This window comes from Micromonospora sp. NPDC047644, assembly GCF_040704315.1.
Taxonomy (GTDB): Bacteria; Actinomycetota; Actinomycetes; order Mycobacteriales; family Micromonosporaceae; genus Micromonospora.
Window position 1 is genome coordinate 113,188 of sequence record NZ_JBEYSY010000004.1, and the last position, 112,722, is coordinate 225,909.

Below are 112,722 nucleotides of genomic sequence, written 5' to 3' on the forward strand. Positions count from 1 at the left end.
ACCGCTGGCGGCGCCTGCACCGGTGGCGGGTGGTGCTGAGTCGCACCGGACCGCCGGCGGTCGCACCCCCGCCCAGTGAGGACGGGGTGCTCCTGGTCGGAGCGCTTCGGCAGTTGCCCGCCACGCACCGGCAGGCGCTGGCCCTGCACTACCTCTTCGACATGTCCGTCGAGGAGATCGCTCGGGAGACCGACGTGCCGGTCGGCACCGTGAAGTCCTGGCTGTCCCGGGGCCGGTCCCGGCTGGCCGCGCTGCTGCCCGACCTCAGCGTCGTGGAGTTGGAGGCGAACGATGTCAGTTGAACTCTCCGACCTGTACCGGTCGCTCGGCACCGTCGCGGACGGGCACGAGCTGACCCGTCCCGAGTCGCTTCGGCGGTTCGCCGACCGGCGGGCCCGAGCCCGGATGGCCGGTTCGACGCTCGCGGTGGCGCTGCTCGTGGGCGGGGTTGCCGTCGGTGGCCGACTGGCGTACCCGGCGGACGGCTCCGCACCGCCGCCCGCCGGCACCGTTGGCCCGCCGCCGACCGGGGCGACGGCTACCTCCCGGCCGTCACCCACGCCGACTCCCTCGACACCGCCGCCGCCGTCGCGGGCCACCCCGAGCGGTACGCCGTCGCAGCCGACCACCACCGGACCGGCGGCACCTCGGCCGCCCACCTCGATCCCGGACCGCGCCTTCTTCGTGCTGGCCGCTCCGAATCGGACCGGACTGGAATCCTCGCTGGAGGGTCCGGCACTGCCGACGCTGTGCGGTGCGCGCCTGCCCAGCGACTCGGCGATGATCCAACGCCGTGGTCGCTACCTGGCCTTCAAGTTGCCGGAGACGCCGACGGGGCACGTGCCGGACGGCAGTTACCGGCACACCATCACCATCTACCGGGCGGGTCGTGCCGACGACGCGTTGCGGGAGCTGCGGCAGGCGGTGCGCGGCTGCCCCGACCAGAAGCTGCCCGACGACAGCAGGACGTGGCGACAGCGGCTGCTGACCTCGGGGGCGTACGGGGACGGGTCGGTGCTGTTCGAGCTGCGGGCTCCGATGCCGGACGGCATGGGTGAGCCGGGTGCGGAGGAGGTTCGGCTGGTCCGGGCGGTCCGGGTCGGCGACGTGGTGACGGTGCTCTGGGAGCAGGGTTGGGAGCACACGGCGGCCGTTCGGTCCCAGGTCGATGCTGACAGTCGACGGGCGGTCGTGGCGATCGAGAACTGGCTCGACTGAGAACGCCCAGGTCAGAGCTGGCCGGGTCGGCGGTATCGGAGTCGCTTTGCGGTGTCCCGGGTCGGTGCGCTACGGTTAGCGAACCGACGCGGGGTGGAGCAGCTCGGTAGCTCGCTGGGCTCATAACCCAGAGGTCGCAGGTTCAAATCCTGTCCCCGCTACGAGAGAAACACCAGTTCGAAGCCCGTCTCCGGTTCACCGGAGGCGGGTTTTCGACATTGCGGGGTGCCGTGCCACAGCGGATGGCGACCCCACTGATCATCACCCGGAACGGGTGAGTTAGTCTTATCCAGTCGACGCGGGGTGGAGCAGCTCGGTAGCTCGCTGGGCTCATAACCCAGAGGTCGCAGGTTCAAATCCTGTCCCCGCTACCACTGAAAGTGATACACGTCCGGCCCCCACAGTGTGGGGGCCGGACGTTTTTGGTGCCGAGGTCAGAGGCGAGGGTCCCGCAGGGGCCGGCACCTTGTCGGTGCCGACCCCCGGCGGGCGCTACCGCAGGCCGAAGGCCCGGGTGACGCTCTGGGTGACGCCACCACCGTTGCGCTGCTTGGCGGTGACCCGGATCGACACGAAGTCGGCCCGGTGCGGCGCGTTCAACGACGCCTGCCAGGTGCCCTTCTTCGCCCGCAGGTCCTGTCGCTGCCAGGTCACTCCGTCGTCGTAGGAGATCTCCAGCTCGACTGCCGACACGGCGTCCCGAGCCGCGGTGCTGCCCACCACCACAGGCGTGATCGAGAAGTCGGTCCGGCGCTTCGTCCGACCCGCGAAGTCCACGTCCGTTCCATAGTCCAGTTGGACCAACGGAACGGCCTTCACCTCGGTGCCGCCGCCGGAGACGAAGCTCCACTCGGTGTGCGTGGCGGTCGAGTACGGGCTGAACTCGGGCTTGCCCTTGGTCTCGACGACCAGTCGGTACGGCAGCTCCTCCGGTGACAGCTCACCCGCGCCGACCTCCGGCCAGCCGTCGAACCGGGTCAGCAGCCTGTCGCCCTGATAGAACGTGACGATCTGCGACATGCTGGCCCCGCCGCTGTGGGCGGCGCCCGCGTCGCCGAACCCCTGGATGTAGGCGCTCATACCGGTCTCACCACGGAACGGGATCTCGGTGCTGAGTAGCCGCGGCCGGGTGATGGGCCCGAACCAGCGGTCCTTCTGGACGCTGCCCGCCCGGTACGCGATGGCCTCGGTGTTGGACCGCGCCCAGTCGGCGACGTCGGCGTACTGCATCCACCTGATGCCGGGACCCGTGGAGACCCAGTCGGTGCGCGGCCCTGGCGCGACCGGCTCGAACGGGAACGACCGTGCCGCCGCGTACTCGTACGGCGGGAAGTCCATCCGGGTCTCGCTGGCCTGCTTTCCCGGTGGCGGGGAGAAGGTGAGATCGATCCGGGCGAGCTTGCGCGGGTCGGTCCTGGCGGACGGGTCCTTCGGCACCCCGCCGGTGTGGTAGTCCACCAGGTCGTACAGGTACGTCGCCCGGGGGTGGGCGACCACGACCAGCCGGACCGGGTTGCGGCCGGCGGTGATCTTCTGGATCAACGCCTCGCCCTCGTCCATGGTCACCGAGGCCACCGGGATCGGCCCGGTCGTCACGGCGTCGGAGTTGCCGTACCACTCGCTCCGGCGACCCGCGCGGTCGTTGACCACGACGAGCATCGCCGCGCCGGCGGCGTGCGCCGCTGCCGCCCGGTCCGTGGGGGTCACCGAGTCGTTGCCGCGGACCACCACGGCCTTACCGCGGGCGGAGACGCCGGCGTAGTCGGCGGTGCCGCCGACGCCCGCGAAGACGGCGTCCAGGCGCGAGGTGCCGTCGGGCAGCGGCGGGGAACCGGGCTGCGCGAGCGGGCCGCTGAGGTGCCGGCCCTGGTAGCTGATCGCCAGTGGCGTCTGCGCGGCGCGGATCCGGGTGGTGAAGACGAAGCTGCCCCTGCGCACCTTGTCCCCGGTCGGCAGGGCCCACAGGCTGTCGTAGGCGGCACCCGGCCAGAACGTCTCGCGCAGGGCGCTCCAGTCGGCGGGTGTCGGCTCGCTTGAGGTGAAGGAGCGATAGACGTCGATTCTGCTGTTGACGACGGCGGTCGGCTGAGGTGTCGCCACCTTCACCTGGCGGGCCCGCGCGGCGTCGAGTTCCACGACCCGGTTGGCCGTCAGGTCGACCTCGGGAGCGGTCAGCATCGCGAGGCCGAGAGAGCGGGGCCCGTGCAGACCCTCCACGTCCGCCGCCGTGACGACGGTGTACGAGCCGGGTGTCAGACGGGCGGTGAGCCTTCCGTCCGGCACCCACATGAAGGCCGAGCCGGTCTCGGCGTTGACGACCTCGACCTCGCCGCTCATGGGCCGGCCGGCGCGGTCCTTCAGGTGGATGGTGAGGTCGTACTTCTTGGACTCGACGGCGACCCCGACGGCCGTGTGCACCTCGCCGGCGGCGAAGCGGGCGGTGACCTGGGCGGAGTACCTGCCGGGGGAGAGGCCGGCGGGGGCCACCACGACGTCGACCGTCGCGCTGGCCCGAGCGGGCACCGTGACGCGGTCGGCGGTCGTCGTGAACGTCCGCGTGGGGGCGGCGCCGTGGTCGACGGAGAGCTCCAGCGCGATCGGGCCGTCCGTGGTGTTGGTGTAGGTGATCGTCCGCGTGATCGGCTCTGGTGCGCCGCCCCAACCGACGAGTCCGGCGTCCACCGACCCGGACGCGACGACCTGGTCCTGGTGGTAGGCGGCGGCGACGTTCAACCGACCGCTACCGGCCTGGTAGGCGTCGTAGTCGGGCGTACGGACGCTGGTGCTCATCAGCGCGTCCTTGAGCTGCCGCGCACTCCAGGTCGGGTGCTTCTGTACCAGCAGGGCGGCCGCCCCGGCGACGTGCGGCGCTGCCATCGAGGTGCCACTGTCGGTGTAGTAGTAGCCCTCACCCCAGGAGATGTGCTGCGAGCGCGCCGCCAGCACGTCCACCCCGGGAGCGGTCATGTCAGGCTTGAGGGCCTCGTCGTTCATCCGGGGCCCGACGCTGGAGAAGCCCGCCAGGTGGTCGGAGGTGTCCACCGCGCCGATGGTCAGCGCGGCGTCCGCGGTACCCGGCGCACCGAGGGTGTACGGGTCTGGTCCGCTGTTGCCGGCGGCCACGACGAAGAGCGCGCCCGTCTCGGCGGTCAGTTGGTTGACGGCCTGGCTCAGCGGGTCGTCCTGGGTGTGCCAGGCGCTCACGCCGAGGCTCATGTTGATCACTTTGGCGTGCTCGGCCCGTGCCGCCCACTCCATGCCCGCGATGATCCCCGAGATCGACCCGCTGCCGTACTCGTCGAGGACCTTGCCGATCACCAGGTCGGCGTCGGGGGCCACGCCCCGTTCCCTGCCGCCGGAGGCGGCGCCCGTTCCGGCGACGGTGGACGCGGTGTGGGTGCCGTGCCCGTTCCGGTCGATCACGTCCTGGCCCGCGATGAAGCTTCGGGAGGCCACCACCTGGTCGGCGAGATCCGGGTGGGTGGTGTCCACCCCGCTGTCCAGGACGGCGACCCGGACACCGCTGCCGGTGCCACCCGCGGCCCACGCCGCGGGAGCGCCGACCTGGGCGGTGGTGTCGGCCAGGGTGGCCTTCGCCTTGCCGTCGAGCCACACCTTGTCGACGCCGGCCGCGAAGGAGGGCGCGCCGGTGGCAGCGCTGCGACCGGTCGGCGACTGTCCACTGGTGAGGGCCGACCAGAAGTCCGCCGCCTGCGACCGGCGGGTGCGGATCGCCTCACCTCGGACGGAGGGCAGCTCCAGCGTGGTCCGCGGGCCCGGCAGCGTGGTGCCGGTCCTGAGCTTCGCCGCGCCCGTCGTGCGGGTGACGATCAGGGGAAGGTCGCTGGTCCGCGCGTCGTCGTAGCCCTGGGCGATGAGCTGGGTGACGTCGAACAGTTGCTTGTCGAGTCGACCGGTGGCGAGGTACGGCAACGCCTCGTCCGGGTACACGTAGGTGTCCCGGCCCTCGGTGGAGACGCGTACGGAGCCGGTGGCGCCCGGGGCGCGCTTGACGTCCACCGATGCGGTTGCGCCGTGGACGCCCGGCGTCACCGTCACCTGGTCGCCGGTGATCAGCGTGACCGTGACGGGGGTGCGGTCCGCGTCGCCGCTCTGAGCCGGTCTCGTCGCCGTCGTCGGCGGCGGCGGGGGTGGTGGGGCGCCGTGCGCCGCCGTGGGGGTGAGGAGAGCGGCGACGACTGTGACGCCGACCGCTGCCGCCGCAGATCTTCGGGTGCGAGAGATCCGCGCACTGCCTAAAGAGGTGAGCATGAGGCGAATCCGATCACCTCGAGAGATTCATGTAAAGATCATCATCTTTGCCGGGACGTTGCGAGCGCGTTGCGCGCCGGCCGGGAGCTTCCGAACCATCCGGTCCCGTGATTCGGCGTGGACCGACGTGCCGAGGTTGCGCCCTTCGGCGAGGATGGGCACATGTCTTCATTCGGTAAGTGGTGGGGCCGCCTGAGCGCGGTCTTCGGTGCGGTCGTACTGGCGGTCTTCGTGCCGGTCGCAGCCTGGGCGTCCACGGGCACCGGCGAGATCGTGGTGGAGGCCGCCAGGCGGCGAGGCCGCAGCGGCTTCGGGGTGCTCCCGCTGCTCTGCTGCCTGGTCGTGGTCGCGATCGTCGTGTTCCTGGTGTTGCGTCTGATGCGCAACCGCCGGGGTGGCCCGCCGCGCTGACGAGGCCCGGAGACGCCGGAGGGTCACCAGCGGCCGGTTCCGGACTGGCCGCCGGTGCTCACCGCCGCCAGGGCCGCGATGGCCTGGGACAGGAAACGCGCGGTGGCCTCGCGGGTGCCGTCACGCTTGACGCGGATCCGCTCGGCGGCGGCGACCAGCAGGGTGCGCACCTTGGCGTGCCCCTGGGGCGGCGGCGCCGGCGCCGGCCCGAGCAGGTCCGCGATGCTGGCACCGAACTCGGCGGCACGTCGCTGGGCCGGGTCGGTGATGCTGCCCTCGGCGTAGCGGCGGACCTGGGCACTGGCGTTCAGCCCACGTTCGTGGCCGAGAACGGCACCGACCTCGCCATTGGTGGTCAGAAAGTTGATCACGTCGGCGACCGTGTCCGGGTGGCGGGTGCCCCGGAACCCCGCCCAGTACATCGACGCCCGCGCCCACTGAGCCCCCGGTGGGCCGGGGAAACCGACGATGCCCAACTCGGACTCGGTGAGTCGTTGCAGCTCCGGTAGCTGGTGCGACCAGGCGAAGGACGCCGCCGTCACCCCACTGACCACCAGTTGCCGGGCCGGCTCGCCGCTGTCGGCCTGCTCGACCAGGGCCGCGCTCGGCGTGGCCCGGTCCCGCCGGGCCCGCTGCCACAACTCGAACCACGCGATCAGCTCGTCCGCGCCGAAGCCGAGTTGGTTGCCCCGGTAGAACTCGCCGCCCTGCGACCGCAACCAGAGCCAGAGCGCCCGGTAGTCGCCCGAGCCGTCCATGGTGCCGGCCACCCGGCGGTCGCTGGCCTCGGTGACCTGCGTGGCCCAGGAGATGTAGTCGGGCCAGGTCATGCCGGCGCGGGGCTCCGGCATCTCCAACTCCCGCAGCAGGTCCCGGTTGAACACCACCGCAGCGTGGGTCTGCCCGGCGGCCACCGCCATCGTCCGCCCCTCCACCGTGCCGTAGCGGATCAGACCCTCCGGCAGGCCCCGAAGATCCAGGCGGTGGTCGGTGAGGTCGAGAATGACCTGACGGTGGGTGTACTCGGTCAGCATGGCGTCGTCGATCTGGATCAGGTCCGGCACGTTCCCGCCGCCCGCCTGGGTGGCCAGCCGGTCGTAGTAACCGTCCGCGCCCTGCCAGGTGACCCGGAAGGTGACCCGGGGGTTGCGGTCCGAGTAGAGCCGCAGTGCCTTCTCGGTGAGCTCGGCCCGCTTGGTGCCACCCCACCAGAAGACCGACAGCTCGACGGGCCCGTCCTGGGTCGAGGTGGCCGCGTCGTCGCTGCACCCCGCCAGCCCGCCGGAGGCGAGCAGAGGTACGCCGAGCAGCGCGCCGAGCAGTCGGCGTCGGCCCGGATCGGCGCCGAGGCGGTCGAGCGAGGGGCGAACAACGGGCACGGGGCTCTCCTGGACCTACGGGGGTGGCGGTCGGACCATTCACGCAGGCAGCACACGAAGGTGTCAACGTCCGTCCGGTCACCCTCGGCCGGGTGGTCGAATCAGGCCCCCGCGATCTCGCATGGTGTACTAGGGCGCGTGGAACTTCTGCACTCGGGCAAGGTCCGGGACGTCTACGCCGACGGCGACGACCTGATCCTGGTGGCCTCGGATCGCATCTCGATCTACGACGTGGCGCTGCCGACGCCGATCCCGGACAAGGGCCGTCTGCTCACCGCGCTCTCGCTCTGGTGGTTCGAGCAGCTCGCCGACCTGGTGCCGAACCACGTCATCTCGGCCACCGGCGTGCCCGCCGAGTTCGCCGGGCGGGCCATCCGCTGCCAGCGGCTGGACATGCTCCCGGTCGAATGCGTCGCCCGTGGTTACCTGACCGGCGGCGGCCTGCGGGAGTACGAGAAGACCGGCGCGGTCTCCGGCGTGGAGCTGCCGCGAGGGCTCGGCGAGGCGTCGATCCTGCCCGAACCGATCTTCACGCCGTCGAGCAAGGCCCCGGCCGGCGAGCACGACGAGCCCATCACGTACGACGATGTGGTGGACAAGGTGGGTCAGGCCACCGCCGAGCGGCTCCGGCAGATCACCATCGACATCTACCGGCGCGGTGCCGAGCTGGCCGCCGACCGGGGCATCCTGGTCGCCGACACCAAGATCGAGCTGGGTTGGGCGCCGGACGGCACCCTGGTCCTCGCCGACGAACTGCTCACTTCCGACTCGTCGCGGTTCTGGCCGGCCGAGTCGTACCAGCCGGGTCGGGTGCAGTTCTCCTACGACAAGCAGTACGTGCGGGACTGGGCCACCGGCAGCGGCTGGAACAAGCAGGCCCCCGCCCCGGACATGCCGGCCGAGGTGGTCGAGGCGACCCGGGCCCGCTACATCGACGTCTACGAGAAGCTCACCGGCAACCGCTGGGACTGACCGGGACACCGCGCTTTTCCCGCTCCTGCTGGACCTGACCGTCGTCACCGTCGAGGATGGATCCATCACTCTTGGTGGAGTCTGGGGCGGTCGGATGAACGGCGACATGTGGATCAGGGCGCTCAAGGCCGCCCGGGCCGGTGCGGGCGTCTCGCAGGAGGCCCTCGCGGAGCTGATCAGGTGGAGTCCGTCCACCATCGCGGCGATCGAGACCGGGCGACGCAGGCCCACCCCGCAGTTCGCCGAGGCGGCGGACACCGCGCTGGACACCGGCGGGCTGCTGGCCGAGTTGCTGGCGGTGGCGGCCCGGCAGGAGTCGCCGGCCTGGTTCGCGCCGTGGCGGGCGATCGAGGCCGAGGCGGTCGCCCTCCGCACCGTTCAACCGTCGCTCGTGCCCGGTCTGCTCCAGACCGAGCCGTACGCGCACGCGGTGCTCAGCGCCCAGGGCACCCACACCCCGGAGCAGGTCGACCAGCTGGTCACTGGCCGGCTCGCCCGCCAGGAGCTGCTGGCCGGCCCGGCCCCGAAGCGGTTCACCGCGGTCATCGACGAGACCGCGCTGCGTCGTGTGGTCGGCGATCGCGACGTCCAGCTCGCCCAGTTGGACCGGCTGGTCGACTTGGCCACGCTGCCCCACGTCCGGCTCTACGTGATCCCCGCCGGCGCGGGCGCGCACCCCGGGCTCGCCGGCGGCTTCGTGCTGGCCAACCTGCCCGACGGCGACGAGGTGGCCTACATCGACGGGGTCGTCGGCCAGATCGTCGACCGGCCCGACACCGTGGATACCATCAGGACGATGTGGGACACCCTGCTGGGCGAGGCCCTGCCGGCGAGCGTGTCCGTCGAGCTGATCGGAAAGCTGGTGAACGAGCTGTGAACTCCGCCCCCACCCCTCGGTGGCGCGTGTCGACCCGAAGTGGCAACGGCGGCGACACCTGCGTCGAGGTGGCCGACAACCTGCCGGACCAGGTGCTGGTCCGGGACTCCACCGACCGCGCCGGCACCGTCCTCACCTTCGCGCCGTCGGCCTGGCGCGCGTTCGTGGCACAGGTCCGCACCGGCCGCTGAGGTCACTCCACCCAGTCGAGGGTGCGCTGCACCGCCTTACGCCACTGGCGCAGCTCCTGCTCGCGTAGCTCCGGGGCCATGGCCGGCTCCCACTGCGCGTCCGAGCGCCACTGCGCCCGCAGGGTGGCCAGGTCCGGCCAGAAGCCGACCGCCAGACCGGCCGCGTACGCGGCACCCAGGCAGGTGGTCTCGGTGATCCGGGAACGGACCACCGGCACGTCGAGCACATCGGCGAGGAACTGCATGAGCAGACCGTTCGCGGTCATCCCACCGTCCACCCGGAGACGACGCAGCGCCACGTCCGAGTCGGCGTTCATCGCGTCGACCACCTCGCGGGTCTGCCATGCCGACGCTTCCAGCGCCGCACGCGCCAGGTGCCCCTTGGTGATGTAACCGGTCAGTCCGGCGATCACCCCCCGGGCGTCCGGACGCCAGTGCGGGGCGAACAGTCCCGAGAATGCCGGCACCACGTAACACCCGCCGTTGTCGTCCACGGTGCGGGCCAACTCCTCCACCTCGGCGGCCGTGGAGATCAGCCCGAGGTTGTCCCGCAGCCACTGCACCAGCGAACCGGTGACCGCGATGGCACCTTCGAGGGCGTACGCCGGTGGTTGGTCCTTGATCCGGTAGGCGACGGTGGTGAGCAGACCGTGCGTCGACGGGACCGGGCTGGCACCGGTGTTGAGCAGCAGGAAGCTGCCGGTGCCGTAGGTGCACTTCGCCTCACCCGGCTGGAAGCAGGTCTGCCCGAACAGGGCGGCCTGCTGGTCGCCCAGCGCGCTGGCCACCGGCACCCCGGCGAGCACCCCGCCCGCCGTGCCGTACACCTCGGCGGAGCAGCGGATCTCCGGCAGCATCGCCGCCGGAACACCCATCGCGTCCAGCAGCTCCGGGGCCCAGTCGAGGGTCGTGAGGTCCATCAGCATGGTCCGGCTGGCGTTCGTCACGTCGGTGACGTGCTCGCCGGTCAGCTTCCAGATCAACCAGCTGTCCATGGTGCCGAAGAGCACCTCGCCGCGGTCGGCGCGTTCACGCAGGCCGTCGACCTCGTCGAGCAGCCAGCGCAGCTTCGGCCCGGCGAAGTAGGTGGCCAGCGGCAGGCCCGTGCGGGCCCGGAACCGCTCCTCGCCGTACGCCGACGCAAGCTCGCGCAGCAGCGGCCCGGTCCGGGTGTCCTGCCAGACGATGGCGTTGGCCACCGGGCGACCGGTGGCCCGGTCCCACACGACGGTGGTCTCCCGCTGGTTGGTGATGCCGACAGCGGCCAGCCCGGACGCGTCGGTGCCGGCGGTCCGCAGCGCCTCGGCGACCACCTGCTCGACGTTGTCCCAGATCTCCTCGGCGTCGTGCTCCACCCACCCCGGTCGGGGGAAGATCTGCCGGTGCTCGCGCTGGGCCACGGCGATGACGTCCCCGGCCCGGTCGAAGACGATGCACCGCGAGGAGGTGGTGCCCTGGTCGATGGCGGCGACGTACTGGGGGGTCACCGCAGCACCGTACCCGGACGGCGGCGGGGTGCGACAGGCGTCACGGCGGGTTCCGGCCTGCTGCCATCGTCGGCCGTGGGCTTCCCCTACGATGTGCGAACGTGCGCGACATCGCCGTTTTCAGTGGAACCGCCCATCCCGACCTGGCTGCCGAGATCTGCGCCCACCTGGGGGTGCCGTTGCACCCGGTACGGGTCTCCCGGTTCGCGAATGACTGTCTGGAAGTCCAGTTGCAGGCCAACTGCCGGGAGCGGGACGTCTTCCTGATCCAGCCGCTGGTGCCGCCGGTGCAGGAGCACCTGGTCGAGCTGCTACTGATGATCGACGCCGCCCGGGGTGCCTCCGCCGGTCGGATCACCGTGGTGCTGCCGCACTACGCGTACGCCCGGTCGGACAAGAAGGACGCCCCACGGATCTCGATCGGCGCGCGGCTCGTCGCCGACCTGCTCACCTCGGCCGGGGCGGACCGGGTGCTCGCGATGACCCTGCACTCGCCGCAGGTGCACGGCTTCTTCAGCGTCCCGGTGGATCACCTGCACGCGCTTCGGGAACTCGCCACCCACTTCCGGCGCTACGACCTGAGCAACACCGTGGTGGTCTCGCCCGACCTGGGCAACGCCAAGGAGGCCGCGGCCTTCGCCCGGCTGCTCGGCACTCCGGTCGCGGCCGGGGCGAAGCAGCGGTTCAGCGACGACCTGGTCAAGATCAGCGCGGTGATCGGCGACGTGACCGACCGGGATGTCATCGTGCTGGACGACGAGATCGCCAAGGGCAGCACGGTGGTCGAGCTGATGGAGCATCTGCGCGGCCTGAAGGTCCGGTCGATCCGGCTCGCCTGCACGCACGGCCTCTTTTCGGACGACGCGTTGCAGCGGCTCAGCGACCAGGACGGCGTCCTGGAGATCGTCTGTACCAACACGGTGCCCATCCCGGCCGCCAAGCGGGTTCCCAAGCTGCAGGTCCTGTCGGTGGCCCCCGCCCTGGCCGAGGCGACGCGCCGGATCCACAACGGCGAATCCGTCTCCGCACTCTTCGCCTGACCCCGCCCCGCACCCCGGCGCGTGCTGCGCCCCGTGCCGCACCTGTCTGCGTCGATCTTGCAGTTTCGGTTGTCGAAAAACGTGGAATGCCGCTTATGTTGGGACAGTAAGTGCAAGATCGCGGGCAGGTGCGGTGGATCATGGAGTTGTGGTGCCGGGCTTGGCATAATTCGGGGATTTTGTCCCCCACCACAACTCCATGATCGACGGGCTGGGCTGGGGCTGGGCTGGGCTGGGCTGGGCTGGGCCGAGGCGGACCGGGCCGAGGCGGGCTGGGCTGGGCTGGGCTGGGCCGGGCCGAGGCGGGCTGGGCCGGGCTGGGCCGAGCTGAGGCGGGCCGAATCGGGGCGGGATGGGATCAGGCCGACCCGAGGCGGGCCGGGTCGAGGCGGGTCGGGCCTGGCCGGGTCTGAGACGGGCGGGCGAGGCCGGCCGGGGTGGGGTGGTTAGTGCGGGGTGGGGCTTTGGTTGGTCAGGCCGGTGGTTATGCGGACGGTGGTGCCGGCGGTGCCGGTGACCACTTCCATCGCGTCGGTCAGCTCGCGGGCCAGCCAGAGGCCCCAGCCGCCGGCCGTGTCCGGGGCGGGCCGGCTGCGGTCGCCCAGCCGCTGCGGGCTGATCCCGTGCCCGTGATCGGCGACTTCGCAGACCAGCACGCCCGACTCGTGCCAGAGTCGCAGCCAGCCGCGCCCACCGCCGTGCCGCACCGCGTTGGTGATCAATTCGTTGATCGCGAGCACGAAGTCGTCCAGCCGTTGGCCGCTCAGGCCGGAGGCGCGCGCGCAGGAGGTGACCGAGTGTCGAATCTCGGTCACCTGGGCCTGGTCAAAGGCTTCGGCGATCAGGAGGGCAGGTTCGATGGGCACAACCGTACGCGGTGCGTGCGGATCTGCGTTTGTCATGGGCCCGTCCCGGCGGCGCATCTCGGATAATTCGCGGCTTTTCCACCGTACGTCAGGGTTTCCTGAACCGCACTCGCTGCTGGCCGTGCGCCGGACCGGTTGTGGCATCCTGACCGCCATGCCGTCGCCGCCGGGTGGGTTCGAGGTGCCGCTGTGGCGTGCGCTCGCCGTGTTCAGGCTGGCCTCCCTGGCGTACGTCTGCGCGCTTGCGGTGCGCGACGCCGACCGGTACGCCCACCCGTACGCCGTCGGTGCTCTGATTCTTCTGATGGTCGCCTGGACCGGCGCGACAGCGGTCGGGTACGCCCGGCCGGCGTGGCGGCGCTGGCCGCTGCTGCTGGCCGACCTCGGGGTGGTGATGGCCATCGTGCTGGCCACCCCGTGGGTGGTCGGCCGGACGGCGCTCGCCCACGGCGTACCCACCCTGGGGGTGGCCTGGATGGCCGGCCCGGTGCTGGCCTGGGCCGTCTCCGGTGGCCGGCGGCGGGGCACTGTCGCCGCGCTGCTGGTCGCCGGCGCGGACCTGGCCACCCGGGAGCGGATCGGTCAGTCCTCGTTCACCGGGGTGATCCTGATGCTGCTGGCCGGGGTGGTGGTCGGGCACGTGGCCCGGCTCGCGGTGCGGGCCGAGGAGCGGTTGCAGCGGGCGGTGGAGTTGGAGGCCGCCACCCGGGAGCGGGAGCGGCTGGCCCGCGACATTCACGACTCGGTGCTCCAGGTGCTGGCGCTGGTGCAGCGGCGCGGCGCCGACCTGCCCGGCGAGGCCGGTGAGCTGGCCCGGCTGGCCGGCGAGCAGGAGGTTGCCCTGCGGGCGCTGATCGCCGGCGCCGGTCCGGCCACCGAGAGCCTCCCGGACGGCGGCGGGAGCCTGCTGGACGGCGGCGAGGCGGTGGACCTGCGGACCCTGCTCGGCCGGTACGCCTCGGCGGCGGTGGCGCTCTCCGCTCCGGCCACCCCGGTGCCGCTGCCCCGACGGGTGGCCGCGGAGTTGGCCGCGGCGACCGGGGCGGCGTTGGACAACGTGGGGCGGCACGCCGGCGGGCGGGCCTGGGTGCTGATCGAGGACGAGGGGGCGACGGTGACCGTGTCGATCCGCGACGAGGGGCCGGGTATTCCGGACGGCCGGCTGGACGAGGCGGCCGCCCAGGGTCGGCTCGGCGTGACCCAGTCGATCCGGGGACGGGTGACCGACGTGGGCGGCACCGTGCGGATCGTGTCCGCCCCGGAGGCGGGCACCGAGATCGAGCTGAGCGTGCCGAGGTGACAGCGGCGAACCCGGTCCGGGTGATGGTGGTGGACGACCATCCGATGTGGCGGGAGGGCGTGGCCCGCGACCTGACCGAGGCCGGTTTCCTGGTGGTGGCGACCAGCGGCGAGGGGCGACAGGCCATCCGGGTGGCCGCCGCCGCCCGGCCCGACGTCGTCGTCCTCGACCTGCAACTGCCCGACATCTCCGGCGTCGAGGTGATCCTGGGGTTGCGCGCGGCGCTGCCCGCGGTACGGGTGCTGATGCTCAGCGCCAGCGGCGAGCAGCAGAGCGTGCTGGACGCGGTCAAGGCCGGGGCCACCGGTTACCTGGTGAAGTCGACTGCGCCCGCCGAGTTCCTGGAGGCGGTGCACCGCACCGCCGTCGGCGACGCGGTCTTCACTCCCGGACTGGCCGGGCTGGTGCTCGGCGAGTACCGCCGGCTGGCCGCCGGACCGGGGCGGGGGACCGGCCCGGCCGGCGCTGCCGAACCCGCGACGCCCCAGCTCACCGAGCGGGAGACGGAGGTGCTGCGGCTGGTGGCGAAGGGGATGTCGTACAAGCAGATCGCCCAGCGCCTCGGCCTGTCGCACCGCACGGTGCAGAACCACGTGCAGAACACCCTGGGGAAGCTGCAACTGCACAACCGGGTCGAGCTGACCCGGTACGCCATCGAACGCGGTCTGGACGACTGAGCGGACGTCAGACCGAGCGCGGCGGCTCCGTCTCGTGGATGGCCAGCTCCTCGGCGGTGGCTCCGCCGCCGGCCGATCCGGCGTCGTACGCCACCGAGTCGGTCTCCTGGTCGGTGTGCGCCCCCTCGTCGGGTTCCACCAGCCGACCCACTGTGGCGTCGGCAACGGTGCCGAGCTGACCGTGGTCGTAGAGGGAGACCGGTGAGTTCGGGTCCGAGGTGGGCCCGGGATCCATCACGTCGGCGTCGAGCTGAGCCTCCGCCGCGGCTTCCAGGTTGTCCGCCTCGAAGGCGATCTTCGGGTCGATGGTGCCGGCCAGCGGATCGTCTGCCGGGCGCTCGTAGACCTCGCGGTCGAGCTTGTAGTCCAACGACTCACCGTCGAGCTGCTCCTCGGCGGTCGTGCCGAACCGGTCCACCGCCACCGGCGTCCGGTCGCCGGGCAGTTGGGCCGGGTCCGGGCCGTCCGCCTCGCGCCCGGTGAGGACGTCGTCGTTGGCGGTCGAGTCGTCATCGGCGGTGTCGGGCAGCCCTTGCGCCTCGGTGTCGGACACGGGGGTCGGGAACTCGTTGTCGCGCATGTCTGATCACTACCCGCTGCCCTGCCGCCGTAACCGGGCGGCAGTCGACGGTACGGCGCCGAATCGGGCGCCGACGGCGAAAGCCCCGTCAGGCGGCCTCGTCGTCGGGGTGCAGCACACACCAGACGACCTTGCCGTCCGGTACGGCAGTGCTGCCCCAGCGGCGGGTCACCGTGTCGATCAGCAGCAGTCCCCGGCCGCCGGCCCGGTCCGGTGGTGACAACCCGGCGAACGTCGGCTGACGCGGGGAGTAATCGCGCACCGCCAGGTGCAGGGTGGTCTCCCGGGGGGCCAGTCGCACCGTCATCGGGGTCCGGGCGTGCGCCACCACGTTGTTGACCATCTCGGTGATCGCGATGCACGCCGGGTCGGCGAGCGTCGGCATACCCCAGCGCTCGCAACCGGCGGTGACCAGCTCGCGAGCCTGCCGGGCGGCGCCCACCGCCGGAGCCAGCTCGGCGGTGAGGACCGCCGCCAGCGGCGTCGCCGCCACAGCGGCCAGCGCCCCGTCGAGCGTCGGCCAGGCCGGCACCCCGGCGAGCGCGGCGTCCGGCTGGGCGGGCCGGTCGACCGCCGGGTCACACAGCAGCAGGTCAGCGGCGGGCCAGTCGGCGACCTCCCGGCGTACGTCGGCGAAGACGCCGCGCCCGGCCGGGTCGACGACCCGCAGACCGGTCACGTCGGCCACCACCGGGCCGGGCCGGTCCGCCAGGCGGGCGAGCAGCGCGTCGCGTACCGCCTCGGTGCCGGCGGAATCGAGCACACCGGTCAGCCGGACCACCGCTGACGACTCGACGATTTCCACCAGAAAGCGCGACATGATCGCCTGATTGTGCGCGTTGGTGACGGCCAGCGCATTCGGGCGCTCGACATCGGCCATCAGCGGCCCGACCGGGAGCGGCGGTTGATGGCCGCCAGGGTGCCGACAGCCGTGCCGGCGGCGGCCAGGCCGAACGCGGCGGTCATCCGCGCCAACTGTCGCCGCCGACCGTGCCAGCCACCGTCCTCGCGCGCCTGAGCATCGGGTTGGAACACGTTGCCGCTGCTGTCCGGTCGGGCCCCCGGGCCGAACTGGGTGCGGTGGGCGTACCAGCCGAGGGTGCGCTCGACCAGCGCGGGCGCCAGCCGCCACTGCAGGCCGATCAGCCGGGCCGCGCCGCCGGCGTACGCCTCGCGGCGAGGCCGGCGCAGCAGCCGGACGATGGTCTCGGCCACCACCTCCGGCGGGTAGATCGGAGGAGGTGGCACCAGCTCCCGGCCGCTGTGGTTGCCGGTGTGCCGGAAGAACGGGGTGTCGATCGTGGCCGGCAGCACGGTGCAGACGGAGATGTGACCGCGGCCGGTGACCCGCAGCTCCTGTCGGACGGTGTCGGCCAGCCCCCGGATGCCGTGCTTGGTGGCGTTGTACGCCGACTGGTACGGCATTGCCACCTCGGCCAGCACGGAGGCGTTGTTGACCAGCACGCCGCCACCCGCCGCACCCAGGTAGGGCAGGGCCGCCTTGATGCCGTGCACCGTTCCGAGCAGGTTGACCTCCAGCACCCGGCGGAACTCGGCGACCGGGATCTCGTCGAACAGCCCCACCGCGCTGACCGCGGCGTTGTTCACCCAGGCGTCGATCCGGCCGAACTCGGCCGCCGCCTGGTCGGCCAGCCGCCGCACCGACTCCAACTCGGTGACGTCGGTCGGTACGACCAGCGCCCGACCGCCCAACGCCTGGCAGCGCTGCGCGACCTGCAGCAGGGCCGGCTCGCTGCGGGCGGCCAGCACGACGGCGGCACCACGGCGGGCCAGCGCGTACGCGGTCGCCGTGCCGATCCCGCTGGACGCACCGGTGATCACCACTGTCGAATCGTCGAGACTGCGGGTCAGCGGCATTTCTGAGCGGTACCCCCGGCCGGGCCTGGTCACACCGGCGACGGCTTGTCGATCATCGTCGAAGCGTGCTGTCGCGTGTCGCGTGTGCTTGTCGTGGCGCAAGTGTCGGTGGCACTCGCGGGGACTCTTCCTGATCTGCCAGGTTTCGGCTCAGCGTCGCGGGGTTAATGGGACGCTCTGACCGGGAGGACCACCGCCGAGGAAAGATCGCAGGGAGGTGACCCATGCGCGTCGGCCTCGTCTGCGCGCACGCCAGTTCCTACCGCCACGCCGACGGCCCGCCGGTAGGCACCCGACAGCACACCGCGAGGGTCGCCGCCGAGCTGGCCGAGCGAGGCCATGACGTTCGGCTCTACGTGCGCCGGGACGACCCGGCGCTGCCGGCGACGATGACCGTCGACGGTTACCAGGTGCACCAGGTGCCCGCCGGCCCGCCCACCCCACTGCCCACCGTCGAGCTGATCCCGTACGTGACGGAGGTCGGCCGGTGGCTGGCCGACGAGTGGTCGGGTTCCTGGCGGCCCGAGGTGGTGCACGGGCACTACTGGGTCGGTGGCCTGGCCGCCGCGCACGCCGTCCGGGAGACCGACATCCCGGTGGTGCAGACGTTCCACTCGCTCGGCATCGAGCAGCTGCGTCATCTGGGTGGTCACTACGACGGGCCGGGCCAGCGGATCACGCTGGAGCGCGCGCTGACCCGGGCCGTCGACATCGCCGTGGCTCAGTCCAACGACGAGGTCGACGAGCTGACCCGGATGGGTCTGCAACGCAGCTCGGTCGCGTTGGTGCCGGCCGGCGTCGACATCGACCTGTTCCATCCCGACGGCGAGGCGGCACCGCGCGAACAGCGGTCCCGGATCCTCTCGGTGGGCTCGCTGGCCGCCGGGCACGGCCAGGAGGACCTGATCCGGGCGATGCGGCTGATCGGTGACGCCGAGCTGGTGATCGCCGGCGGGCCGCCGGCCGACCAGTTGGTCAACCACGCCGAGGCGCGACGGCTGCGCGAGTTGGCCGAACAGCTCGGCGTCGTCGACCAGGTACGGCTCATCGGGGCGGTGCCGCACGACCAGATGGCCACCTGGTACCGGTCGGCGGACGTGGTCGCCTGCACGCCGCACTACTCCTCGGCCGGACGGGTCTCGCTGGAGGCGATGGCCTGCGGTGTGCCGGTGATCGGCTACGCGATGGGCGGCCTGGCGGACGCCGTCGTCGACGAGGTCACCGGCCGCCTGGTGCCCCCCGGTGACGTGCGGGCGCTCGGAGTGTCGCTGCGCCGGCTGCTGGCCGACAACGCCGGTCGGTTCGCGTACGGGCACGCCGCGGTGGACCGGGTGCGCAGCAGCTACACCTGGGAACGGACCGCCGGCGCGCTGGAGCGCCTCTACGAACGGGTGGTGAGCCGCCGCAAGCCCGTCGAGGCGTGAGTCGGCGGTGCCGCGGCACCTCGACCGTGGTGCGGTGCCGGACGGTCAGCCCGGCTGGCCGGCACCGACCATGGCGGGGTCCCGACGGCGGGTCACCGACCGGTGCTGCTGCGGTTCGGCGTACCGGGTCAGGCCGATCACCGCGGCCAGGGTCACCAGGAAGCCGACCGCGGCCAGCCACTCCCGGCCCGGCCAGATCTTGTCGTTGAGCAGCAGCAGGCCGACGATCGCGGCCGGCACCGCGCCGGCGGCGTCCATCGCGGCGACCGCGGCGGTCGTCGAACCGCGCTGCATGGCCAGACCGAGCAGCAGTTGACCCACGATCGAGTGGGCGATCAGCAGGTAGAACAGCGGGTCGGCGAGGAACGCCTCGGCGGACGGCGCGGATGCCAGTGGCCGGGCGGCGACAGCGGCCGAGCTGAACGCCAGCCCGGCCAGTGAGCCGAGGGCCACCGAACCCGGCGCGCCGTGCAGCCGGACGGCGAAGAAGCCGAGCACCGCGATCACGCCCAGCGCCACCAGCAGGGCGATCGAGCCGGCGGTGCCGAGCTGCTTCGACGGCGCCGGTCGGGCGGACAGCACCAGCGCGGTGATCCCCGCGAAGAGCAGCGCCAGCAGCACCACCTCCGCTGCCGGCAGCCGCCACTTCAACACCAGCACCCCGAGGATGGCGGTCACCCCGAGCCCGGCGGCCACGCTGGCCTGCACGAGGAACAGCGGCAGGTCCCGCCGGGCCAGGAAGGCGAGCACGAAACCGGCGATCTGACAGCCGAGACCGACCAGGTACGTCCGGTGCCCGGCGAGGCGCAGCAGCAGGCCCGGATCGAAGGTGTGGTGGACGGTGGTGCGGGCCGCCGCCACCGACTGGAGCAGGTTGGCGAAGCCGTAGGCGACGATCATCGCCGCGAGGAAACACCAACCGGAGGAGACCACCTGGCGAGGATAGAGGTTGCCGGGGGTCAGCGCTCGGTTGGTCGGTTGAGCCGCCCGAGGATGTCGGCGTGCAGCACACCGTTGGTGGCGACCACGCTGCTGTCGGTGCCCGCAGCGCCGGCGGGAGCCGGTTGTCCGCCCAGATCCGTGACGGTGCCACCTGCCTCCGTGACGATCGGCACCAACGCCGCCACGTCCCACAACGACAACTCCGGCTCGACCATCACGTCCAGTGCCCCCTCGGCCAACAGCATGTAGCCGTAGAAGTCGCCGTACGCCCGGCTGCGCCAGCTGTCCCGCATCAGGTCGAGCACCGCGTCGAGCCGCCCGGTCTCCTCCCACCCGTTCAGTGACGAGTAGCAGAAGCTGGCATCCGCCACCCCGCGCACCGCGGACACGCCGATCCGCTCACCGGCCGTGGGACCCGGCCCGGCGTACGCGCCCGCGCCCGCGCTGGCCCACCAGCGTCGTCCGAGCGCCGGTGCGGACACCACGCCGACCGCCGGCCGGTCGCCGTCGTAGAGCGCGATCAGGGTGGCCCAGATCGGCACGCCACGGACGAAGTTCTTGGTGCCGTCGATCGGGTCGATGATCCACCGGCGGCCGTTCGGGTCGGCGGACGGCTGCGCGCCGAACTCCTCACCGAGCAGCCCGTCGGCCGGTCGTCGCTCGGCCAACAGGGCGCGGATCTCCCGCTCCACCGCGGTGTCCGCGTCCGATACCGGGGTCAGGTCGGGCTTCGCCTCGACGCGCAGGTCGAGCGCGCGGAACCGGGCCGTGGCGATGGCGTCGGCCCGGTCGGCGAGCAGGTGGGCGAGGGCGAGGTCGTCGGCGTACCCGGTCATGCCGGCAACCTAGCCCACGCCCGTCGGGTCACTCGTCCGGGCCGCGCCGGTCACCCTCGCCGGGGCCGCGCTGGTCGCTGTCGCCGCGCGAGTCACCCTCGCCGGCCCGGGAGGCCAGCAACCGACGGTACGAGGCCAACCGGCGCGGGTCGGCCTTGCCGGCGGCCACCCAGGCGTCCAGCCCGCACTCGGCCTCGTCGGCCGTGTGGGGGCAGTTCGGTGGGCAGTCGACGGTGCCCTCGACCAGGTCCGGAAAGCCGTGCAGCAGGCTGTCGGCCGACACGTGCGCCAACCCGAAGCTGCGGATCCCGGGGGTGTCGATGATCCAACCCGGGTCGGTGTCGACCCCGGGCACCGGTGGCAGCCGCAGCGCCACCGCGCTGGTCGAGGTGTGCCGGCCCCGGCCGATCGCGCTGACCACGCCGACCGCGCGCAGCGCGTCCGGAACGAGGCGGTTGACCAGCGTCGACTTGCCCACGCCGGAGTGCCCGACCAGCACCGACACCTTGCCGCTGAGCAGCGCGCGGAGCGCGTCGAGGTCGGAGTCGGGGCGGTTGAGCACGTACGGCAGCTCCAGCTCGGTGTAGTAGCCGAGCACCTCCTCCGGCCCGGCCAGGTCGGCCTTGGTGAGGCAGAGCAACGGCTCGACGTCCGCGTCGTACGCGGCAACCAGGCAGCGGTCGATGAACCCGGTGCGCGGCGGTGGGTCGGCCAAGGCGCTCACGATCACCAACTGGTCCGCGTTGGCCACCACGACCCGTTCCAGCCGACCCTCGGCGGTGGTCTCGTCGTCGTCGGCGGTGCGGCGCAGCACCGAGCGGCGTTCGGCGATCCGGACGATGCGGGCGAGCGCGCCCTCCGCCCCGGAGGTGTCGCCGACCAGACTGACCCGGTCACCGACGACCACCGACTTGCGGCCCAACTCGCGGGCCCGCATGGCGGTGACAGTGGGCAGCTCGGCGCCGACCACGCCGCGTTCGGCCCCGGAGAGCACGCAGGTGTAGCGCCCCCGGTCGACGGCGATGACGAACCCGTCGACCGCGTCGGCGTGCTGCGGGCGGGTGCGCGTACGTGGGCGCGACGACTTTCCGGGCCGCACCCGCACGTCGTCCTCGTCGTACTCCCGCCGTTTGGTCGCCAGGACCTGTCCTCTTCTCGCGTCAGCTCTTACCGAGCGTCCGGACGCTCACTTGCCGGTCACCATCGCTGACCATAGTGCCGGGAACTCGGGCATGGTCTTGGAGGTACACCCCACGTCGTCCACCTCGATGCCCGGGACGGCGAGCCCGGCCACCGCGGCGGCGTGCGCCATGCGGTGGTCGTGGTAGGTGCGGAAGACGCCGCCGCGCAGCGGTCGGGGCCGGATCTCCAACCCGTCCGGCGTTTCGGTGATGTCCGCTCCGAGCCCGCCGAACTCGCGCGCGAGCGCGGCGAGCCGGTCGGTCTCGTGGCCGCGGATGTGCCCGACGCCGGTGAAGACCGACGGCGAGTCGGCCAGCATGGCCAGCGCGGTCAGCACGAGGGTCAGCTCGCCCACGTCGGAGAGGTCGGCGGTCAGGCCGTGCACGACGCCGGTGCCACGGACGGTCAGCCCGTTGGTGGAGAGGGCGACCTCGCCGCCCATCCGCTGCAGCAGCGAGCGGAGTTTCTCGATCGGCTGCCCGCTGCTGTGCGGCCAGCCCTGGAGGGTGACCTCGCCGCCGGTGACCAGTGCGGCGGCGAAGAACGGCACGGCGCCGGAGAGGTCCGGTTCGATGTCCCAGCCGCGCCCGGTGAGTGGGCCGGGCTCGACGGCCCAGACGTCGGGGGTGCTGTCGTCGACCGCCGCACCGGCGGCCCGCAGCATCTGCACCGTCATCCGGAGATGCGGCGCGGAGGGCACCGGCGGCCCGACGTGGCGGACCACGACGCCCCGGTCGAAGCGCGGGGCGGCCAGCAACAGCCCGGAGACGAGTTGGCTGGATGCGGACGCGTCGATCACGACCTCGCCGCCGGTGACCCGGCCGGTGCCGAGCACGGTCAGCGGCAGGCTGCCGGTGCCGGTGACGTCGATCCGGACGCCCAGCGAGCGCAACGCGTCGACCAGCGGGCCGAGGGGGCGGGTGCGCACGTACGGGTCACCGTCGAGGGTGACCTGCCCGTCGGCCAGGCCCGCCACCGGTGGCACGAACCGCATCACGGTGCCGGCCAGCCCGACGTCGACGTGGGCGGGACCGGCCAGCGGGTGCGGGCGGACCAGCCAGCGCTCGTCGTCGCTGATCGAGACGTGCGCGCCCATCGCCCGCAGGCCCGCGGCCATCAACTCGGTGTCGCGGGCGCGCAGTGGCCGGGCCAGCGTCGACGGGCCGGCGGCCAGCGCGCTGAGCACCAGGGCCCGGGCGGTCATCGATTTGGAACCGGGCAGGCGCAGCGTCGCCGCCACCGGGTCGGATGCGGTCGGTGCGGTCCACGGCTGCGGCGGCCGGGTCGCGGTCAGGTTGCCCACCGTTACATTCTGCCGTGTCGACGGGCGGGCGGCGGCACCCGGCTTTCGTACTCCCGGTTGGCGGGACAGCCGACAGGGCCTCCGACGCGTTAGCGTGTGCCCCATGTGCGGCAGGTACGCGACGACCCGGAGCTCCGGTGAGCTGAGCGCGCTGTTCGAGTCGTCCGACGACTCCGACGGCCTGGTTCGGCCGGACCACAACGTCGCGCCGACCGACCCGGTGCCGCTGGTCCGGGTCAGCCCGCAGGGGCATCGCAGCCTCTGCGTCGGCCGCTGGGGTCTGCTGCCGCACTGGTCCCGGTCCGCGTCGGGAGCCGCCCGGATGATCAACGCGCGGGCGGAGACGGTGGCCACCAGCCGGGCGTACGCCGGTTCCTTCTCCCGCCGCCGTTGCCTGGTCCCGGCCGACGGCTGGTACGAGTGGGTCCGGCTGCCCGACGGCGGGCGACAGGCGTACTTCATGACGCCCCGGGACGGCTCGGTGCTCGCGCTGGCCGGCATCTGGTCGGTCTGGGAGTCCGCCGCCGAGACCCGGCTCACCTTCAGCGTGCTGACCACCACCGCACTCGGCGACCTGGCCGAGGTGCACGACCGGATGCCGGTGCTGCTGCCACCGCAGCGGTGGTCGTCGTGGCTCGCGCCGACCGACGAGCCGGGACGGCTGCTCACCGCGGCGTCGGCGGAGCAGTTGGCGGGCCTGGAGATCCGGCCGGTGGGTACGGCGGTGGGGGACGTTCGTAACGACGGGCCACAGCTGACCGCGCGGGTGCCGGTGGCGCCGATGGTGTCACCGCAGGAGCTGACGCTGTTCTGACGGCGCGGCGCATAGTCGGTCACCGATTTGCCAGGGTTACGCGCGATTCGTCTCCTGACTGTTCAGTCATGTTCCCGGCAGACCCTTGTCCCGAGGTTGCGAAGTGCGATAGAACACAGCGCCGGTAGTGGCTGTCGGTCCGCACGGGGCGGACGACGTCCACAGCTTTTGCCGGTCCCACGGGGGAGGTGGGTGGATGACACGGGCACGTATGCCGCGCCCGCACGAGGTGGCAGCGGCGCGGCGAGATCCGCGGCTGCTGCGGGCCGTGCGAGAACGGCGACAGGACGACGCGTGGCGCACCAGAGGAACGTGCCAGAGCGTCGATCCGGAGACATTCTTTCCGGCACCGAACGAGCCGGCGGACGCCGCCGTCGCGTTGTGTCGCAGTTGTGACGTGCAGGGGTCCTGCCTCGCGTGGGCCCTCGACGTCGGTGACTGCCACGGCGTGTGGGGCGGCACCACGCCACGGGAACGGCGGGCGATGCTGGTCGCCTGGCGCGGCGAGGTCGAACCCGATCCGGACGCCATCGACGACGCCGGTCCACCGGTGCGAGACCGACTGCTCGCCCTGGTCCCGCTGAGCTGATCGGCGGCCCGGTTCGCACCCGACACCCGTCCGGCGGCGCAGAATAGGCCGGTGCCAGCCAGCAACGAGATCGACACCCCGCGCGGCCCGGCGTGGATCGACACCGACCTGCCGGGCCGCCCGGCCAGCGCCCTGCTCGTCCTCGGGCACGGCGCGGGCGGCAGCGTCGACGCACCCGACCTGCTCGCGGTCCGGGACGCGTCGGTGGCGGCCGGCCTGGCCGTGGTCCGGGTGACGCAGCCCTACCGGGTCGCCGGTCGGCGTGCGCCGGCACCGGCGGGTCACCTCGACGAGGCCTGGACGGCGGTGCTCGCCGAGCTGCGCGCCCGGCACGCCGACGTGCCGACGGTGGTGGTCGGTGGGCGTTCCAGCGGCGCACGGGTGGCCTGTCGGACGGCCCGTGCGGTGGGTGCGGTGGGCGTTGTCGCACTGGCCTTTCCACTGCACCCGCCCGGCCGACCGGAACGCTCCCGCGCCGCCGAACTGGGCACCGGCCTGCCGACGTTGGTCGTCAACGGCGACCGCGATCCGTTCGGGACGCCGGAGCCGGGGCCGGCCGTGCAGGTGGTGAGTCGTCCCGGTGAGACGCACGACCTGCGTCGCGATCCGGCCGGCACCGCCGCCGCCGTGCGCGACTGGCTGTCCGCCCAGGGCTGGGCGGACAGCTGACCCGTCGCGCCCGGCTCGCCGGGTGGACCGTTTCCGGCGCGGGCACGGTTCGTTGCATCCGTTGGTGCCGCCGGCCCGAGCAGGGCCGGTGACACCAGTCCTCCCAGGCCCTTCCTGGTCCCAGCGCCGGCCGCCGTCGGGGCCGGGACCAGGAACGGGGAGGAGGCGGCCGGAATGCCCCAGTGGTCATCTCGCGTTACAACCCCCGGACGACTTTTCTGCGAGGGGGGTGACCGGTGCCAACCGAGACACGAAGCCTGGAACGGGACGAGCGGGACGCCCGGCAGCTGAAGCGGCTGCTGGACGGCCCGGAGTGGCCCGCGACGGCGGGACCGGGCGGGGTGGGTGCGGTGAGCACGGGCACACCGGCCGGAAGTGAATCTGCGGGCAGGTCCGTGCGCGTATCCTCGGCGGGAAAGCATCCGACGCGAGGGGATGTGCGGTTGACCACCGAGAAGACGGACGAGCGCAGGGCCCGATTCGAGCGGGACGCGATGCCATTCGTCGATCAGCTCTACGCTGCTGGGCTGCGGATGACACGCAACCCGGCGGATGCCGAGGACCTGGTCCAGGAGACGTACCTGAAGGCGTACGCGGCCTTCCACCAGTTCGAGCAGGGCACGAACCTCAAGGCCTGGCTCTACCGGATCCTGACCAACACCTACATCAACTCCTACCGCAAGCGGCAGCGCCAGCCGATCCAGGCGCCCACCGAGGAGATCACCGACTGGCAGTTGGCCGAGGCTGAGTCGCACACCTCCAGCGGGTTGCGCTCGGCCGAGACCGAGGCACTGGACCGGCTGCCGGACAGTGACGTGAAGGAGGCCCTCCAGCAGTTGCCGGAGGAGTTCCGCCTGGCCGTCTACCTCACCGACGTCGAGGGCTTCTCCTACAAGGAGGTCGCGGACATCATGGGCACGCCGATCGGCACCGTGATGTCGCGTCTGCACCGGGGCCGTCGTAATCTGCGCAAGCTGCTTGAGCGTTACGCGGGCGAGCGGGGCTTCAGCGCCGCCCGCTCGGCGAAGGGCTCGACCGCCGCTGCCGGCCGGGAGGTGTGACGTGAGCTGTGGGGAGCCGCACGAGACGGACTGCCGCGAAGTGCTCGCGGAGGTGTATCTCTACCTGGATCTGGAGTGCGCCGACGAGCGTCGCTCGCTGATCCGGCACCACCTGGACGAGTGCGGGCCCTGCCTGCGCGAGTACGGGCTGGAGCAGGAGGTGCGGGCGCTGGTGGCGCGTTGCTGTGGCAACGAGACCGCGCCGGATCAGCTGCGTGAGCGGCTGCGGGTCAAGCTCACCGAGCTGGTGGTCTTCGAGACCAGCGACTCCCGTGAGCTGGCCGACTGATCGTTTGCGCCGGCCGACCGTGCGTCGGCACCAAATGGCAAGACCGGTGGCCCGGGTCGATGTCGACCCGGGCCACCGGTGTACCCGGCCTCGGCCGGCTGAGCGGCGACGGGCAGTTGGCCCGCCGACCTGTTCAGGAGTTGGGACGCTTGCCGTGGTTCGCGGCGCTCTTCTTACGAGCCTTCTTCTTCCGGGACTTCTTCGCCATGCTGACCTCCTCGTGATGGGTCGGATCCGTCCTGCGCACGACCTCGGCGCGGATGCGGCCACCGGCGGTCCGGCGTCGGGTCCGACCCGCTGATGGTAGTGCGGTCGACACCCGCCGCCTTCCCCAGGGCGGGCCTGTCATCCCGGCTGCGTCGCTGCCCGCCCACCGCCGGTCGGCGCATGATTGGATACATCGGCAGGCACGTCGCGAAGAGGGAGGGCCTGGACATGGCCGAGGAGATCCGCGCCGAGATGGTGGCCAACGTCTGGAAGGTCGTCGCCACGGCGGGTGACACGGTGACCGAGGGCGACACCCTGGTGATCCTCGAGTCGATGAAGATGGAGATCCCGGTCGTCGCCGAATCCGACGGAGTGCTCCAGCAGCTCGCCGTCAACGAGGGCGACGTCGTGCAGGACGGTGACCTGATCGCCGTGATCGCTTGACCGGGCTGCGGGTCCGTTCGGCCGAGTCGGTCGACTTCCCCGCGGTGGCCCGGCTGACAGTGGCCGCGTACGAGGCGGACGGCCAGCTCAAGGGCGAACACGGGTACGGCGAGGTGCTGGCCGACGTGTCGACCCGGGCGGCCAGCGGCGAGGTGCTGGTCGCTGTCGACGAGGTGACCGGGGCGGTGCTCGGCTCGGTCACGTTCGTGCTGCCGGGCAGCCCGTTCGCCGAGCTGGCCGGGCCGGGCGAGGCCGAGTTCCGGATGCTCGCCGTCGACCCGGGCGCTCAGGGGCGGGGTGTGGGTGCCGCACTGGTCGAGGCGTGTGTCGACCGGGCGACCGGGTTGGCTTGCACGGCGGTGGCGATCTGCGTACGGGCGGGGATGGCCGATTCGGCGCACCGGCTCTACGCGCGGCGCGGTTTCGTCCGTTCGCCGGAGAAGGACTGGTCACCATTGCCGGGTGTGGACCTGCTCGGCCTCCGGCTGGAGCTGACGCGCGGCTGAGCCGGCGATCGGCGGACTCGGCTCGGCCGGCCGGCGGGTCACCGACAGGCCGGACCGGCCGCGTCGATCACGAGATGGTCAGGCGTCCGTGCCGATGGCGGCCAGCAACTCGTCGGCCACCTCCAGGGCGATCTTGCGGCGTTCGTCGTCGCTGATGTGCGGTGCGCGCAACGCGAACCAGCTGCCGTGCACCGCGAACAGGGACAGGGTGGCGCGCAGTTGGGCTCGGGGGGAGTCGTCGCCCCGGCAAAGCGCGTCGGCGAGGGTCATCATCCGGCCGCGCATCTGCTGGCCGGCGGTGAGGCTCTTCAGCACCGTCTGGTTCTGCTCGAAGAAGCGCATCACCGACGGCATCTCGCCGCCGAACATCGTCTCGGCGTAGCGGGCGACGAGCTCGCGCCGGGTTTCCAGGGTCGCGGGCTGCGACTCGGCCCAGGCGGTCAGCGCGTCGATCTGCTCCAGTCGGTCCTCGACGAAGCTGGCGACGATGTCGTCCTTGCTCTTGAAGTGGTAGTAGAGCGCGGCCTTGGTGACGTTGAGGCGCTCGGCGATCTCCCGGAGCGAGGTCTTCTCGTACCCCTGCTCGGTGAAGAGCTCGAGCGCGACGGCCTTGATCCGTTCCCGCGTCCCGCCTGTGCTCTCGCTCACGCACGCCCCCCAAATGGCTTGACCGTTGCTGATACCCAACTTACCGTGCGGCTAGTAAGGTGACTAGCCGGGCGGCAAGTAAGTACGGCAATCCTCGGGGGGAGCTTACCTATGACTCAGGCAACCCAGGCCGGCACGCGACCCAACAACATCCGGGTCGTGCTGTTCGGGCTGATGATCGCGATGATGCTCGCGATGCTCGACAACATGATCGTCAGCACCGCGTTACCGCGGATCGTCGGCGAGTTCGGCGGGCTCAACCACTTCACCTGGGTGGTTACCGCGTACGTCCTGGGCACCACCGTCTCCACCCCGATCTGGGGCAAGCTCGGTGACCTCTACGGCCGCAAGTCGGTCTTCCTGACCTCGGTCGTCGTCTTCCTGGTCGGCTCCGCCCTCTGTGGCATGGCCGGATCCGGGATGTTGGGCGGTCCAGAGGACGGCATGGTCCAGCTCATCGCCTTCCGAGCCGTGCAGGGTCTCGGCGCCGGCGGCCTCATGGTCGGCGTGATGGCGATCATCGGTGACCTGGTGCCGCCCCGCGAGCGCGGGCGCTACCAGGGCATGATCGCCGGCATCATGGCCATCGCCATGGTCGCCGGCCCGTTGGCCGGCGGATTCATCACCGACCACCTCTCCTGGCGCTGGGCGTTCTACGTGAACCTGCCGCTGGGCGGCATCGCGTTGCTCGTGCTGATCAGCACCATGCACCTGCCGAAGTACCGCACCGAGCACCGGATCGACTGGCTCGGCGCCGGGCTGCTCTCGGTCGGCATCACCGCGATCGTGCTCATCACCACCTGGGGTGGCAACGAGTACGACTGGGTGTCACTGCCGATCATCGGTCTGGCCCTGCTGGCCCTCGTCGCGCTGGCGGTGTTCGCCGTGGTGGAACGCCGGGTCCAGGAGCCGATCCTGCCGCTGGCGCTCTTCGCCAACCGCAACTTCGCGCTGATCTCGGTGATCGGCTTCCTGCTCGGCTTCGCGATGTTCGGCGCGATGAACTTCCTGCCGCTCTACCAGCAGACCGTGCAGGGGGCCTCGGCCACCAACAGTGGTCTGCTGCTGCTGCCCCTGATGTTCGGCATGCTGGTCGTCTCGCTGGTCATCGGCCGGGCGATCACCCGCAACGGCAAGTACCGGGCGTACCCGATCATCGGTGGCGTGGTGATGACCGCGGGCATGGCGCTGCTGTCCATGCTCGACACCGACACCAGCAAGCTGATGTCGTCGCTCTACATGGTCGTGCTGGGCGTCGGCATGGGCTTCCTCATGCAGACGTCGATGCTGATCGCGCAGAACAGCGTGGAGCAGAAGGACCTCGGCGCGGCCAGCGGCGCGGCCACCTTCTTCCGGTCGATCGGCGGTTCGTTCGGCATCTCGCTGTTCGGCGCGATCTTCGCCAACCGGCTGGCCAGCTCCGAGGGCGGTCGGGCCTTCGGCGGTGAGTCCGGCGGCGCGGGGATGGACCTGGAGAAGCTCAAGGAACTGCCCGCCCAGGCGCGCGAAGCGGTGCTCGGTGGTCTCTCCGATGCCATCTCGCACGTCTTCCTCTGGGCGGTGCTGTTCACCATCGTGATCCCGGTGCTCGCCTGGTTCATCAAGGAGATCCCGCTGCGCACCGCGAACGAGGCGCCGCCGCAGGCCACCCCGGAGGAGGACGCCGAGGTCGCCCTCGGCAAGGCCGCCCCCGTCGCGTAACCCCCCAGACCCCGCGATCTTGCACTTTGTGCGGGTACATAAGCACTGTTTCCGACAACACGGCGACAGTAAGTGCAAGATCGCGGGGTTGCGGGGGGAAGTCAGCGGCGGAACAGGCGTTGCCAGAGGCGGCGCAGGGGGTTGCGGGGGCGGGGTAGTCGGGGGGCGTTGGCTCTCAGCAGCTCGGTGGCCAGTGCTGCCGTTGCCGGATCCAACTGCGGGGCGGCGAGTGCCAGGTGCGCCAGCGAGGCGGCGATCGGTACCGGTCGGCTGCGCGCCACGGCAGCCGCGTCGGCCAGCCGCTCGGCCACCACCCGGGCCACGTCCGGCCGCACCGAAGGATCCACCCAGGCGGCGGTCACCAGGGCGAACAGCGCCGCCTCGGTGACCCAGTCCTCGACGCCCCAGATCAGATCGAGCAGCACCCGGCGTCGGGTCGAGCCCTCCCACGGCTCGTCGGTGCGGTGGTGCAGCAGCCCCAGACAGGCCCACACCTGGACTCCACGCACCCAGACCGACGGGTCGTGGGCCGCCAGCAGCCGACCCACCGCGTTCGCCGGTGCCGCCGGCGGGTGCACCAACAGGCCGAGCAGGTCGTCGACGTCGAGGCCGGCCAGACCCACCGCCGCGTCGTACGCCGCCGGCGGGTGTGCCCACGCCGGGTGGGCGATCTGCCCGATCCGTTCGACAGCCGTCGCCGAGGGCGCCGCCAACGCAGGAGTGGGCACCGTGTCCGCGTAGTGCCACAACCGCTGAGCGGACTCCCGCCGGGGCTCGCGCGGGTCGGGTTCCGGCGCGCCGACGACCTCGATGCGCAGCCCGGGGGCCGTGGAGATCGCCGTCCCGACCGCGCTCGGCGGGGCGGCGGCGGAGAGGCGTACGGAGCCGCCGAGACCGTTGTCGTCGTCGGCCACCGCCTGGCGCATCGCGTCGACCAGGGGCCCGCCGGCCGGGGTGAGTTGGCCGAGCCAGGGCCGGCCACGGCAGCACTGGGCCAGGTCGCCGTGCTCGTGGCTGTCGTCCGGGTGGTCCCGGACGAAGTCGGCGAGCGCGACCAGGTGGGCGAGGTCACCGTCGCGCAGGTGCCGCAGGCGGTGAGCGGTGTGCACCGCACAGTCGAACGACGGATCGCGCGCCAGCGCCCGCTCGGTCCACTCCAACGCCTCGTCCAGCCGGCCGATCTCGGCCAGGGTGCCGGCGATGTCCGCGTAGATCGCCAGGTCGTCGGGGTCCAGCTCGACGGCGCGACCGAGCGCCGCGAGGCCGTCGCGGGTCCGGCCAGAGCTGCGGTACGCGTAGCCGAGCCACACCTCGCCCATCTTCGAGGGCTGTGCGCGTACTCCCCGGGTGGCCCAGCGGACCGCCAGCTCGACCTCGCCGAGGCGCCGGGCCAGCGCGGACGCCGCGCCCAGCAGCAGGCCGTGTTCGGGGTGCACCGTCGCCGCGTTGCGGGCGAGCGTGAGGTACGGGGTCAGCGGGGCCCGGCCGATCCGCGGCACCGGGTCGGGCAGTGCGGCGCAGACCTGCATGAGGACGCGGGCGATGTGCTCCGGTTCCAGTCGTTCGGCCAGCTCGGGCGCGGTGACCCAGGGCACGCCGGCCCACTCGGTGCCGGGCGCGTACGACGTCGCCGCGGCCAGCAGCTCCAGCCCTTCGGCGGGACGCCCGGCGGTGGCGAGGAGGTGGGCGCGGGCGACCACCGCACCGACGAAGGTGTGGTGGTTGATCGGAAAGAGGTCGAGGCCGCCGCCGCTCGACACGGCCAGCCGGGCGAGGGTTTCGTGCACCTCCGGCAGGGTGGGGGCCCGTGCCAACGCGCCGGCGACGTGGCCGGCGGCGTGGTGCAGGTCGCCCTCGTCGAGTGCCAGCCGGGCCAGCGCCAGCTCCTCCGTCGCGGAGAGCGCGGGATCGTCCGTTCCCTCGGGCACGTCGTCCTCTCGTGGCAGTTAGACCGGGCGCAACGGGTAAAGCGTAGTTGATATTGAGATCAACTGGTGATCAGCTGCGCAGTCCTGCTCGTTCGATTGCCGAGATACGCTTAAAAGTGCAAGACTGAGCAAGAACCGCGCGGCAACCGCGCAGGGGGAGGGGTTTCCGTGACACGTGCAGGGGCTGGAATGGCCGCCGACATCGACGAGCAGCCGGCCGGCTACGCGCGCCTGCTCTCCGCCGCCAACGCCGCCGAGATCGCCCGGGTGGCGGCGGTCATCGCCGAACGCCGGCCACGGCATGTGGTCTTCACCGCGCGGGGCACCTCCGACCACGCGGCGCTCTACGGGGCCTACCTGACCGAGATCCGGCTCGGCCTGCCCGCCGGGCTGGCCTCGCCCAGCGTCGTCACCCTCTTCGGGGCCCGCCCCGACCTCTCCGACGCGCTGGTCGTCGGGGTCAGCCAGAGCGGCGGCTCGCCCGACCTGGCCGAGGTGCTGCGTGCCGCCAGAGCGTCCGGTGCGCTGACCCTCGCGGTGACGAACGCCCCCGACTCGCCGCTGGTCGACGTGGCCGAGCTGAGCGTCGACATCGCCGCCGGGCACGAGCGGGCGGTCGCCGCCACCAAGACGTACACCGCGGAGCTGCTCGCCCTGCTGATGCTGGTGGAGGGGATCCGGGCCGGCGACGGCGTGCTCCCCAACGCCGAACGGGAGGCGCTCGACGCACTGCCCGAGCTGGCCGCCCGCACCCTCGCCGACGGCACCCCGGCCCAGCTCGCCCCGCGCTACCGGTTCGCCCGTCAGCTGGTCACCACCGGCCGGGGGTACGCGTACCCCACCGCCCGGGAGGCCGCGCTGAAGCTGATGGAGACCTCGTACCTGCCGGCGCTCGCCTTCTCCGGCGCCGACCTGCTGCACGGCCCGCTCGCCATGACCGACCCGGAGGTCCCGGTGCTCGCCGTGGTCGGCTCCGGTCCCGGCGGCCGGTCGATGGGCGAGGTGCTGCCCCGCCTCGGCGAACGCCGCGCCGACGTCGTGGTGGTCGGCTCCGCCGACGTGCCGGGCGCCACCCGGCTGGCCGTCCCCGAGGTCGACGAGCGCTACGCCCCGCTGCTGGACATCCTGCCGATGCAGCGGTTGGCGCTGGCCCTGGCGCTCACCCGGGGCGAGGACCCGGACGCGCCGCGCGGGTTGAAGAAGGTCACCGCGACGATGTGAGGCGCGGCGTGGCACCCTGGTCACCGTGTCCACGCTGCGCGACCTCGCCGAGGAGCACACCCATCTCCGTCCGGCCGACATCGACCACCTGCACCGGATCGCCGGCGACTGGCAGCTGCTCTCCGATCTGTCCTTCGCTGACCTGCTGCTCTGGGTGCCGGTCGACGCCGACGGCACGTTCCTCTGCGTCGCCCAGGTGCGCCCGACCACCGCGCCGACCGCCTACCAGGACGACCAGGTGGGCCGGATCGTCGGCGGGCCGGAGGTGGCCCACCTGGGGGTGGCGTACTCCCAGGGTCGGATCTGGCGTGAGGGCGACCCGGTCTGGTACGGCGACGTGCCGGCCCGGCACGAGGCGATCCCGGTCCGGCTGCGTACCGCCGAGGGGGAGGCCGGCGAGGTGATCGCCGTGGTGGGGCGGGACACCAACCTCTCCACCGCGCGTACGCCCAGCCAGCTGGAGCTCAACTACCTCACCACCGCCGACGACCTGGCGCAGATGATCGCGGACGGCACCTTCCCGCCGCCGCGGCATCCGGGCGAGACCACCTCGGCGCCCCGGGTCGGCGACGGCCTGGTCCGGCTCGACGCCGGCGGCAAGGTCACCTACGCCAGCCCGAACGCGCAGTCCGCGTACCGCCGGCTGGGCTACGCCTCGCACCTGGTGGGGGAGGACCTGGCCGCGTTGCACCGCCGCCTGGCCGGTGACCCGCTGGACGGCACCGAGGCGTCGAACGGCATCCTGGCCGCGCTGCGTGGTGAGGCGCCGCCCCGTCGGGAGATCGACGCACGAGGTGCCACGATGCTCACCCGGGCGCTGCCGCTGATGCCGGCCGGGGTGCCGATCGGAGCGTTGGTGCTGGTCCGCGACATCACCGAGGTCCGCCGCCGGGACCGCGCACTCATCACCAAGGACGCCACCATCCGGGAGATCCACCACCGGGTGAAGAACAACCTCCAGACGGTGGCCGCGTTGCTGCGGTTGCAGGCCCGCCGGGTGGCCATGCCGGAGGCGCGGGTCGCGCTGGAGGAGTCGGTCCGTCGGGTCGCCTCGATCGCCCTGGTGCACGAGACGCTCTCGATGTCCAGCGACGAGGCGGTGGAGTTCGACGGCATCGTCGACCGGGTGGCCAGCGCGGCGACCGAGGTCGCGGCGACCGAGGTGAGCGTCGGCATGCGCCGGCGGGGCAGCTTCGGGGTGCTGCCGGCGGAGATCGCCACCTCGCTGGTGATGGTCCTCAACGAGTTGCTGCTCAACGCCGTCGAGCACGGTTTCCCGCCGGCCGACGAGGGGGAGGAGAGCCCGGTGGCCTCCGCCTCCGGCATGGTGCCGGTCGCCGCTCCCGAGGTGGACCCGTCGCTGCGGCCCGAGGTGGTGGTCTCCGCGCACCGGTTCCGCAAGATGCTGCACGTCTCGGTGACCGACAACGGGCGCGGCCTGCCCCCGGACTTCGACGCCGAACGTGGGAGCCGGCTCGGCCTCCAGATCGTCCGAGCCCTGATCACCGGGGAACTGCGCGGGACCATCGAACTGCGCGCCGGCGCCAACGGCGGCACCGAGGCCGTGCTGGTCGTCCCGCTGGCCCGCACCACCAACGACGGCCGCTCGCAGGCCTGACCCTCCGTGCCACCTCCGGCGGGGCGGGTTCCGTGGCGGGACCGGATGTCAGGACGGGCGTGATGTCTCCCAGTCATCCTGATGACTGGGAGACATCAGACGCATCGAGGTGGGCGGGCCCGGTCGGCGACCCGGGGTCAGCGGTCGGAGCGGCTGGTCAGCAGGGCGACGGTGAGGCCGGGGCGCTGCCAGACCTGGGCGACGGTGAAGTCCCTGCGGAGCGCATCGCCCTTGGCGTCGGGCACGGCGGTCAGCGGCTCGGCGTGCCGGCCGGAGACGACGAGCCACACCCGTGCCGTACCGGCCAGGCACGGTGCCGGCTGGGGGCACTCGGCGGCCCACAGATCGCCGCGGCGGACCTCGTCCTCGGTGACCAGCACGTCGCGTGGTGGGTCGCTGAGGTGGTACTCGATGCCGAGATCGAGGAAGAGCCAGCTGTGCCGGGGCGAGTAGACCACCGCGTCACCGGGGCGTTGACCGTCGGCGATCACCCGGGCCACCCCCGCGTAGTCCACCGGCGCGCTGCGCGGCCACTCGTGGGTCCGTCGTAGCGCGGCCTGATCGGGCAGGCCGAGCAGCCCGGCCAGGACCACCACGACGAGCGCCGCCGGAGCGGTCACGGCGGCCAGCGCCGCGCCCGCCAGCAGGCAGGCGAAGGGCACCACGAAGACCAGATACCGAGGTACCCACAGCGGTACGACGGTGCCGGCGGCGAAGAGCAGCAGTACGGGCAGCAGCACCGCGCCGACCGGCAGCAGGGCGCGCCGCCCGAGCCGTGCCGCGCCCAGCGCGGCGACCCCGAGCAGCAGGCCACCGACGACGCTGCTCTGGGCCACGCCGCCGGGCAGCGCGGTCAGGTCGTCCAGCCGGACCAGATGGACCCAGTTCAACTGCCGGGACTGCTGGGTCCGGGCCTTGACCAGCAGCGGGCCGGCGAGCAGGGCGACCGGCAGCACGGCGACCAGCCACCGCCACACCCGCCGGTCCCGCCCGCCGTCGGGCTGGGCCGAAGTGGCGATGCCGGCCGGGGTGGCGATGCCGGCCGAGGTGGCGATGCCGGCCGGGGTGGCGATGCCGGCCGAGGTGGCGATGCCGGCCGGGGTGGCGATGCCGGCCGGGGTGGCGATGCCGGCCGGGGTCGGGCCGCGCCACCAGGCGACGAGGACGACCAGCGCATGGGCGGCCAGCAGGGTGAGCGCGATCAGGTGGATGAGCCCGAGAGCGGCGACGGCGGCCGCGTAACCGGCCCAACGGGCCCAGCCCGGCCGGCGCAGCGCGACCACCAGCAGCAGCGTGGCGAGCACGGCGAGCATGGTGGCCAGCGCGTACGGGCGGGCCTCCTGCCCGTAGCGGGACGTGCCGGGGAGCACCGCGAACAGCAGCCCGGCGAAGAGGCCGCCGCGCCGGTCGACGAGGCGCGCGCCGAGCACGGCGAGCAGCCCGGCGGCCACCGTCATCGCCAACACCGCCGGTACGCGCAGGGCGATGGTGGAGTCGCCGAAGACTCCCGTCCACAGGTGCATCAGCAGGTAGTACGGCCCGGTGGCGGCGTCGATGGTGCCGGCCAGTCGGGCCAGGTCGCCGGGCGACCGGGTGGCCGCGCTCCACGTCGCCAGCTCGTCGCGCCAGAGTTGGGCGGAGCCCAGCCCGGTCACCGTCACCGCCAGGGTCACCAGCGCCGGGGCGAGCCAGACCGGCAGGCGGCGCAGGTGCTCCCACGCCGCCCCGGCCGACCTCTCGGACAATTGCCCCACGGTGCGAGCCTGCCACGACCACCCCCTCCGTGGGCGTCAGCCGGCGGCAGGCGGCGGACGCCAGGCGGGCATCACGTCGTTCGGCCGGGCGGTCTTCGTGGCATCACGCTCCACGAGTTCGTCGAGCACGGCGTCGACCTGGGCCATCAGCTCGTCGTCGAGGCGTACCGTGGCGGCCCGGGCCGTCTCGGCGAGCTGCTCGGGCCGGGACGCGCCGACGATCGCGCCCGCCACTGTCGGCCGGCGCAGCACCCACGCCACCGCCAACTGGGCCATCGTGCAGCCGGCGGCCTCGGCGATCGGCCGGAGCCGGCGTACCCGGGAGAGCAGCAGATCCGAGGAGTAGCGGGCGATGAACGAGCCACCGAAGCCGTCGGTGGCCCGGGAGCCGGCGGGCGGACGCCGGCCGGGCTCGTACCGACCGGTCAGCACGCCCATCGCGAGTGGCGCCCAGGCGAGCTGACCCAGACCCAGGTCGGCGCAGGCGGGCGACACCTCGGCCTCCACCACCCGCCACAGCATCGAGTACTGCGGCTGGTTCGCGATGAACGGGATGCGCAGCTCGGCGGCGAGCCGCACTCCCGCGCGCAGTTGCGGGGCGGTCCACTCGGAGGCGCCGACGTAGAGCACCTTGCCCTGCCGGACCAGGTCGGCGAAGGCCAGCATCGTCTCCTCCAGCGGCACGCTGTCGTCGTACCGGTGTGCCTGGTAGAGGTCGACGTAGTCGGTGCCCAGCCGCCTCAGCGAGGCGTGACAGCCCTCGATGACGTGCTTACGGGACAGCCCGGCGTCGTTGGCCCCCGGCCCGACCGGCAGGCACACCTTCGTGCACAGCTCGATCGAGCTGCGCCGGACGCCGCTCAGCGCCTTGCCCAACACCTCCTCGGCCCGCCCCTGGGCGTACCGGTCGGCGGTGTCGAACGTGGTGATGCCCGCGTCGAGGGCGGCGGCCACGCACGCGGCCGCGGCACCGTCGTCGAGCTGGTTGCCGTGGGTGACCCAGTTGCCGTACGCGACCGCGCTGACGCGCAGGCCCGACCGGCCCAGTTGCCTGAACTCCATAGGAGGATCCTCGGGCCGCCGCAGGCTGTCGCCGAACCGTTCGAACGTGGTCGAATCCGGGGGTGATCGAGGTTCGGTTCTCACCCGACGACCTGAGCCGGGTCCGGTTCGTGCACTCGCCCCTGGCCGAGCTGGTGGCCAGCTCCTGGGCGCTACGCAAGCCGGCGAAGTACTGGATGCACCGGCCGTGGCGGGAGCGCGCTGAACGGCTGCTGCCGGATGCCGGCCTGGAGCCGCTACTGGCGGTGCTCCGGTCGGTCAACGGGTACGTGCCGGACTTTCTCACCCCGATCGGGGTGGCACCGAACCTGGCCGCCGAGTTGCGGGCGGTCGCCGCCACCCACCCTGCCCGGGTACGTCGGCAACTGGAACGGGCCGGCGCCCCCCGGCTGGCCGCGGACGAGTTGGTCGCGCAGCTCCACCGGTACTTCACCCTGCTGATCGCACCGGACTGGCCCCGGCTGCGGGCTCTCGCGCTGGCCGACATCCGGCGGCGGACGCTGCTCGCCGCCGAGCAGGGCGGGCGCACCCTGCTGCACGACGTGCACCAGTTGATCCGTTGGGACGGCGCGGCGCTGCGGGTCGCCGTCGGCACGACCCTGCCGGCCGACCTGCACGGACGCCCGTGGACGCTGCTGCCCACGGCGTTCGCCGGGCCGACGGTGCACGCGATCATGGAGGGCGACGCCGGGCCCGCCCTCTGCTATCCGCCCACCGGGTTGGGCGGGCTGTGGGATTGGCCGGCGCCCAGCGCGGCGCTGGGCGCCCTGCTCGGCGGTACCCGGGCGGCGGCGCTCTCCCTGCTCGACTCGCCGCTGAGCACCGGGGAGCTGGCCGCGATGCTGGGCCTCGCGCCGGCGACGGCGTCGCACCACCTCACCACGCTGCGGGACAACGGCCTGATCGTCGGCGTGCGAGAGGGGCGGGTGGTGCGGTATGCCCGAACTGTCCTTGGTGACCAGCTGGTCGGCTGAGCCCCCGGCCCGTGATGTGGGATCCAGCACGCGGACATTGGCCGGCCCCCATGGGGTGTGGCAGCATGGGCCCATGACCGCCGCAGTCGTCCGCCGCTTCGTGGCACGTCGCCACGTCGATTACGGCCGCGTGCGCAGCGCGATCTGTCCGGCCTACTGACGACGCCCGACCAATCCGTCTCGGGCGCGCTCCGCGCCGGCTGTCTGAAGACACCGTTGTCCCGCCCGCTTCGCCGGGCCGGCCGCCGCGCCCCGCGTATCCCGAGGCACAGCAGACAACGGAGGACGCCGCGATGGCGGTCAGCAGCATCCCGGCCCGTTCCGAGGACCCGACGGCTCGCCCGGCCCGAGCGCCGCGCCGGCCACGGGGTGAGGGTCAGTGGGCGCTCGGCCACCGCGAGCCGCTCAACCCCAACGAGCGGATCAAGAAGGACGACGACCCGCTCAACGTCCGGGCCCGCATCGAGAACATCTACGCGCACCGGGGCTTCGCCTCGATCGACCCGCAGGACCTGCGGGGCCGGTTCCGCTGGTGGGGCCTCTACACCCAGCGCAAGGCGGGCATCGACGGTGGGCGTACCGCCGTGCTGGAGCCGCACGAGCTGGAGGACGAGTTCTTCATGCTCCGGGTCCGCATCGACGGTGGGCAGCTCAGCCTGGCCCAGCTGCGGGTGATCGCGGACATCTCCCGGGAGTTCGCGCGGGACACCGCCGACATCACCGACCGGCAGAACATCCAGTACCACTGGATCCGGGTCGAGGACATGCCGGAGATCTGGCGTCGGCTGGAATCGGTCGGTCTGCAGACCACCGAGGCGTGCGGCGACTGCCCGCGCATCGTGCTGGGCAGCCCGGTCGCCGGGGTGGCCCGCGACGAGCTGCTCGACCCGACCCCGGCGATCGACGAGATCGTCTCCCGGTACGTCGGCGACAAGCAGTTCTCCAACCTGCCCCGCAAGTTCAAGACCTCGATCTCCTGGCTGGTGGACACCCCGTACGAGTCGAACGACATCGCCTTCCTCGGCGTCGACCACCCGGAGCACGGGCCCGGGTTCGACGTCTGGGTCGGCGGGGGCCTCTCCACCAACCCGATGCTCGCCAAGCGCCTCGGCGTCTGGGTGCCGCTGGCCGAGGTGCCGGACGTGTGGGCCGGCGTGGTCGGGATCTTCCGCGACTACGGCTACCGCCGGCTGCGCAACCGGGCCCGGTTGAAGTTCCTGGTGGCCGACTGGGGCGTGGAGCGCTTCCGTGAGGTCCTGGAGAAGGACTACCTGGGTCGTACGCTGCTCGACGGCCCGGCACCGACACTGCCGTCCAAGCCGGTCGACCACGTGGGCGTGCACGAGCAGGCCGACGGGCGGCACTACGTGGGCGCGGCTCCGGTGGTCGGGCGGGTCTCCGGTGCGCAGCTCAGCCAACTGGCCGACGTGGTCGAGGCGCACGGCAGCGACCGGGTGCGGCTCACCCCGTACCAGAAACTGCTGGTGCTCGACGTGCCGTCGGAGCGGACGGAGTCCCTGATCGACGGGCTGCGCGCGATCGGCCTGGAGGCCCGGCCGTCGGCCTGGCGGCGCGGCACGATGGCGTGCACCGGCATCGAGTACTGCAAGCTCGCCATCGTCGAGACGAAGGCCCGCGGCGAGGAGTTGGTGGCCCGGCTGGAGCAGCGGCTGCGCGACTTCGACGCGGACATCTCGATCCACATCAACGGCTGCCCGAACGCGTGCGCACGTACCCAGGTTGCCGACATCGGGCTCAAGGGTCAACTGGTGGTCGGCCCGGACGGCCGACAGGTCGAGGGCTTCCAGGTGCACCTGGGCGGCGGGCTGGGCATGGCCCAGGGGCAGACCGCCGGGTTCGGCCGCAAGCTCCGCGGCCTGAAGACCACCGCCGACGAACTTCCGGAGTACGTGGAACGGCTGGCCCTTCGCTACCTGGCCGGTCGGAGCGAGGGCGAGACGTTCGCCAACTGGGTGATCAGAGTCGACGAGGAGGAACTGCGGTGAGCAGCGAGAACCGAGCGGCACCCCTGTACTGCCCGTACTGCGGCGAGGAGGACCTGCGGCCGCACGAGGCGGGTCACGGCGCCTGGGAGTGCCACGCCTGCACCCGGGTCTTCTCGGTGAAGTTCACCGGGCTGCTGAGTCGGGCGGTGGCCTCATGAGTCTCGTCTCGGCCGCGAACCTGCGCCTGGTGGGCCCGGGCGGCTCGACACTGGCCGACCCGGCCCGGCGCGACCCGGACGAGCTGCGGGCCCTGGCCGAGCAGGCCGCTCGGGACCTGGAGGGCGCCCCGGCACTGGAGATCGCCCGCTGGGCGGCGCAGACCTTCGGTGAGCGGTTCTGCGTGACCAGCTCGATGGCCGACGCGGTGCTGGCCCACCTGGTCTCCCGGGTGGCCCCCGGGGTGGACGTGGTCTTCCTCGACACCGGCCTGCACTTCCCCGAGACGCTGCGGGTCCGCGACGAGGTCGCCCGGACGCTACCGGTGAACGTCCGGTCGATCCGGCCCCGGCTCACCGTCGGCCAGCAGGACGGCCAGTACGGCCCCCGGCTGTTCAACAAGTCGCCGGACGACTGCTGCCAGTTGCGCAAGGTGGAGCCGCTGGAACGGGCGCTGACCGGGTACGACGCCTGGGCCGCCGGGCTGCGTCGGGACGAGTCGCCGAGCCGGGCCAACACACCGGTGGTGACCTTCGACGCGCGTCGGGGCAAGGTCAAGGTCAACCCGATCGCGGCCTGGTCGCAGCAGGATGTGGACTCCTACATCGCCCGTTTCAACGTCCCGGTCAACGAGCTGTTCAAGCAGGGTTACGGGTCGATCGGCTGCTGGCCGTGCACCCGCCGTACGAAGGCCGGCGAGGACGCGCGGGCCGGCCGGTGGGCCATGTTCGAGAAGACCGAGTGCGGGCTGCACGTCTGACCTCCCCGGCGACGACCCCGACCGGCCCACCGGTGGCCGGCGGGGCGGATCCGGTCGTGCTGGTCGCGCACGGCAGTCGTGACCCACGGGCGGCCGATGCCACCCGGGCGCTGGCTCGGGCGGTGTCGGCGGCTCGGCCGGGCACACCGGTGTGGGCGAGTTGGCTGGACCACACCGAGCCGGGGCCGACCGAGGTGCTGCGCGACCTGGCCGTGGCCGGTCACCGCCGGGCGGTGCTGGTGCCGCTGCTGTTGACCGCCGCGTACCACCATCGGGTGGACATTCCGGCGGCGGTCGCCGCGGCGGCGCGGTCCGGGCCACCGCTGTCGGTACGGGTCACCGATGTGCTCGGGCCGGCGGACGACACGCCCGATCCGGGGCTGCTGGCCGGCCTGTGTCGACGGCTGGGCGAGACGCGTGAGGGCCGCTTCGACGCGTTGGTGCTGGCTGCGGCGGGCACCCGGGACGCGCGGGCGCGACGGTCGGTGGGCCGGGTCGCCGATGCGCTGGGCGTCGAGGTCGGGGTGCCCTGCCGGGTGGCGTACGCCTCGGCGGCTCCACCGGCGGCCGGTGTGGCGGTGTCCCGGTTGCGGGCGTCCGGCGCGCGTCGGGTCGCGGTGTGCGCGTACTTCCTGGCACCGGGGCTGTTCCACGACGCGGTGACCGTGGCGGCGGAGGCGGCGGGCGCGGTGGCGGTCGCCGCGCCGTTGACCGACGCGCCGGAGTTGGTCGAGTTGGTGCTGCGTCGGGTCGACGGCCGGCCCGTGCTGGCGTCCACGGGCTGACCCGTTTCGGCACTGTGAAGTCACGGTGCCGCGCTGGGTGATCCGGTGCCGGACGGCAGAACGCCCCGGCGGGCGAACCCACCGGGGCGTACGGCTGTGTCGTTGGGGATCAGGCGGAGTGAGCGCGCAGCACCCGGAGACCACCGCGCCGCTTGACGGCGCGCCGCTCTTCCTCGCTCATTCCGCCCCAGACGCCGGCGTCCTGACCAGACTCGAGTGCCCACTGAAGGCACTGGTCGGTCACGGAGCAGCGCCTGCAGACGGCCTTGGCCTGCTCGACCTGCAGGAGAGCCGGTCCGGACGTCCCGATCGGGAAGAACAGCTCTGGGTCCTCGTCGCGGCAGACACTATGGTGACGCCAGTCCATGGCGGCAACACTCCTCATTCTGGGTGGGTGGCGAACAATTGCTTGTCGTGCTTTTCCTATATGCATCCGCAGTGCCGATGGTGACGGTTAGCGTCCGTCCATTCGGCAGTGCGTGAGCAGGCGTTCAGCGCCGGGGACCTGCTGGAACAGCTCAACCTGACGAGCATATCCAGGCAATGTCCCGGTACTTCAAGTTCGCTTGTGAATACTTTCACGAACGGTCGCGATGTCAAGGGTGACGCTCGGAAAAACTCCGGGCGGTGAGCAAGCCCACAACCCATTTGTCCGGATTCCAGTGCTTTCCTGGTTACCCGCCGTGCCACAGTCGAGGATCAATATAGTACAGTCCGCGTGACATTGCTGACATTTCCGGCACCTGCCCCTCGGTGTGGCGGCGACCAAGTCGATCGGTTGTGGCCACCGTGTCGACCAAGGGCAGTACCCGAGACCTAGCAGATTACTCTCAGTGCGGCGGGAACGGAGGTGAATCTGACTTTCTCCCGCTCGCCGAGATAGTCCCCGTCCAGCTGGAACGCCTGCGGACGGCTGGAGACCAGCGTGAACTCCGCTGTGTCATGGAGTCGTAACACCTGCCGACCGCGTGGATCCGGTTGCCGGGACAGGAACTGCGTCACCGTCCGTGTTGTGCTAGCCACCCGGAGCTGACGCAACGCCAGCACATCCAGCCCGAGATCGAACGACGCCGCCGGGTTCGGGTTGACCTCCCGGTCGCCCAGGTACGTCCACGGTGCCGTGTTCTGGATGATGACGGTGGCCAGCTCGGCCTCCGCCGGCTCGCCCGGACGCTCCAGGACGATCGCCGGGTGCCGACGGTCCGAGGCGAAGAAGTACTGACTCATGATCGAACGCAGATAGAGCGACGGCGTGGAGACCCGCCCCTTCCGCCGGGACTGCTCCACCCGGTGGATCACCGCGGCGTCCAGGCCGAAGCCGGCGCAGAAGGTGAAGTAGCGGTCGTCGGCGAGACCCAGCCCCACCGTCCGGCTCCGGCCCAGCCGCAGCCCTTCGAGGATCATGCTGGTCGCCTCCGGCCACTCCCGAGGCAGACCCACCGCGCGGGCGAACACGTTCGTCGAGCCACCGGGGACGGTCGCCAGCGCGGGCAGTCGCTCGGCCATCGGCGCGCCGCCGGCGCGAATCGGCGGTTCGGCCGTCATCAGGCCGTTCACCACCTCGTTCACAGTGCCGTCGCCACCCAGGGTGACGACCAGGTCGACGCCCTCAGCGGCTGCCTCCCGGGCCAGCGCCACGGCGTGCCCCCGCCGACGGGTGTAGCGCACGCTGAGATCGACCTCGCTGCGCAGCGCCCGGACGAGCACGTCCCGGCTGCGTTCGCTGGTGGTGGTGGCCTTCGGATTGACCACCAGGACGGCCCGCATGGGCGGCACTGTACCTTCCGGCAGCCCGGGTATCGTGGCGCGCGTGACCATCGACTCGGACCCGATCCCCGTCACGCTCCGCTGGGCGGTCCGGCTGCTGTGGGTAGAGGCGGCCGTCGTCGGGCTGATCGCCGTCTGGCTGGTCTGGGCCGACCTCACCGCCACCCGCACCGATCTGCTGGCGGCATTGCTGGTGACCGTGTTCGCCGTCGGGGCGGCCGTCGCGCTCTGGGCCCTGGGTCGCGCGCTGCTGCGACGTCAGGCGGGCGCACGCGCCCCCGCGATCGTGCTTCAGCTGATGCTGCTGCCGATCGGGTGGTTCATGATCCAGGCCGGCCTGGGCTGGCTGGGCGTGCCGCTGATGGTGTTCGGCCTGGGCGTGGCCTGGCTGCTGATCTGCCCACCGACGACCCGCGCCCTCGGCGTCGAGTGACCGCGCCGGTGCGTCGGACCGGTCAGTAGCCGCCGGAGCGGCGGGTGAGCAGCGCGATCGTGGCCCGATCGTCGGCGGAGCTGGCGGACGCCGAGGTGGTCAGCGCGGTGAGCACCTTCCAGGCGAAGGACGACTCGGCGGGCAGGGTGGCGCCGCGCACCGTCGGCACCGTCACCTCGACGGTCAACGCGTCGTCGGTGACCGCGAAGCGGCACTCCAACTCGGCGTCACGGGTGGCGATGGCGAGCAGCATGGCGCACGCCTCGTCGACAGCGATCCGCAGATCCTCGATCTCGTCGAGCGCGAACTGCAACCGGGCCGCGAGACCTGCGGTGGCGGTGCGGAGCACGCCGAGGTAACCGCCGTCGGCAGGCACCGTGAGGTGCACCACGTCGTCGTCGGTCGCTGGCTGGCCAGTCAGTTGAGTCACGCCTCATCCCCCCGGTCGGGGACTCTACCCGGTCAGTCGCCCATTACGCCTGCCGGCGGTGGTGCTTGCTCGGCCAGCTCGCGGAGCGCGGCGCCGCTGAGCCGGTAGGCAACCCACTCGCTCATCTGTTCGGCGCCGATCGAGGCGTAGAAGCCGGCAGCCGGATTCCAGTCGATCATCTGCCACTCCAGCCGCTGGTAGCCGCGTCGTACGCAGATGTCGGCCAGCGCGGCGAGCAGCAGTCGACCCGCTCCGGTGCCCCGGGCGGACGGCCGGACGTAGAGATCCTCCAGGTGGATGCCGTGCACACCGGCCCAGGTGGAGAAGTTGAGAAACCACAGCGCGAAGCCGATCGGTTCGTCGTGCTCGTCGACCGCGACGTGACCGAAGAGCGCCGCGGCGGATGGACCACCGCCCCGGCTCGGCGCGTCCGACGCCACGCCGCTGTCTGCGGCACCCGTGAAGAGCGCCGAGGTCAGCTGCTCGTCGGTGAGGTGGCACTGCTCCGGGGCGCGCTCGTACTCGGCCAGCTCGTGCACCATGGCGACGACGGCCGGCACGTCCTCGGGACGTACCGGCCGGATCGTCGGAATGACCGGGGAGGTCACGCCTTCTTGGTCTCCCAGAAGATCTTCGAGATCTCGTCGATCTTCGCGAGCAGCTTGTCGGCGGTGGCCGGGTCGAGGCTGCCCTTGACGCCGCTGGCGCCGGCGAGCTTGGTGGCCTCGTTGAACAGGTTGTGCAGGTTCGGGTACTTCTCGAAGTGCGGCGGCTTGAAGTAGTCGGTCCACAGCACCCAGAGGTGGTGCTTGACCAGCTCGGCGCGCTGCTCCTTGATGATGACGGCGCGGGTGCGGAACTCCGGGTCGGTGTTCGACTGGTACTTCTCGCAGATCATTTTGACCGACTCGGCCTCGATCCGGGCCTGTGCCGGGTCGTAGACACCGCACGGCAGGTCGCAGTGAGCGCTCGCGGTGACGCGAGGCGCAAGGATGCGCGAAAGTCGCATCAGGATCCTCCATGGGAAGTTTGCGATGATCAAAGGCGACATTACTCCTGGGGATGCTCCCCGAACCGGGTGGAGGTGAAACCAGTGGTCGCCGATCACCCGGCTGAGGTGCCCCGGTTGCGCAGGCCGCTGACCGCCGTTCTGGTGACCGGCCCGTCCATGGCCCCGACCCTGCGCCACGGTGACGCGGTGCTGGTTCGTCCCGGTGGCCGCCCGATCCGAGCCGGCGACGTGGTGGTCGCGGTCTTCCGGACCCGGCCCGACCTGCTGGTGGTCAAGCGTGCGGTCCGGCCGCAGGACGGCGGCTGGTGGCTACGCGGCGACAACGACCTGATCACCGACGACTCCCGGTCGTACGGGGTGGCCGACGTACGCGGACGGGTGGTGGCCCGCTACTGGCCGCGCCCCGGACGGGTGCCTCGACGCCAGTTATGACCCTGCTCACATCCGGGGGGTGGTGCCGACACTATGCTCGGAAAGTGCCCGGGTGACCCCCCGCACCGCGTGCCACCGCTCGCCGCCCACCTCGCGGCGAGGCAGGCCGCCTCACATCTGCTCGACAGATCCTGGAGTCACCACCATGTCTTCGTCCACCGTGGACCCCGCTGATCCCGTCTTCCTGCTGCACCGGGGCGGCAAGATGGCCGTCACCTCGACCGTGCCGCTCACCAGCCGGGAGGACCTCTCCCTGGCGTACACCCCGGGGGTGGCCCGGGTGTGTGAGGCGATCGCCGCCGACCCAGCCCTGGTGGACGACTACACCTGGGTGTCGCACACGGTCGCGGTGGTCACCGACGGCTCGGCGGTGCTCGGGCTGGGCAACATCGGCCCCCGGGCCGCGCTGCCGGTGATGGAGGGCAAGGCGGTGCTGTTCAAGCAGTTCGCCGGGGTGGACGCGGTGCCGGTGTGCCTGGACACCCAGGACGTGGACGAGATCGTCGCAGTGGTGCGGGCGCTGGCGCCCTCGTTCGGTGGGATCAATCTGGAGGACATCAGCGCGCCGCGCTGCTTCGAGATCGAGCGTCGGCTCGACGACGCGCTGGACATCCCGGTCTTCCACGACGACCAGCACGGCACCGCCATCGTGGTGCTGGCCGCGTTGCGCAACGCCGCGATGCTGCTCGACCGCAAGCTCGGTGACCTGCGGGTGGCGGTGAGCGGCGCGGGCGCGGCCGGCGTGGCAGTGACGAAGATGCTGATCGCCGGGGGCGTCGACCCCGACCAGGTGGTGGTCTGCGACTCCAAGGGGATCATCGGCCGACACCGCGCCGAGCTGACCGGCACCAAGGCCGAGCTGGCGGCGAGCACCAACGCCGACGGCCGCCACGGCGACATCACCGAGGCGCTGCGCGGCGCGGACGTGCTGGTCGGGGTCTCCGGCGGGCAGATCCCCGAGGCCGCGGTGGCTCAGATGGCGCCCGGCGGGATCGTGTTCGCGCTGGCGAACCCGACTCCCGAGGTGCACCCCGAGGTGGCCGCCCGGCACGTCGCGGTGGTCGCCACCGGGCGCAGCGACTACCCCAACCAGATCAACAACGTGCTGGCGTTCCCCGGGGTGTTCCGCGGCGCGCTGGATGCCGGTGCCACCCGGATCACCGAGGCCATGAAGGTCGCCGCCGCGGACGCCATCGCCGGTGTGGTGGCGGAGTCCCTGACCGCCGACGCGATCGTTCCGTCCCCACTCGACCCGCGAGTCGCGCCGGCGGTGGCCGAGGCCGTCGCCGAAGCCGCCCGCCGCGACGGCGTCGCCCGCCGGTAACCGCCCGCCTGTGCGCACGGCTTCTTAACGAGCGCTCAGCTTGTTACCGTGCCGATCATGCGTGCTGCCTTTGCCTCCCGTTTCGACGACGCCGATCCGCTCGCCGCGCTCACCGTCGGCGAGCGGCCCGAGCCGACCCCGCCGGCCGACGACTGGGTGACCGTGCAGTTGCGGGCCACCTCGCTCAACCACCACGACCTCTGGTCGCTGCGCGGGGTCGGTCTCACCGAGGCCCAGCTGCCGATGATCCTGGGCTGCGACGCGGTCGGGCTGGACCCGGAGGGACGCCCGGTGGTCGTGTACCCGGTGGTCGTCACGCCGGGTGACCCGCGCGGGGTCTCCATCCTCTCCGAGCACTTTGCCGGAACGCTCGCCGAGCGGGTGGTCGTACCCCGGTCGAATCTGATCCCGTTGCCCGACGGCATGGCGGCGACCGACGCGGCGTGCCTGCCCACGGCCTGGCTGACCGCGTGGCGGATGCTGACCACCAAGGGACGCGTCGCGGACGCCGACAGCGTGCTGGTCCAGGGCGCGGGCGGCGGCGTGGCCACCGCGGCCGTCGCACTCGCCGTGGCGATGGGCAAGCGGGTGTACGCGACCAGCCGCGACGCCGCCAAGCGGGACCGGATCTCGGCCCTCGGCGCCACCGCCTTCGAGCCGGGTGCCCGGCTGCCGGAGCGGGTCGACGTGGTGATCGAGACGGTCGGCGCGGCCACCTTCGACCATTCGCTGAAGTCGGCCGCGCCGATGGCCCGGATCGTGGTCTCCGGCGCGACAGCCGGGCACGAACCGTCGGTCAACCTGCGCCGGGTCTTCGCCATGCAGCTGGAGATCCTGGGTACCTCGATGGGCACGCCCGGCGAGCTGTACGAGCTGCTGGCGTTCTGCTCCGACAACGAGGTGCGCCCGGTGGTGGACAGCGTCATCCCGTTCAGCCGGGTCGAGGACGCCTTCGCCCGACTGCACTCCGGTGACGCCTTCGGCAAGGTCGTCATCGACCACACCGCCTGACGCACCGCCCTGCGGCCTTCCCATCAAGATCCGCGCAACATCGGGGAAACTGCTGCCTCCCGGGTGTCCCGAGGCAGCAACATCCCCGATGTTGCGCAGATCATGGGCGCGGGGCGCGCGGTCAGAGGTGGTCGTCGAAGGTGGCGATGTCGCCGCGCGTGGCATCGGTGGAGATGCGCTTCTTGGCCTCCGGGTCGCCGTAGAGCGACCAGCGCAGGAACTCGACCGATGTGTCCGAGACGACCCGCAGCGTCGCGCCGTCGCTGAGCAGTGCCCGCCCGTGGTCGCCCTTGGGCAGGCTCAGCATCGCCTTCGGCCAGGGCACCTTGTCGTACGCGGCCCGGCCCGCCGCGTACTCGACCACCTCGTCCAACTCGCCGTGCACGAACAGCTGCGGTGCCGCCGCACCGGCGAACGCGGTGCCCACGCCGAGCGCCGTGCCCGCGAACACCACACCCGCGTCCAGCCGCTTGTCCCGGCTCGCGGTGAACAGGCCGATGGTGGTCACGCCGCCCGCCGAGTGCCCGGCCGCGGCCACCCGCTCGCCGTCCAACCGGCCGCGCAAGGCGTCGCCGGCCTTGCCGTCCAGCGCCAGCACCTGGTCCAACGCGTACGACACGTCGGCGGGTTGGTTGAGCACGTCGAGGACGTTGTTGTCCGCGCCCCGGGAGGTGTGCGGGAACGTCGGCGCGGCCACCACGAAACCCGCCGCCGCCCAGCGGGTCAGCAGCGTGGTGTAGTCGTCCGGTCGCCCACCCAGGCCGTGACTGAACATCACCACCGGGAACCGGCCCTCCGCCGCCGTCGCCGACCGCTTGGCCGCGCCGCCGGACTGCCCGGCCGCCGGGTACCAGAGCGTCGTCGGCAGCGCACGGCCGTCCCGGTTCAGCTTGAGCTGGCGTACGCCGACCGCGAAGGCGCGCTGCGGGGCCTTGCCGGCGGGGACCTGTGGTGTCGGTGTGGCGGCGGGCGGTGGTTCGACGGGGGCCTGCTGGCCCTCGGTCTTCCTGGCGTCCGCCGAGCAGCCGACCAGGCCGGCCATGAGCACGGCGCTGGCCAGCAGGGCGGGGGTGACGCGACGTGGCATGAATCCGATTGTGCCCTGCCCCGCCGACGTGCCCGGTGGAGTTCGACGCGGTGTGCTCGTCGACTCACCCGCCGTCTCCGGGCAGACGTCACGGAGCCGAGGTGAGACCACGCAGCCGGGCCAGGTCGTCGGCGTCCTTCGGGCGGCGGGGACGTTCCGGCATCCAGACCGGGTACATCTGCTTGAACTCGATCTGGGCCGGCACCGAGATGGTCGGCGCGCGGAGCGGGCCGATCCGGCCGGGTGGGGCGTCCAGCATCCCGGCTGGCAGCGGGGTGCCCGCCCAGGACCCGGCACCCACCGTCGGTCGGCCGGCGGCGTCGCGACCCAGGTACGCGAAGCTGACCTCCACGTCGGCGGCGAACAGGTCGAGCTGTGACTCCACCGGCATCCGCGGGTCGGAGAGCCAACCCCGGGCCAGTAGCAGGCTGGCCAGCCGGTCGGCGTCGCCGCGCCAGCAGTACCAGTCGACGTCGACGTGCCGGCGGGTCACCGCGCCGAGCTGGAAGTCCATCGCCCAGCCGCCGCGCAGCCAGACCGGAATGCGGTCCGCCCCGGTCACCTCGATGACCTCGGCGATGCTCGCCAACTGCCGGCGCGCGAGCTGGTCCACCACCGGACCGTACCGGTGCCGATCGGGTCAGTGGGGCGGGCGGGACTCGTAACGCGTCAGGGTGGGGGAGTGGGCGTCGGCGGGGAGGCGGGCACCGGCGGCCCGGTCGTCGTAGAGGGTCCAGCGGAGGAAGTCGGTGGTGGTGGCGAGGACCGGGGCGAAGCCCGGGTGGCCCGGCGTGAGGTACGCGCCGTGGTCCTGGCCGAGCAGGCTGAGGAACGCGGCCGGCCCGCGGGTGCGCGCGTACGCGGCCCGGCCGACGGTCACCGGCACCACCGGGTCCGCGGTGCCGTGCACGAAGAGCACCGGCGCGGCCGGCCCGGCGAAGCTGCCCGGCAGCCCACCACCGGCGATCACGATCCCGGCGCGTAGCCGGGCCACGTGGCCCGCGCTGAACATGCCGGAGGTGGTGAAGCCGCCCGCTGAGTGCCCGGCGGCGGCGACCGAGGTCAGGTCGAGGTGCCCGGCGAGGGGATCGGCGGGGCTCCGGTCGAGGTCGCCCAGATGCCGGATCAGTCGCCAGGCGTCGGCCGGCTGGTGACGTACGTCGGCCCGGGTGAGGTGGGGGGCACCCTGTCGGGTGTGCGGATACGCGGGTGCGGCCACCACGAAACCGGCTGCCGCCCATCGGGTGGTCAGGCCGGCGTGCAGCTCCGGTCGGCTGCCCAGCCCGTGGCTGTAGATCACCACCGGGAACCGTCCGGCCGCCACCTGACCGGTCGACGCCGGGTACCAGATCGTCACCGGCAGCGGGCGCGCCGAGCGCGGATCGAGGGTGAGCGTATGCACGCCGACGGCGTACGACCCCTCGGGCGCCCGGCGCGCCGACGCCGGCCCGGTGGCCCCGCCAGCCACGGCGGTGGCCGGCGCGCAACCGGCCAGCAGCGCTGTCACCAGTACGGCCATCAGCCGGCCCGCCCCCATCGTTCCACGGTAGGTGCCGGGGCGGGCGTAGCGTCCCCGCCGTCCGGCTCGCGTGCACCCGCCACCCGGTCGGGTCTCCTCCGCCGGCCGGGTCCACCCCTGGGACGCGGCGGGCCGGGGACGGTGCCGCGTGACCAGCTTCGCTAGGGTCACCGACATGCCTGAGAACTACACGGACCCCAGCGGCAACACCGAGGCGTTCCGCGCCTTCAACCAGACGCCGGAGGCGACGCCGACGGAGGCTCCGTCCCGCCTGCCGCTCATCGTCGGTGCGGCAGTGGTCGTCGTGGTGCTGGTGGCACTCGTCGCCTGGCTGGCGACCGGCTGACCGAACCGCCCGGCTGACCGAACCGCTTGCCTGACCCCGGCACTGAATGGGCTTCACCGACTCGCGCGCACCCTCGGGCCTCCCGGGGGTGCGCGCCTCAGTGGTGTCCGGCCGCCCCGACCACGTCCCGGGTCTGCCGGGCGATCTCCCGCTCCTCGTCGGTGCGGATGACGCAGACGCTCACCTCGGCGCCGTCCGGCGAGATGAAGCGGTCGCCCTCGCCGTCGTTGCGGGCGTCGTCCACTGTGATGCCGAGCCGGCCCAGGCCGGCCAGCGCGGCGGCCCGCACCGGCGCGGCGTGCTCGCCGACGCCGGCGGTGAAGGCGATCGCGTCGACCCGGCCGAGCAGCGCGTAGTACGCCCCGACGTACTCGGTGATGCGCCGGCAGTACACGTCGAAGGCCAGCGCCGCCGCCCGGTCACCGGCGGCCCGGCGTTCGAGCACCTCGCGCATGTCGTTGACGCCGGTCAGCCCGAGCAGGCCGCTGCGGTGGTTGAGCAGGTCGTCGATGTCGTCCACCGACAGCCCGCCCTCCCGGCGCAGATGGAAGATCACGGTCGGGTCCACGTCGCCGCTGCGGGTGCCCATCACCAGCCCCTGCAACGGGGACATGCCCATCGAGGTGGCGACACTGCGGCCGTTCGCCACCGCGCAGGCGCTGGCCCCGTTGCCCAGGTGCAGGGTGATCGTGTTGACCTGCTCGTACGGGCGGCCCAGCATCTCCGCAGCGCGCCGGGACACGTACGCGTGCGAGGTGCCGTGGAAGCCGTACCGGCGGATGTCGTACCGCTCGGCGGTGTCCCGGTCGATCGCGTACGTCGCGGCGGCCTCCGGCAGGGTGTGGTGGAACGCGGTGTCGAAGACGGCGATCTGCGGTACGTCCGGCAGCGCCGCGCGGGCCACCTCGATGCCGGCCAGGTTGGCCGGGTTGTGCAGCGGGGCGAGCGGCACCAGATCCTTGATCGCGGCCAGCACCGCGTCGTCGACGAGCACCGGCGCGCTGAACGTCCGGCCCCCGTGCACCACCCGGTGTCCGACCGCCGTCAGCCCGGTCAGGTCCAGCCCGTCGAGGATCTGCCGGACCGCCTCGGCGTGGTCCGCCGGGCCGCCACCGGGCTCACCGATCCGCTCGACGGTGCCGTGGTCGAGTGCCTGGTCACCGTCGTAGCGACGCCACTTCACCGACGACGACCCGCAGTTGAGCACCAGCACCCGACTCACGACGCCTCCTCGGTGGCGGCCTGGATGGCGGTGATCGCCACGGTGTTGACGATGTCCGGCACCGTGGCACCCCGCGACAGGTCGTTCACCGGCCGCCGCAGGCCCTGCATGACCGGGCCGACGGCGACCGCCCCGGCCGAGCGCTGCACCGCCTTGTACGTGTTGTTGCCGGTGTTCAGGTCCGGAAAGATGAAGACCGTGGCGTGCCCCGCGACGGGGCTGTCGGGCAGCTTCGTGGCCGCCACCGCCGGGTCGATCGCCGCGTCGTACTGGATGGGCCCCTCGACCAGCAGGTCGGGCCGGCGCTGCCGGACCAGCGCGGTGGCCGCGGCGACCTTCTCCACGTCGGCGCCCGCGCCGGAGCTGCCGGTCGAGTACGACAGCATGGCCACCCGGGGCTCGATGCCGAACCGGGCGGCGGTGTCGGCCGACGAGATCGCGATGTCGGCGAGCTGGGCCGCGTCCGGGTCGCGGTTGACCGCGCAGTCCCCGTAGACCAGCACCCGGTCGGCGAGCAGCATGAAGAAGACGCTGGAGGCCACCGAGACGTCCGGCAGCGTACGGATGATCTCGAACGCCGGCCGGATGGTCGCGGCGGTGGTGTGGGTGGCGCCGGAGACCATGCCGTCGGCTCGGCCGGTGGCCACCATCAGCGTGCCGAAGTAGTTCGGCTGCGCGACGATGTCGTGCGCCAACTCGGCGGTGACGCCGCGGTGGGCGCGCAGCCGGGCGTACTCGGCGGCGAAGTCGTCGCGCCACTCGCTGGCCCCCGGGTCGACCACCCGCACGTCGCCGAGGTCGATGCCCAACTCCCGGGTGCGTCGGGCGATGTCGTCCGGCCGGCCGAGCACCGTCAGCTCGGCCACTCCACGCCGTAGCAGGATCTCCGCGGCCCGCAGGATCCGCTCGTCGGTGCCCTCCGGCAACACCAGGTGCCGGGGCGTCGAGCGGGCCCGGTCGATCAGCTCGTTCTCGAACATCAGTGGGGTGACCCGCGCCGACCGGCTGACCCGCAGCCGACGGGCCAGGTCGTCGGTGTCCACACAGCGCTCGAACGCGCCGAGCGCCGCCTCCACCTTTCGGGGATTGCTCGCGCTGGGCCGGCCCTCGATGCGACTGGACGCGGCCACCGTGTCGAAGCTGTCGGTGCGAACGGAGAGCACCGCCAACCCGGTGTTGAGCCCCTCCACCAGCCGCATGACCCTCGGGTCGGGCTGCTCGCCGAGGGTGAGCACCAGTCCGGCCACCGACACCTGTCCGGCCACGTGCGCGGCGCTCGCGGCGACGAGCAGGTCGGCCCGGTCCCCGGGAGTGATCACCAGCGCGCCCTCGGTGAGGTGACCCAGCAGGGTCGGCACGTGTGCCGCGCCGACCACGAAGTCCAGCACGTCGCGACCGAGCGCGGCGTCGTCCCCGGCCAGCAGGGTGGCGCCGAGCGCCGCCGCCACCTCGGCCACCGTCGGCGCGGACACGGTCGGCACCTCCGGGATGGCGTACGCGGGGACCGGCAGCTCGGGCAGCGTCATCGGCTCGGTGACCCGGTTGGCGATCACCGCGAGCACCGTCGCGCCGAGGTCGGCCAGATCGTGGTACGCCCCCCGCATCGCCGACGCGACAGCCGCCGGCTCCTGCCCGAAGCCGTCCACCACCGGCACCACCACGCTGCCGAACTCGGTGGCCAGCCGGGCGTTGAAGGCCAGCTCCCGGGGATGGGCCGGGTCGCCCGGCTCGTCGAAGTCACTGCCCACCACGACCACCGCCGGGCACTGCCGCTCCACCGTCCGGTAGCGCTCGACGATGGCGGAGATGAGCTGCTCCCGTCGGCCGTCGGCGACCAGTGCCGAAGCCTCGGCGTAGCTCGCCCCGGCCAGTTCGGGCAGCGGCACCTCGACGCGGTAACGCTCGCTCAGCAGGGCGAGGATCGGGTCCTGGCCGGTGTCGGCCACCAACGGCCGGAACACGCCGATCCGCCCGACCTGGCGGGACAGCAACTCCGCCAACCCGAGGGCGATCGTCGACTTGCCCCCGCCGGACCCCACGCTGGTCAGGTAAACACTCCGAGCCACAACCCCACCCTAGAAGATCGCCACGGCCCCCACCCGGCCCCTCCAACCCCTCCGAACCCGGGGCCCGGCCCCACCACCCCGTTGATCATGAAGTTATGGCCCGACACGCCGACGACACGCGCGGCTAACTTCATGATCAACGCGCGGGGGGTGGGGTGGGTGGGGGTGGGGTGGGTGGGAGCGGGTTAGGCGTCTTCGTCGTCGGGGTCTTCTAGGCGGGCGAGGTAGGTGGCTAGGCGCTCGATGGGGGTTTCGAAGTCGGGATTGAGGTCGACGAAGTCGCGCAGGCGCTCGCCGAGCCACTCCAGGGTCACCTGCTCCTCGCCCCGGCGCTCGACCAGCTCCTCGATGCCACGGTCGGTGAAGTACACGGCGTACGTCCTCGTGCTCGGCCCGGCGCGAACCGGGCGGGTCGGTGATCGGATGGACCGACGCGAGCCGGGGCAGGACCGTGGGAAACGGCCCTGCCCCGGCTCGCGCGGCGCGGGTCAGGTCACGGGCGGGGGAGAGCCGCCTCGATCAGCGCGTTCTGCTCGACCTCGTGGGTCTTGGCCGAGCCGACCGCCGGGGCGGCCGCGGCCGGGCGGGAGATCCGCCGCAGCCGAACGTCGGTGAGGTGCTCCAGCAGGTTGAGCGCGACGAACGACCAGGCACCCTGGTTGGCCGGCTCCTCCTGCACCCAGGCGAAGTCCTCCGCGTTCGGGAACTGCGCCAGGGCGGCCCGGATCTCCTCCACCGGCAGCGGGTACAGCTGCTCCAGTCGGAGGATCGCGGTGTCGGTGACGCCGCGCTCCTGCCGGGCCTGGAACAGGTCGTAGTAGACCTTGCCGGAGCAGAGCAGCACCCGCTTCACCGCCTCCGGCGCCGGGGCGGCCGTGTCGCGCAGCACCGGTTGGAAGGTGCCGGTGGTGAAGTCCTCCACCGACGAGACGCAGAGCTTGTGCCGCAGCAGCGACTTCGGCGTGAACACCACGAGCGGCTTGCGCTTGGGCGACAGGGCCTGGCGGCGCAGCAGGTGGAAGTAGTTCGCCGGGGTGGTCGGGATGGCCACCCGCATGTTGTCCTCGGCGCACATCTGCAGGAACCGCTCCGGCCGGCCGGAGGTGTGGTCCGGGCCCTGACCCTCGTGGCCGTGCGGCAGCAGCAGGGTGACCGCGGAGCGCTGGCCCCACTTCACCTCACCGGACGAGATGAACTCGTCGATCACCGACTGGGCGCCGTTGACGAAGTCGCCGAACTGGGCCTCCCAGGCGACCAGGGCGTTGATGTTCTCCACCGAGTAGCCGTACTCGAAGCCCATCGCCGCGTACTCACTGAGCAGTGAGTCGTGCACGAAGAACCGGGAGCGCTCGCCGTCGCCGGTGAGTGACTTCAGCGGCAGGTAGTCGTCGCCGGTGCGGGAGTCGACAACCGAGGCGTGCCGCTGGACGAAGGTGCCGCGACGCGAGTCCTGACCGGCGAGCCGGACGGTGACCCCGTCGTGCAGCAGCGACCCGAAGGCGATGATCTCGCCGTAGCCCCAGTCGATGTTGCCCTCGACGGACATCTTGGCCCGCCGGTCGAGCAGCTGCTGGATCCGCTTGTGCGGGGTAAAGCCCTCGGGCAGGTTGATGTGCGCCTCACCGATGGCCTTGACCACCGACGCGTCGGTGGCGGTGTCGACCTGCGGCTCCGGCTCCTCCTCGCGGCGCGGGCGGTTGAGCTGGCGCGGGGCCGAGGCGGCGTCCCGGGTGGCCTTGAAGACCTTCTCCAGCTGCGCCTGGTAGTCGCGCAGCAGCTCCTCCGCGTCCTCCACGGTGATGTCACCGCGACCGATGAGCTCCTCGGTGTAGAGCTTGCGGACCGAGCGCTTCGAGTCAATGATCTTGTACATCTGGGGGTTGGACATCGACGGGTCGTCGCCCTCGTTGTGCCCGCGCCGGCGGTAGCAGACCATGTCGATCACGACGTCCTTGTTGAACGTCTGCCGGTATTCGAAGGCCAACCGGGCGACCCGGACCACTGCCTCCGGGTCGTCACCGTTGACGTGGAAGATCGGTGCCTGGATCATCCGGGCCACGTCGGTGCTGTAGAGGCTGGACCGGCTGTACTCCGGTGCGGTGGTGAAGCCGACCTGGTTGTTCACCACCACGTGCACGGTGCCGCCGGTGCGGTAGCCGCGCAGCTGGGACAGGTTGAGCGTCTCGGCGACCACGCCCTGCCCGGCGAAGGCGGCGTCACCGTGCACCGCCAGCGGCAGCACGGTGTAGCCCTCCAGCTTGAGGTCGATCCGGTCCTGCTTGGCCCGGACGATGCCCTCCAGCACCGGGTCGACGGCCTCCAGGTGCGACGGGTTGGCCACCACCGACACCTTGACCGCGTGCTCGCCGTCCGGGGTGGTGAACTTGCCGTTCTGACCCAGGTGGTACTTCACGTCGCCGGAGCCCTGCGTCGAGCGCGGGTCCAGGTGACCCTCGAACTCCGAGAAGATCTTCTCGTACGGCTTGCCGACGATGTTGGCCAGCACGTTGAGCCGACCCCGGTGGGCCATGCCGATGACGACCTCGTCCAACCCGTTCTCGGCGGAGGATTCCAGCACCTCGCCGAGCAGCGGGATCAGCGACTCGCCGCCCTCCAGCGAGAAGCGCTTCTGGCCGACGTACTTCGTCTGCAGGAAGGTCTCGAACGCCTCGGCGGCATTGAGCCGGTTGAGTACGTGCTTCTGCTCGTCGGCGGACGGCTTCTCGTACTTGCGCTCGATCCGTTCCTGGACCCAGCGCCGCTCCTCCGGATCCTGGATGTGCATGTACTCGATGCCGACGCGGCGGCAGTACGAGTCGCGCAGCACGCCGAGGATCTCGCGCAGCTTCATCCGCTGCCGGCCGGCGAAGCCGTTGACCGGGAACTCGCGGTCCAGGTCCCACAGGGTGAGCCCGTGCTGGAGGACGTCCAGGTCGGGGTGCTTGCGGATCTTGAATTCCAGCGGGTCGGTGTCGGCCATCAGGTGACCGCGCACCCGGTAGGCGTGGATCAGCTCGTGCACCCGGGCGGTCTTGTTGATCTGACCCTCGGAGTTGACGGCGACGTCGCGCATCCAGCGCACCGGCTCGTACGGGATGCGCAGCGCGGTGAAGATCTGGTCGTAGAAGCCGTGCTCGCCCAGGATCAGCTCGTGCATCACCTTGAGGAACTCGCCGGACTGCGCGCCCTGGATGATCCGGTGGTCGTACGTGCTGGTCAGCGTGATGATCTTGCTGACCGCCAGCTCAGCGAGGGTGGCCTCGGACATCCCCTGGTAGGGGGCCGGGTACTCCATCGCCCCGACGCCGATGATCGCGCTCTGCCCCTGCATGAGCCGCGGCATCGAGTGCACGGTGCCGATGCCGCCCGGGTTGGTCAGCGAGATGGTGGTGCCGGAGTAGTCCTCCATGGTCAGCTCGTTGCGCCGCGCCCGTCGGACCACGTCCTCGTACGCCTGCCAGAACTGCCGGAAGTCCATCTGCTCGCAGCCCTTGATGGAGGGGACCACCAGGTTGCGGCTGCCGTCCGGCTTGGCCAGGTCGATCGCGATGCCGAGGTTGACGTGCGGCGGGCGGACCACCGCCGGCTTGCCGTTCGCCTCGGCGAAGGAGTTGTTCATCTCCGGGTGCGCGACGAGCGCCCGGACCAGCGCGTAGCCGACCAGGTGGGTGAAGCTGACCTTGCCGCCCCGCCCACGGGCGAGGTGGTTGTTGATCACGATGCGGTTGTCCACCAGCAGCTTCGCCGGGACCGCGCGAACGCTGGTCGCGGTGGGCACGCTCAGCGAGGCGTCCATGTTCTGGACGATCTTCGCGGCGACGCCCCGCAACGGCGTGGTCTGCGGGCCTTCGGCGGTCGGCGCGGCGGCCTTGGCGGCCGGCTTGGCCGCAGCGGCCTTCTCCGGCGTCTTCTCCGGCGCGGCCTTCGGCGTGACGGGGGCGGCGGGCTTGGCCGGCGCCGGCTGGGCGGCGGCCGACTTGCTCGCGGTGGCCGGCTTGGCCGGGGCGCTCGGCTGGGTGACGGTGGCGGCTGCCTCCGGCTGACCGTCCGGCTCCGGGGCGGCGGCCGGCTTGTCCGACGACTCGGCGCCGCGCGGGGTGGCCGCTCCCGGTGCCGGTCGGTAGTCGGCGAAGAAGTCGTGCCAGGCCGAATCAACGCTCGATGGGTCGGCGAGGTAGCGCTGGTACATCTCCTCGACGATCCACTCATTCGGGCCGAAACCCGCCAGTGGGTTCTCCTGCGAAGTCTGCTGGGTCGACACGGCCGGTAATCGCCTCTTTCACGCGGGTTGTGTGGCACGCGGTGGGTCCGTCGCGCCCGATGAGGAGCACGGACTAGACGGCTCCCAGGCTACGCCGTACCGATCCCGCAGGCATTTCCGCCTCGGTCCCGTGGCCGGTTTCACAGAAGATGCCAGAAGTTCAGCAACGCCTGCGCACACCGTGTCGAACTGGTAGCACCAGGGCCCGGACGCCGAGCGGACGCCCGACCCCGGAACGGCAGCTCGTTGCCGCCCCGGGGTCGCGGACGCCGTCAGGCGATGTCGCGCCGTCGGGTGAGCAGGATTCCGACGACTCCACTGACCAGCGCGTAGCCGATCAGCACCAGGGCACCGACCCACCAGGACGGGGTGAACTCCGAGGTGCCCTCCGTGATCATGACCTGGGACGCCACAGCGGGCCAGATCACCTGCCACTTGAGCACCGCCTCGCTGTCGAGCAGGTTCGACAGGAGCAGGAAGAGCAGACCCACCACCTGGGTGCCGATCAGATAGAGCACCGCCGCCGTGATCACCGCTCCGAGCTGGTTGGTGATCAGCGTGCCGATGCCCACCCCGAGGATCGTCCAGATGGCGTAGGCCAGCAGGTTGAACAGCAGCGCCCGCTGCACCGGCCACTCACCGAGCTGAGTGCCGTAGTCGTTCGCGGACAGGAAGATCGCGCCGGCGGCCAGGTCGATCAGCGTGGTGGCCAGCCAGAACATGAAGCCCAGCAGGCTGGCGGCGACGAGCTTGCTGACGATGACCGACGTACGCCGGGGGGTCGTCAGGAACGTCGTGGTCGCGGTCTGGTGGAAGAACTCGTTGGTGACCATCAGGATGCCGATGAGCATCACGAACATCAGCCCGAGGTACTGGCCCGAGGTGTAGAGGTTCGCCGCCTGCGCCGGCGCGGTCGCCTGCTCGGGGCTGACGCCGATGTTCTCGGCGTCACCGCCGAGCGCCGTGACGGCCAACCACGCGTTGACCGCGAAGGCCAGTGCGATCGAGAGGAGCGCGCCGATGGCCAACCACCACCAGGTGCTGGTGGTACGGATCTTGAGTAGCTCGGATCGGACCAGGTTCATCGGATGCCCGCCTTTCCGGCCGTCAGCTCCAGGAAGACCCGTTCCAGATCGGGCCGTTCGGTGGTCAGTTCGTGCAGCTCGACCCCGGCCGCGAGAGCGGACCGGCCGATCGTCGGGGCGTCCACCCCGCCGACCAGCAGCACACCCTGCTCGTCGGTCTCGACGGTCGCCGACTGCGCCTTCAGGGCGGCGGTCAACACCTCGGCCTGCGGGGTGCGCACCCGGACCCTGGCGCCCTGGGCCATCGACCCGAGCACCTGGTCGACCGGACCCTGCCGAACCAACTGCCCGGCCGCGATGATCACCACGTCGTCGGCCAGCAACTGCATCTCCGACAGCAGATGGCTGGAGACCAGCACCGTACGACCCTCGTGGGCAAGGTTCTTGAGGAACCCACGCATCCACCGGATGCCCTCCGGGTCCAGCCCGTTGGCCGGCTCGTCGAGGATCAGCACGCGGGGGTCACCGAGCATCGCGGCGGCGATGCCGAGCCGCTGCTTCATGCCCAGCGAGTAACCCTTGAACTTTCGCTTCGCCGCCGGGGTCAGCCCGACCAGGGCCAGCGCCTCGTCGGCCCGCTGCTTGGGCAGCCCGGCCGCCGCGCAGATCACCCGCAGGTGGTTGATGCCGGTGCGGCCCTTGTGCGCGCTGGACGCCTCCAGCACCGCCCCGACCTGACGCAGCGGGGTGGCGAGGTCGGTGTACCGCTGGCCGCTGATGGTGGCCGTGCCGGCGGTCGGCGTGACCAGGTTCAGCAGCATGCGCAGCGTGGTGGTCTTGCCTGCGCCGTTCGGGCCGAGGAAGCCGGTCACCCGTCCCGGCGCCACCGTGAAGGACAGGTTGTTCACCGCCCGGACGTTCTTGTACTGCTTCGTCAGACCGGACACCACGATCTGACCGTCGTTGGTGGGGCTTCGCTGCCCGTCAGTCATCGTTCTCCTCCCGTGTGTGGCGTCGAGGTACGCCGTGGCACAGCGTGACGGCCCGTGGCAACAAGGTCAATCAGGCGCGGTCGGTACGTTCGCCTCCGTCGCGGGGCGGAGGTGACTCATCCCTGCGGACTACGGACCGGATTCAGCGGGCGATCCAGGTTGCCCGCGCCGCGCCGAGCAACGACCCGTCCGGGCCGTACAGGCTGGTGTGCACGAGCGCCTTGCGCCCATCGACGCGCAGCAACTCGCCGGTCACCACACACTCGTCGCCCGGCGCGGGCAGCGCGGCGACCACCGCGGCGATCCGGCCCAGCAGGTACGGGCGGCCCGGCGCGAGCACCGCCCAACCACCGGGACAGTCCAGCGCGGCCCAGACCGTTGCCGCGCCGACCCGTGCGGGCGCGCGGAACGGTGCGGCGGTCCGCCCGTCCGGCAGCCGGCCAGGGAAGATCCGCAGTCCGTCGGCGCGCTGCGGCCCGCAGACGTAACAGGTGGGGAACGGATGCTCGGCCAGGCCGGGGTAGCGGGCCGCCGCGGCGACCGCCGTCTCCAGGTCGACCGGGGGTACGACGGCGTCGATCATCCCGGCCGGGCGTACCTCGGCCACCAGCTCGCCGGCCGGGTCGCGCACCTCGCCGTCGACAAGCGTCAGCTCGGTCTCCAACGGTGGTGGCCGACGCAGCGTCACCTCGACCGGCCCGCCGCCGCCCGCCTCGGCGGCGAAGATCCCCGCGCTCCAGCCGCCGTTGCCGGAACCGGCGGGCCCGTTGTAGCGGGATTCGATGCGCATAGTCGGCCTCCGGTGGGGCGTGCCGGCGTCGTCGCCGGGCCGTACCGCAGCCTCGCACGGTCGCGGTGAGAACCATCTGCCGGCCGGCGTTCATCCTGCCGACACCAGTGGTCCCCGTGAATGGCAACCCGGGCCCTTACACAGATCCCATGGCCGTTCTGCATGCCGCTGGCGCACCCCTGAAGACCAGCGGATACACCCTGCTGATCGCCGACGACCCCACCCAGGTCGCGGCCGCGCAACGCCTGCGCCACGAGGTGTTCGCCACCGAGCTCGGCGCCACCCTCCTCCCCGGCGAGGCCGGGTTGGACGTGGACCCCTTCGACGCGTACTGCGACCACCTGATCGTCCGCGAGGACAGCACCGGCGAGGTGGTCGGCACGTACCGGCTGCTGCCGCCGGGGCGCACCAGCCGGCGCTACGCCGAGGGCGAGTTCGACCTGAGCCCGCTCGACCCGCTCCGCGACGACCTGGTCGAGGCGGGCCGGTCCTGCGTGCACCCGGACCACCGCTCCGGAGCGGTGATCAACCTGATGTGGGCCGGCATCGTCCGGTACCTGCACCTGCGCGGCTCCCGCTGGCTCGGCGGCTGCGCCTCGGTGCCGGTGGCTGACGGCGGGCGGACGGTGGCCGAGGTGTGGACCCAGGCCCAGACCCGGCACCTGTCGCCACCGCCGCTGCGGGTCCGCCCGTTGCGGCCCTGGTTCGCCCGGGCGGCTGCCGCCGGCCCGGTCGCCGCTGCCCCGGCCGGGCGGGTGACGGTTCCGCCGCTGCTGCGGGGCTACCTCCGGCTCGGCGCGTGGATCTGCGGCGAGCCGTCCTACGACAGCGACTTCGGGTGCGCGGACTTCTACGTCCTCTTTTCCATGGACCGGATGAACCCGCGCTACCTGCGGCACTTCCTCGGCGGTGAGCAGCGGTGAGCGCCGTGCCGGGCGACCTGTGGCGGCCCTCCTCGGGCTGCGACGACGACTGCCTCCCAGCGGCCGGCGAGGTGCCCGCGGTGCCGCTGGCCCGCCGGGTGCTCCGGCTGGTCGCCGTGCTCGGCATGCTGCTGGCCGGGATCGCGGTGGTGGCGCTGCTGCCGGTGCTCCCCACCCCGGAACGGCAGGCGCTGGTCCGTGGCTGGGCGCGGAGCACGGTGCGCGCCTTCGGCGTCCGCCTCGTGGTCCGGGGTCGGTTGCCCCGGCGGCGCGCGCTGCTGGTCGCGAACCATGCCTCCTGGCTGGACATCCTGGCAGTGCTGGCGGTCGCGCCCACCCGGATGGTGGCGAAACGGGAGATCCGCTCCTGGCCGGTGGTTGGTCTGCTGGCCGCGGCGGCGGGCACGGTCTTCGTGGACCGCGCCCGGCCGCTGGCGCTGCCCAGGACCGTGGCCCGGGTCGCCGACGCGCTGCGCGCCGGGCGGTCGGTGGCGGTCTTCCCGGAGGGTACGACGTGGTGCGCCGGGAACGACGCCACCGACTGCCGCCCCGGCGGTGGGTTCCGGCCCGCGACGTTCCAGGCGGCCATCGACACGGGCAGCCCGGTGGTCCCGCTGCGGCTCACCTACCGCTGTGCGGACACCGGGTCGACCACCACGGCAGCCGCCTTCCTCGGCGCGGACACCCTGCTGCGCTCGGTGGCACGGGTCGTCGCGACGCGGAACCTGGTGGTCTCGGTGACGATCGCCGCCGCGCTGCACCCGGCCCGGAACGCCGACCGGCGGTTGCTGGCCCGGGCCGCCGAGTCGGCCGTACACCTGGTGCCCCCGGCGGGCGCCGTGGCGCGGGCCCGGCTGCGGCCGGTCCCGACGGTGACCCCGGCCGTCCCGGTGCCGAGGCCGGACACCGAACAGGAGCTGGACCTGGCGGCCTGAGCGCCCGGCGCGCGGCGGAGCGAGAGTCGCGACAGTCTTGTGATGTCGCGATGTATCGCGTTACAGTCTCCTTCTGTTCGGCGTGCCTTCCGCGCGTCGTCGAGAGGGGGACGCCATGGCCGGTTGGACGGTCGAGAGCCCGCAACGGCTCACCGTGGACGCTCCGGTCGTCCGGCTGGACGTTCGACTGGTCAGTGGGCGGCTCAACGTGGTCGCCACCGATGGGCCGACCCGGATCGACGTGACCCAGGTCGGCCGTCGGCCGGTCCTGATCGACCACACCGACGGTCGGCTCAGCATCCGCCAGGAGCGTGGTCGGGGCTGGTCGGACGTCCTGCGGTTCTTCCGGATGATCCACCGCTACCCCCGGGCGGACGTCTCCGTCGCCGTGCCCGCCGACGTCCTCGCCGACCTGGGCCTGGTCGCGGGGTCGCTGGTCGCCTCCGGCCTGCGTCGGCAGACCACCGCCCACGTCGTCGCCGGCCAGATCACCCTGATGGGTCTGCGCGGTAGCACCTCGGCGAAGCTCACCTCAGGCCCGGTGGAGGCGCTCGGCGTCAGCGGTGACCTCACGGTGGAGACGGTCTCCGGGGAGGTGATCCTCGCCGACAGCGCCGCCGACCGGGTGCGGGCCCAGACCGTCTCCGGTGCCATCACCTGCGATCTGGACAACCCCCGGCGCAGCGAGATCCGGTTGACCACCATCTCGGGCAGCATCACCGTCCGGGTCCGCGCGGACAGCGACCTCGCCGTCCAGTTGAACACCGCCTCCGGCCGGATCACCAGCGGCTTTCCGCAGCTGCGCAGCTCGACGTTCCCGCTGCCCAGCAGCGAGGGAGTGCTCGGCGCCGGCGACGGTAAGCTCTGGGCTTCCGCGACCTCGGGGAGCATCGCCCTGCTCGCCCGAGCCGTCGACGACGATGGAGAGGAGCTGCCGTGACCGCCGTGTTCAGCCACGGGCGGCTCCGGCTCTACCTGCTCAAGCTCCTCGACGACGGCCCCAAGCACGGCTACGAGCTGATCCGCCTGCTCGAGGACCGCTTCCTCGGGCTGTACGCCCCCAGCGCCGGCACCATCTACCCCCGCCTGCAACGGCTGGAGGTCGAGGGTCTGGTCAGCCACACGGCGGCCGGCGGCCGCAAGACGTACGACATCACCGACGCCGGCCGGGCGGAGCTGCGCCAGCGGGCCGGTGAGCTGACAGCGTTGGAAACGGACATCGCGGCCTCCGTGGCGGACCTCTCCAGCCTGGCCGGCGAGATCCGCAGCGAGGTACGCGGGTCGGCCCGCGACCTCAAGCGGGAGTTGAGCGACATCACCCGGCAGACCAGGCGGGCCCGGTGGGAGACGCCCGCACCGCCGCCCAGGCCGGGGTCGACCGCCGGGCCGCAGGCCGAACTGCTCGACGAGCTCGACCAGCGGCTGGCCGCGTTCACCGCCGAGGTGGGCCGGCTGATTCGCGCCCGACAGTTCGGCGACACCCAGCTGCGCACCGCGATCCGGCTGCTCGACGGCGCCCTGGACGGGATGCGTCGCCTGTTGCGCTGATCGGCGTCACCGGACGGTCCGGCGACTCACAGCCTTTTTGCAGGAAGCGTCCAGCGCTGGCGCAGTGACGTCACCGATGATGGGCGCATGCCCGCTACCCAGACCGAGGCGCGACTGCTTGTCGTCGAGGACGACCCCAACATCCTCGAACTGCTCTCCGCGAGCCTGCGGTTCGCGGGCTTCGACGTGGCCACCGCGACAAGTGGAAGCGCGGCGCTCAACGCCGCCAAGGACCATCGGCCCGACCTGGTGGTACTCGACGTGATGCTCCCCGACCTCGACGGTTTCGAGGTCATCCGGATGCTCCGCGAGGGCGGCACGCGTACCCCGGTGGTGTTCCTGACCGCCCGGGACGCCACCGACGACAAGATCCGTGGGCTGACCCTGGGCGGCGACGACTACGTCACGAAGCCGTTCAGCCTGGAGGAGCTGACCGCCCGGATCCGCGCCGTGCTGCGCCGCACCACCACCGGCGAGCAGGCCCCGTCCCGGCTCACCTTCGCCGACCTGGAGCTGGACGAGGAGACCCACGAGGTGCACCGCGCCGGCCAGCGGGTGCAGCTCTCGCCGACCGAGTTCAAGCTGCTGCGGTACCTGATGCTCAACGCCAACCGGGTGCTGTCCAAGGCGCAGATCCTCGACCACGTCTGGAACTACGACTTCCGTGGCGACGACAACATCGTCGAGTCCTACATCTCGTACCTGCGGCGCAAGGTCGACACCACCCAGCCCCGGCTGATCCACACTCTTCGCGGCGTGGGGTACGTCCTGCGCAAGCCGGCGGCGTGAACGCAGTCCAGCAGGCGAAGGGGCGGGTGCGAAGCGTTCCGCTGCGGGTGAAGCTGGTCGCCTCGGTGCTCGCGCTGGTCGCCGTCGCGCTACTGGTGATCAGCTCGTTGACCGCGTACTTCCTGCGCAACTACCTGGAGGGCCAGGTCGACGGGCAGGTCCGGTCGACCGCCCAGGGCCTCGGCAAGGTGCTTCAGCAGTTGCGCAGCGGTGAGGTCGGCGCGATGCTGCCCAGCGACTACGTCGTGATCGTGGCCGACGAGCGGCAGGTGTACGACCCCCAGTACGACAAGCGCAACTTCTACCCCGCACAGCTGCCCACGTTCCCCGCCACCCGCAGGGACTTCGAGGCGGCGGAGGGCGAGCCGCGCACCGTCATCTCACACGATCGCCTCACCCGGTGGCGCGTCTACTACGCCGCTCAGCCGGACGGCTCGGTGCTGGCCGTGGGTCAGCCGCTGACCGAGGTGGACCGGGCGGTGAAGCAGCTCGTCTGGATAGACCTCCTGGTCGGCGGCGCAGTGCTGATCATGCTGGCCTCGGTCGGCGCCGCGATCGTCCGGACCAGCCTCAAGCCCCTCGTCGAGATCGAACAGACCGCCGCCGCGATCGCCGGCGGCGACCTGACCCGCCGGGTGCCCGACCCGGAGGAGGGCCAGGCCGAGCCGACCTCGGAACTGGGCCGACTGTCGCGCGCGCTGAACGCGATGCTCACCCAGATCGAGGCGGCGTTCACCGCCCGAGCCGCCTCGGAGACCTCCGCGCGATGGGCGGAGAGCGCCGCCCGGGATGCCGCCGTCGCGGCTCAGGCGTCCGAGGCGCGGGCCATCCGCTCCGAAGAGCGGATGCGGCAGTTCGTCGCCGACGCCTCGCACGAGTTGCGGACTCCGCTCACCACGATCCGCGGCTTCGCCGAGCTGTACCGGCAGGGCGCTGCGCGTGAACCGGAACAGACCTCCGGCCTGTTGCGCCGGATCGAGGACGAGGCGTCCCGGATGGGGCTGCTGGTGGAAGACCTGCTGCTGCTCGCCCGGCTGGACATGGAACGGCCGCTCTCGCTGACCCCGGTGGAGTTGCCGGTGCTCGCCTCCGACGCGGTGCAGGCCGCGCGGGCGATGGCACCGGAGCGGCGGATCGAGCTGGAGATCGCTCCCGAATCGGGCCCGCTCGTCGTCTCCGCCGACGACGCGCGGCTGCGGCAGGTGATCGGCAACCTGGTCACCAACGCGCTCACGCACACCCCACCGGAGGCTGAGGTCCGGGTACGGCTGCGCGCCGAACCGGGGGGCTTCGCCGTCGTGGAGGTCGTCGACACCGGCCCCGGTCTCTCGGCCGAGCAGGCGGAACGCGTCTTCGAACGGTTCTACCGGGCCGACGCGGCCCGTACCCGACGAGCCGACGGCAACACCGGGACCGGCCTTGGCCTGGCCATCGTGGCCGCGCTGGTCGCCGCCCACCACGGCTCGGTCGAGGTGGCCCAGACGCCCGGCGGCGGAGCCACCTTCCGGGTGCGGCTGCCGCTGCTGCCGCAGGTCGACGGCACGGCGGAGTGACTTTCAGCCAACTTCCAGGACGGTTCCAGGTTGATTGCAGTGCGGAGGGAGAAGGTAGTGCCATGACCGAGTTCGAGTCCGACCCGCAGCGCCGGCCGGCCCCCACCGACGCCGAGCCGTCGCACCCCACCGCCGAGCTGCCGCGCGACGAGCGCGTGCAGTCCGACTCCCCGACCACTCCGGTACCGGTCGTCTCGACCGGCGGCGACCCGACGGTCGCCTCCACCACCGGTGACGCGGAGACCACCACCGCCATCCCGGCCGGTTACCCCGGCTCCGCCGCGCCCGCCGGCCCGCCGGCCGCCGCCCAGTCGACCGGCTACGAGCCGTCGACCGGCTACGAGCGTCCGGCCGCCACGCCGTCCGCGCCGCCGTACCCGGTCTCCGGTCACCCGGCGCCCGGCCAGGCCGGCTACCCGCAGCCGGCCGGTCACTACCCCGGTGCCCCCTGGTACCAGGGCCAGCAGTCCGGCTGGGCCGGCGGGGGCCAGCCGGGTATGCCGTACGCCCAGCACCAGCAGCACCCCGGGCAGCACGCCCAGCACCCCGGGCAGCACCCGCACCACCCGGGCCAGCCGGTCCCGCCGTGGGGCCCGCAGGTCGCGCCGCCCGGCAGCGGCCCCCGGCCGGGTCGCATCGCCAAGTTCGCCGGTGCCGGCGTCGCGGTGTTCGCCCTGATGCTCGGTTCCGGTGTCGCCGGTGGCGCGCTCGCGCTCGCCCTCGACGGCGACGGCGGCGGCATCACCCGCACCTACTCCGCGGCTCCCGTGATCAATGGCGCGGACCTGCCGAAGATCGCCGCGTCGGTGCAGGACAGCGTCGTCTCGATCACCACCGGCAGCGGTGAGGGCTCCGGGGTGGTGCTCAGCGCCGACGGGTACGTGCTGACCAACAACCACGTGGTCGCGTCCGCCGCCGGCGACGCCGTACGGGTGGTCTTCGCCGACGGCAAGACCGCCGACGCGAAGATCATCGGCACCGACCCGAAGACCGACCTGGCCGTGGTGAAGGCCAACGGGGTGAGCGACCTCAAGCCGGCCAAGTTCGGCGACAGCGACGCCATGCAGGTCGGCGACCAGGTGCTCGCCCTGGGCAGCCCGCTCGGTCTGCAGGGCTCGGTGACCTCGGGCATCCTCAGCGCCCGGGACCGCACCATCCGGGCCGGCGAGGGTCAGCCGCAGGACCCGACCCAGCAGCAGGGCCAGGCGGTCAGCTCGATCTCCGGCCTGCTCCAGACGGACGCCCCGATCAACCCGGGCAACTCCGGCGGCGCGCTGGTCAACACCCGGGGCGAGGTGATCGGCGTCAACACCGCCATCGCGACCTCCGGGCAGAGCACCGGCAACATCGGTGTCGGGTTCGCCATCCCCAGCAACAAGGCCAAGGACGTCGCCGGCAAGCTCCAGCGTGGCGAGAAGGTCAGCCACCCGTCACTCGGGGTCGGCGTCAACCCGGCCGAGGGCGGCGGCGCCCTCGTCGCGTCGGTCACCCCGGGTAGCCCGGCGGAGAAGGCCGGCCTCCAGCGCGGCGACGTCGTCACCCGGTTCGGCGACAAGCCCGTCAACGACTCGGACGACCTGGTCGGCGCGGTGCAGGCCGGCAAGGTCGGCGACCGGGTCGAGGTGCAGTTCAAGCGCAACGGTGTCGAGAAGTCGGCGACCGTGACGCTCGCCGAGACGTCCTGACCAGTTACTGAACCTGCTTCCTCCCGCCAGCGGCGGGTGGCGGGGCCGAGGGGGTCGGCTCCGTCACCCGCCGCTTCTTTGCGCCCGGACGGCGGTTCACCCGGATCGGGTGAACCGCCGTCACCCGTCCGCCCGGCAGGTTCGCAGGGCGACGACCGGAACCGGGGGTGACGTGCCATGACCGAGGTGGTGGATGTCCGCGAGGACCAGCGGATCCAACGCGACGTCCTGGCCGAGCTGGCCTGGGACCCCCAACTGCAACCGAACGAGATCGGGGTGACCGTCGACCAGGGCGTGGTCACCCTGACCGGGTTCGTGGACGGTGCGGCGCGCGGTTGGGCCGCGACCCGGTGCGCACAGCGGGTCCGGGGCGTACGGGCGGTGGCCGACGAGATGGAGGTGCGGCTGCCGGGCACCCCGGGGCGTACCGACGCCGAGGTCGCCGACGCCGCCACCCGCGCCCTGGAGTGGGACAGCTTCGTGCCCGCCGAACGGCTCGACGTGACGGTGGCCAACGGCTGGCTGATGCTGCGCGGCGAGGTCGAGTTCGGGTGGCAGCGGCGGGCCGCCGAGGGCGAGGTGCGCCGGCTCGACGGCGTACGGGGCATCACCAACCTGATCGAGGTACGACCCGCGGCGCCACCGGACGCCGAGCGGCTGCGGCGGGACGTCCAGCGGGCGCTGCTGCGCACGCTCGGCGGCGAGCGGGTGACCGTCGAGGTGGACGGCGACACGCTGGTCCTCGCCGGGGTGGTCCGCTCCTGGTGGGAACGCGACCAGGTCGAGCGGGTGGCGTGGTCCGCGCCCGGGGTGCGGGTGGTCCACGACCAACTCCTGGTGGGCGGGTGATCGTCGTCCGCCATGTCCGGTTTACCGGGGACGCCACCGGGAAACCGCCGCCGACCGGCGGTGCCGCCGTACCGGGGAGCAACGGGGAGGACTCGTGGCCGTGAACCACTCGCCTGCGGGCCGCCCCGAGGAGCGATCGTTGCGGATCGCGATGGTGGTTCCGCCATGGTTGTCAGTTCCGCCGCCCGGCTACGGCGGCCTTGAGCAGGTCGTCGCCGCCCTGGTGGACGCGCTGTGCGGGCAGGGGCACTCGGTCACCCTGTTCGGCGCCGGAGGTGACCACGGCACGGCGGCCGACGGTTTCGTCTCCACGGTGGCCGAGATCCAGTACGAGCGGCTCGGCGAGTCACTACCCGAGCTGGCACACCTGGCCCGGGTGAATCGGCTGATCAGCCCGGCCGACTTCGACGTGATCCACGACCACACCACGATCGGTCCGCTGGTCGCCGGTCGTCGGGCCGTGCCGACGGTCGCGACGGTGCACGGCAACCCCGTGGGGGAGTACGGCGACGTGCTGAGCGACATCGACGCGGGCGTCGCGCTGGTGGCCATCTCGCACGCCCAGCGCCGGCTGAACACGGACCTGCCCTGGGCCGGCACCGTGCACAACGCGCTCGACATCCGCGGTTTCCCGCGCAAGCACACGCCCGGCGCGGGGCCGGTGCTGTGGCTGGCCCGGTTCAGCCCGGACAAGGGCCCTGACACCGCCATCCGGGCGTGCCGGGCGGCCGGACTGCCCCTGCTGTTGGCCGGCAAGTGCAACGAGCCGGCCGAGCGCCGCTACTACGAGCAGGTCGTCGCGCCGATGGTCGACGAGGACGTGACAGTGGTGCTCAACGCGGACCGCGCGACGACGCTGCGGATGCTCGTCGACGCGCGCTGCCTGATCATGCCGATCCAGTGGGACGAGCCGTTCGGCATGGTGATGCTGGAGGCGATGGCCACCGGCACGCCGGTGGTGGCGCTCAACCGGGGTGCGGTGCCGGAGCTGGTGCGGCCGGGGCTGACCGGGCTCGTCGTCGAGCGGTCGGAGGAGCTACCCGCGGCGTTGCTGGCGGCGCAGCGACTCGACCCGGAGGACTGCGTGGCGCACGTGGCCGGGAACTTCTCGGTCGAACGGATGGCGAGCGGCTACGCCGAGGTCTATCGGCGCTTCGCCCTCGGCCGGCACGACGTCCGTGATCCGGCCCGGGTGCCGGTGCGCTGACCCATCGGTGTCGCTGGGTCAGGCCCCGGTCGCGCCCAGCTCGGCGATGGCGGCGTCCAGCCGGGAGGCGTACGCCGGGCTGATGCCGCCCTCACCGAGACGGACGGCGACCTTGGCGCGCAGCCGGGCCACCGGCGGTGCCAGCTCCTCGCGGCCGGAGCTGACCGCGACGGTCAGGTTGCGCAGCTCGTTGCGCAGGTCGAGGGCGACGTCGTCGCGGATCTCACCGGCGCTCAGCCCGGTGCCGATCAACCCGTCGACCCGGTTCGCGACCTCGGTGAGGGTGCCCGGGTTCGAGGTGGGCGCCCCGGTGGTCGGCTTCGTCGAGGGCGGCGGGGTCGGCGGGGCGGACGTGATCGGCGTGGACGGCTCGGGGGCCGGCGGGTCGGTCGACGGGGTCGTCACCGGCCCGGCGGATTGCTGCGCCCGGCGGGTCGGCTGCTGTTCGGGCAACAGCGCCACCCCGGCCGCTGTCAGCCCGACGGCCAGCACCAGCAGCAGCACCAGTCGCCGCCGCGACCAGCCCGACCCGGTCGGCGGCTCGCCCGCGCCGGAGGAGGTTTCCCCGTCCGGGACGGCTCCGCCCAGTCGCGTCGCCGCCGCGATGCTGGGCGTCGCGACGGCGGGCGACTGCGGTGGCAGGGGCTGGGTGGGCACCCGGATGGTCGCCGTCGGGGGCTCGGCGGGCAGCGAGTGGTCGCGGAGCGCGGTGGCGACCTGGCGGGCGGTCGGCCGGTCGGCCGGGTTCCGGGCGAGGCTGCGCAGGCAGATCTCGGCCACCGGCGCGGGCAGGTCCGGTAGGTCGGCCAGCGTCGGCGGCGGGCCACTGGCCAGCGCGGCGCTGAGCTGCTCCCAGGTGTCCGCCGGATACGGGACCCGGCCGGTGAGCGCCTCGTGCAGCAGCACGCCGAGCGAGTACACGTCGGTGGACGGCTGGGCCGGCGCGCCGTCGAGACGTTCCGGGGCGACGTACGCCGGGGTGCCGAAGGTCTCGCCGTCCTCGTCCTCGTCGGGCGCGCCGATGCGGGTGGCGATGCCGAAGTCGAGCACCTTGACGCCGGTGGCGGTCATCATCACGTTGGCCGGGGTGATGTCCCGGTGCACGATGCCGAGCCGGTGCGCGGCCGCCAGCGCGTCCGCCACCTGCGCGCCCACCTGGACCGCCTCGGTCCACGGCAGCGGCCCCTCGGTGAGCCGAAGCTTCAACTCCTCGCCGTTGAGCAGCTCCATCACCACGAACGAGGTGATCGAGCCGTCCGGGTCGACCGTCTCGCCGTAGTCGTGCACGGAGGTCAGGTGCGGGTGCACCAACTGGGCGGCGGCCCGTGCCTCCTCGCGCACCATTCCCCGGAACCGCGCGTCCGCGGCGAGTGACGGGGCGAGCACCTTGAGTGCGACCACCCGGTCGAGCACCTCGTCCCGGGCACGCCAGATGACCGACATGCCACCAGCGCCGATCTGGTCCAGAAGTCGGTATCTGCGAGCCAGCAATCGGCCCGGATGCAGCGCTGCCTTCACGGATCGCACCTGCCTCAGGGGTGGGAGCGGTATCAGGTTGCGCGAATGCGATCAGCCTGTCAACGCTGTCGCCGCCGACCGTCGGTGGACGGTGCCTACCGTGCGCCGACCGCCGGCCCGACAGCCGGCGGCGGGCCCGTGCCAGGATGAGAGGCATGGCGGCGGGACCGGTGGCGTTCGTGCTCGGCGGCGGGGGAGTGCTCGGCGCGGTCGAGGTCGGCATGTTGCGTGCCCTGTTCCGGGCCGGCATCCAACCCGACATGGTCCTGGGCACCTCGATCGGCGCGGTCAACGGCGCGTTGGTCGCCGCCGACCCGTCCGAGGCGGTGACCGACCGGCTGGTCCGGCTCTGGGCCTCACCGGAGGCGAGCGAGGTGTACGGCGACTCGGTCGCCCGGCAGCTGCGCCGTTTCGCCGCCCGCACCCACCTGCACTCGCCCCGGCCGCTGCGCCGCCTGTTGGAGACCGAGCTGGGGGTGGACACCACCTTCGCCGACCTGCGGGTGCCGTTCCGGTGCTGCGCCGCCCACATCGAGCGGGCCGCGGAGCACTGGTTCGACAGTGGTCCGGTGGTGCCGGCGGTCATGGCGTCGGCCTCGGTGCCGGGCCTGCTTCCGCCGATGGAGATCGACGGCGCGCACTACGTGGACGGCGGGATCGTCAACTCCATCCCTATCGGCGAAGCGGTGGCCGTCGGCGCCCGCCGGATCTACGTGCTCCAGGTCGGTCGGATCGAACGGGAGCTGACTCCGCCCCGTCGGCCGTGGGAGATCGCGCAGGTCGCGTTCGAGATATCCCGCCGGCACCGCTTCTTCCGGGAGTTGGCGGCTCTGCCGGAGGGGGTGGAGGTGCACGTCCTGCCGACCGGCGGGCTCAACCCCCGCGACGACACACCGTGGGCGTACCGGGACATGGCGGCGGTGGGACGGCGGATCAGCCGCGCGTACACCGCCTCACGGCGCTACCTCGCCACCCACCAGGAGCGTTGATGCCGTTACCTCCCCGGTGGCTGCGTCGGCTGCTGTTCGCGCCCGCCGTCGTGCTGCTCGCCTTCCTCGTGGTCACCACGTTGCCGCTCTGGGCACTTCTGGCCGCAGCCGCGTCGCCGCTGGTCCCGGGCCGGTTGCGTCCACTGCGACTGCTCTGGATCGGCTGTTTCTACCTGGTCTGGGACGCTGCCGCGCTGCTCGCGCTCTTCGTGCTCTGGGTCGTCTCCGGTTTCGGCTGGCGGACCCGGTCGCCGGCCTTCCAGCGCGCGCACTACGTGCTGGCCGGGTGGTTCCTGCGGGTGCTGTTCTGGCAGGCACGGTGGACACTGCGGTTGAGCATCGACGTGGTGGGCACCGACCCGGACACTGCGCTGCCCGGCCGGCCCGAGCTGGTGCTCTGTCGGCACGCCGGGCCGGGCGACTCGTTCATCCTGATCCACGGGCTGGTCAACTGGTTCCACCGGGAGCCTCGGATCGTCCTCAAGGACAGCCTCCAGTGGGATCCGGCGATCGACGTGCTGCTCAACCGGCTGCCGAACCGGTTCATCGCGCCGACTACGGAGCGCGGCGAGGAGACGGTACGCCAGGTCGGGCACCTCGCCACCGGCCTGGACGACAACGACGCGTTCGTGATCTTCCCCGAGGGCGGCAACTTCACCCCCCGGCGACGGCTGCGCGCCATCGCCCGGTTGCGCTCCCTCGGCCTGGAACGGATGGCCCTGCGCGCCGAGCGGATGCGCCACGTGCTCGCCCCGCAGCCCGGTGGGATGCTCGCCGCGCTGGACGCCGCACCCGACGCCGGGGTCATCTTCGTCGCCCACACCGGTCTGGACCGGATGCTCACCGTCGCCGACGTGTGGCGGGAGCTGCCGATGGACAAGCGGATCGTGATGCGGTTCTGGTCCGTGCCGCCGGAGGACGTACCGACCGGACGGCAGGAACGCATCGACTGGCTCTTCGACTGGTGGGCGCAGATTGATGCCTGGATCGCCGCTAATCGGTAAATGTCCGCGTAGGGTGCGGGCGTGGACGAGATCTGCGTGGTGACAACGGTGGTGGACGCGCGTTCGGTCGCCGACGTGCTGGCGGCTGCGGCCGTCGCCGGCAGGCTCGCCGCCTGCGCCCAGGTGGGTGGTCAGGTGGACAGCACCTACTGGTGGCGATCCGGGATGGAGACGAGCACCGAGTGGTCGGTGCAGTTCAAGACCGCACCGGATCGGCTCACCGCGTTGCTGGACCAGATCCGGGTCAGCCACCCGTACGAGGTGCCGGAGATCCTGGTGTCCAGGGTGGAGAGCGGAAACCCCGACTACGCCACCTGGGTGTACGAGCACACCCGATCCTGAGTACGCGCACTCTGGGTCGCACCCCGGTCGGTTGTCGATGATGACCCGGTGGACGACACCCGATACCCCTGTCCCGCCTGCGGCGCACCGGCCGATCTGAGCGCCGGATGCTCCGGCTGCCGGCGCGCACCCGACCCGATCGCCGCCGAGGTGGTTCGGCTGAGCCGGGAGGTCGCCGAGCTCGAGCCGCAGGTGGAGCGGGCTCGCCGCGCGTACACCGAGCTGGCCGGACGGCTGTCGACAGTGTCCGGTCGGCGGGCCGAACTGGCCGCTGTCGTCCGCGCCGGGCTGGCGGTCCCGGTCGTGGCGCGCCCGGTGCCGGTGCCGGTGGCCGGCCCGGCGCCGTTCATCGGCCCGGGCCCCGGTGTCGCGGCGGGCTCCCGGCCGGGTGCGGCGGAGACCTCGGCCCGGACGGTCCAGGGTCTGCTCTTCGTCCTCGGTGGACTCCTGCTGGGCACTGCGGCGGTGGTGTTCACCGCGGTCGCCTGGGCGGCGGTGGGGGTCGCCGGCCGGGCGTTGATTCTGGCGGCGTTCACCGCGTTCGCGCTGGGCGTACCGCTGCTGGCGGTCCGCCGGGGGCTGCGCGGCACGGCGGAGACGTTTGCCGCGGTGGGGTTGCTGCTGGTGGTGCTGGACGGTTACGCGGCCTGGTCGGTGGACCTGGCCGGCGTGACCGGCTGGCCGGGCAGCCGGTACGCCGCGCTGGTCGGGGGGGCCAGCGCGGCGGTCGCCGTGGCGTACGGCCGGTGGAGCGGGTTGACGGGGCCCTGGTTCGCCGCCCTGGTGGCCGCCCAGCCGGCGTTGCCGCTGCTCGCCGCCGAGGCCGGGCTGGGTGCGGCGGGGTGGGCGTTGGTCCTGCTCGGGGTGGCGTCGCTGAACCTGGCCGTGCTGGCCGCGCTGCGTGGCCGGGGTGGGGCGGCGCAGCTCGTCGGCCGGGTGTTGGCCGGCGCCGGTCACGTCGGCGCGCTGGTGGGCGCGGCGGCGTGCGCGGTGGTGCCGCTGGTCGGTGGGCGGGCGGGGGGCTCGCCACTGCTGGCCGGGGTGCCGCTGTTGCTGGTCGCGCTGACCGGTTTCGGCGCGGCCCGGCTCGTCGGGGGGCGGGCGCTGCGGGCGGTGGCGGCGGCGCTGCTGGTGCCGGTGCTCGCCGCCGCCCTGCTGCGTCCGGTGGCGGAGCTGCGGCCGTCAGTGCTGCTGCTCGCGGCGGCGACGGTGGCCCTGGGGATGGCCGCCGCCGTGCGGTTCCTGTCGGCGGCGGTGGACGGTGGCGGCGGTTGGCGGACCGGTCCGCGGGCCGGTGCGCTGTTCGTCGCGGCCGGCACGGCGCAGGTCACCGTGTTGATCACCGTCGGGCTGGCGGTCGCCGCCGTCGGCCGGTCGTTGCCGCCCTGGGGCGGGGCCGGGACGGGGCCGGACCTGAGCTGGGGCTGGCAGCTGGCACTGGCGGTCGCACTGACGATCGGTGCCACGGTGCTGCTGCTCCCGGCCAGCACGCGCGCGGTGCTCGCCACGGCCGGGGCGGTGGCGGTGCTGTTCGCCGTGCCCGCCGGCTGGACGGCCTCCTGGCCTCAGGTGGTGGCCGTCGACCTGGTCGGCGGGGTCGCGTTGCTGCTCGCCGTGCTGGCCCGTCCGACCACCCCACCCGTCGCCCTTCGCTCGCGTGCGCTCGGCGGTGCCGTCCTGCTCGGGCACGGGCTGCTGGTCGCCCTGGCCGCCCCGGCCGGTGCCCTGGTGGCGCTCGGCGTGCTCGCCGTCCTCGGGCTGGCGCTGGCCGTCCGACAGGGGGCCAGCGCGTACCGGGAGGTGGCCGGCGCGGGTCTGCTGGTCGGGCAGCTCGCGCTGCCCGGCATCGCGGCGGTGGCGACGTTCGCAGCGGGCGGGCCGCCCTGGTGGCAGGCCCGGCTCGCGCTGGCCGCCGCCGGGCTGTCGCTGGTCGCGGCGCTCGCGGTCCGTCGCCACCGGGTGGAGCTGATCGGGTACGCGGTGACCGGCGCCGTCGCCGCGGTGACCGTGTCCGGCCTCGCGCCGCTGGTCGCGGCGGGTGACGAGCCGCTCGCGCCGTACGCGGCGCTGGCCGCGCTGGGTGTCGCGTTCGTCGGCTACGTGCTGGCGCCGCCGAGCGGCCTCGGCCAGGTGGCTCTCGGAGAGCGGCCGGCGGTTGACGGGCGCGGGTCGGCCCGGTCGGCGTTGTTGCTGGCGGCCGGCGCAACGCTGGCGGTGGTCGCCGTCCTGGCGGCCCTGCCGACAGTGCTGAGCGCGCTCGGGTCGCCCTACGGCGGCGGGAACCGGGTGTGGTCGGGGGCGCCCACCGTCGTGGCCGACCCGACGGTGCTGCCGGTCGGGTTCGCGCTGGTCGTGCTGGCGGTGGCCGGTGCGCTGGCCGGTCGGCGGGTCGGCCTGCCGGTGCCGGCCGCGTTGCCGTTCCTCGCGGCGGCGCTGCCGGTGCTGCTCATCGCGATCGGCGCGCCGTGGCCGGTGCTTTCGGCCGCCGTTCTGCTCGCCGGCCTGGCGGCGCTGCTGTTCGCCGCGCTGGCCGCCGCCCGCCCGGCGCTCACACCGGTCGCCGTGCCGGTGGGCGTGGTGCTGGTGGCCTCCGGTGTGCTCGGTCTGCTGGCCACCCGGGCCGGGACGCTTGCCGCCGAGGGGGCGCTGCTGGTGGCGGCGGTCGCGGTCGCCGCCGGCGCGCGCCGGTTCGAGGTACGGGTCGCCGGCTGTCTCGCCGCCGTGGGCGCGGCGTCCGCGTTGGCGGTGACCGCCCCCCTCGCCGGTGGGCTGCCCGTGCGGGCTGCCGCGTACCCACTGCTGGGGGTGGCCGCGCTCGTGCTGGCCGCCGCGGCGCTCACCCCGGCGCGGGTCCGGCTGGGACGGGTGCTGGACGCCGCCGCACAGGCCGTCGCGCTGGTGGCGGCGGTGCTCGCCGTCGAGGCGGCGCGGCACCTCGCCACCGTCTGCGTGCTCTGGGGTGCCGCCGTCGCGCTACGGCTGCTGCGCCGGGGTGAGCCGGCCGCCCTGCGCTGGGTGTTCGCCGGGATCGCCGCCGGCAGCGAGTTGCTCGGGGCCTGGGTGCTGCTGGCCGCCGGCGGGGTGACCGTGCTGGAGGCGTACACGCTGCCGGCCGCGGCGCTCGCCGTCGCAGCGGGTCTGCTGGCGTTGCGCACCCGGCCGGGGCTGACCAGCTGGCCGGCCCTCGGCCCGGGGTTGGTGGCGGCGCTGCTGCCCAGCCTCGTGTCGGTGCTGGCCGGGGCGGACCCGCAGCCGTGGCGGCGACTGTTGCTCGGTGTGGCGGCGACCGGCGCGGTGCTGGCCGGCGCGACCCGCCGGTGGCAGGCGCCGGTCCTGCTCGGCGGCGGGGTGCTGACGCTGCTGGCGCTGCACGAGCTGGCCCGGGGTTGGGACCTGCTGCCCCGGTGGATCTACCTGGGGATCGGCGGGCTGGCGCTGGTCGGGCTCGCCGCCACCTACGAGCGGCGTCGACGTGACCTGGCTCGACTGCGCGCCGCGGTGGGCCGACTGGGCTGAGCCGGACCAGTAGGGGTAGGGCCTGCCCTACCCCCCATTCGGGGGCTGTCGGGGTTACTCAGCGCTACCGCGATCGGGAGACTCGACAGTAGCCCGAACCACCCTGGCGCGGGCGCATGAGGAACGGGAGCAGCGATGGCGCTCGGAGCGGTGGCGGAACCGCCGGTACGACGGCGAGGCAGTGACTACGCACAGTTGTCCCGACGGATCAGCCAGGCGGGTCTGCTGGAGCGGCGCCCCGGCTGGTACGTCACCCGCATCGTGCTCACCCTCGGTGCCTTCGTGGCCGGCTGGGTGGCCGTGTTCCTGCTCGGCGACTCCTGGTGGCAACTTCCCCTCGCGGCCCTGATGGCGGTCGCCACCACGCAGGTCGCCTTCCTCGGCCACGACGCCGGGCACCGCCAGATGTTCCGCCGGCGTGGCCCCAGCGAGTTGGTGGGTTTGTTCGCCGGCAACGCGGCGGTCGGGCTCAGCTACGGCTGGTGGGTCAACAAGCACAACCGGCACCACGCCAACCCGAACCACGAGGACGAGGACCCGGACGTCGGCGCGGGCGCCCTGGTGTGGACGCACGAGCAGGCGCTGGGCACGCGGGGGTTTGGTCGCTGGCTGGCCAGGCGGCAGGCGTACCTCTTCTTCCCGATGCTTCTGCTGGAGGGCCTGAACCTGCACGTGGCGAGCATCCGGGCCATCGTCGGCCGGGATCCGAACGGCGGGTACACCGTGCCGATGCGGCACCGGGCGGCCGAGGCGGCGCTGCTCCTCGCGCACACCGTCGGCTATGTCGCGCTGCTGCTGGCGGTCATGTCCCCGGTCAAGGCGCTGCTCTTCGCCGTCGTGCACCAGGCCCTGTGGGGTCTCTACATGGGTTGCGCGTTCGCGCCGAACCACAAGGGCATGCCGATGCCGACCGCCGAGGACGAGTTGGACTTCCTGCGTAAGCAGGTGCTGACCTCCCGCAACGTACGCGGCAGTCGACTCGTGGACACCGCGTTGGGTGGCCTCAACTACCAGATCGAGCACCACCTCTTCCCGAACATGCCCCGCGCCAACCTGCGCCGGGCCCAGCCCATCGTCAGGGCCTACTGCGCCGAGCAGGGCATCCCGTACGCCGAGACCGGGCTCGTCGAGTCGTACCGGCAGGCCCTCGGACACCTGCACGAGGTGGGCCAGCCGCTGCGCGGCTAAACGACGCCGGCCGCTGCGCGGCTGACGCGAGGATCGAGCGGTGGGGCGGGCATCTGATGATGCCCGCCCCACCGTCATGTGCCTGGACCGCGATTCGGCGCGGGCGTCACTCGACACCGATCTGACAAATATTAATGTCCATATTGGGCCATTGTTCCTGGCCTTGGGGCAAAAATTGCCCTGCGTAAATAGTTGCTGCAATCAATCAACGGTTGCTAGTTTCACTGCGGCACCCACGGGGGCGCTGATCCGACTCATTTCTGAGCCTCGTCGCGGTGTCCGGCGCTGTTTCAGCGTGCGCTGATTCCCTTCTTCGTGGCAGTTCGACCGGCATGTCATGTGCCGTGGTCCTCGTGTCCTCGTCGTACGCATCGCGTGAAGGGCAATTGATGAGCAGAATTGGTAATGGACGCCGCCTTATTGCGGCACTGGCCGGTGTCGTGCTGGTGATTTCCGGCACTCCGGCGTACGGAAAACCCCCAGGTGAGGCCGAGCCGGCGCCCCGGCCCGGCACCGTACTGCGCCCGCCGACGCCGCAGGGCCGAGACGTGCCGCCGACCCCGCCGGGTCCGGCGAGCGTGCTGCCCTCGGTGGCTCAGGCGACCTCCGCGAAACCCATGCCACCGGTGCGCCGGGTCCGCGAACTCACTGACCGCCGCACCGCGAGCACCAAGGTCTTCCTGCTGGCCGACGGGCGGATGCAGGCGGAGGCCAGTCGTGAGCCGGTCCACTACCGGGACAGCAAGGGCCGCTGGCAGGACATCAGACCGACAGTGGCGGCCAGTGGCGCCTCGGGCTACCCGTACGCCGCCACCCAGAACGCGTTCGTCAGCAAGTTCGGCGACCGCAGTGACCGGGTGCTGTCGTACTCGACAGGCGACCACGGGCTGACCCTCGGGCTCGCCGGCGGACCGCGTGCCCTGCGCCCGACGGCGAGCGGCAGCCGGGTCACCTACCCGGGTGCCGTCGCCGGCGCCGACCTCGTCTACGAGGTGACGCCGTCGGCGGTGAAGGAGCAGATCGTGCTGGCCGCCCCGCCGAGCGGGCCGGCCACGTACACCTTCACGCTGGACACCGACTCGGTCCGCGCGGTGCCGCAGGCCGACGGCTCGGTGTCGTTCTTCGCCACGGACCGGCAGGGGCCACCGCTGTTCACGATGCCTCGGCCGTACATGTACGACAGCGCCGACGACCCGGCCTCGGTGGTCGGCAAGGTGATGAGCTACCAGGTCAGCCAACGGGTCGGTCAGCAGGACGGCCGCACGGTGGTGACGGTCGCCGCGGACGACGCCTGGCTGCGCGACCCGGCCCGCAGGTATCCGGTGGTGATCGATCCGACGATCAAGGTTCAACCGACCCTGGGTCAGGCCCAGGACGTGATGATCGCGTCCGGCGGCCCCACGGAGAACTTCGACAGCACCTGGAAGCTCTCCGCCGGCGCCTCGTCCGGGGGCACGTTCCGCTCCCTGACCAAGTTCGACCTGTCCAAGGTGCCGGCCAACACGGTGCTGGACTCCGCGCAGTTGCAGATGTACTTCGACCAGACCCACGGCGGTGCCGACGACGCCTCGATGGCGTTCGAGGCCCGTCGGGTGACCGCGGCGTGGAACGAATCCACCGCGACGTGGGGCACCATGAACACCAAGTTCGCCGAGGTCGGGGAGAACCGCGAGCAGGTGGACGAGGCGGACGGCACCAAGGTGTCCGCCAGTGGTGAGTGGGTCGGCGCCACCGCCACCGACCGCAGTCAGGCGAACAACGGCGCCTACCGGTACAACGCCGACGCGTCCACCGGCCAGACCTTCACCTGGGTGCCGCGGCTGACCGAGGACGGTCAGTACGAGGTGTACGTGCACTACGTGCCGGGTTCCGACCGCGCCACCAACGCGCCCTACACCGTGTTCCACGACGGTGGCTCGGTGGTCAAGACGGTCAACCAGACCACCGGCTCCGGCAGTCAGAACTGGGTGTCGATCGGCACGTACGGGTTCAAGGCGGGCACCACGCACAAGGTCGTGCTCGGCGACGTGGCCAACAAGAAGGTCGTGGCCGACGCGGTCCGGCTGGTCAAGCGGGCCGAGGTGACCAAGCCGCTGCACCAGACCAACGCCTGGCACAGCTACAGCGTCCGCTCGACGGTGCAGGGCTGGCTGGACAACCCCTCGACCAACCACGGCTTCATGGTCAAGGGCAAGGACGAGTCGAACAAGAACGGCGGCCCACGGTACGAGTCCGGCGACTTCTCCTACGGCGGCGAGGACGACCACGGCCCGAAGTTGCTGCTCACCTGGGGCAAGCCCGGCGTCGCGCTGAATCCGGTCACCACAGTACGGGCCACCGGCGCGGACCTGTCCTGGTCCACCTACGCCGACCCGTCGTCGTCACCGGACGACGACCTGGTCGAGTACCAGGTGCACTCCAGCACGACGCAGAACTTCATGCCGAACGCGTCCACCCTGGTCGCCCCGATCCGACCGGGCCGCACCACGTACTCGGACACCCACGCCACGCCCACCCCGGCGAACTCGGCGAGCCAGTTCGGCGAGGCCTACTTCTACATGATCGCCGCTCGACTAAGGGACGGCACGGTCATCCCGGCGCAGACCCAGATGGTGCGGCTGCCCAAGGCCGGTCAGGTGATCAGGTTCTTCACCGGCGCCGACGACAACACCCTGACCAGCCTCAAACCAGACAACAACTGGGACAAGCTGGATGCCGGCGGTGAACTCCAGGTCGGCAACAAGGGGCTCGATCTACGGCAACAGCCGGGTGGTGATGAAGTTCCCCAACGTCACCGGGCTGCCAGCGCAGGCGAAGATCGCTGGTGGACGTCACCGTCGACGTCGACGGTGACGCTGGAGAGTCGACCGAGAAGATCGTGGCGACCGACGGACACCCGTTCTGGGTGGCCGACGAGGGCCGATGGATCGAGGCCGGGCAGCTCCTCGCGGGCGACCAGGTGGCAACGCCAGACGGCCGGACCCTGACGGTGGTCGGGACTCGGCACTGGACGCAGAGCGTCGCGGTCTACAACCTCACCGTCGAGGACATCCACACGTACTATGTGGTCGGCGGCAACACACCGGTCCTCGTGCACAACTGCGGTGGCGACACTCCTGCGCCGTCCATGGCCGACAAGCCACTCGGACCGGAGCGGCCGGACGCTAATCCGCTTCAGGGCTCGCGGTACACGGAGAAGGTTCAGGAGCAGATCAAGAGTGGCGATGACCATGCGTTCCCTGCGTCAATTGACACCTTGCCAACGATGCGGGATACGTCGATGGTCAAGGGGGGTGACGGGATTCCACGTCTGCATGTGAAGCTTCCCGGCTCCGTGAATGGTTCGAGGGGTACGTTCCATTGGATTGTTGAGTCTGATGGTTCGATTAACCATCGATTCTTTGACCGAAGGATGAAGTAACCATGGCCAGCGAAGCTCAGTCCAAGATGCTCAGTTTGCTGCCTCCTGACCTGGCTGAACTTGCCTTTGATCTCAGTACGGTCGCTGGATCGAAAGAGTATTGCTTTCCCCTCTCCGCAGCTCCTGCTGTGCTCGAAATGCTTTTGATGAACGGTGTGGCTCCGCTTGGCGGAGACCTTTGGGAGTTTGAAAATGGCGAGTACTACCCCTCAGGCGAGAACTGGTACGCGGAGTCGGTGGAAGGGGAGCCGGCAGACATTCATGAGGCGCGAGTTGGGGCGACCGCAAGGCAATTCTTTGCCCGCTATGCGAATGCGGGCGACAGGCGAGTCACGTTCGTCGTGAAGTCTAGCCCGGCAGCCTCCTGATGTTTAAAGTTGGAATCAAGGCGGATGTGAAAGATTGAGCCAACGAGTTCGTATTTTCCGCTGATGCGACGGAGTGGCTACGAAACCGGAGGGTGACGAGTGGTCGTACAGGTTGCTCGTGGTCGACGGACGTTGCCGTCACGGTTGCCGTCATGGGCTGACGTCGTATGCGCATGAAAACTCGATCGGTTTACTTGGATGCACGACCCTCGGTGATTGGGGGACCATGGAGGCGGAAGTCGATCTGATGGCAATTCTGCGTCGGCTCGATGATCCCGAGTGGTTGGAGTCTCCGGCTGGCTACAGTTCAGCCGATGCTGCGGCCTCCTTTGACAATTTGCTTTCACAGATTAGTTCTCGCTTCTTGGAACTTGGCGAGATTGATCGAGACATTCAGGACTCCGCGCAGTACGGGCGAATCGAGGTGTCGGGAAAAGCCACCGTCTGCGGGACGTGAGTTGTTGTTCTAGTAAGCAGGTTCAAACCGCTCGCCATGCTGGCGGCAGATAACCCGGGTGCGTTCTTAAGTACTGACGAAGCACGCGCCGAGGGTGAACTGGACGTTGGTGACCTTGAGAAGGTTGAGCATGCTCTCGCTGTGTCGGGGTACCTCGCGATTCCTGAAGAGATTCTTACGAACCGCTATGACGGAGTTGCCCGCCTACGTTTTCCAGGTTCCGCAGAGCCGAGTTGGTGGGATCGGTTCTTTGGTTCCTTTTAAGTGAGCTACTTAGCGGCGCCGCAACCTTGGCGCTACGTTGCCGCATCGGCCTCCCTGGCCGGTTGATGAAGTACGAGTAGTAGGCATTGGCCCCGCCGAGCACAGCTTGGCGGGGCCAATCTTTTGTCTACTGGCAACGGCCACCCCCAAGACGGCCGGCTCAAGAGAAGGGCCTGTAGCGTCTGATTTAACTTGAAAGCGCCCAAGATCTGAGGGAAGACCTGGCCCGGCCCTCCGCCGGTGGCGTGTCCGGCTCGCCGGACGCCCCACCGGTAGGGTCTGGTCATGGCAGACCTGCTCACCGCGGACGCGGTGCGAGAAGAGCTGGGCCGGTTGCCCGACTGGTCGGGCGACCCGACCGGCATCGGTCGTACCGTCCAGCTCGGCAGTTTCCCGGCCGCCATCACGGTGGTTGACCGGGTGGCGGCGGTGGCCGAGGAGATCGACCACCATCCCGACATCGACATCCGATGGCGGACCCTGACCTTCCGCTGTGTCACGCACTCGGCCGGTGGGGTCACCCGCCGGGACGTCGAGCTGGCCCGGCGCATTGACGACATCGTCCGGAGTGCGGCATGAGATTCGAGATCAGCAAGGTTCTGGATGCCATCGAGGGTCGGGTCTGCACGGACCCGTCACTGGCCCGAGCCGTGGTCGACCTGGCCGAGGTGATCCGCTACCAGGACATCGACGGTGGTCGGCCGGCCAGCCTGCTACGCCTCGGCATGGTCATCGACGCGCTCTCCCGCGAGCTGGAGGAGGACAGCGTGCAGGTCTACGCGGTGGTGCACCGCGCGTTGCTCTCCGACGCCGACCTCACCTCCAACGAGCGGATGGTCGTCCGCCGCTGGGCCGACGACGGGCTCGTCGAGGTGCTCGACAACCCGGGTGACCGGATGTTGGAGGTCGCCGACCTGCTCGGTCTGCCGGTGCTCAGCCGGGTCCGCTTCGACGGGCTGCGGGGGCGTTTCCCGTGGCTGGTCGAGCAGCCCGGTCGGGTGGTCGCGCCGGTGCCGGGCGCTGGCGGGCCGGTGTTCATCGCGCACGTCGGTGGTGGCCACTCGCCGGTGGCCGGGAAGCGCTCGCCGACCGGCGTCAAGCTGCTGGCCCGCCAGTGGCGCTGCCCGGAGTCGGGCTGCGCGCTGTTCGGCGGCGGCGGTGGGGGTGGCGCGTTCGCCGACCTGGCCGGGGGTGCCGACCGCAGCCCCGCCGCGCAGCCGCCGCCCGCCCTGCGCAACGGCGTGCCGACCTGCCCCCGACACGGCGTACGGCTCGGTGACGGCGGCCCGCGTCCGCGTACCGAGGTGCTCGCGGTGCGCGTCGGCGGCCTGGTCCGACGGCGGTTCGTGCTCAGCGAGGAACAGCCGGTCGTGGCCGGTCGGGCTCCCGAGCAGGACGGCGGGATCATGCTCGGGCAGTGGCTCAACGACGAGGCCCGGCGGTGGATCAGCCGTGGTCACGTCCGCTTCGAGCTGCGGGTCGGCGAGATCATCGTGACCGACGTCAGCACCAACGGCTCGGGCATCCGGCCGGGCGGTTCGATGACCGAGTCGGACCGGATCCCGCTGGCCCCGCAGCAGTCCCGGGTGCTGGGCGAGAACGACATGATCGAGCTGTATCCCGGTGTGCAGATCGGTCGGGCCGAGGAGCTGCCGACCGGCGCCCCGTTCACTCCCACCTCGGTGATGGCCGAGGCCCCCACGATGGCGATGCGCCTGCCCCGCCCCTGACGCGAAGGGCGGGCGTCGGAACTCCCACGCCCGCCCTTCAGCACGTTCCTTGCTCAGCCGGCCAACACCTCGGCCAGCTGGGTCACCGCCAGGTCGATCTCGTCCTCGGTGATGACCAGGGGTGGGGCGAGCCGGATGGTGGAGCCGTGGGTGTCCTTGGCGAGGACTCCGCGCGCGGCGAGCCGCTCACACGCCTCCCGGCCGCTCATCAGCGCCGGGTCGATGTCCAGCCCGGCCCACAGGCCGCGGACGCGTACCCCGACCAGACCCTTGCCGACCAACCCTTCCAGGCCGTCCCGCAGCCGCTCACCCAGCTCGGCCGAGCGGCGCTGGAACTCGCCGGTGGCCAGCAGCCGGACCACCTCGATCGCCACCGCGCAGGCGAGCGGGTTGCCGCCGAACGTGGAGCCGTGCTGGCCGGGCTTGAGTACCCCGAGCACGTCGGCGTTCGCGGCCACCGCGGAGACCGGCACGATGCCGCCGCCGAGGGCCTTGCCGAGCAGGTACATGTCCGGCACGACGCCCTCGTGGTCACAGGCGAAGGTCGCGCCGGTACGCCCCAGACCCGACTGGATCTCGTCGGCGATGAACAGCACGTCGCGCTCGGTGCAGACCTGACGTACGCCCGGCAGGTAGCCCTCCGGCGGCACCACCACACCCTGCTCGCCCTGGATCGGCTCCAGCAGCACGGCCACGGTGTTCTCGTCGATCGCGGCGGTCAGCGCCTCCAGGTCGCCGTACGGCACGACCGTGAACCCCGGGGTGTACGGCCCGAAGTCGGCGCGGGCGTCCTCGTCGGTGGAGAAGCTCACGATGGTGGTGGTCCGGCCGTGGAAGTTGCCCTCGGCGACCACGATGTTGGCCTGGCCGGCGGGCACGCCCTTGACCTGGTAGCCCCACTTGCGGGCCACCTTGATCCCGGTCTCCACCGCCTCGGCGCCGGTGTTCATCGGCAGCACGAGGTCCTTGCCGCACAGCTCGGCCAGCTCCCGGCAGAAGTCGGCGAACTGGTCGTGGATGAACGCGCGACTGGTCAGCGTCAGCCGGTCCAGTTGGGCGTGCGCGGCGGCGATCAACTGCGGGTGTCGGTGACCGAAGTTCAGCGCGGAGTAGCCGGCCAGGCAGTCCAGGTAGCGGCGGCCGTCCACGTCGGTGAGCCAGGCACCTTCGGCGGACGAGATCACCACCGGCAGCGGGTGGTAGTTGTGCGCCGTCCAGCGCTCGGCGTCCCGGACCGCTCCCGGCGTACGCAGCTTGTCGTCCACGATCACTTGCTTGCCTTTCCCTGACGGAGTCGCAGCGTGCAGCACTTCGGTCCGCCGCCGGCCTTACGTAGCTCGGACAGGTCGACCCCGATGGTCTCGTAGCCCCGGTCGCGCAGCTTGGCGGCCAGGTCGGTGGCCTGCGCGGGCAGCACCACGTGCCGCCCGTCGCTGACCGCGTTCAACCCCAGCACCTCGGCGTCGGCCATGGTGGCGTGCACCGCGTCGGGGAAGAGCCGTCGCAGCACAGCCTGGCTGCCCGGGGAGAAAGCCTCCGGCAGGTACGCCACGGTCCGCTCGTCGAGCACGGTCAACGCGGTGTCCAGGTGGTAGAAGCGCGGGTCGACCAGTTGCATGGTGATCACCGGGTAGCCGAAGACCTCCTGCAACTGGGCGTGTGCGGCGTGCGCCGTGCGGAAGCCGGTGCCAGCCAGCAGGTGCTCACCGGCCAGCAGGACGTCACCCTCGCCCTCGTTGACGTGCTTCGGGTCGTACATCTCGAAGCCGGCGGCCTCGAACCAGGCCCGGAACGCCGGCGCCTCGTCGGCGCGCTGCGGGTCCCGGAACTGCACGGCCATCGCCTTGCCGTCGATCACGGTGCCGCCGTTGGCGGCGAAGACCATGTCGGGCAGGCCGGGCACCGGAGTGATCTCCTCGACGGTGTGGCCCAGGTCAAGGTACGTCTGGCGCAGTTGCTCCCACTGCCGGACGGCCAGCGCGGCGTCGACCGGCGCGGTCGGGTCCATCCAGGGGTTGATCGCGTAGTCGACGGCGAAGTACGTCGGCCGGCACATCAACAGGCGCTGGCTGGTGGCGTCCATCGTCATTGTCCTGCTCCCAGGGGTCGGGCGCGCCCGACCACCGTGGCCCACGGGCTGGCGCCGTTGCTCAACGGTATGCGGCGTCAGCGGCAGGATCCACCACCGAGAGTTGCGCATGGCGTAGATCCGTTGCGTGTGGTGAACCCTCTGAGGCGATTCGTTGCGTTGAAGCCGAGATCCGGGAGGCAGGGGCCGGGGGCAGGGCTTGGAGGTAGGGCCGGGACGCTCGTTCGCAGCCTTTGCTCTGCTGCCGTATGTGCGCCACCAGCCGGCGCCGCCCGCACTGACCAGGAGCGGAATCCGCCGGCCACTCCCGGCGCCGCTCGTCGGACGCCTGGCGCCGACCTTGCTGGCGCATATAGGGCAGCAGAGCAAAGGCTGGCGTACGTGGTTCGCCCGGCAGTCGAGAGGCGCGGATCTCCGGGTGACGCGCGAGGTCGCCGCAGTGATCCGGACCGGAACCGTCGAACCCTGGAAACACTTCAGGGGCGGCGAACCGCCGCCCCTGAAAGGGTGTCCCCCGGCCGGTGAACCACCGGACTGATCGGGTTGCCGGCGAACCGCCGGCTGTTCGCCGGTGCATCACCGGCGAGCGGAACAGTGCCCGCTAGAAACGATCGACAAACTGTGAGTCAAGCCACTCCCGGAAGCGCTGCACCCAGTCGCCGTCGGTGGTCGGCCAGTCGAACTGGCCGGTCATCGCGAGCACCCCGATCACGACCGCGGCCAGACCGATCAGCACGCCGAAGAGCGCGTCGGTCTTGCCGGCGACGTGCCGGCGGCGGGTGGCCATCAGGCCGAGCACCGACAGCACCGCGCCGAACGCGCCGAGCCCGATGCCGTACCCGGCCAAGGTTCCGGTCAGCACGAACGTCGCACCGACGACCGAGACGATCAGGCCGAGGGTGGCGAGCAGGCTGGCCCGCGGCTTCGGTCCACGCGTCACCGGCGGCTCAGGCGTGCTCGCGCCCGGGGTCGGGTCGACAGTGCGGTCCGTGCTGGTCCCGTCGGTGGTGACCCGGTCGGTGGTGTCCGGCCGACGGGTGGTGCTGTCGACGTCGGCGTCCCGCTCGGCGGTGCGCGCCGTGCTCGGGGCGACGGCAGGACGGGCCTCGGTCTGCTCCTTGCCGATGGTGCCGGTGCGGGGCTCCGGAGTGTCCGGGCGCGTCGTGCCGTTCACGGGCTCAGGTGCGACCGGGCGGTTCGTGCCGTTCGAGGGCTCGGGCGCGACCGGGCGGGCGGTGCCCCGCGAGTCGGCCTCCGCCGGTCGACCGGTGGCGGCTCGGGCCACCGCCGCCCGCTCGTTGGCCCGCCGCTCGGCCGCACTGGTCTGCCCGCCGGTCGTGCCGGCGCTGCGGTACGTCGTCTGGTCGTCGTCCCGGTCGGTGACCACCGGACGGCCGACGCCGCCGTCGGACTGAGCGGTCTCGGTGACCGGGGTGTCGCGACCGTCCACGCGGCCGTCGAGGTTCTCGTCCCGCGTCGGTGCCGGCTCGGACCGGCGGGACAGCGAAGGAATCCTGACCACTACACACCTCCTGATGAATGCGTGGTGGCCGACGGAAAGGGTGGCACCCACGCGGTGTCGGCCCCCAAATACCCACCTGGGCGTTTCCTGACACCAATCCTGGGTACGGCCACCAAGACCGGCCGCGGTTAGCCGCGACCGGCGGGCAACCGGCCTCGACCGGTCGCGGCTGACCTGGCCGCCTGGTCCGGGCCAGCCCTGCCGCGGCCTTGACCGACTCGATTTCCTGGAAGTCGGGGCTTCCCGTCTCCGTGGACACCCCGACTTCCTGCAACCCGAGTCGATCAACGTGATGGGGGCCGGGTTGATCGACGCGGCGGACCCGTCAGGGCGGCGGCGGGCTGGATGCCGATCGGCGCGGCGGCGGGCCCGTCAGCGCGGCGGCCGGCCGGCCGGATGTCGATCAGTGCGGCGGCCGGATCGTCACCGCGGCGGCGGGCCCGAGCGGTTCAGCGCGGACCGGTCGGGCGGGGCTGGCTATCCTTGGCACCTGTGCCAGAGGGACACACGATCCATCGCCTGGCGGCCCGGCACGCCGAGCTGTTCGCCGGGGACAAGCTGCTCGCCGCCAGCCCGCAGGGCCGCTTCGCCGAGGGTGCCGCCCGACTCTCCGGGACAGTTCTGGAAGGCACCGAAGCGTACGGGAAACACCTGTTACACCATTACGCCGGCGAGCTGACGTTGCACGTACACCTCGGGTTGTATGGCAAGTTCACCGACGGGCCGGGGGAGCCGCCGGAGCCGGTCGGGCAGGTGCGACTCCGGCTGGCCAGCGACCGGCACTGGCTCGACCTGCGCGGGCCCACGGCCTGTGAGGTGCTCACCCCACCGGAGGTGGCCGCGCTGCGGGACCGTCTCGGGCCCGATCCGTTGCGCGCCGACGCCGACCCGGAGCAGGCGTACGCCCGGATCGCCCGCAGTCCCACCCCCCTCGCCGCTCTGCTGCTGGATCAATCGGTGGTGGCCGGCACCGGTCTGATCTTCGTGACCGAGGCGCTGTTCCGGGCGGGACTGCCGCCCACGATGCCGGGCCGAGAGTTGACCAGGACCGGCTGGGACGCCCTCTGGGCCGACCTGGTCGGCTTGATGCGGCTCGCTGTCGAGCACGGTCGGATCGACACGGTCCGCGACGCGCACCTGCCAGAGACCATGGGTCGGCCGGCGCGGGTCGACCGGCACGGCGGCGAGGTGTACGTCTACCGCCGCCCGGGAGCACCCTGCCACGTCTGCGGCACCGAGGTCAGCCGCGGCGAATTGGCCGGCCGCAACCTGTACTGGTGCCGCACCTGCCAGCCCAGCTGACCCCACCCGCGCCCCCGCGCCCCACCCGCGCCTCGCGCCCCGCGCACCCCGCGGGCACGCCGCGCCCCGCGGGCTCGCCGCGCCCCGCGCACCCCGCGCCCCAGTGCGTCGATCTTGCGGTTCCTGTTGTCGATGTGGGCGGATATGCGTCCTGTGTCGGGACAGAAAGTGCAAGATCGCGGATTTGGGTCGGGTGTGGTCGCGGATTTGGGCCGGGTGTGGTGGCGGAGTTGGGTCGGGTCGGGTGTGGGAGGCTCGCGCGTTGGTGGAAGTCAGTCGCCGTCGAGCAGCCAGCGGACCACTTCGATTTTCTCGGGGAAGACCGTTCCGTCGGCGAGGCTCCAGGCCAGCGTGTGTCCGATCGTCCAGCCCCGGACCCGAGCCCGGTCCAGTCCCAGGTCGCTGCTGAGCCGGTCCAGCCGATGCCGGACGGCAGCCGGTGAGTGGCCCAGCTCCGGGCCGCGGACCATCGGCACGACCGAGAACTCCCGTTCCCCGGTCAGCGGCTTCGGGTCGATTGCCAGCCACGGCCCTCGACCGCCGCCGTGCGCGTCGGCGGCGAGGATGTTGCCGGCGTGCAGGTCCTGGTTGACCAGCACCTGCTCGCCCTGGCTGGACGCCAGGCCGGTGAGCAGGTCGAGCGCCGCGTCCAGCAGCCGTCGCTCGTACGGTCGGCCGGCCCGTTCCCAGGCGCGGGGCATCCGGTCGATCCAGCCGGCGGCCTCCTCTGCCAGTGGGGTGAACGGCGCGCCGGCCGGTCGCCAGAGCCGGGGGAGTAGTCCGACCACCACGTCCAGCGCTCGGTCCGGCGCAAGGTCGTGCAGGGGAGAGCCGGGCTGGCAGCGTTCGAGCAGCAGGGCACGCCGCTCGGGGTCGTGGGCGAGCAGACGAACCGCCGCGACGCCGTCCCAGTGCGCCAGTGCGTCGGCTTCGTGCCGGCTCTCCTCGTCGGGGTACTGGAGCTTCAGCACCACCGCAGTGCCATCGGGCAGGTGGGCGGGGAGGGCCAGTGACGCGTACGCGTAAGGGAAGGGCGGCCCGACCCGCAGCGACCAGCGCTTGGCGCACTCGTTCAGCCACGTCGGGAGTGCGGCCAGCCAGGCGCGTCCGGCCGGTGTTTCTCGGACCCAGTCGAGCCCCTCGGGCAGATCCATCCGGCGCTCCTGAGTCGTGCGGCGATCCGCGGCGGCTGCCAGGTGACTCAGCCGGGCTGCGGCGTTCACAGACCGGTCCACAGTGGCTAGCGTGGACGGGTGCAGATTGGTGTGAACGTACCGAACTTCGCCCCGGGCACCGACCCCGACGTGCTGCGTCGGTGGGCGCAGACGGTGGAGGGTCTCGGCTTCGACCTGTTGATGGTCTCCGATCACATCGCGGTGACCCCGGACGTGGCCGAGCAGTATCCTGCGCCGTTCTACGAGCCGTTCACCACGTTGTCCTGGCTGGCCGGGGTGACCAGCCGGGTTCGACTGGGCACAACGGTGCTCATCGTCCCGTACCGGCACCCGCTGCTCACCGCCCGGATGGCGGCGAACCTCAACCGGCTCAGCGGCGGACGGCTCGTGCTCGGTGTCGGCGTCGGCTGGGCCCGGCAGGAGTTCGAGGCGCTCGGGGTGCCGTTCCGGCAGCGCGGCGCGCTGACCGACGAGTACCTGCACACCATGCGTGCGGCCTGGCAGGACACCGACGACTACGACACGGCCGCGATTCCGATCTGGGTCGGTGGCAACAGCGAGGCCGGCATGCGCCGCGCGGTGCTGCTCGGTGACGCCTGGCACCCGCTGCGGGTCACACCGGGACGGCTGGCCGAGGCGGTCGGGCGACTGACGGACATCGCCGGCGAGCTGGGTCGCCCGGTGCCCGCGTTGGTGCCGCGGATCGCGCTTCAGGAGACCCGGGAACCGATCACCGACGCCGACCGGCTCGCCGGTGTCGGCACCATCGATCAGATCGTCGCCGACCTGGACCAGCTTCGTGTGCTCGGCGCGGAGACGGTGGTGCTGGACCCGTTCAACGGCGACCTGACCGAGATCCGCCAGCCCGAACGTGCCTGGCGGACCCTTGCGGCAGTGGCCGCACATCACAGAACCCAGGAGGACCGATGACCCCCGACGACGAGAAGTTTCTCCGCCATGCCGTCGACATCGCCCGGCGGGCGGGGGCTTCCGGCGAACGGCCGTTCGGCTCGTTGCTTGTCGACGCGGCCGGTGTCGTCCTGATCGAGGACCACAACACGGTGGTCTCCGACGCGGACATCAGCGCCCATCCGGAGTTGAAGCTGGCCCGCTGGGCGGCTCGGGAACTCTCTCCCGAGGTGGCTGCCGGCACCACCATGTTCACCAGTTGTCAGCCCTGCGCGATGTGCGCGACGGCGATCGACCGGTCCGGGCTCGGGCGGGTGGTGTACGCGCTGTCCACCGAGCAGTTCGAGGAGGTCAAGCCGGCCACCCCGCCGCTGCCCCCGGTTCGGTACGAGGGGCCGGCGCTGTTCGACGAGGCCCGCCGGCCGATCGACGACTACTACTGAGCGTCGCCGCTCCGGGTCGGTGTGACGCAGCCGGAATTGACAGTCGGCCGGCTGCCAGAGCAGGGTTGAGTGGTGACAACGATGTCAACGGTCAAATGGGAGGAATAGCCTCTCACTGCGTGCCGACCTCGGCCAGTCGACTCGTACCGTTGGCGGTTTTGCGGCGCGGACCCGGTCCGTTCGCCGATCCTGGCCGTATGTCCCTTTCCTACCCCACGGTGACCAGCTGAGATGACCGACCTGCCCCGATCCGACGCCGCAACGACCCCCGCCCCGGCGGGGTCACCAGACCTGCCCGAGCTGGACGAGTTCCTCGCCGACCAGACCCGGACGCTGCTCGACACCGCCCGCCGCTCGGTCCGGCCGGAGGGCGGCTTCTGGTGGCTCACCGACGACCGCACCCCGGATCGCGGAGAACCCGTCCACACCTGGATCACCTGCCGGATGACCCACGTGGCTGCCCTCGCCCACCGAAACGGTGACCCGGACGCCGCCGCCCTGGTCGATCACGGGATCGCCGCGCTCAACACGCTGCTGCGTGACGACCGGTACGGCGGCTGGTTCGGCGCGGTGGACCAGCAGGGAGTGCCCGTCAACGATCGCAAGGCCGGCTACGACCACGCGTTCGTGCTGCTCGCCGCCTCCAGCGCCGCGCGCGCCGGACGCCCCGGCGCGGACCGGCTGCTCGCCGACGTGCTGGCCGTCGTACGGGACCGGTTCTGGGACGACGACGCCGGCGCTGTCCGCGAATCGTGGAACCGGGACTGGACGGTCACCGAGGACTACCGGGGCGCCAACAGCAGCATGCACATGGTCGAGGCGTTCCTCGCCGCTGCCGCCGCAACCGGTGACGCGAGGTGGGCCGACCGGGCCCTGCGGATCGCCACCCACCTCGTGCACGGTGAAGCGGCCCGACACGACTGGCGGCTGCCCGAGCACTTCACCAGCGACTGGACGCCGCTGCCCGACTACAACCGGGACCAGCCCGCCGACCCGTTCCGGCCGTACGGCTCCACGATCGGGCACTGGCTGGAGTGGGCCCGGCTGCTGCTGGAGTTGGAGGCCGTGCTGCCGCAGCCACCCCGCTGGCTACTGGCCGACGCCCGTGCCCTGTTCGCCGCCGCCGTGCGACGCGGCTGGGCGGTCGACGGCGCGGACGGCTTCGTCTACACCATCGACTGGGACGACCAGCCGGTCGTGCGCTCCCGGATGCACTGGGTCCTCGCCGAGGCCATCGGCGCGGCGATCACCCTGGGTCGCCGTACCGGTGACGCGGTCTACCTCGACTGGTACCGGGTCTTCTGGGCGTACGCCCGCCGCAGCCTCATCGACCAGACCGGATGGCGGCACGAGTTGGACGCACAGAACCTGCCCGCCGACACCGTCTGGCACGGCCGGCCGGACGTCTACCACGCCTACCAGGCGGTACTGCTGTCCCGAGCGGCCGACGGGCTCGGCGGCCCCGGCCCGCTCGCGCCGGGGGAGGTGGCGGCATGATCGTCGTCGCGGGTGAGGCGCTGATCGACCTGGTCGTCACCGCCGAGGGGCAGCGCGCCGTCCCGGGTGGTTCGCCGGCGAACGTCGCCGTCACGCTGGCCCGGCTCGACCAGCCGGTACGACTGCTGGCCCGACTCGCCGACGACGACTACGGTCGGCAACTCGTCGAGCACCTGAGCGCCAATCGGGTGGACCTGGGGTGGGCGGTACGCGCCGCGGAGCCCACATCGGTGGCGGTGGCCACTCTGGACGCCGCCGGGCAGGCCAGCTACGAGTTCCGGCTGGCCGGCGCGGCCGACTGGCAGTGGACGCCGCAGGAGTTGCCCGAGCTGGCGGGGTCACCGGCGATCGCGCTGCACAGCGGGTCCCTCGCGCTCGCATTGGCACCCGGCGCGCAGGCGCTGGAGGGTCTGCTCGCCCGAGAACACCAGCGGGACGGGCTCACCGTCTCCATCGACCTCAACCTGCGGCCGAGCATCGTCACCGACCGGGCGGCGGAACAGGAGCGGGTACGCCGGCAGGTTCGCGTCGCGCACCTGGTCAAGGCCAGCGACGAGGACCTGGCCTGGCTCTACCCGGACCGTTCGGTGGCCGACGTGATGACCGAGTGGCGTACCGCCGGTGTGTCCTGCGCCGTGGTGACCCGGGGCGGGGACGGCGCCTGGCTGCTCGCGCCCGACGGCTCGCTGCACGAGGAGCCGGCGGTCCACACGACGGTGGTCGACACCGTCGGCGCCGGCGACTCGTTCACCGGTGGCCTGCTGGCCGCGCTGGCCGACCTCGACGCGCTCGGCGACCGCCCCGCCGACCGGCTCGCCGCGGTGACTCCACAGCAGTGGGATGCGGTGCTCCGGCAGGCCGCAACGGTGGCCGCCCTGACCTGCGCCCGCCGAGGCGCCAACCCCCCCACAAAAGCAGAGGTCGAAGCCCTCCTCACCCCCGCGCCCTGACCGCCCACCTTCCCCGCGATCTTGCACTTTCTGTCCCGGCAAAAGACGCGATCCGCACAATTGGCCAACAGTAAGTGCAAGATCGCGGGGGCAGGGCAGGGCAGGGCAGGGCAGGGCAGGGCAGGGCAGGGCAGGGCAGGGCAGGGGTTAGGTCAGGCCTCGTTTGAGGAGTCTGGTGGGGAGGACCGTCGTGTCGGGTGGGGTGTCGTCTCCGGCGATTCGCTGGAAGAGGCGTTCGGTGGCCACCTTGGCCAGCTCTCTCGTGTCGTAGGCGACGACGGTCAGCGGCCGGGGCATCAGGTGGGCCAGCTCGAAGTCGTCGAAACCGACCAGCGCGGCGTCACTGCCCCGCCGGTGCAGCTCCTGGAGCGCGCCGACGGTGAGCCGGTTGTTGGCGCAGAAGAACGCGGTGGGCGGCTCCGGGAGGTCGAGCAGCGCGGCGACGGCTCGGCCGGCCTCCTCCGGGGCGATGAGCCGCTCGCGGATCAGCGACTCGTCCGGCTCGACCCCGGCGGCGTCCAGCGCCGACCGTGCTCCGGCCAGCCGCTCCCGCATGGTGGGCACGCTGGGCGCGCCGAGCAGCAGCCCCACCCGTCGGTGCCCCTCGTCGAGCAGGGCGCTCACCCCGGCGTGGCTGCCACCCCGGTTGTCCAACAGCACGGCGTCGGCGTGCAGCCCCTTCGGCGGCCGGTCCAGGAACACGACGGGCATGCCCAGCTCGACCTCGCGGCGCAGGAACGAGTGGTCCAGGCCCGCCGGCACCACCAGCAGACCGTCGACGCGGCGTTGGGTGAAGTCCTGGAGCAGGGCGCGTTCCCGCTCCGGGTCCTCCTCCGACGATGCGGTGATCAGCATGGTGCCGTGGGCGGCGGCGATGTCGGCGGCGACGCTGGCGATGGTCGCGTAGAACGGGTTGGCGATCTCCTCGATCAACAGCCCGACGGTGGCGTTGAGCTGCCGGGAGCGCAGGTTACGGGCGATGTCGTTGCGTCGGAAGCCCAGCTCGGCGATGGCGGCCAGCACCCGGCCGACCAGTTCCTGCCCCACCGGCTCGTCGTTCACGACCCGGGAGACCGTCTTCAGGCTGACGTCGGCCCGACGGGCCACATCGACCATCGTGGGACGCCGACGCACGGTCGGCCGGGTCGGGGTCTGGGTCACGGGATGGTCCTCCACGGCGGGCGCGGGTCAGCGGTCGAGGGCGGCGAGCGCGTCGACCGCTTTTCGGGCAGCGATGAGCACCGGATCCCAGACCGGCGCGTACGGCGGAGCGTAGCCCAGGTCCAGCTGCGTCATATCGTCCACCGTCATGCCGTTCCACAGCGCCACGGCCAGCGTGTCGATCCGTTTGGCCGCCTCGGACCAGCCGACGATCTGCGCGCCGAGCAGCCGACCGCTGGGGCGCTCGGCGATCAGCTTGACCGTCATCGGCCGTGCGCCCGGGTAGTAGCCGGCCCGGTTGGTCGACTCGGCGATCACCGAGACGAACTCGAAGCCGGCGGCGGTGGCCTCCCGTTCGCGTAGGCCGGTCCGGCCCACCTCCAGGTCGCAGACCTTCGTGACGGCCGTGCCGATCACGCCGGTGAAGGTGGCGTACCCACCGCCGATGTTGATCCCGGCGACCCGGCCCTGCTTGTTGGCGTGCGTGCCGAGCGGCACGTGCACCGGCAACCCGCTGACCCGGTGCAGGGTCTCCACGCAGTCACCGGCCGCCCAGACGCCGGGGTGCTCGGGCACCCGCATCCGGCGGTCCACCCGGATCGCGCCGGTCGGGCCGAGGGGCAGCCCAGCGGCCTTGGCGAGCGCCGTGTTGGGGCGTACGCCGAGACCCAGGACCACGACGTCGGTCGGGATCGGCCCCTCGGCGGTGACCACCGCGCAGACCCGGCCGTTCCGCTGTTCCAGGTCAACCACGGGCAGGCTGGTGCGGATGGTGACGCCGAGGCCGCGCATGGCCTCGGTGACCAGTTCGGCCATCTCGGCGTCGACGGTCGCCATGGGCTGCTCGCCCGCTTCCACCAGGGTCACCGTGAGGCCGCGTTGGATCAGCGCCTCGGCGATCTCGACGCCGATGTACCCGCCGCCGACCACCACGGCCCGGCGCGGCTGCGGCTCGGCGTCCAGCCAGTGCCGCAGTGCCGCACCGTCGTCGAGGGTCTGCATGCCGAACACGCCGTCCGCGTCGGTGACCGCCCACTGCGGCTTCACCGGCACCGCCCCGGTGGCGTACACCAGGTCGTCGAAGCGTTCGCGGACCTCGCCGCCGCCGGTCAGGTCCCGGGCCACGACCTCGCGGCGTTCCAGGTCGATGGCCGTGACCTCGTGGCGCATCCGGACGTCCATCGCGTACTCGGTGCGGAACGTCTCCGGGTCGCGGGCGATCAACGCCTCCGGGCCGGGCACCAGGCCACTGATCCAGTACGGGATGCCGCACGCCGAGTAGGAGGTGAAGTTGCCCCGCTCGAAGACCACGATCTCCAGGTCGCCACGGCCACGGCGGCGTCGGGCCTGGGACGCCGCCGACATTCCGGCGGCGTCCCCGCCGATGACGATCAGCCGTTGCGCCACGGGCTCATCTTGTCACGCGGTGATCAGCCGCGGGTCTGCCGTGCGACGTCCTGCACCACGTCGGTGAGTCGGCCGGTGCGCTCGAACACCGCACGCTGCCGCGCCGCGCCGCTGCCGTGCCGGCGCAAGCCGCCCAACAGGTCGTTCACCTCGGCCCAGTCGCCGTGCTGCTCCAGCGCCGGCCGCATCCGCTCCACGAACCGGTCCAACAGCTCCCAGGCCGGGCGCAGCTCGCCGTTCGTGACGTCGACGGCCTCGCCTTCCAGGCCGTCATGGGCGGCCCGCCAGTGCGCCCCGACCAGCAGGTGGTGGTCGGTCTGCAACGCCGGCCGGCCGGCCTCGACGTCCGCCATGGCGGTGGCGACGAGCGCCCGGACCAGCGCGGCGACCAGCACCGCGTCGTCCACCGACGGGCAGACGTCGCCGATCCGCAGCTCGACGGTCGGGTACTTCGCCGACAGGCGGGCGTACCAGTAGAGCATCCCCTCGTCGAGCATCACCCCACTGGAGATCAACTGGCGGATCAGCCGCTGGTAGTGCTCGTGCGACTCCAGGAACGGGGTCGGCGCCACCGACGGCCAGCGCTCCCACTCGACGGAGCGCCAACTGGCGTAGCCGGTGTCCTCGCCCCGGGAGAACGGCGAGTTGGTGGTCACCGCGTGCAGCATCGGCAGCCACGGCCGTACGTGGTTGAGGACCTGCACGCCGGTGTCCGGGTCGGGCACCCCGACGTGGACGTGCATGCCGTTGTTGCCGGGGCCGGGGACGAGCAGCCGGAACCGCTCGATCATCCGGTCGAAGCGTGGCTTGTCGACCACCGGTGGCACCGGGCCGTCGACCGGGCCGGTGCCGATGGCGAGCAGGCGTACGCCGGCCCGCTCGGCGGCGTCGGAGAGCGCCTTACGCAGGACGCCGAGGGAGTGCCGGATCGACGAGAGCTCCAGGCCGGGCGGGCTGCCGATCTCGATCTGACTGGTCTGGAACTCCCGCTCCACCTGCCCGCGAAGTTCGGCCGGCACCTGCTCCATGACGAGGTCCACGGCCGGAACCGCAGCGCCGGTGTGCGGGTCGACGAGCAGGAACTCCTCCTCGACACCCACGGTGAGCAACCCGGTGGCCGCAGCCCTGTCGCTGAGCGCCTCCGCCACCTGACCGGTCATCGACATCACCCGTCCGTTCCTACCGTTCGCGGTCCGTCCGCGTCGGTCCGTCGTTTGGTTACCCAACGTGGCGATGCCGGGAAACGTGGCGGCGGAACCTCTTGGCCCACGCGCCGGCGATCCGGCCGGACGACGTGACACGGCGTCCTATGCTGAGCCTGTGCCGGTGCCGCTGGGATTCCTCGGGTTCGCGTGGGTGTACGCGTTCGCCCAGCTCACACTGCTCGCGGGTCGGCCGGTCGACCTGCTCGCGGGCGCCGCGCTGACCGCGTTGGTGCTGCTCGCCGTGATGATGCTGGCGGCACGGGCACGCGACCGTTCGGGCGCACCCGGCGTCGGACCCCGTTGGGCTGGCCTGCGGGCCCGTTCCCGTGGTCGCCGAACGCCCCGCCAGATCGACCCGGATGCGGCCGGTCGACCCCGTCCCCGCGCTCCCGGGCACCCCTCGGCCGCGTAGCGCCCCGCCGCCGCGCGGCCGATCCCGCCGTCACCGGCCCCCCTTGCTGAGCGGACGCCGCCGGAGGGGAGGGCCTCACCGGAATCGGACCGAGGGGTTTCCCATGCTTGCCTTCGCACCACTGCACGACGCTGTCGCCGCTGCCGGCACCGCGCTGTCCTGGCTCACCGATCTGCTCGAACCGCTGGCCGGCGGCATGGCGACCGCCGTCGCCATCGTGCTCTTCACCGTTGCCATCCGCCTGCTGATCTCGCCACTCACCGTGGTGCAGGTCCGCGGCGAGCGACGCCGCGCGGCCCTCGCCCCGCAGGTGCGTGATCTCCAGCGGCGGTACGCCGACGACCCGGCCACGCTTCAGCGCGAGGTGTTCGCGTTGTACCGGGAGGCTGGGGCGAACCCGATCGCCGGCTGCCTGCCGTTGCTCCTCCAGGCGCCGTTCCTGCTGGTCCTGTACCGGCTGTTCACCACCAGCGAGGGTGGCACCGGGCTGCTGGAGGAGCGTCTCGCCGGGGTGCCCCTGGGTCACCATCTCACCGACGGGCTGACCGGAGCGGCCGGTCCGCTCTTCGCCGTGTTGCTGGCGGTGTTGGTGGCGGTGGCCTGGTGGTCGTCCCGGCGGGCCCGTCGGGCGTCGGCGGCGGTCGGCACGGTGGCCGGTACGCCGACCGAGGGACCGGGGGCGGCCGTGCTCGGGCGGCTGCTGGCCCTGCTGCCGTTCACGACCGTGCTGGTGGCGCTGGTGCTGCCGCTCGCCGCGGTGATCTACCTGGTCACCACGAGCGTGTGGTCGGCGGCTGAGCAGGCGGTGCTCCGGCGGCCGCAGGCGGTGTCGGCGAACGAGGAAGTAGATCGACGTTGACAAATGTCATGGCGGAGGCGTACAACCCTGAGAGAGCGCTCTCTCAACCCGTCTCCGCAGAGAGGCACGTCCATGACACCTCCGTCGGCGGCCCCCGCCGCCCCACTCGTCCGACGCCGGCTGCGGCTGGCCTCCGTCCTGCTCGTCGCCACCACCACCGTCCTGGCGGGCGTCACCGTCACCGCCCAGGCGGCCGTGCCGCCACCGCCGACCGGCTGGAGCACGGTCTGGAGCGACGACTTCACCGGCGCCGCCGGAAGCCTGCCGTCATCCGCCAACTGGATCATCGACACGGGTCACAGCTATCCCGGTGGTCCGGGCAACTGGGGCACCGGCGAGATCCAGAACTACACCGCCAGCACCGCCAACGTCAGCCACGACGGTGGTGGCAACCTGCGGATCACACCGCTGCGCGACAGCGGCGGCGGCTGGACCTCCGCCCGCATCGAGACCGTGCGCAGCAACTTCAAGGCACCGTCCGGCGGCGTGCTCGCCATCGAGGGCCGAATCCAGATGCCGAACGTCACCGGCGCCGCGGCCGCCGGATACTGGCCGGCGTTCTGGGCCCTCGGCGCGCCCTACCGGGGCAACTACCAGAACTGGCCGGGCATCGGTGAGTTCGACGTGATGGAGAACGTCAACGGCGTCAACTCGGTCTGGGGCGTGCTGCACTGCGGTGTCGCGCCGGGCGGGCCGTGCAACGAGTCCAACGGCCTCGGCGCGTCCCGGGCCTGTCCGGGTTCGAGCTGCCAGTCCGCGTTCCACACGTACCGGTTCGAGTGGGACGCCTCGATCAGCCCACAGCAACTGCGCTGGTACGTCGACGGGCAGCTCTACCACACCGTCACGTCCAGCCAGGTCGGCGCGACCGCCTGGTCGCAGATGACCTCGCACCAGGGCTACTTCCTGCTGCTCAACGTCGCGATGGGCGGGGCCTTCCCGAACGGCGTGGCCGGCAGTGGCACGCCGACCGCGGCCACCGTTCCCGGTCGACCGATGCTCGTCGACTACGTGGCGGTGTACCAGCGCGGCAATGGCACCACCCCGCCGCCCACCACGCCGCCGCCCAGTGGCACGAGGGACGCGTACGCCCAGATCCAGGCCGAGTCGTTCAACGGGCAGAACGGCGTGCTCGTCGAGGCGTGCTCGGAGGGCGGGCAGAACATCGCCGCGCTGCGCAACGGTGACTGGGTGCGCTACGACAATGTCGACTTCGGCTCCGCCTCGCCCCGCGACTTCGTGGCCCGGGTCGCCTCCGGCGCGGCTGGTGGTGCGAGTGGCCTCGTCGAGGTGCGGGTGGGCAGCCCGACCGCGACGCCGATCGGCAGCTTCGCGATCGGCAACACCGGTGGGTGGCAGAGCTGGCGTTCGGTGCCCGGCAACGTGGGAGCGGTGACCGGCCGGCACTCCGTGTACCTGACCTTCACCAGTGGTCAGCCGAACGACTTCGTCAACGTCAACTGGTTCACCTTCCGTCGCTGATCGACCCCCTCGGGCCGCCCGCCGCGCGATCACGCGACGGGCGGCCCGATCCTTCCGCGTCGACCCCTGGACAGAAACAGTTAACTGTCTTAATAATTAGCGGCAACGTTGACGTCCATAAATGCCCGTCCGGGCCCGGAGGGTCGCATGAAACGCTCCAGATCCCTTGTCCTGTCCCTCGTCACCGCCCTCGCGGCCACCCTCGGCGCGGCCTGGGTGGCACTGCCCGCGTACGCCGCCGGTGCCACCGCCAGCTTCGTCAAGACCGCCGACTGGGGCTCGGGCTGGGAGGGGAAGTACACGATCACCAACGGCGGCAGCTCGACCATCAACGGCTGGAACCTGACCTTCGACCTGCCGTCCGGCACCACCCTCGGCAGCTACTGGGACGCGTTGCTCAGCTCCACCGGCCAGCGGCACACCTTTACCAACAGGTCCTGGAACGGCACCGTCGCCCCGGGGGCGTCGGTCTCCTTCGGCTTCCTGGCCAGCGGCTCCGGTTCGCCCAGCGGCTGCCAGCTCAACGGCGCGTCCTGCGGCGGCGGCACCCCACCCACCACGCCACCACCCACCACGCCGCCCCCGACGACGCCCCCGCCGACCACCCCACCGCCGACCGAGCCGCCCACCGGTGGGTTGCCCAAGCACCTGCTCACCGGGTACTGGCACAACTTCGACAACCCGGCGGTCGAACTGCGGCTGCGCGACGTCCCCACCGAGTACGACCTGGTGGCGGTGGCCTTCGCCGAGGCCACCTCGACGCCCGGCGCGCTCACCTTCGGCGTCGACCCCGGACTGGCCGCCTCGCTCGGCGGCTACACCGACGCGGACTTCACCGCCGACGTCCGCACCCTGCACAGCCGGGGCAAGCGGGTGATCCTCTCCGTCGGCGGCGAGACCGGCCGGGTCACCGTGAACAACGCCGCCTCGGCCACCGCGTTCGCCGACACGGCCGCCGCGCTGATCGCCAGGTACGGCTTCGACGGGATCGACATCGACCTGGAGAACGGACTCAACCCGACGTACACGGCGCAGGCGCTGCGCGCGCTGCGAGCCAAGATCGGATCGGGCCTGATCATCGCGATGGCGCCGCAGACCATCGACATGCAGAACCCGGCCGGCGGCTACTTCAAGCTGGCGCTCGACATCAAGGACATCCTCACCGTCGTCAACACCCAGTACTACAACTCCGGCGCGATGCTCGGCTGCGACCAGAACGCCGCGTACGGCCAGGGCACCGTGAACTTCATCGTCGCGTTGGCCTGCATCCAGTTGGAGGCCGGGCTCCGTCCCGACCAGGTTGGCCTCGGCCTGCCCGCCGGAGCTGGGGCGGCCGGTGGCGGCATCGTCGCGCCCAGCGTGGTCAACGCCGCCCTGGACTGCCTGGCCCGGGGCACCAACTGCGGCAGCTTCCGCCCGCCGCGCACCTACCCGGGCATCCGGGGCGCGATGACCTGGTCGGTGAACTGGGACGTCAGCAACGGCAACGGCTTCGCCAACACGGTGGGACCGCACCTGGACACCCTGCCCTGACCGCGGTCGCCGGCGTCCGGTCAGGACGCCGGCGGCAGGCGGTGACGCGGATCAGCGACCGGCGGTCACCGACCGCCGGTCGTCGCGACCCCGGCGCTTGCGGACCTTACGGACCACCCAACTGACCACCATCACGACGAAGACCGCGGCGATGGCGTAGTTGAACCAGTCGCTGTAGCGCTCGACGTCCTGCCAGCGGCTCCCCAGCGCGTAACCGGCCCCCACGATCAACCCGTTCCACACCCCACTGCCGATGGTGGTGAGCAGGATGAACTCACCCAGCGGCATCCGGTTGGCCCCGGCCGGCACGGAGACCAGGCTGCGGACCACCGGCACCACCCGGCCGATCAGCACCGCCCACCGGCCGTGCCGCTCGAACCACTTGTCGGCCTTCTCCAGATCGTCGCTGTCCACCAGGGGAATGTGGTCCAACCAGCGCTTGAGCCGCTTCTCGCCCAGCGCCGCGCCCAGCCAGTAGAGCACCAGCGCGCCCACGAGCGAGCCGACCGTCGCGGCCAGCACCACGACGAGGACGTTGAACTCGCCCTCGTGCGCCAGGAAACCGGCGAGCGCCAGCACGATCTCACTGGGAATCGGCGGAATGATGCTCTCCAGCGCCACCAGCAGCGCCACTCCGACCGGGCCCATCGCCTCGATCACCGAGGCCACCCAGCCGGTCAACCCGGTGAACTCGGACGGGTCGCCAGCCTGGGCGTACGCCATTGTCGTCCTTCCGGTCGGCGGTCGGGGATCGGAGGGTCATACCCACCGGGGCCCGACCTACACCTCCGGGTGCAGCGCGGTGTCCGCCGGCCCCTGCCGCCAACCAGTGAACACCACTGTCAGGCCGGCGCGGGACGGAGAACAGCAGAACGGGCCGGCGACGGCCTCGGCCGCCGGGTCCAGCGGAGCGAGCCGGACCAGTCGCCACGGCTCGTCGTCGACCCGGGCGCGGACGGTCAGCGCGTCCCCGGCCCGGCTGACCCGGACGGTCACCTCCCGGCCCGCCCAGTCCGGCACCGGCCCCACCGACCAGTCCGAGAACTCCCGGGTCACCACAGCGCCGAGCTGCGCCTCGCCGTCGCTCACCTCGACACCCGCCTTGGTCCAGGTGTGTTCGTCGACGCGGACGAACGCGCCGGCCTGGTCGAACTGCGCCGAGAAATCGAGCCGGAAGCTCACCTCCATGGCAGCGCCCACCGGCAGCGGCGCCAGCAGGGCCGGGCCGTTGTCGTGCACGAAGCCGTAGCTGGTCCGCCGCCAGAAGTCGCTCTCCGCCGCCGGCTCGACCACCAGTTCGCCGGCCGGGCCCTGCTCGACGCGGACCGGCGGGTGCAGCCAGCTACCCCGGGACCAGTCCAACAACTCGCTCGGCGGTACGAGGTCGTTCTCCATGACGGGCACGGTAACCCACGGCGGTCGCCGGTCGGTCCGGCTGGTTTGCCACGGTGATCAACTGGAGAGATTTCTTCGGCATGGGTGACCGTTGGTATTCCGAAGCCGTCGTCTACTGCCTCGACATCGACACGTTCGCCGACTCCGACGGCGACGGGGTCGGTGACATCCGTGGCCTGATCGGAAGGCTGGACTACCTGGCCCGCCTCGGCGTCACCTGCCTGTGGCTGCACCCGATCCACCCGTCACCCAACCGCGACGACGGCTACGACGCCACCGACTTCTACAACGTGGACCCGCGCTTCGGCACCCTCGGCGACTTCGCCGAGCTGCTGCACCAGGCGCAGAACCGGGGCATCCGCGTGATCATCGACCTGGTGGTCAACCACACCTCCGACGAGCACCCGTGGTTCCAGTCCGCCCGCTCCTCGCCCGACTCGCCCTACCGGGACTGGTACGTCTGGTCCGACACCGAGCCGGCCGACCGGCACCAGGGCATGGTCTTCCCGGGCGAGCAGGACGAGACCTGGAGCTACGACCGGACCGCCAAGGCGTGGTTCTACCACCGGTTCTACAAGTTCCAGCCGGACCTCAACTTCGCCAACCCCCAGGTCCGGGCCGAAGTCAAGAAGATCATGTCGTTCTGGCTCCAGCTCGGCGTCTCCGGCTTCCGGATGGACGCGGTGCCGTTCATCATCGAGCTGACCGAGCCGGGCAACCCGAACTCCCCGAAGGACTTCGAGTTCCTCACCGAGATGCGCCAGCACGTCCAGTGGCGTCGCGGCGACGCCGTCCTGCTGGCCGAGGCGAACGTCGAGCCGGACCAGCTGCCGACGTTCTTCGGTGACGCCAGCGGTTCCGGCAACCGGATCCACATGCTGTTCGACTTCATGCTCAACGGGCGGCTCATGCTCGCCCTGGCCCGCGAGGACCCGGAGTCGCTGATCGAGGCGCTGCGCGACACCCCGAAGCTCCCGGTCGGCGGGCAGTGGGCCACCTTCCTGCGTAACCACGACGAGATCGACCTGTCCCGGCTGACCACCGAACAACGCAACCAGGTGTACGCGAAGTTCGGCCCGGACGAGAACATGCGCATCTACGACCGGGGCATCCGTCGCCGGCTCGCCCCGATGCTCGGCAACGACCGGCGGCACCTCGAGCTGGCGTACGCCCTGCAGTTCTCCATGCGCGGCACGCCGGTGCTGCGCTACGGCGAGGAGATCGGGATGGGCGAGGACCTGTCGCTGCCCGGCCGTGAGGCGATCCGTACCCCGATGCAGTGGTCGTACCAGCCGAACGCCGGCTTCTCGACCGCGGACCCGGAGAAGCTGGTCCGTCCGGTGATCGACAAGGGTGAGTTCGGCTACCAGAACGTCAACGTCACCGCCCAGCGCGGCGACTCGAAGTCGCTGCTCGCCTGGTTCGAGCGCATGATCCGTACGCTGCGCGAGGCCCCGGAGATCGGCTCCGGCTCGACCACCCACATCGACGTGGCGATGCCGGCCGGAGTGCTCGCGCACCGGGCCGACGGGCCGACCGGCACGATGGTCTTCGTGCACAACCTTGGCACCGAGGATGTCGAGGTTGACCTCAGCAGCCTTGAGCCGGAGGCCGACCTGCCGATCGACGTGCTGGCCGACCGTGGCTACGGAGAGCTGGGCAAGCTCGGCGCGGTCAGGGTCTCCGGCCACGGATACCGGTGGATTCGCCTATGCCGGGGTCGGGGGTTCTGACGCTAAGCTCCTCCGATCACCCCAAGTTACCCGGAGGTAGTCATGTCGGAGGAGCCCCGCGTCGCCATCGTCACCGGAGCCGCGCGCGGTATCGGCGCGGCCACCGCCCGGCGGTTGGCCGCTGACGGGATGGCCGTCGCCGTGGTCGACATCGAGGAGGCGGCCACCAAGGAGACGGTGGACGCCATCGCCGGGGCCGGTGGCCGGGCGCTCGGAGTGGGCGCCGACGTGTCCGACCGCGACCAGGTCGAGGCGGCGGTCAGTCGCGTCGCCGCCGAGCTGGGCGCGCCCACGGTGCTGGTCAACAACGCCGGCGTGCTCCGCGACAACCTGCTGTTCAAGATGACCAGTGCCGACTGGGACACGGTGATGGGGGTGCACCTGCGCGGCGCGTTCCTGTTCAGCCAGGCCGCCCAGAAGCACATGGTGGACCGGAAGTGGGGGCGGATCGTCAACCTCTCCAGCACCTCCGCGCTGGGCAACCGGGGCCAGGCGAACTACGCCGCGGCCAAGGCCGGTCTCCAGGGCTTCACCAAGACGCTCGCCATCGAGCTGGGTCCGTTCGGGGTGACGGTGAACGCCGTCGCACCCGGCTTCATCGTCACCGACATGACAGCGGCCACCGCCGCTCGGATGAAGGTCGACTTCGACGACTTCCAGAAGCACGCCGCCGCCGAGATCCCGGTCCGCCGCCCAGGCCGCCCGGAGGACGTCGCGCACACCATCTCGTTCCTGGCGAGCGAGGGCGCCGGCTTCGTGTCGGGTCAGGTCATCTACGTCGCGGGCGGCCCACGGGACTGACCCGTACCCCCGACGAGGGCGCTCCGGCACGTGGCCGGCGCCCTCGTCCGCGGGTCAGGCGGGTGCGCGGCGGGTGCGCCAGAGCCAGATCAGGCCGAGCACCGGCAGCACCAGCGGGATGTAGCCGTACCCGCTGCCGAACTGCGACCAGACCGTCTCGTCCGGGAAGAGATCCTTGTCGACCAGGCTCAGGACGCCGACCGCGACCACCCCGACCAGCTCCACCGAGCAGCACGCCAGCGCGACCCGACGGCCGGCGTGCCCGGCGCGGGCCAGACCCACCGCCGCCACGATGTAGATGAGCGCGGCCAGCCCGGAGAGCAGGTACGCCACCGGCGCCTCGTCGAACTTGGTGGCGATCTGCAGGCCCGCCCGACTCGTCGCCGCGATCGCGAAGAGCAGGTAGACGGCGATCAGCAGCCGACCCGGACCGGAGTTCGTGCGCTGCCGAGCCGATCCTGTCTCAACCACCGAGCACCTCCCAGGTCTGCTGCAACCGGACCACCACCACCGGGGCCACCAGGCAGACCGCGCACACGATCGCCGAGCCCCAGCGGGTCGGTTCCATCCGGGCCAGCACCCAGGCCAGTGGCGGCAGACACACCAGCGTGACCAGATAGCCGAAGAAGGCGCCGGGCTCGCCGGGCCGATCCCCGCCGCCGACCGCGACGAGGGCCAGCACGCTCAACACCAGCAACGCCACTTCGAGTACGGCCAGACCGACGAACTGCACCCGGTCCGGCGGCCGGTGGCGTATCGCGGCCACCAGCGCCCACACCGCCACGAGCAGCGACAGCACGATCGGCACTGCCGCGACGATCCCGTCCACCGGCGAATCGACGCCCGCGCTGGTCACCGGCACCACCCGGTCGTTGCCTCGGTCACCGGCACAGCCTACTAACCGTCGTAGTACAGGGCTGCCCTGCCTCTGCGCGTGTGACGCGCGCCCGTCGAGGGCCCGCGGCCCCCGGTGCCCATGCTCCTCGGGTTGGCGTCAGTCGCCGGCTTGCAGCCAGTAGACGGAGACGGCGAGGAGTGGGTCCGGTCCGTCGTTGCGAATCTGATGCGGCACCCCGCTGTCGAACGCCGCGACGTCGCCCGCCCGCAGGACGCGCGCCTGGTCGGCGTACGTCAAAGTTCCGACCCCGGACACGATGATCCACACCTCACGGGAGCGATGGACATCCAGGTCGTTGGAGGTGTTCGCGGCCACCGACCAGCGCGCGACCTCGAACGGGGCGGGCGCCGTCACGGGGAACGGCAGCAGCGCGCGGTGCACCGGGCCGCCCTCGGTGAAGTCGTACCAGTGGTCAAACGTCACGACACCGCTGGTGATCGCTGAATCCGAGCTCCGCATGTCGTCGAGACTGCCCCGCCGTACCTGGTCTGTCTGGCGGCGATCGGACCTGACGCTGCCCGCAGCGGCGCGGCGGACCGCTGCTCACCGACAATCGGTCGGGTAGCTCGGCCACCGACCCGGAAATGCAAGGTGAGCTGCTTCGATTGGTCGAACCCGCCGCCGATTCGGCCGCCGGGGCGACTAGCGTGGATCACGTCCGTGGCGTTGTCGCGGTGCGGGGAAACAGCGGAGGTACACGTGCTGCGGTTCGGCTTGTTCGGCACCGGTCACTGGGCGATCGAGACGCACGGGAAGGCGCTGCACGCCCATCCCGACGCGGAGCTGGTCGGTGTGTGGGGTCGCAACCCGGAGCGGGCCTCCGCGCTGGCCGAGCGGTACGGGGTGCCCGCCTACGCCGACGTCGACGCGCTCATCGAGCAGTGCGAGGCGATCGCCGTCGCCCTGCCGCCGGACATCCAGGCCGACATCGCGGTCCGGGCGGCCCGCGCCGGTCGGCACCTGCTGCTGGACAAGCCGCTGGCGCTCAGCGTGGCCGACGCCGACCGGGTCGTGGCCGCCGCCGAGGAGTCCGGGGTCGCCTCGGTCGTCTTCTTCACCCAGCGGTTCCAGCCGAACGTGACAGCGTTCCTCGCGGCCACCGCCGCCGCCGGGGGCTGGCAGCACGGCCGGACCACCGCGTTCGCCTCGATCTTCCAGGACGGCAGCCCGTACGGCGGCTCGTTGTGGCGTCGGGAGCACGGGGCGCTGTGGGACATCGCCCCGCACGCGCTCTCGATCCTCCTGCCGGTGCTGGGTCGGGTGAGGCAGGTGGCCGCGATGGACGGCCCGAGCGGGATGGTGCATCTGCTGCTCACCCACGAGGGCGGCGCCACGAGCAGCGCCTCGCTCTCCCTGGACGCCCCGACCGAGTCGATGGCCCGGGAGTTCGTGTTCTACGGCGAGAACGGCATCGAGAACGTTCCGGTCGGTGAGAACGACGCCGCCACCGCGTTCGGCGTCGCCATCGACCAACTCGTCGAGCAGGTGCGGGCGGGGACCCGGGACCACCGCTGCGACGTCCGTTTCGGCCGCGAGGTCGTCGCCATCATCGCCGCCGCCGAAACCGCCCGAACCGAATCCCGCACCATCCCCCTCCCCTAAACCCCAACCCCAACCCCAACCCCCACCCCACCCCCCGTCGCCCCGGTGATCATGAAGTTAGCGGCGCGACACGCCGTGGCGGGTGGCAATAACCTCATGATCACCGGGGCGGGGCGGGGCGGGGCGGCGAAGGGCGGGGGGTGGGTTTAGGTGGGGGTGGAGAGGGCGGCGTTCAGTTCGTCCGGGTTGTTGAACTGCTCGGGTGGTAGGGCCTGGAGCATCTGCAACATTTCCGTGCTGGCCCCGTTCTCCTGACCCCAGCGGATCAGGTCCTCCCGGGAGACCGGGTAGTCGAGCCCGGCCAGGTACTCCTGCAACTGAACCCCGGTGACGGTCATGTCGGCCGGCTACCCGCTCGCGGTGGTCGTACACCGGGTGGGTTGGAGCCCACGACGGCCCGGCGGCCGGCGTGTCGGCCCGCGACGCGCGCACGGTTTGCCGCTGCGGCGGTCGGGTAGCCGCTGGCATGCTGGTTCAGCGGCTCGGCGCGCCGAGCGATTTCGACCCGTTGCTGGAGCGCGTTCGCAACGCCCGGGTGGTGATGATCGGCGAGTCCACCCACGGCAGTTACGACTACTACCGGTTGCGCGAGCAGCTCACCCGCCGGTTGATCGCGGAGTGTGGTTTCTCCTTCGTCGCGGTGGAGGGTGACTGGCCCGACTGCGACCGGGTGCACCGGTCGGTGACGGCCGCGCCGGGTGGCGCGCTCGACCCGCAGCTCGCACTCGACCAGTTTGAGCGATGGCCGACCTGGATGTGGGCCAATGCCGAGGTGGCCCGGTTCGCCAGTTGGCTGCGGGCCTGGAACGTGGAACTGCCGGAGGAGCAACGGGCCGGGTTCCACGGCCTCGACGTGTACAGCCTCTGGGAGTCGATGCAGGCGATCTTCGACTACCTGGGGGAGGAGGACCCGAAGTCGCTGGAGGCGGCGCAGGACGCCTACCGGTGTTTCGAGCCGTACGGCAAGAGGGTCGAGGAGTACGGCGCGGCCAGCCGCTTCGTATCCGCCCGGTGCGAGGAGGAGGTCGTCCGGTTGCTCGCCCGGACCCGTGAACACGCCCTCTCCGACGGCCCGGACCGCTTCTCGGCCTGGCAGAACGCGGAGGTGGTGGCTGGCGCCGAGCGCTACTACCGGGCGATGGTGGCCGGTGGGCCGGACTCGTGGAACATCCGCGACACCCACATGCAGGACACCCTGGACCGGCTGTTGGACCGGTACGGCCCGGACGCCCGGGGAGTCGTCTGGGCGCACAACACGCACGTCGGCGATGCGCGGGCCACCGACATGACCGCCGACGGGATGGTCAACCTTGGTCAGTTGGCGCGGGAGCGCCACGGCGAGGACTCGGTGGCCCTGGTCGGCTTCGGCAGCTACCGGGGCACGGTGATCGCCGCGCCCCGCTGGGGTTCACCGCCTGAGGCGATGGTGGTGCCCCCGGCCCGGGAGGGCTCGGTCGAGCGGCGGTTGCACGAGCTGATGCCGGAGCGGGCGGTGCTGATCTTCGGCGGCGACGATCAGCCGGGCTGGGTCACCGAGACCGTGGACCACCGGGCGATCGGGGTCGTCTACGACCCGTCGTTCGAGTCCTGGGGCAACTACGTGCCCACCCGGCTGGGCGACCGCTATGACGCCTTCATCTGGTGTGACGACACCACGGCTCTGCACCCGCTACCGGTGCCGGCCGCCCCCGGCGAGATGCAAACCTACCCAGCCGGAGTCTGACCCGCGTCTGCTGGAGTCGACCATGGAGTTGTGGTGCTGGACGAAGGCCCCTGATCGGGGCGCAACGGGCACCACAACTCCATGATCGACCGCGGAGGTGCGTTAGACGTGCGTGGGGGTGCGGTCTTCCAGGTGGGTGCGCAGGCCTTCGCCTTCGATGTCCACGTTGGGCAGCGCGCGGTTGAGCCAGCGGGGCAGCCACCAGGCGCGGTCGCCGAGGAGCGACATGACCGCCGGAACGATGGTCATCCGGACCACGAACGCGTCGATGGCGACGCCGATGGCGAGCGCGAAGCCCATCGACTTGATCACCGGGTCCTCCAGGAAGACGAAGCCCCCGAAGACCGAGATCATGATCAGCGCGGCGGCCGTGACCACCCGTGCGCCGTGCCCCATGCCGCTGATGGTGGCCTGTCGGGCCGTCTCACCGTGGACGAAGTCCTCCCGCATACGGGACACCAGGAACACCTCGTAGTCCATGGCGAGCCCGAACAGGATGCCGATGAGCAGGATCGGCAGGAAGCTGATCAGCGGGCCGGGGGTGTCCAGGCCGACGAGGTCGGCGAGGTGCCCCTGCTGGAAGACGGCCACCGT

The 112,722-nt window shown here is 71.9% G+C and carries 109 protein-coding genes and 2 tRNA genes (2 of these 111 cut by a window edge); 66 read left to right on the forward strand and 45 right to left on the reverse strand.

Annotated elements, in window-relative coordinates; all coding sequences use genetic code 11:
• The 4 genes from AB0877_RS08310 to AB0877_RS08325 all read left to right on the forward strand — a co-directional run.
• A protein-coding gene (locus AB0877_RS08310; protein ID WP_355008177.1) for a SigE family RNA polymerase sigma factor crosses the window boundary here: on the forward strand, positions 1–302 show its 3' portion. The gene continues 208 nt to the left of window position 1, outside the view; the window shows 302 of its 510 coding nt (coding positions 209–510); the start codon falls outside the window, past its left edge; it ends in the stop codon at positions 300–302.
• Positions 292–1,218 carry a hypothetical protein gene (locus AB0877_RS08315; RefSeq protein ID WP_366607858.1) on the forward strand — a complete coding sequence of 309 codons (927 nt, stop codon included), beginning with the start codon at positions 292–294 and terminating at the stop codon, positions 1,216–1,218. Before AB0877_RS08310 ends, AB0877_RS08315 begins: the two co-directional genes overlap by 11 nt.
• Before the next feature lie 87 nt (positions 1,219–1,305).
• Positions 1,306–1,379: transfer RNA gene (locus AB0877_RS08320), tRNA-Met, on the forward strand.
• A gap of 136 nt (positions 1,380–1,515) precedes the next feature.
• Positions 1,516–1,592: transfer RNA gene (locus tag AB0877_RS08325), tRNA-Met, on the forward strand.
• Between the two features lie 118 nt (positions 1,593–1,710).
• Here the strand turns inward: AB0877_RS08325 and AB0877_RS08330 are convergent.
• A complete protein-coding gene (locus tag AB0877_RS08330) occupies positions 1,711–5,490 on the reverse strand; it encodes a S8 family serine peptidase (protein ID WP_366607860.1) in 3,780 nt (1,259 codons plus the stop codon).
• A gap of 162 nt (positions 5,491–5,652) precedes the next feature.
• Here AB0877_RS08330 and AB0877_RS08335 point away from each other — a divergent pair, with 162 nt between their 5' ends.
• Positions 5,653–5,901, forward strand: a complete 249-nt coding sequence (locus AB0877_RS08335; protein ID WP_354943095.1) for a hypothetical protein — start codon at positions 5,653–5,655, stop codon at positions 5,899–5,901.
• Between the two features lie 23 nt (positions 5,902–5,924).
• On the opposite strand, the gene AB0877_RS08340 is transcribed toward AB0877_RS08335, so the two are convergent.
• A complete protein-coding gene (locus AB0877_RS08340) occupies positions 5,925–7,280 on the reverse strand; it encodes an extracellular solute-binding protein (RefSeq protein ID WP_366607862.1) in 1,356 nt (451 codons plus the stop codon).
• Positions 7,281–7,418: 138 nt separating this feature from the next.
• On the opposite strand from AB0877_RS08340, the gene AB0877_RS08345 reads away from it, so the two are divergent.
• From AB0877_RS08345 to AB0877_RS08355, 3 genes are all read left to right on the forward strand, one after another.
• Entirely contained in the window at positions 7,419–8,252 is an 834-nt protein-coding gene (locus AB0877_RS08345; RefSeq protein ID WP_366607864.1) for a phosphoribosylaminoimidazolesuccinocarboxamide synthase, read from the forward strand.
• A 94-nt stretch (positions 8,253–8,346) separates the two neighbouring features.
• A complete protein-coding gene (locus AB0877_RS08350) occupies positions 8,347–9,129 on the forward strand; it encodes a helix-turn-helix transcriptional regulator (RefSeq protein ID WP_366607866.1) in 783 nt (260 codons plus the stop codon).
• A 26-nt stretch (positions 9,130–9,155) separates the two neighbouring features.
• The gene (locus tag AB0877_RS08355) at positions 9,156–9,320 is read left to right on the forward strand and encodes a DUF397 domain-containing protein (RefSeq protein ID WP_366607868.1); all 165 of its coding nucleotides are present in this window, start codon (positions 9,156–9,158) and stop codon (positions 9,318–9,320) included.
• A gap of 2 nt (positions 9,321–9,322) precedes the next feature.
• On the opposite strand, the gene glpK is transcribed toward AB0877_RS08355, so the two are convergent.
• Positions 9,323–10,807: a glycerol kinase GlpK gene (glpK, locus tag AB0877_RS08360; RefSeq protein WP_366607870.1), complete on the reverse strand. Its 1,485-nt coding sequence runs from the start codon at positions 10,805–10,807 to the stop codon at positions 9,323–9,325.
• Positions 10,808–10,908: 101 nt separating this feature from the next.
• On the opposite strand from glpK, the gene AB0877_RS08365 reads away from it, so the two are divergent.
• Entirely contained in the window at positions 10,909–11,847 is a 939-nt protein-coding gene (locus AB0877_RS08365) for a ribose-phosphate pyrophosphokinase (RefSeq protein ID WP_366607872.1), read from the forward strand.
• Positions 11,848–12,293: 446 nt separating this feature from the next.
• On the opposite strand, the gene AB0877_RS08370 is transcribed toward AB0877_RS08365, so the two are convergent.
• Positions 12,294–12,749: an ATP-binding protein gene (locus tag AB0877_RS08370; protein ID WP_366608128.1), complete on the reverse strand. Its 456-nt coding sequence runs from the start codon at positions 12,747–12,749 to the stop codon at positions 12,294–12,296.
• A 118-nt stretch (positions 12,750–12,867) separates the two neighbouring features.
• On the opposite strand from AB0877_RS08370, the gene AB0877_RS08375 reads away from it, so the two are divergent.
• Both AB0877_RS08375 and AB0877_RS08380 read left to right on the forward strand, forming a co-directional pair.
• Positions 12,868–14,013: a DUF5931 domain-containing protein gene (locus tag AB0877_RS08375; RefSeq protein WP_366607874.1), complete on the forward strand. Its 1,146-nt coding sequence runs from the start codon at positions 12,868–12,870 to the stop codon at positions 14,011–14,013.
• 23 nt (positions 14,014–14,036) lie between these two features.
• The gene (locus tag AB0877_RS08380) at positions 14,037–14,690 is read left to right on the forward strand and encodes a response regulator transcription factor (protein ID WP_366608129.1); all 654 of its coding nucleotides are present in this window, start codon (positions 14,037–14,039) and stop codon (positions 14,688–14,690) included.
• 7 nt (positions 14,691–14,697) lie between these two features.
• Here AB0877_RS08380 and AB0877_RS08385 read toward each other — a convergent pair whose 3' ends face one another.
• The 3 genes from AB0877_RS08385 to AB0877_RS08395 form a co-directional block, all read right to left on the reverse strand.
• Positions 14,698–15,270, reverse strand: a complete 573-nt coding sequence (locus tag AB0877_RS08385; RefSeq protein WP_366607876.1) for a DUF5709 domain-containing protein — start codon at positions 15,268–15,270, stop codon at positions 14,698–14,700.
• A gap of 88 nt (positions 15,271–15,358) precedes the next feature.
• On the reverse strand, positions 15,359–16,150 hold the full coding sequence (locus tag AB0877_RS08390) for an ATP-binding protein (protein WP_366607878.1): 792 nt from the start codon (positions 16,148–16,150) through the stop codon (positions 15,359–15,361).
• Positions 16,150–17,148: an SDR family oxidoreductase gene (locus tag AB0877_RS08395; protein WP_366607880.1), complete on the reverse strand. Its 999-nt coding sequence runs from the start codon at positions 17,146–17,148 to the stop codon at positions 16,150–16,152. Before AB0877_RS08395 ends, AB0877_RS08390 begins: the two co-directional genes overlap by 1 nt.
• 224 nt (positions 17,149–17,372) lie before the next feature.
• Between AB0877_RS08395 and AB0877_RS08400 the strand changes: the two genes are divergently transcribed.
• Entirely contained in the window at positions 17,373–18,572 is a 1,200-nt protein-coding gene (locus AB0877_RS08400; protein ID WP_366607882.1) for a glycosyltransferase, read from the forward strand.
• Between the two features lie 45 nt (positions 18,573–18,617).
• Here the strand turns inward: AB0877_RS08400 and AB0877_RS08405 are convergent, their stop codons facing one another.
• The 4 genes from AB0877_RS08405 to aroA all read right to left on the reverse strand — a co-directional run bounded on the left by AB0877_RS08405 (position 18,618) and on the right by aroA (position 22,835).
• Positions 18,618–19,505, reverse strand: a complete 888-nt coding sequence (locus tag AB0877_RS08405; RefSeq protein ID WP_357202996.1) for a hypothetical protein — start codon at positions 19,503–19,505, stop codon at positions 18,618–18,620.
• Positions 19,506–19,531: 26 nt separating this feature from the next.
• A complete protein-coding gene (gene hisN, locus AB0877_RS08410; protein ID WP_366607884.1) occupies positions 19,532–20,350 on the reverse strand; it encodes a histidinol-phosphatase in 819 nt (272 codons plus the stop codon).
• Positions 20,351–20,378: 28 nt separating this feature from the next.
• On the reverse strand, positions 20,379–21,449 hold the full coding sequence (gene rsgA, locus AB0877_RS08415; protein WP_366608130.1) for a ribosome small subunit-dependent GTPase A: 1,071 nt from the start codon (positions 21,447–21,449) through the stop codon (positions 20,379–20,381).
• 87 nt (positions 21,450–21,536) lie between these two features.
• On the reverse strand, positions 21,537–22,835 hold the full coding sequence (gene aroA, locus AB0877_RS08420) for a 3-phosphoshikimate 1-carboxyvinyltransferase (RefSeq protein ID WP_366607886.1): 1,299 nt from the start codon (positions 22,833–22,835) through the stop codon (positions 21,537–21,539).
• Positions 22,836–22,938: 103 nt separating this feature from the next.
• Here aroA and AB0877_RS08425 point away from each other — a divergent pair, with 103 nt between their 5' ends.
• From AB0877_RS08425 to AB0877_RS08460, 8 genes are all read left to right on the forward strand, one after another.
• Complete coding sequence (locus AB0877_RS08425) at positions 22,939–23,649, forward strand: SOS response-associated peptidase (RefSeq protein ID WP_366607888.1); 711 nt, start codon at positions 22,939–22,941, stop codon at positions 23,647–23,649.
• Positions 23,650–23,845: 196 nt separating this feature from the next.
• Entirely contained in the window at positions 23,846–24,238 is a 393-nt protein-coding gene (locus AB0877_RS08430) for a WhiB family transcriptional regulator (protein WP_091406097.1), read from the forward strand.
• A gap of 51 nt (positions 24,239–24,289) precedes the next feature.
• Positions 24,290–24,907, forward strand: a complete 618-nt coding sequence (locus AB0877_RS08435; protein WP_366607890.1) for an alpha/beta family hydrolase — start codon at positions 24,290–24,292, stop codon at positions 24,905–24,907.
• A gap of 236 nt (positions 24,908–25,143) precedes the next feature.
• On the forward strand, positions 25,144–25,968 hold the full coding sequence (locus AB0877_RS08440) for a sigma-70 family RNA polymerase sigma factor (RefSeq protein ID WP_112583674.1): 825 nt from the start codon (positions 25,144–25,146) through the stop codon (positions 25,966–25,968).
• A 1-nt stretch (position 25,969) separates the two neighbouring features.
• The gene (gene rsrA / locus AB0877_RS08445; RefSeq protein WP_030490399.1) at positions 25,970–26,257 is read left to right on the forward strand and encodes a mycothiol system anti-sigma-R factor; all 288 of its coding nucleotides are present in this window, start codon (positions 25,970–25,972) and stop codon (positions 26,255–26,257) included.
• Positions 26,258–26,316: 59 nt separating this feature from the next.
• Entirely contained in the window at positions 26,317–26,481 is a 165-nt protein-coding gene (locus tag AB0877_RS08450) for a hypothetical protein (RefSeq protein WP_366607893.1), read from the forward strand.
• 205 nt (positions 26,482–26,686) lie between these two features.
• Positions 26,687–26,908 carry a biotin/lipoyl-binding carrier protein gene (locus AB0877_RS08455; protein ID WP_366608131.1) on the forward strand — a complete coding sequence of 74 codons (222 nt, stop codon included), beginning with the start codon at positions 26,687–26,689 and terminating at the stop codon, positions 26,906–26,908.
• On the forward strand, positions 26,905–27,414 hold the full coding sequence (locus tag AB0877_RS08460) for a GNAT family N-acetyltransferase (RefSeq protein ID WP_366607895.1): 510 nt from the start codon (positions 26,905–26,907) through the stop codon (positions 27,412–27,414). Before AB0877_RS08455 ends, AB0877_RS08460 begins: the two co-directional genes overlap by 4 nt.
• Before the next feature lie 78 nt (positions 27,415–27,492).
• Here AB0877_RS08460 and AB0877_RS08465 read toward each other — a convergent pair whose 3' ends face one another.
• On the reverse strand, positions 27,493–28,062 hold the full coding sequence (locus AB0877_RS08465) for a helix-turn-helix domain-containing protein (RefSeq protein WP_366607897.1): 570 nt from the start codon (positions 28,060–28,062) through the stop codon (positions 27,493–27,495).
• A 111-nt stretch (positions 28,063–28,173) separates the two neighbouring features.
• Between AB0877_RS08465 and AB0877_RS08470 the strand changes: the two genes are divergently transcribed.
• Complete coding sequence (locus AB0877_RS08470) at positions 28,174–29,763, forward strand: MDR family MFS transporter (RefSeq protein WP_366607898.1); 1,590 nt, start codon at positions 28,174–28,176, stop codon at positions 29,761–29,763.
• A gap of 101 nt (positions 29,764–29,864) precedes the next feature.
• Here the strand turns inward: AB0877_RS08470 and AB0877_RS08475 are convergent, their stop codons facing one another.
• Entirely contained in the window at positions 29,865–31,691 is a 1,827-nt protein-coding gene (locus tag AB0877_RS08475; RefSeq protein ID WP_366607900.1) for a tetratricopeptide repeat protein, read from the reverse strand.
• Positions 31,692–31,880: 189 nt separating this feature from the next.
• Here AB0877_RS08475 and AB0877_RS08480 point away from each other — a divergent pair, with 189 nt between their 5' ends.
• On the forward strand, positions 31,881–32,912 hold the full coding sequence (locus AB0877_RS08480) for an SIS domain-containing protein (RefSeq protein ID WP_357202824.1): 1,032 nt from the start codon (positions 31,881–31,883) through the stop codon (positions 32,910–32,912).
• Positions 32,913–32,937: 25 nt separating this feature from the next.
• Positions 32,938–34,530, forward strand: a complete 1,593-nt coding sequence (locus AB0877_RS08485) for a histidine kinase N-terminal domain-containing protein (protein WP_366607902.1) — start codon at positions 32,938–32,940, stop codon at positions 34,528–34,530.
• Between the two features lie 137 nt (positions 34,531–34,667).
• Here AB0877_RS08485 and AB0877_RS08490 read toward each other — a convergent pair whose 3' ends face one another.
• Complete coding sequence (locus AB0877_RS08490; protein WP_366607904.1) at positions 34,668–36,284, reverse strand: glycosyltransferase family 39 protein; 1,617 nt, start codon at positions 36,282–36,284, stop codon at positions 34,668–34,670.
• A gap of 36 nt (positions 36,285–36,320) precedes the next feature.
• A complete protein-coding gene (locus tag AB0877_RS08495) occupies positions 36,321–37,346 on the reverse strand; it encodes an aldo/keto reductase family protein (RefSeq protein ID WP_366607906.1) in 1,026 nt (341 codons plus the stop codon).
• Between the two features lie 62 nt (positions 37,347–37,408).
• Here AB0877_RS08495 and AB0877_RS08500 point away from each other — a divergent pair, with 62 nt between their 5' ends.
• From AB0877_RS08500 to AB0877_RS08520, 5 genes are all read left to right on the forward strand, one after another.
• On the forward strand, positions 37,409–38,320 hold the full coding sequence (locus tag AB0877_RS08500; RefSeq protein WP_366607908.1) for a helix-turn-helix domain-containing protein: 912 nt from the start codon (positions 37,409–37,411) through the stop codon (positions 38,318–38,320).
• Between the two features lie 293 nt (positions 38,321–38,613).
• A complete protein-coding gene (locus AB0877_RS08505) occupies positions 38,614–40,326 on the forward strand; it encodes a nitrite/sulfite reductase (RefSeq protein ID WP_366607910.1) in 1,713 nt (570 codons plus the stop codon).
• Positions 40,323–40,484 (forward strand): hypothetical protein, encoded by a 162-nt coding sequence (locus tag AB0877_RS08510; protein ID WP_366607912.1) that lies wholly within the window; start codon positions 40,323–40,325, stop codon positions 40,482–40,484. The genes AB0877_RS08505 and AB0877_RS08510 overlap by 4 nt, the downstream gene beginning before the upstream one ends.
• Positions 40,481–41,242: a phosphoadenylyl-sulfate reductase gene (locus AB0877_RS08515; protein WP_366607914.1), complete on the forward strand. Its 762-nt coding sequence runs from the start codon at positions 40,481–40,483 to the stop codon at positions 41,240–41,242. Before AB0877_RS08510 ends, AB0877_RS08515 begins: the two co-directional genes overlap by 4 nt.
• Positions 41,243–41,274: 32 nt before the next feature.
• Positions 41,275–42,027, forward strand: a complete 753-nt coding sequence (locus tag AB0877_RS08520) for a CbiX/SirB N-terminal domain-containing protein (protein ID WP_366608132.1) — start codon at positions 41,275–41,277, stop codon at positions 42,025–42,027.
• A 109-nt stretch (positions 42,028–42,136) separates the two neighbouring features.
• Here AB0877_RS08520 and AB0877_RS08525 read toward each other — a convergent pair whose 3' ends face one another.
• A complete protein-coding gene (locus tag AB0877_RS08525) occupies positions 42,137–42,394 on the reverse strand; it encodes a WhiB family transcriptional regulator (protein ID WP_088950012.1) in 258 nt (85 codons plus the stop codon).
• 449 nt (positions 42,395–42,843) lie between these two features.
• Complete coding sequence (locus AB0877_RS08530; protein ID WP_366607916.1) at positions 42,844–43,794, reverse strand: diacylglycerol kinase family protein; 951 nt, start codon at positions 43,792–43,794, stop codon at positions 42,844–42,846.
• Between the two features lie 43 nt (positions 43,795–43,837).
• Here AB0877_RS08530 and AB0877_RS08535 point away from each other — a divergent pair, with 43 nt between their 5' ends.
• On the forward strand, positions 43,838–44,227 hold the full coding sequence (locus tag AB0877_RS08535) for a hypothetical protein (protein WP_366607918.1): 390 nt from the start codon (positions 43,838–43,840) through the stop codon (positions 44,225–44,227).
• A 22-nt stretch (positions 44,228–44,249) separates the two neighbouring features.
• On the opposite strand, the gene AB0877_RS08540 is transcribed toward AB0877_RS08535, so the two are convergent.
• Genes AB0877_RS08540 through sodN form a run of 3 tightly spaced genes read right to left on the reverse strand, consistent with a single transcriptional unit; the run spans position 44,250 to position 45,666 of the window.
• Positions 44,250–44,657: an ATP-binding protein gene (locus AB0877_RS08540; protein WP_366607920.1), complete on the reverse strand. Its 408-nt coding sequence runs from the start codon at positions 44,655–44,657 to the stop codon at positions 44,250–44,252.
• A 32-nt stretch (positions 44,658–44,689) separates the two neighbouring features.
• On the reverse strand, positions 44,690–45,265 hold the full coding sequence (locus AB0877_RS08545; RefSeq protein WP_366607922.1) for a GNAT family N-acetyltransferase: 576 nt from the start codon (positions 45,263–45,265) through the stop codon (positions 44,690–44,692).
• On the reverse strand, positions 45,262–45,666 hold the full coding sequence (gene sodN / locus AB0877_RS08550; protein ID WP_366607924.1) for a superoxide dismutase, Ni: 405 nt from the start codon (positions 45,664–45,666) through the stop codon (positions 45,262–45,264). The genes AB0877_RS08545 and sodN overlap by 4 nt, the downstream gene beginning before the upstream one ends.
• Positions 45,667–45,750: 84 nt before the next feature.
• Between sodN and AB0877_RS08555 the strand changes: the two genes are divergently transcribed.
• From AB0877_RS08555 to AB0877_RS08565, 3 genes are all read left to right on the forward strand, one after another.
• On the forward strand, positions 45,751–46,101 hold the full coding sequence (locus tag AB0877_RS08555; RefSeq protein WP_366607926.1) for a S24/S26 family peptidase: 351 nt from the start codon (positions 45,751–45,753) through the stop codon (positions 46,099–46,101).
• A 145-nt stretch (positions 46,102–46,246) separates the two neighbouring features.
• Positions 46,247–47,425 carry an NADP-dependent malic enzyme gene (locus AB0877_RS08560; protein ID WP_366607928.1) on the forward strand — a complete coding sequence of 393 codons (1,179 nt, stop codon included), beginning with the start codon at positions 46,247–46,249 and terminating at the stop codon, positions 47,423–47,425.
• A gap of 48 nt (positions 47,426–47,473) precedes the next feature.
• Positions 47,474–48,436, forward strand: coding sequence for a zinc-binding dehydrogenase (locus AB0877_RS08565; protein WP_366607930.1), 963 nt, complete (start codon positions 47,474–47,476; stop codon positions 48,434–48,436).
• A 121-nt stretch (positions 48,437–48,557) separates the two neighbouring features.
• Here the strand turns inward: AB0877_RS08565 and AB0877_RS08570 are convergent, their stop codons facing one another.
• The 3 genes from AB0877_RS08570 to AB0877_RS08580 form a co-directional block, all read right to left on the reverse strand.
• A complete protein-coding gene (locus tag AB0877_RS08570; protein ID WP_366607932.1) occupies positions 48,558–49,523 on the reverse strand; it encodes a chlorophyllase in 966 nt (321 codons plus the stop codon).
• Between the two features lie 88 nt (positions 49,524–49,611).
• Complete coding sequence (locus tag AB0877_RS08575) at positions 49,612–50,136, reverse strand: aminoglycoside adenylyltransferase (protein ID WP_366607934.1); 525 nt, start codon at positions 50,134–50,136, stop codon at positions 49,612–49,614.
• 27 nt (positions 50,137–50,163) lie between these two features.
• Entirely contained in the window at positions 50,164–51,060 is an 897-nt protein-coding gene (locus tag AB0877_RS08580; RefSeq protein WP_366607936.1) for an alpha/beta hydrolase, read from the reverse strand.
• Between the two features lie 157 nt (positions 51,061–51,217).
• Here AB0877_RS08580 and AB0877_RS08585 point away from each other — a divergent pair, with 157 nt between their 5' ends.
• Positions 51,218–51,388: a hypothetical protein gene (locus tag AB0877_RS08585; protein ID WP_366607938.1), complete on the forward strand. Its 171-nt coding sequence runs from the start codon at positions 51,218–51,220 to the stop codon at positions 51,386–51,388.
• A 97-nt stretch (positions 51,389–51,485) separates the two neighbouring features.
• Here AB0877_RS08585 and AB0877_RS08590 read toward each other — a convergent pair whose 3' ends face one another.
• From AB0877_RS08590 to AB0877_RS08620, 7 genes are all read right to left on the reverse strand, one after another.
• Positions 51,486–52,610, reverse strand: a complete 1,125-nt coding sequence (locus AB0877_RS08590; protein WP_366607940.1) for an acetate kinase — start codon at positions 52,608–52,610, stop codon at positions 51,486–51,488.
• Complete coding sequence (gene pta, locus AB0877_RS08595) at positions 52,607–54,676, reverse strand: phosphate acetyltransferase (RefSeq protein ID WP_366607942.1); 2,070 nt, start codon at positions 54,674–54,676, stop codon at positions 52,607–52,609. The genes AB0877_RS08590 and pta overlap by 4 nt, the downstream gene beginning before the upstream one ends.
• Before the next feature lie 185 nt (positions 54,677–54,861).
• Positions 54,862–55,047: a DUF6104 family protein gene (locus tag AB0877_RS08600; RefSeq protein WP_355008138.1), complete on the reverse strand. Its 186-nt coding sequence runs from the start codon at positions 55,045–55,047 to the stop codon at positions 54,862–54,864.
• Positions 55,048–55,169: 122 nt separating this feature from the next.
• Positions 55,170–58,937: a multifunctional oxoglutarate decarboxylase/oxoglutarate dehydrogenase thiamine pyrophosphate-binding subunit/dihydrolipoyllysine-residue succinyltransferase subunit gene (locus AB0877_RS08605; RefSeq protein ID WP_366607944.1), complete on the reverse strand. Its 3,768-nt coding sequence runs from the start codon at positions 58,935–58,937 to the stop codon at positions 55,170–55,172.
• A 272-nt stretch (positions 58,938–59,209) separates the two neighbouring features.
• Positions 59,210–60,022 carry an ABC transporter permease gene (locus AB0877_RS08610; RefSeq protein ID WP_366607946.1) on the reverse strand — a complete coding sequence of 271 codons (813 nt, stop codon included), beginning with the start codon at positions 60,020–60,022 and terminating at the stop codon, positions 59,210–59,212.
• Positions 60,019–60,954, reverse strand: a complete 936-nt coding sequence (locus AB0877_RS08615; RefSeq protein WP_366607947.1) for an ABC transporter ATP-binding protein — start codon at positions 60,952–60,954, stop codon at positions 60,019–60,021. Before AB0877_RS08615 ends, AB0877_RS08610 begins: the two co-directional genes overlap by 4 nt.
• 142 nt (positions 60,955–61,096) lie before the next feature.
• Complete coding sequence (locus AB0877_RS08620; RefSeq protein ID WP_366607949.1) at positions 61,097–61,744, reverse strand: hypothetical protein; 648 nt, start codon at positions 61,742–61,744, stop codon at positions 61,097–61,099.
• A gap of 149 nt (positions 61,745–61,893) precedes the next feature.
• On the opposite strand from AB0877_RS08620, the gene AB0877_RS08625 reads away from it, so the two are divergent.
• From AB0877_RS08625 to AB0877_RS08665, 9 genes are all read left to right on the forward strand, one after another.
• The gene (locus tag AB0877_RS08625) at positions 61,894–62,667 is read left to right on the forward strand and encodes a GNAT family N-acyltransferase (RefSeq protein ID WP_366607951.1); all 774 of its coding nucleotides are present in this window, start codon (positions 61,894–61,896) and stop codon (positions 62,665–62,667) included.
• Positions 62,664–63,602: a lysophospholipid acyltransferase family protein gene (locus tag AB0877_RS08630; protein WP_366607953.1), complete on the forward strand. Its 939-nt coding sequence runs from the start codon at positions 62,664–62,666 to the stop codon at positions 63,600–63,602. The genes AB0877_RS08625 and AB0877_RS08630 overlap by 4 nt, the downstream gene beginning before the upstream one ends.
• Before the next feature lie 115 nt (positions 63,603–63,717).
• The gene (locus AB0877_RS08635) at positions 63,718–64,542 is read left to right on the forward strand and encodes a DUF4097 family beta strand repeat-containing protein (RefSeq protein WP_366607955.1); all 825 of its coding nucleotides are present in this window, start codon (positions 63,718–63,720) and stop codon (positions 64,540–64,542) included.
• Positions 64,539–65,150: a PadR family transcriptional regulator gene (locus AB0877_RS08640; protein WP_366607957.1), complete on the forward strand. Its 612-nt coding sequence runs from the start codon at positions 64,539–64,541 to the stop codon at positions 65,148–65,150. Before AB0877_RS08635 ends, AB0877_RS08640 begins: the two co-directional genes overlap by 4 nt.
• 87 nt (positions 65,151–65,237) lie before the next feature.
• Positions 65,238–65,939 (forward strand): response regulator transcription factor, encoded by a 702-nt coding sequence (locus tag AB0877_RS08645; RefSeq protein WP_030336721.1) that lies wholly within the window; start codon positions 65,238–65,240, stop codon positions 65,937–65,939.
• Entirely contained in the window at positions 65,936–67,492 is a 1,557-nt protein-coding gene (locus AB0877_RS08650) for a HAMP domain-containing sensor histidine kinase (protein WP_366607960.1), read from the forward strand. Before AB0877_RS08645 ends, AB0877_RS08650 begins: the two co-directional genes overlap by 4 nt.
• Before the next feature lie 62 nt (positions 67,493–67,554).
• Complete coding sequence (locus AB0877_RS08655) at positions 67,555–69,177, forward strand: trypsin-like peptidase domain-containing protein (protein WP_366607962.1); 1,623 nt, start codon at positions 67,555–67,557, stop codon at positions 69,175–69,177.
• Between the two features lie 177 nt (positions 69,178–69,354).
• Positions 69,355–70,026 (forward strand): BON domain-containing protein, encoded by a 672-nt coding sequence (locus AB0877_RS08660; RefSeq protein WP_366607964.1) that lies wholly within the window; start codon positions 69,355–69,357, stop codon positions 70,024–70,026.
• 151 nt (positions 70,027–70,177) lie between these two features.
• Positions 70,178–71,233, forward strand: coding sequence for a glycosyltransferase family 4 protein (locus AB0877_RS08665; RefSeq protein WP_366608133.1), 1,056 nt, complete (start codon positions 70,178–70,180; stop codon positions 71,231–71,233).
• Positions 71,234–71,251: 18 nt separating this feature from the next.
• Here the strand turns inward: AB0877_RS08665 and AB0877_RS08670 are convergent, their stop codons facing one another.
• Positions 71,252–72,751: a protein kinase gene (locus AB0877_RS08670; RefSeq protein ID WP_366607966.1), complete on the reverse strand. Its 1,500-nt coding sequence runs from the start codon at positions 72,749–72,751 to the stop codon at positions 71,252–71,254.
• A 155-nt stretch (positions 72,752–72,906) separates the two neighbouring features.
• Here AB0877_RS08670 and AB0877_RS08675 point away from each other — a divergent pair, with 155 nt between their 5' ends.
• From AB0877_RS08675 to AB0877_RS08725, 11 genes are all read left to right on the forward strand, one after another.
• The gene (locus tag AB0877_RS08675; protein WP_366607968.1) at positions 72,907–73,740 is read left to right on the forward strand and encodes a patatin-like phospholipase family protein; all 834 of its coding nucleotides are present in this window, start codon (positions 72,907–72,909) and stop codon (positions 73,738–73,740) included.
• Complete coding sequence (locus AB0877_RS08680) at positions 73,740–74,744, forward strand: 1-acyl-sn-glycerol-3-phosphate acyltransferase (protein ID WP_366607970.1); 1,005 nt, start codon at positions 73,740–73,742, stop codon at positions 74,742–74,744. The genes AB0877_RS08675 and AB0877_RS08680 overlap by 1 nt, the downstream gene beginning before the upstream one ends.
• 21 nt (positions 74,745–74,765) lie before the next feature.
• Positions 74,766–75,086 carry a divalent-cation tolerance protein CutA gene (gene cutA / locus AB0877_RS08685; RefSeq protein WP_091406014.1) on the forward strand — a complete coding sequence of 107 codons (321 nt, stop codon included), beginning with the start codon at positions 74,766–74,768 and terminating at the stop codon, positions 75,084–75,086.
• Between the two features lie 48 nt (positions 75,087–75,134).
• A complete protein-coding gene (locus tag AB0877_RS08690) occupies positions 75,135–78,602 on the forward strand; it encodes a hypothetical protein (RefSeq protein ID WP_366607971.1) in 3,468 nt (1,155 codons plus the stop codon).
• A gap of 135 nt (positions 78,603–78,737) precedes the next feature.
• A complete protein-coding gene (locus tag AB0877_RS08695) occupies positions 78,738–79,790 on the forward strand; it encodes an acyl-CoA desaturase (protein ID WP_366607973.1) in 1,053 nt (350 codons plus the stop codon).
• 389 nt (positions 79,791–80,179) lie between these two features.
• A complete protein-coding gene (locus AB0877_RS08700; protein WP_366607975.1) occupies positions 80,180–82,777 on the forward strand; it encodes a DNRLRE domain-containing protein in 2,598 nt (865 codons plus the stop codon).
• Positions 82,669–83,211, forward strand: a complete 543-nt coding sequence (locus AB0877_RS08705; RefSeq protein WP_366607977.1) for a polymorphic toxin-type HINT domain-containing protein — start codon at positions 82,669–82,671, stop codon at positions 83,209–83,211. Before AB0877_RS08700 ends, AB0877_RS08705 begins: the two co-directional genes overlap by 109 nt.
• Positions 83,212–83,213: 2 nt before the next feature.
• On the forward strand, positions 83,214–83,579 hold the full coding sequence (locus AB0877_RS08710; RefSeq protein ID WP_366607979.1) for a hypothetical protein: 366 nt from the start codon (positions 83,214–83,216) through the stop codon (positions 83,577–83,579).
• Between the two features lie 118 nt (positions 83,580–83,697).
• Positions 83,698–84,036, forward strand: coding sequence for a hypothetical protein (locus AB0877_RS08715; RefSeq protein ID WP_366607981.1), 339 nt, complete (start codon positions 83,698–83,700; stop codon positions 84,034–84,036).
• Between the two features lie 549 nt (positions 84,037–84,585).
• A complete protein-coding gene (locus AB0877_RS08720; protein WP_366607983.1) occupies positions 84,586–84,879 on the forward strand; it encodes a 4a-hydroxytetrahydrobiopterin dehydratase in 294 nt (97 codons plus the stop codon).
• Positions 84,876–86,030, forward strand: a complete 1,155-nt coding sequence (locus tag AB0877_RS08725) for an FHA domain-containing protein (RefSeq protein WP_366607985.1) — start codon at positions 84,876–84,878, stop codon at positions 86,028–86,030. Before AB0877_RS08720 ends, AB0877_RS08725 begins: the two co-directional genes overlap by 4 nt.
• Positions 86,031–86,083: 53 nt before the next feature.
• Here AB0877_RS08725 and rocD read toward each other — a convergent pair whose 3' ends face one another.
• The 3 genes from rocD to AB0877_RS08740 form a co-directional block, all read right to left on the reverse strand.
• The gene (gene rocD / locus AB0877_RS08730) at positions 86,084–87,298 is read right to left on the reverse strand and encodes an ornithine--oxo-acid transaminase (protein ID WP_366608134.1); all 1,215 of its coding nucleotides are present in this window, start codon (positions 87,296–87,298) and stop codon (positions 86,084–86,086) included.
• Positions 87,298–88,113 carry a dimethylargininase gene (gene ddaH, locus AB0877_RS08735; protein ID WP_366608135.1) on the reverse strand — a complete coding sequence of 272 codons (816 nt, stop codon included), beginning with the start codon at positions 88,111–88,113 and terminating at the stop codon, positions 87,298–87,300. Before ddaH ends, rocD begins: the two co-directional genes overlap by 1 nt.
• 607 nt (positions 88,114–88,720) lie before the next feature.
• On the reverse strand, positions 88,721–89,641 hold the full coding sequence (locus AB0877_RS08740) for a thrombospondin (RefSeq protein ID WP_366607987.1): 921 nt from the start codon (positions 89,639–89,641) through the stop codon (positions 88,721–88,723).
• Between the two features lie 492 nt (positions 89,642–90,133).
• Between AB0877_RS08740 and AB0877_RS08745 the strand changes: the two genes are divergently transcribed.
• Positions 90,134–90,943, forward strand: coding sequence for a DNA-formamidopyrimidine glycosylase family protein (locus AB0877_RS08745; RefSeq protein ID WP_366607989.1), 810 nt, complete (start codon positions 90,134–90,136; stop codon positions 90,941–90,943).
• A 272-nt stretch (positions 90,944–91,215) separates the two neighbouring features.
• On the opposite strand, the gene AB0877_RS08750 is transcribed toward AB0877_RS08745, so the two are convergent.
• On the reverse strand, positions 91,216–92,097 hold the full coding sequence (locus AB0877_RS08750; protein ID WP_366607991.1) for an aminoglycoside phosphotransferase family protein: 882 nt from the start codon (positions 92,095–92,097) through the stop codon (positions 91,216–91,218).
• Between the two features lie 99 nt (positions 92,098–92,196).
• Here AB0877_RS08750 and AB0877_RS08755 point away from each other — a divergent pair, with 99 nt between their 5' ends.
• The 4 genes from AB0877_RS08755 to AB0877_RS08770 all read left to right on the forward strand — a co-directional run bounded on the left by AB0877_RS08755 (position 92,197) and on the right by AB0877_RS08770 (position 95,917).
• Positions 92,197–93,048, forward strand: coding sequence for an LLM class flavin-dependent oxidoreductase (locus AB0877_RS08755; RefSeq protein ID WP_366607993.1), 852 nt, complete (start codon positions 92,197–92,199; stop codon positions 93,046–93,048).
• Positions 93,045–93,470, forward strand: coding sequence for a nucleoside deaminase (locus AB0877_RS08760; RefSeq protein ID WP_238680605.1), 426 nt, complete (start codon positions 93,045–93,047; stop codon positions 93,468–93,470). The genes AB0877_RS08755 and AB0877_RS08760 overlap by 4 nt, the downstream gene beginning before the upstream one ends.
• A gap of 231 nt (positions 93,471–93,701) precedes the next feature.
• Complete coding sequence (locus AB0877_RS08765; RefSeq protein ID WP_366607994.1) at positions 93,702–94,967, forward strand: AGE family epimerase/isomerase; 1,266 nt, start codon at positions 93,702–93,704, stop codon at positions 94,965–94,967.
• On the forward strand, positions 94,964–95,917 hold the full coding sequence (locus AB0877_RS08770; protein ID WP_366607996.1) for a carbohydrate kinase: 954 nt from the start codon (positions 94,964–94,966) through the stop codon (positions 95,915–95,917). Before AB0877_RS08765 ends, AB0877_RS08770 begins: the two co-directional genes overlap by 4 nt.
• A 147-nt stretch (positions 95,918–96,064) precedes the next feature.
• Here the strand turns inward: AB0877_RS08770 and AB0877_RS08775 are convergent, their stop codons facing one another.
• The 3 genes from AB0877_RS08775 to AB0877_RS08785 form a co-directional block, all read right to left on the reverse strand.
• The gene (locus tag AB0877_RS08775) at positions 96,065–97,033 is read right to left on the reverse strand and encodes a LacI family DNA-binding transcriptional regulator (RefSeq protein ID WP_366608136.1); all 969 of its coding nucleotides are present in this window, start codon (positions 97,031–97,033) and stop codon (positions 96,065–96,067) included.
• A gap of 72 nt (positions 97,034–97,105) precedes the next feature.
• Positions 97,106–98,485 carry an FAD-dependent oxidoreductase gene (locus tag AB0877_RS08780; protein WP_366607998.1) on the reverse strand — a complete coding sequence of 460 codons (1,380 nt, stop codon included), beginning with the start codon at positions 98,483–98,485 and terminating at the stop codon, positions 97,106–97,108.
• A gap of 23 nt (positions 98,486–98,508) precedes the next feature.
• On the reverse strand, positions 98,509–99,645 hold the full coding sequence (locus tag AB0877_RS08785; protein ID WP_366608000.1) for a glutamate--cysteine ligase: 1,137 nt from the start codon (positions 99,643–99,645) through the stop codon (positions 98,509–98,511).
• 160 nt (positions 99,646–99,805) lie between these two features.
• On the opposite strand from AB0877_RS08785, the gene AB0877_RS08790 reads away from it, so the two are divergent.
• From AB0877_RS08790 to AB0877_RS08805, 4 genes are all read left to right on the forward strand, one after another.
• Entirely contained in the window at positions 99,806–100,102 is a 297-nt protein-coding gene (locus tag AB0877_RS08790; RefSeq protein ID WP_366608002.1) for a DUF6412 domain-containing protein, read from the forward strand.
• A gap of 103 nt (positions 100,103–100,205) precedes the next feature.
• Entirely contained in the window at positions 100,206–100,961 is a 756-nt protein-coding gene (yidC, locus tag AB0877_RS08795; protein ID WP_366608004.1) for a membrane protein insertase YidC, read from the forward strand.
• 72 nt (positions 100,962–101,033) lie between these two features.
• On the forward strand, positions 101,034–102,443 hold the full coding sequence (locus AB0877_RS08800; protein WP_366608006.1) for a carbohydrate-binding protein: 1,410 nt from the start codon (positions 101,034–101,036) through the stop codon (positions 102,441–102,443).
• 147 nt (positions 102,444–102,590) lie between these two features.
• Complete coding sequence (locus tag AB0877_RS08805; protein ID WP_366608008.1) at positions 102,591–103,976, forward strand: cellulose binding domain-containing protein; 1,386 nt, start codon at positions 102,591–102,593, stop codon at positions 103,974–103,976.
• 51 nt (positions 103,977–104,027) lie between these two features.
• On the opposite strand, the gene AB0877_RS08810 is transcribed toward AB0877_RS08805, so the two are convergent.
• Positions 104,028–104,699, reverse strand: a complete 672-nt coding sequence (locus AB0877_RS08810) for a DedA family protein (protein WP_366608010.1) — start codon at positions 104,697–104,699, stop codon at positions 104,028–104,030.
• Between the two features lie 57 nt (positions 104,700–104,756).
• Positions 104,757–105,371 (reverse strand): DUF1349 domain-containing protein, encoded by a 615-nt coding sequence (locus AB0877_RS08815; RefSeq protein ID WP_366608011.1) that lies wholly within the window; start codon positions 105,369–105,371, stop codon positions 104,757–104,759.
• A gap of 80 nt (positions 105,372–105,451) precedes the next feature.
• Between AB0877_RS08815 and AB0877_RS08820 the strand changes: the two genes are divergently transcribed.
• Positions 105,452–107,104 (forward strand): alpha-amylase family protein, encoded by a 1,653-nt coding sequence (locus AB0877_RS08820; protein ID WP_366608137.1) that lies wholly within the window; start codon positions 105,452–105,454, stop codon positions 107,102–107,104.
• Between the two features lie 42 nt (positions 107,105–107,146).
• The gene (gene fabG, locus AB0877_RS08825; RefSeq protein WP_366608012.1) at positions 107,147–107,905 is read left to right on the forward strand and encodes a 3-oxoacyl-ACP reductase FabG; all 759 of its coding nucleotides are present in this window, start codon (positions 107,147–107,149) and stop codon (positions 107,903–107,905) included.
• A gap of 54 nt (positions 107,906–107,959) precedes the next feature.
• Here fabG and AB0877_RS08830 read toward each other — a convergent pair whose 3' ends face one another.
• The 3 genes from AB0877_RS08830 to AB0877_RS08840 all read right to left on the reverse strand — a co-directional run bounded on the left by AB0877_RS08830 (position 107,960) and on the right by AB0877_RS08840 (position 109,226).
• Entirely contained in the window at positions 107,960–108,376 is a 417-nt protein-coding gene (locus tag AB0877_RS08830; RefSeq protein ID WP_366608013.1) for a hypothetical protein, read from the reverse strand.
• Positions 108,369–108,761 carry a hypothetical protein gene (locus AB0877_RS08835; RefSeq protein ID WP_366608014.1) on the reverse strand — a complete coding sequence of 131 codons (393 nt, stop codon included), beginning with the start codon at positions 108,759–108,761 and terminating at the stop codon, positions 108,369–108,371. The genes AB0877_RS08830 and AB0877_RS08835 overlap by 8 nt, the downstream gene beginning before the upstream one ends.
• Before the next feature lie 138 nt (positions 108,762–108,899).
• On the reverse strand, positions 108,900–109,226 hold the full coding sequence (locus tag AB0877_RS08840; RefSeq protein ID WP_366608015.1) for a cupin domain-containing protein: 327 nt from the start codon (positions 109,224–109,226) through the stop codon (positions 108,900–108,902).
• 276 nt (positions 109,227–109,502) lie between these two features.
• Between AB0877_RS08840 and AB0877_RS08845 the strand changes: the two genes are divergently transcribed.
• A complete protein-coding gene (locus AB0877_RS08845; RefSeq protein ID WP_366608016.1) occupies positions 109,503–110,405 on the forward strand; it encodes a Gfo/Idh/MocA family oxidoreductase in 903 nt (300 codons plus the stop codon).
• A gap of 146 nt (positions 110,406–110,551) precedes the next feature.
• Here the strand turns inward: AB0877_RS08845 and AB0877_RS08850 are convergent, their stop codons facing one another.
• On the reverse strand, positions 110,552–110,743 hold the full coding sequence (locus AB0877_RS08850) for a DUF2795 domain-containing protein (RefSeq protein WP_366608017.1): 192 nt from the start codon (positions 110,741–110,743) through the stop codon (positions 110,552–110,554).
• A gap of 128 nt (positions 110,744–110,871) precedes the next feature.
• Between AB0877_RS08850 and AB0877_RS08855 the strand changes: the two genes are divergently transcribed.
• Positions 110,872–112,128, forward strand: a complete 1,257-nt coding sequence (locus tag AB0877_RS08855; RefSeq protein WP_366608018.1) for an erythromycin esterase family protein — start codon at positions 110,872–110,874, stop codon at positions 112,126–112,128.
• A gap of 102 nt (positions 112,129–112,230) precedes the next feature.
• Here the strand turns inward: AB0877_RS08855 and AB0877_RS08860 are convergent, their stop codons facing one another.
• On the reverse strand, positions 112,231–112,722 hold the final stretch of the coding sequence (locus tag AB0877_RS08860; protein WP_366608019.1) for an MMPL family transporter. The gene runs 1,764 nt beyond the window's last position; only the last 492 of its 2,256 coding nucleotides appear in the window; its start codon lies off the right edge, out of view — the gene reads right to left on this strand; it ends in the stop codon at positions 112,231–112,233.

Excerpts from the sequence above, each read along its gene's own strand:
- AB0877_RS08315 (WP_366607858.1), top strand. The coding sequence starts at position 292 with ATGTCAGTTGAACTCTCCGACCTGTACCGGTCGCTCGGCACCGTCGCG.
- AB0877_RS08330 (WP_366607860.1), bottom strand. The coding sequence starts at position 5,490 with ATGCTCACCTCTTTAGGCAGTGCGCGGATCTCTCGCACCCGAAGATCT.
- AB0877_RS08335 (WP_354943095.1), top strand. The coding sequence starts at position 5,653 with ATGTCTTCATTCGGTAAGTGGTGGGGCCGCCTGAGCGCGGTCTTCGGT.
- AB0877_RS08350 (WP_366607866.1), top strand. The coding sequence starts at position 8,347 with ATGAACGGCGACATGTGGATCAGGGCGCTCAAGGCCGCCCGGGCCGGT.
- AB0877_RS08370 (WP_366608128.1), bottom strand. The coding sequence starts at position 12,749 with ATGACAAACGCAGATCCGCACGCACCGCGTACGGTTGTGCCCATCGAA.
- AB0877_RS08375 (WP_366607874.1), top strand. The coding sequence starts at position 12,868 with ATGCCGTCGCCGCCGGGTGGGTTCGAGGTGCCGCTGTGGCGTGCGCTC.
- AB0877_RS08380 (WP_366608129.1), top strand. The coding sequence starts at position 14,037 with ATGGTGGTGGACGACCATCCGATGTGGCGGGAGGGCGTGGCCCGCGAC.
- AB0877_RS08385 (WP_366607876.1), bottom strand. The coding sequence starts at position 15,270 with ATGCGCGACAACGAGTTCCCGACCCCCGTGTCCGACACCGAGGCGCAA.
- AB0877_RS08390 (WP_366607878.1), bottom strand. The coding sequence starts at position 16,150 with ATGGCCGATGTCGAGCGCCCGAATGCGCTGGCCGTCACCAACGCGCAC.
- AB0877_RS08395 (WP_366607880.1), bottom strand. The coding sequence starts at position 17,148 with ATGCCGCTGACCCGCAGTCTCGACGATTCGACAGTGGTGATCACCGGT.
- AB0877_RS08400 (WP_366607882.1), top strand. The coding sequence starts at position 17,373 with ATGCGCGTCGGCCTCGTCTGCGCGCACGCCAGTTCCTACCGCCACGCC.
- hisN (WP_366607884.1), bottom strand. The coding sequence starts at position 20,350 with ATGACCGGGTACGCCGACGACCTCGCCCTCGCCCACCTGCTCGCCGAC.
- AB0877_RS08425 (WP_366607888.1), top strand. The coding sequence starts at position 22,939 with ATGTGCGGCAGGTACGCGACGACCCGGAGCTCCGGTGAGCTGAGCGCG.
- AB0877_RS08430 (WP_091406097.1), top strand. The coding sequence starts at position 23,846 with ATGACACGGGCACGTATGCCGCGCCCGCACGAGGTGGCAGCGGCGCGG.
- AB0877_RS08450 (WP_366607893.1), top strand. The coding sequence starts at position 26,317 with ATGTCGACCCGGGCCACCGGTGTACCCGGCCTCGGCCGGCTGAGCGGC.
- AB0877_RS08470 (WP_366607898.1), top strand. The coding sequence starts at position 28,174 with ATGACTCAGGCAACCCAGGCCGGCACGCGACCCAACAACATCCGGGTC.
- AB0877_RS08480 (WP_357202824.1), top strand. The coding sequence starts at position 31,881 with ATGGCCGCCGACATCGACGAGCAGCCGGCCGGCTACGCGCGCCTGCTC.
- AB0877_RS08495 (WP_366607906.1), bottom strand. The coding sequence starts at position 37,346 with ATGGAGTTCAGGCAACTGGGCCGGTCGGGCCTGCGCGTCAGCGCGGTC.
- AB0877_RS08505 (WP_366607910.1), top strand. The coding sequence starts at position 38,614 with ATGGCGGTCAGCAGCATCCCGGCCCGTTCCGAGGACCCGACGGCTCGC.
- AB0877_RS08515 (WP_366607914.1), top strand. The coding sequence starts at position 40,481 with ATGAGTCTCGTCTCGGCCGCGAACCTGCGCCTGGTGGGCCCGGGCGGC.
- AB0877_RS08525 (WP_088950012.1), bottom strand. The coding sequence starts at position 42,394 with ATGGACTGGCGTCACCATAGTGTCTGCCGCGACGAGGACCCAGAGCTG.
- AB0877_RS08530 (WP_366607916.1), bottom strand. The coding sequence starts at position 43,794 with ATGCGGGCCGTCCTGGTGGTCAATCCGAAGGCCACCACCACCAGCGAA.
- sodN (WP_366607924.1), bottom strand. The coding sequence starts at position 45,666 with ATGCGACTTTCGCGCATCCTTGCGCCTCGCGTCACCGCGAGCGCTCAC.
- AB0877_RS08560 (WP_366607928.1), top strand. The coding sequence starts at position 46,247 with ATGTCTTCGTCCACCGTGGACCCCGCTGATCCCGTCTTCCTGCTGCAC.
- AB0877_RS08570 (WP_366607932.1), bottom strand. The coding sequence starts at position 49,523 with ATGCCACGTCGCGTCACCCCCGCCCTGCTGGCCAGCGCCGTGCTCATG.
- AB0877_RS08580 (WP_366607936.1), bottom strand. The coding sequence starts at position 51,060 with ATGGGGGCGGGCCGGCTGATGGCCGTACTGGTGACAGCGCTGCTGGCC.
- AB0877_RS08585 (WP_366607938.1), top strand. The coding sequence starts at position 51,218 with ATGCCTGAGAACTACACGGACCCCAGCGGCAACACCGAGGCGTTCCGC.
- AB0877_RS08610 (WP_366607946.1), bottom strand. The coding sequence starts at position 60,022 with ATGAACCTGGTCCGATCCGAGCTACTCAAGATCCGTACCACCAGCACC.
- AB0877_RS08615 (WP_366607947.1), bottom strand. The coding sequence starts at position 60,954 with ATGACTGACGGGCAGCGAAGCCCCACCAACGACGGTCAGATCGTGGTG.
- AB0877_RS08620 (WP_366607949.1), bottom strand. The coding sequence starts at position 61,744 with ATGCGCATCGAATCCCGCTACAACGGGCCCGCCGGTTCCGGCAACGGC.
- AB0877_RS08625 (WP_366607951.1), top strand. The coding sequence starts at position 61,894 with ATGGCCGTTCTGCATGCCGCTGGCGCACCCCTGAAGACCAGCGGATAC.
- AB0877_RS08635 (WP_366607955.1), top strand. The coding sequence starts at position 63,718 with ATGGCCGGTTGGACGGTCGAGAGCCCGCAACGGCTCACCGTGGACGCT.
- AB0877_RS08645 (WP_030336721.1), top strand. The coding sequence starts at position 65,238 with ATGCCCGCTACCCAGACCGAGGCGCGACTGCTTGTCGTCGAGGACGAC.
- AB0877_RS08655 (WP_366607962.1), top strand. The coding sequence starts at position 67,555 with ATGACCGAGTTCGAGTCCGACCCGCAGCGCCGGCCGGCCCCCACCGAC.
- AB0877_RS08660 (WP_366607964.1), top strand. The coding sequence starts at position 69,355 with ATGACCGAGGTGGTGGATGTCCGCGAGGACCAGCGGATCCAACGCGAC.
- AB0877_RS08665 (WP_366608133.1), top strand. The coding sequence starts at position 70,178 with ATGGTGGTTCCGCCATGGTTGTCAGTTCCGCCGCCCGGCTACGGCGGC.
- AB0877_RS08675 (WP_366607968.1), top strand. The coding sequence starts at position 72,907 with ATGGCGGCGGGACCGGTGGCGTTCGTGCTCGGCGGCGGGGGAGTGCTC.
- AB0877_RS08680 (WP_366607970.1), top strand. The coding sequence starts at position 73,740 with ATGCCGTTACCTCCCCGGTGGCTGCGTCGGCTGCTGTTCGCGCCCGCC.
- AB0877_RS08695 (WP_366607973.1), top strand. The coding sequence starts at position 78,738 with ATGGCGCTCGGAGCGGTGGCGGAACCGCCGGTACGACGGCGAGGCAGT.
- AB0877_RS08700 (WP_366607975.1), top strand. The coding sequence starts at position 80,180 with ATGAGCAGAATTGGTAATGGACGCCGCCTTATTGCGGCACTGGCCGGT.
- AB0877_RS08710 (WP_366607979.1), top strand. The coding sequence starts at position 83,214 with ATGGCCAGCGAAGCTCAGTCCAAGATGCTCAGTTTGCTGCCTCCTGAC.
- AB0877_RS08720 (WP_366607983.1), top strand. The coding sequence starts at position 84,586 with ATGGCAGACCTGCTCACCGCGGACGCGGTGCGAGAAGAGCTGGGCCGG.
- AB0877_RS08725 (WP_366607985.1), top strand. The coding sequence starts at position 84,876 with ATGAGATTCGAGATCAGCAAGGTTCTGGATGCCATCGAGGGTCGGGTC.
- ddaH (WP_366608135.1), bottom strand. The coding sequence starts at position 88,113 with ATGGACGCCACCAGCCAGCGCCTGTTGATGTGCCGGCCGACGTACTTC.
- AB0877_RS08750 (WP_366607991.1), bottom strand. The coding sequence starts at position 92,097 with ATGGATCTGCCCGAGGGGCTCGACTGGGTCCGAGAAACACCGGCCGGA.
- AB0877_RS08760 (WP_238680605.1), top strand. The coding sequence starts at position 93,045 with ATGACCCCCGACGACGAGAAGTTTCTCCGCCATGCCGTCGACATCGCC.
- AB0877_RS08765 (WP_366607994.1), top strand. The coding sequence starts at position 93,702 with ATGACCGACCTGCCCCGATCCGACGCCGCAACGACCCCCGCCCCGGCG.
- AB0877_RS08770 (WP_366607996.1), top strand. The coding sequence starts at position 94,964 with ATGATCGTCGTCGCGGGTGAGGCGCTGATCGACCTGGTCGTCACCGCC.
- AB0877_RS08775 (WP_366608136.1), bottom strand. The coding sequence starts at position 97,033 with ATGGTCGATGTGGCCCGTCGGGCCGACGTCAGCCTGAAGACGGTCTCC.
- AB0877_RS08785 (WP_366608000.1), bottom strand. The coding sequence starts at position 99,645 with ATGACCGGTCAGGTGGCGGAGGCGCTCAGCGACAGGGCTGCGGCCACC.
- yidC (WP_366608004.1), top strand. The coding sequence starts at position 100,206 with ATGCTTGCCTTCGCACCACTGCACGACGCTGTCGCCGCTGCCGGCACC.
- AB0877_RS08800 (WP_366608006.1), top strand. The coding sequence starts at position 101,034 with ATGACACCTCCGTCGGCGGCCCCCGCCGCCCCACTCGTCCGACGCCGG.
- AB0877_RS08805 (WP_366608008.1), top strand. The coding sequence starts at position 102,591 with ATGAAACGCTCCAGATCCCTTGTCCTGTCCCTCGTCACCGCCCTCGCG.
- AB0877_RS08810 (WP_366608010.1), bottom strand. The coding sequence starts at position 104,699 with ATGGCGTACGCCCAGGCTGGCGACCCGTCCGAGTTCACCGGGTTGACC.
- AB0877_RS08815 (WP_366608011.1), bottom strand. The coding sequence starts at position 105,371 with ATGGAGAACGACCTCGTACCGCCGAGCGAGTTGTTGGACTGGTCCCGG.
- AB0877_RS08820 (WP_366608137.1), top strand. The coding sequence starts at position 105,452 with ATGGGTGACCGTTGGTATTCCGAAGCCGTCGTCTACTGCCTCGACATC.
- fabG (WP_366608012.1), top strand. The coding sequence starts at position 107,147 with ATGTCGGAGGAGCCCCGCGTCGCCATCGTCACCGGAGCCGCGCGCGGT.
- AB0877_RS08850 (WP_366608017.1), bottom strand. The coding sequence starts at position 110,743 with ATGACCGTCACCGGGGTTCAGTTGCAGGAGTACCTGGCCGGGCTCGAC.
- AB0877_RS08855 (WP_366608018.1), top strand. The coding sequence starts at position 110,872 with ATGCTGGTTCAGCGGCTCGGCGCGCCGAGCGATTTCGACCCGTTGCTG.